This is a genomic window from Parvularcula maris, assembly GCF_024505085.1.
In the GTDB taxonomy this organism is placed as follows: domain Bacteria; phylum Pseudomonadota; class Alphaproteobacteria; order Caulobacterales; family Parvularculaceae; genus Parvularcula; species Parvularcula maris.
The window spans coordinates 146,504-259,728 of sequence record NZ_JANIBC010000003.1; the positions used below are offsets into that span (position 1 = coordinate 146,504).

At 65.7% G+C, this 113,225-nt stretch carries 108 protein-coding genes and 1 other RNA gene (1 of these 109 cut by a window edge); 79 read left to right on the plus strand and 30 right to left on the minus strand.

The annotated features are described in order from the left end of the window. Nucleotides 1-112: 112 nt before the first annotated feature. Nucleotides 113-1,921, minus strand: coding sequence for an ABC-F family ATP-binding cassette domain-containing protein (locus NOG11_RS06420; protein ID WP_256618881.1), 1,809 nt, complete (start codon nt 1,919-1,921; stop codon nt 113-115). 137 nt (nt 1,922-2,058) lie between these two features. On the opposite strand from NOG11_RS06420, the gene NOG11_RS06425 reads away from it, so the two are divergent. Beyond that, nucleotides 2,059-3,684 (plus strand): S10 family peptidase, encoded by a 1,626-nt coding sequence (locus NOG11_RS06425; RefSeq protein ID WP_256618882.1) that lies wholly within the window; start codon nt 2,059-2,061, stop codon nt 3,682-3,684. Nucleotides 3,685-3,910: 226 nt separating this feature from the next. Here the strand turns inward: NOG11_RS06425 and NOG11_RS06430 are convergent, their stop codons facing one another. The 5 genes from NOG11_RS06430 to lgt form a co-directional block, all read right to left on the minus strand. Then, nucleotides 3,911-4,561: a DUF6624 domain-containing protein gene (locus NOG11_RS06430; RefSeq protein WP_256618883.1), complete on the minus strand. Its 651-nt coding sequence runs from the start codon at nt 4,559-4,561 to the stop codon at nt 3,911-3,913. A gap of 51 nt (nt 4,562-4,612) precedes the next feature. Continuing rightward, nucleotides 4,613-5,557, minus strand: a complete 945-nt coding sequence (locus NOG11_RS06435; RefSeq protein ID WP_256618884.1) for a ribose-phosphate pyrophosphokinase — start codon at nt 5,555-5,557, stop codon at nt 4,613-4,615. 413 nt (nt 5,558-5,970) lie between these two features. Continuing rightward, nucleotides 5,971-6,729, minus strand: coding sequence for a peptidoglycan editing factor PgeF (gene pgeF / locus NOG11_RS06440; RefSeq protein ID WP_256618885.1), 759 nt, complete (start codon nt 6,727-6,729; stop codon nt 5,971-5,973). Continuing rightward, complete coding sequence (locus NOG11_RS06445) at nt 6,726-7,829, minus strand: class I SAM-dependent methyltransferase (protein ID WP_256618886.1); 1,104 nt, start codon at nt 7,827-7,829, stop codon at nt 6,726-6,728. Before NOG11_RS06445 ends, pgeF begins: the two co-directional genes overlap by 4 nt. After that, a complete protein-coding gene (lgt, locus tag NOG11_RS06450) occupies nt 7,826-8,785 on the minus strand; it encodes a prolipoprotein diacylglyceryl transferase (protein ID WP_256618887.1) in 960 nt (319 codons plus the stop codon). The genes NOG11_RS06445 and lgt overlap by 4 nt, the downstream gene beginning before the upstream one ends. Nucleotides 8,786-9,122: 337 nt before the next feature. Between lgt and NOG11_RS06455 the strand changes: the two genes are divergently transcribed. The 4 genes from NOG11_RS06455 (at nt 9,123) to NOG11_RS06470 (ending at nt 13,318) form a co-directional block, all read left to right on the plus strand. Next, nucleotides 9,123-9,374: an accessory factor UbiK family protein gene (locus NOG11_RS06455; RefSeq protein ID WP_256618888.1), complete on the plus strand. Its 252-nt coding sequence runs from the start codon at nt 9,123-9,125 to the stop codon at nt 9,372-9,374. A gap of 367 nt (nt 9,375-9,741) precedes the next feature. Beyond that, nucleotides 9,742-11,316: a DUF1800 family protein gene (locus tag NOG11_RS06460; protein WP_256618889.1), complete on the plus strand. Its 1,575-nt coding sequence runs from the start codon at nt 9,742-9,744 to the stop codon at nt 11,314-11,316. Nucleotides 11,317-11,318: 2 nt separating this feature from the next. Continuing rightward, entirely contained in the window at nt 11,319-12,662 is a 1,344-nt protein-coding gene (locus NOG11_RS06465) for a DUF1501 domain-containing protein (RefSeq protein WP_256618890.1), read from the plus strand. A 152-nt stretch (nt 12,663-12,814) separates the two neighbouring features. Continuing rightward, entirely contained in the window at nt 12,815-13,318 is a 504-nt protein-coding gene (locus NOG11_RS06470; RefSeq protein ID WP_256618891.1) for a type III secretion system chaperone family protein, read from the plus strand. Here NOG11_RS06470 and NOG11_RS06475 read toward each other — a convergent pair. Next, nucleotides 13,297-14,034: a queuosine precursor transporter gene (locus tag NOG11_RS06475; protein WP_256618892.1), complete on the minus strand. Its 738-nt coding sequence runs from the start codon at nt 14,032-14,034 to the stop codon at nt 13,297-13,299. The genes NOG11_RS06470 and NOG11_RS06475 overlap by 22 nt on opposite strands. Nucleotides 14,035-14,317: 283 nt before the next feature. On the opposite strand from NOG11_RS06475, the gene rpoZ reads away from it, so the two are divergent. The 16 genes from rpoZ to NOG11_RS06555 all read left to right on the plus strand — a co-directional run bounded on the left by rpoZ (nt 14,318) and on the right by NOG11_RS06555 (nt 29,710). Further along, the gene (rpoZ, locus tag NOG11_RS06480; RefSeq protein ID WP_256618893.1) at nt 14,318-14,683 is read left to right on the plus strand and encodes a DNA-directed RNA polymerase subunit omega; all 366 of its coding nucleotides are present in this window, start codon (nt 14,318-14,320) and stop codon (nt 14,681-14,683) included. Nucleotides 14,684-14,687: 4 nt separating this feature from the next. Then, nucleotides 14,688-14,915 (plus strand): hypothetical protein, encoded by a 228-nt coding sequence (locus tag NOG11_RS06485; RefSeq protein ID WP_256618894.1) that lies wholly within the window; start codon nt 14,688-14,690, stop codon nt 14,913-14,915. After that, nucleotides 14,878-17,253, plus strand: coding sequence for a RelA/SpoT family protein (locus tag NOG11_RS06490; RefSeq protein ID WP_256618895.1), 2,376 nt, complete (start codon nt 14,878-14,880; stop codon nt 17,251-17,253). The genes NOG11_RS06485 and NOG11_RS06490 overlap by 38 nt, the downstream gene beginning before the upstream one ends. Beyond that, nucleotides 17,250-17,831 carry an orotate phosphoribosyltransferase gene (gene pyrE / locus NOG11_RS06495; protein ID WP_256618896.1) on the plus strand — a complete coding sequence of 194 codons (582 nt, stop codon included), beginning with the start codon at nt 17,250-17,252 and terminating at the stop codon, nt 17,829-17,831. Before NOG11_RS06490 ends, pyrE begins: the two co-directional genes overlap by 4 nt. Beyond that, a complete protein-coding gene (locus NOG11_RS06500) occupies nt 17,828-18,664 on the plus strand; it encodes a pyridoxine 5'-phosphate synthase (RefSeq protein ID WP_256618897.1) in 837 nt (278 codons plus the stop codon). Before pyrE ends, NOG11_RS06500 begins: the two co-directional genes overlap by 4 nt. A 130-nt stretch (nt 18,665-18,794) precedes the next feature. Continuing rightward, on the plus strand, nt 18,795-19,253 hold the full coding sequence (locus tag NOG11_RS06505; protein WP_256618898.1) for an endonuclease domain-containing protein: 459 nt from the start codon (nt 18,795-18,797) through the stop codon (nt 19,251-19,253). Next, a complete protein-coding gene (gene acpS, locus NOG11_RS06510; protein ID WP_256618899.1) occupies nt 19,250-19,666 on the plus strand; it encodes a holo-ACP synthase in 417 nt (138 codons plus the stop codon). The genes NOG11_RS06505 and acpS overlap by 4 nt, the downstream gene beginning before the upstream one ends. 3 nt (nt 19,667-19,669) lie before the next feature. Further along, entirely contained in the window at nt 19,670-20,443 is a 774-nt protein-coding gene (gene lepB, locus NOG11_RS06515; RefSeq protein ID WP_256618900.1) for a signal peptidase I, read from the plus strand. Between the two features lie 17 nt (nt 20,444-20,460). Then, nucleotides 20,461-21,153, plus strand: coding sequence for a ribonuclease III (rnc, locus tag NOG11_RS06520; protein WP_256618901.1), 693 nt, complete (start codon nt 20,461-20,463; stop codon nt 21,151-21,153). After that, entirely contained in the window at nt 21,092-22,078 is a 987-nt protein-coding gene (gene era / locus NOG11_RS06525) for a GTPase Era (protein ID WP_305888952.1), read from the plus strand. The genes rnc and era overlap by 62 nt, the downstream gene beginning before the upstream one ends. 246 nt (nt 22,079-22,324) lie before the next feature. Next, complete coding sequence (gene recO, locus NOG11_RS06530; protein ID WP_256618903.1) at nt 22,325-23,047, plus strand: DNA repair protein RecO; 723 nt, start codon at nt 22,325-22,327, stop codon at nt 23,045-23,047. Between the two features lies 1 nt (nt 23,048). After that, nucleotides 23,049-23,441: a hypothetical protein gene (locus tag NOG11_RS06535; protein ID WP_256618904.1), complete on the plus strand. Its 393-nt coding sequence runs from the start codon at nt 23,049-23,051 to the stop codon at nt 23,439-23,441. 62 nt (nt 23,442-23,503) lie between these two features. Beyond that, nucleotides 23,504-24,532 carry a tRNA dihydrouridine synthase DusB gene (gene dusB / locus NOG11_RS06540; RefSeq protein WP_256618905.1) on the plus strand — a complete coding sequence of 343 codons (1,029 nt, stop codon included), beginning with the start codon at nt 23,504-23,506 and terminating at the stop codon, nt 24,530-24,532. Between the two features lie 81 nt (nt 24,533-24,613). After that, entirely contained in the window at nt 24,614-26,905 is a 2,292-nt protein-coding gene (locus tag NOG11_RS06545) for a sensor histidine kinase (RefSeq protein WP_256618906.1), read from the plus strand. After that, complete coding sequence (ntrX, locus tag NOG11_RS06550) at nt 26,895-28,292, plus strand: nitrogen assimilation response regulator NtrX (RefSeq protein WP_256618907.1); 1,398 nt, start codon at nt 26,895-26,897, stop codon at nt 28,290-28,292. The genes NOG11_RS06545 and ntrX overlap by 11 nt, the downstream gene beginning before the upstream one ends. 173 nt (nt 28,293-28,465) lie before the next feature. Continuing rightward, a complete protein-coding gene (locus NOG11_RS06555) occupies nt 28,466-29,710 on the plus strand; it encodes a multidrug effflux MFS transporter (protein WP_256618908.1) in 1,245 nt (414 codons plus the stop codon). 11 nt (nt 29,711-29,721) lie between these two features. Here NOG11_RS06555 and NOG11_RS06560 read toward each other — a convergent pair whose 3' ends face one another. From NOG11_RS06560 to NOG11_RS06575, 4 genes are all read right to left on the minus strand, one after another. Continuing rightward, complete coding sequence (locus tag NOG11_RS06560; protein WP_256618909.1) at nt 29,722-30,435, minus strand: dienelactone hydrolase family protein; 714 nt, start codon at nt 30,433-30,435, stop codon at nt 29,722-29,724. 46 nt (nt 30,436-30,481) lie between these two features. Continuing rightward, nucleotides 30,482-31,279 carry a prepilin peptidase gene (locus tag NOG11_RS06565; protein WP_256618910.1) on the minus strand — a complete coding sequence of 266 codons (798 nt, stop codon included), beginning with the start codon at nt 31,277-31,279 and terminating at the stop codon, nt 30,482-30,484. Nucleotides 31,280-31,816: 537 nt separating this feature from the next. Further along, on the minus strand, nt 31,817-34,573 hold the full coding sequence (locus NOG11_RS06570) for a TonB-dependent receptor domain-containing protein (protein ID WP_256618911.1): 2,757 nt from the start codon (nt 34,571-34,573) through the stop codon (nt 31,817-31,819). Between the two features lie 88 nt (nt 34,574-34,661). Beyond that, on the minus strand, nt 34,662-37,709 hold the full coding sequence (locus NOG11_RS06575) for a beta strand repeat-containing protein (protein ID WP_256618912.1): 3,048 nt from the start codon (nt 37,707-37,709) through the stop codon (nt 34,662-34,664). Nucleotides 37,710-38,032: 323 nt separating this feature from the next. Between NOG11_RS06575 and NOG11_RS06580 the strand changes: the two genes are divergently transcribed. Genes NOG11_RS06580 through NOG11_RS06645 form a run of 14 tightly spaced genes read left to right on the plus strand, consistent with a single transcriptional unit; the run spans nt 38,033 to nt 50,445 of the window. Then, nucleotides 38,033-38,842, plus strand: coding sequence for a type II secretion system protein N (locus NOG11_RS06580; protein WP_256618913.1), 810 nt, complete (start codon nt 38,033-38,035; stop codon nt 38,840-38,842). 7 nt (nt 38,843-38,849) lie between these two features. Next, nucleotides 38,850-40,928, plus strand: coding sequence for a type II secretion system secretin GspD (gspD, locus tag NOG11_RS06585; RefSeq protein ID WP_256618914.1), 2,079 nt, complete (start codon nt 38,850-38,852; stop codon nt 40,926-40,928). After that, nucleotides 40,925-42,445 carry a type II secretion system ATPase GspE gene (gene gspE, locus NOG11_RS06590; RefSeq protein WP_256618916.1) on the plus strand — a complete coding sequence of 507 codons (1,521 nt, stop codon included), beginning with the start codon at nt 40,925-40,927 and terminating at the stop codon, nt 42,443-42,445. The genes gspD and gspE overlap by 4 nt, the downstream gene beginning before the upstream one ends. Next, nucleotides 42,442-43,659 carry a type II secretion system inner membrane protein GspF gene (gene gspF, locus NOG11_RS06595; RefSeq protein ID WP_256618917.1) on the plus strand — a complete coding sequence of 406 codons (1,218 nt, stop codon included), beginning with the start codon at nt 42,442-42,444 and terminating at the stop codon, nt 43,657-43,659. Before gspE ends, gspF begins: the two co-directional genes overlap by 4 nt. Before the next feature lie 21 nt (nt 43,660-43,680). Then, nucleotides 43,681-44,115, plus strand: coding sequence for a type II secretion system major pseudopilin GspG (gene gspG, locus NOG11_RS06600; RefSeq protein ID WP_256618918.1), 435 nt, complete (start codon nt 43,681-43,683; stop codon nt 44,113-44,115). Between the two features lie 58 nt (nt 44,116-44,173). Next, nucleotides 44,174-44,752 (plus strand): prepilin-type N-terminal cleavage/methylation domain-containing protein, encoded by a 579-nt coding sequence (locus NOG11_RS06605; protein ID WP_256618919.1) that lies wholly within the window; start codon nt 44,174-44,176, stop codon nt 44,750-44,752. After that, nucleotides 44,749-45,123, plus strand: coding sequence for a type II secretion system minor pseudopilin GspI (gspI, locus tag NOG11_RS06610; protein WP_256618920.1), 375 nt, complete (start codon nt 44,749-44,751; stop codon nt 45,121-45,123). Before NOG11_RS06605 ends, gspI begins: the two co-directional genes overlap by 4 nt. Beyond that, on the plus strand, nt 45,120-45,740 hold the full coding sequence (gspJ, locus tag NOG11_RS06615; protein WP_256618921.1) for a type II secretion system minor pseudopilin GspJ: 621 nt from the start codon (nt 45,120-45,122) through the stop codon (nt 45,738-45,740). The genes gspI and gspJ overlap by 4 nt, the downstream gene beginning before the upstream one ends. Further along, complete coding sequence (gene gspK / locus NOG11_RS06620) at nt 45,737-46,702, plus strand: type II secretion system minor pseudopilin GspK (RefSeq protein WP_256618922.1); 966 nt, start codon at nt 45,737-45,739, stop codon at nt 46,700-46,702. Before gspJ ends, gspK begins: the two co-directional genes overlap by 4 nt. Then, the gene (gspL, locus tag NOG11_RS06625; RefSeq protein ID WP_256618923.1) at nt 46,699-47,781 is read left to right on the plus strand and encodes a type II secretion system protein GspL; all 1,083 of its coding nucleotides are present in this window, start codon (nt 46,699-46,701) and stop codon (nt 47,779-47,781) included. The genes gspK and gspL overlap by 4 nt, the downstream gene beginning before the upstream one ends. After that, on the plus strand, nt 47,778-48,233 hold the full coding sequence (locus NOG11_RS06630; protein WP_256618924.1) for a type II secretion system protein M: 456 nt from the start codon (nt 47,778-47,780) through the stop codon (nt 48,231-48,233). The genes gspL and NOG11_RS06630 overlap by 4 nt, the downstream gene beginning before the upstream one ends. Beyond that, on the plus strand, nt 48,230-48,973 hold the full coding sequence (gene gspN / locus NOG11_RS06635) for a type II secretion system protein N (protein WP_256618925.1): 744 nt from the start codon (nt 48,230-48,232) through the stop codon (nt 48,971-48,973). The genes NOG11_RS06630 and gspN overlap by 4 nt, the downstream gene beginning before the upstream one ends. Then, nucleotides 48,970-49,455: a hypothetical protein gene (locus NOG11_RS06640; protein ID WP_256618926.1), complete on the plus strand. Its 486-nt coding sequence runs from the start codon at nt 48,970-48,972 to the stop codon at nt 49,453-49,455. Before gspN ends, NOG11_RS06640 begins: the two co-directional genes overlap by 4 nt. A 42-nt stretch (nt 49,456-49,497) precedes the next feature. Beyond that, nucleotides 49,498-50,445 (plus strand): cation diffusion facilitator family transporter, encoded by a 948-nt coding sequence (locus NOG11_RS06645; protein ID WP_256618927.1) that lies wholly within the window; start codon nt 49,498-49,500, stop codon nt 50,443-50,445. A 308-nt stretch (nt 50,446-50,753) separates the two neighbouring features. Here the strand turns inward: NOG11_RS06645 and NOG11_RS06650 are convergent, their stop codons facing one another. The 3 genes from NOG11_RS06650 to NOG11_RS06660 all read right to left on the minus strand — a co-directional run bounded on the left by NOG11_RS06650 (nt 50,754) and on the right by NOG11_RS06660 (nt 53,024). Further along, entirely contained in the window at nt 50,754-51,659 is a 906-nt protein-coding gene (locus NOG11_RS06650) for an SDR family oxidoreductase (protein WP_256618928.1), read from the minus strand. A 102-nt stretch (nt 51,660-51,761) separates the two neighbouring features. Beyond that, the gene (mazG, locus tag NOG11_RS06655; protein ID WP_256618929.1) at nt 51,762-52,559 is read right to left on the minus strand and encodes a nucleoside triphosphate pyrophosphohydrolase; all 798 of its coding nucleotides are present in this window, start codon (nt 52,557-52,559) and stop codon (nt 51,762-51,764) included. Nucleotides 52,560-52,658: 99 nt separating this feature from the next. After that, nucleotides 52,659-53,024, minus strand: a complete 366-nt coding sequence (locus NOG11_RS06660) for a hypothetical protein (protein ID WP_256618930.1) — start codon at nt 53,022-53,024, stop codon at nt 52,659-52,661. A 63-nt stretch (nt 53,025-53,087) separates the two neighbouring features. On the opposite strand from NOG11_RS06660, the gene NOG11_RS06665 reads away from it, so the two are divergent. From NOG11_RS06665 to NOG11_RS06675, 3 genes are read left to right on the plus strand one after another with little or no spacing between them, the layout of a single operon-like run. Next, a complete protein-coding gene (locus tag NOG11_RS06665; RefSeq protein ID WP_256618931.1) occupies nt 53,088-54,017 on the plus strand; it encodes a branched-chain amino acid transaminase in 930 nt (309 codons plus the stop codon). 3 nt (nt 54,018-54,020) lie between these two features. Then, the gene (locus NOG11_RS06670) at nt 54,021-54,632 is read left to right on the plus strand and encodes a 2-hydroxychromene-2-carboxylate isomerase (RefSeq protein WP_256618932.1); all 612 of its coding nucleotides are present in this window, start codon (nt 54,021-54,023) and stop codon (nt 54,630-54,632) included. 3 nt (nt 54,633-54,635) lie between these two features. Then, entirely contained in the window at nt 54,636-55,244 is a 609-nt protein-coding gene (locus tag NOG11_RS06675) for a trimeric intracellular cation channel family protein (RefSeq protein WP_256618933.1), read from the plus strand. Here NOG11_RS06675 and NOG11_RS06680 read toward each other — a convergent pair. Further along, nucleotides 55,228-56,262, minus strand: coding sequence for a Gfo/Idh/MocA family protein (locus NOG11_RS06680; protein ID WP_256618934.1), 1,035 nt, complete (start codon nt 56,260-56,262; stop codon nt 55,228-55,230). The two genes, NOG11_RS06675 and NOG11_RS06680, sit on opposite strands and share 17 nt — an antisense overlap. A 179-nt stretch (nt 56,263-56,441) precedes the next feature. Here NOG11_RS06680 and rnpB point away from each other — a divergent pair. The 18 genes from rnpB (at nt 56,442) to NOG11_RS06770 (ending at nt 75,008) form a co-directional block, all read left to right on the plus strand. After that, nucleotides 56,442-56,822, plus strand: an RNA gene (gene rnpB / locus NOG11_RS06685) — RNase P RNA component class A. Nucleotides 56,823-57,280: 458 nt separating this feature from the next. After that, nucleotides 57,281-57,802: a division/cell wall cluster transcriptional repressor MraZ gene (locus NOG11_RS06690; protein WP_256618935.1), complete on the plus strand. Its 522-nt coding sequence runs from the start codon at nt 57,281-57,283 to the stop codon at nt 57,800-57,802. Continuing rightward, entirely contained in the window at nt 57,799-58,800 is a 1,002-nt protein-coding gene (gene rsmH, locus NOG11_RS06695) for a 16S rRNA (cytosine(1402)-N(4))-methyltransferase RsmH (protein ID WP_256618936.1), read from the plus strand. The genes NOG11_RS06690 and rsmH overlap by 4 nt, the downstream gene beginning before the upstream one ends. Next, nucleotides 58,797-59,108 (plus strand): FtsB/FtsL family cell division protein, encoded by a 312-nt coding sequence (locus NOG11_RS06700; protein WP_256618937.1) that lies wholly within the window; start codon nt 58,797-58,799, stop codon nt 59,106-59,108. Before rsmH ends, NOG11_RS06700 begins: the two co-directional genes overlap by 4 nt. Continuing rightward, entirely contained in the window at nt 59,105-60,838 is a 1,734-nt protein-coding gene (locus tag NOG11_RS06705; protein ID WP_256618938.1) for a peptidoglycan D,D-transpeptidase FtsI family protein, read from the plus strand. Before NOG11_RS06700 ends, NOG11_RS06705 begins: the two co-directional genes overlap by 4 nt. Beyond that, a complete protein-coding gene (locus tag NOG11_RS06710; protein WP_256618939.1) occupies nt 60,835-62,283 on the plus strand; it encodes a UDP-N-acetylmuramoyl-L-alanyl-D-glutamate--2,6-diaminopimelate ligase in 1,449 nt (482 codons plus the stop codon). The genes NOG11_RS06705 and NOG11_RS06710 overlap by 4 nt, the downstream gene beginning before the upstream one ends. Continuing rightward, nucleotides 62,280-63,653 carry a UDP-N-acetylmuramoyl-tripeptide--D-alanyl-D-alanine ligase gene (locus NOG11_RS06715; RefSeq protein ID WP_256618940.1) on the plus strand — a complete coding sequence of 458 codons (1,374 nt, stop codon included), beginning with the start codon at nt 62,280-62,282 and terminating at the stop codon, nt 63,651-63,653. Before NOG11_RS06710 ends, NOG11_RS06715 begins: the two co-directional genes overlap by 4 nt. Further along, on the plus strand, nt 63,653-64,756 hold the full coding sequence (gene mraY / locus NOG11_RS06720) for a phospho-N-acetylmuramoyl-pentapeptide-transferase (protein WP_256618941.1): 1,104 nt from the start codon (nt 63,653-63,655) through the stop codon (nt 64,754-64,756). The genes NOG11_RS06715 and mraY overlap by 1 nt, the downstream gene beginning before the upstream one ends. Nucleotides 64,757-64,762: 6 nt before the next feature. Further along, nucleotides 64,763-66,073 (plus strand): Mur ligase family protein, encoded by a 1,311-nt coding sequence (locus tag NOG11_RS06725; RefSeq protein WP_256618942.1) that lies wholly within the window; start codon nt 64,763-64,765, stop codon nt 66,071-66,073. Further along, nucleotides 66,066-67,193, plus strand: a complete 1,128-nt coding sequence (locus tag NOG11_RS06730; protein ID WP_256618943.1) for an FtsW/RodA/SpoVE family cell cycle protein — start codon at nt 66,066-66,068, stop codon at nt 67,191-67,193. Before NOG11_RS06725 ends, NOG11_RS06730 begins: the two co-directional genes overlap by 8 nt. After that, nucleotides 67,190-68,278: an undecaprenyldiphospho-muramoylpentapeptide beta-N-acetylglucosaminyltransferase gene (murG, locus tag NOG11_RS06735; RefSeq protein ID WP_256618944.1), complete on the plus strand. Its 1,089-nt coding sequence runs from the start codon at nt 67,190-67,192 to the stop codon at nt 68,276-68,278. Before NOG11_RS06730 ends, murG begins: the two co-directional genes overlap by 4 nt. Before the next feature lie 25 nt (nt 68,279-68,303). After that, entirely contained in the window at nt 68,304-69,725 is a 1,422-nt protein-coding gene (gene murC / locus NOG11_RS06740; protein WP_256618945.1) for a UDP-N-acetylmuramate--L-alanine ligase, read from the plus strand. Nucleotides 69,726-69,929: 204 nt separating this feature from the next. Then, nucleotides 69,930-70,799 carry a UDP-N-acetylmuramate dehydrogenase gene (gene murB, locus NOG11_RS06745; RefSeq protein WP_370468241.1) on the plus strand — a complete coding sequence of 290 codons (870 nt, stop codon included), beginning with the start codon at nt 69,930-69,932 and terminating at the stop codon, nt 70,797-70,799. Continuing rightward, nucleotides 70,796-71,266 carry a hypothetical protein gene (locus NOG11_RS06750; protein WP_256618947.1) on the plus strand — a complete coding sequence of 157 codons (471 nt, stop codon included), beginning with the start codon at nt 70,796-70,798 and terminating at the stop codon, nt 71,264-71,266. Before murB ends, NOG11_RS06750 begins: the two co-directional genes overlap by 4 nt. Next, the gene (locus tag NOG11_RS06755; protein ID WP_256618948.1) at nt 71,256-72,191 is read left to right on the plus strand and encodes a D-alanine--D-alanine ligase; all 936 of its coding nucleotides are present in this window, start codon (nt 71,256-71,258) and stop codon (nt 72,189-72,191) included. The genes NOG11_RS06750 and NOG11_RS06755 overlap by 11 nt, the downstream gene beginning before the upstream one ends. Further along, on the plus strand, nt 72,179-73,084 hold the full coding sequence (locus tag NOG11_RS06760; RefSeq protein ID WP_256618949.1) for a cell division protein FtsQ/DivIB: 906 nt from the start codon (nt 72,179-72,181) through the stop codon (nt 73,082-73,084). Before NOG11_RS06755 ends, NOG11_RS06760 begins: the two co-directional genes overlap by 13 nt. Next, complete coding sequence (locus NOG11_RS06765; RefSeq protein WP_256618950.1) at nt 73,081-74,124, plus strand: cell division protein FtsA; 1,044 nt, start codon at nt 73,081-73,083, stop codon at nt 74,122-74,124. The genes NOG11_RS06760 and NOG11_RS06765 overlap by 4 nt, the downstream gene beginning before the upstream one ends. A 230-nt stretch (nt 74,125-74,354) precedes the next feature. Beyond that, nucleotides 74,355-75,008 carry a nitroreductase family protein gene (locus NOG11_RS06770; protein ID WP_256618951.1) on the plus strand — a complete coding sequence of 218 codons (654 nt, stop codon included), beginning with the start codon at nt 74,355-74,357 and terminating at the stop codon, nt 75,006-75,008. On the opposite strand, the gene pgsA is transcribed toward NOG11_RS06770, so the two are convergent. The 4 genes from pgsA to NOG11_RS06790 are packed head-to-tail and all read right to left on the minus strand — an operon-like array spanning nt 74,974 to nt 77,833. Further along, nucleotides 74,974-75,516 carry a CDP-diacylglycerol--glycerol-3-phosphate 3-phosphatidyltransferase gene (gene pgsA / locus NOG11_RS06775; protein WP_256618952.1) on the minus strand — a complete coding sequence of 181 codons (543 nt, stop codon included), beginning with the start codon at nt 75,514-75,516 and terminating at the stop codon, nt 74,974-74,976. The genes NOG11_RS06770 and pgsA overlap by 35 nt on opposite strands. After that, nucleotides 75,513-76,865: an acetyl-CoA carboxylase biotin carboxylase subunit gene (accC, locus tag NOG11_RS06780; protein ID WP_256618953.1), complete on the minus strand. Its 1,353-nt coding sequence runs from the start codon at nt 76,863-76,865 to the stop codon at nt 75,513-75,515. Before accC ends, pgsA begins: the two co-directional genes overlap by 4 nt. A 4-nt stretch (nt 76,866-76,869) precedes the next feature. Then, a complete protein-coding gene (accB, locus tag NOG11_RS06785) occupies nt 76,870-77,355 on the minus strand; it encodes an acetyl-CoA carboxylase biotin carboxyl carrier protein (protein ID WP_256618954.1) in 486 nt (161 codons plus the stop codon). Continuing rightward, entirely contained in the window at nt 77,336-77,833 is a 498-nt protein-coding gene (locus NOG11_RS06790) for a type II 3-dehydroquinate dehydratase (protein ID WP_256618955.1), read from the minus strand. Before NOG11_RS06790 ends, accB begins: the two co-directional genes overlap by 20 nt. 53 nt (nt 77,834-77,886) lie before the next feature. Here NOG11_RS06790 and thiS point away from each other — a divergent pair, with 53 nt between their 5' ends. Next, nucleotides 77,887-78,096, plus strand: a complete 210-nt coding sequence (gene thiS, locus NOG11_RS06795) for a sulfur carrier protein ThiS (protein WP_256618956.1) — start codon at nt 77,887-77,889, stop codon at nt 78,094-78,096. Nucleotides 78,097-78,102: 6 nt separating this feature from the next. After that, nucleotides 78,103-78,897: a thiazole synthase gene (locus NOG11_RS06800; protein WP_256618957.1), complete on the plus strand. Its 795-nt coding sequence runs from the start codon at nt 78,103-78,105 to the stop codon at nt 78,895-78,897. 124 nt (nt 78,898-79,021) lie between these two features. Here the strand turns inward: NOG11_RS06800 and NOG11_RS06805 are convergent, their stop codons facing one another. The 5 genes from NOG11_RS06805 to NOG11_RS06825 all read right to left on the minus strand — a co-directional run bounded on the left by NOG11_RS06805 (nt 79,022) and on the right by NOG11_RS06825 (nt 89,652). Further along, a complete protein-coding gene (locus NOG11_RS06805) occupies nt 79,022-82,429 on the minus strand; it encodes a TonB-dependent receptor domain-containing protein (protein WP_256618958.1) in 3,408 nt (1,135 codons plus the stop codon). 415 nt (nt 82,430-82,844) lie between these two features. Further along, nucleotides 82,845-83,594: a DsbA family protein gene (locus NOG11_RS06810; RefSeq protein ID WP_256618959.1), complete on the minus strand. Its 750-nt coding sequence runs from the start codon at nt 83,592-83,594 to the stop codon at nt 82,845-82,847. Nucleotides 83,595-83,619: 25 nt separating this feature from the next. Next, the gene (locus NOG11_RS06815) at nt 83,620-84,987 is read right to left on the minus strand and encodes a M48 family metalloprotease (protein WP_256618960.1); all 1,368 of its coding nucleotides are present in this window, start codon (nt 84,985-84,987) and stop codon (nt 83,620-83,622) included. A gap of 169 nt (nt 84,988-85,156) precedes the next feature. Continuing rightward, on the minus strand, nt 85,157-86,440 hold the full coding sequence (locus NOG11_RS06820; protein ID WP_256618961.1) for a NupC/NupG family nucleoside CNT transporter: 1,284 nt from the start codon (nt 86,438-86,440) through the stop codon (nt 85,157-85,159). Between the two features lie 221 nt (nt 86,441-86,661). Then, entirely contained in the window at nt 86,662-89,652 is a 2,991-nt protein-coding gene (locus tag NOG11_RS06825; protein WP_256618962.1) for a ribonuclease E/G, read from the minus strand. A gap of 489 nt (nt 89,653-90,141) precedes the next feature. Here NOG11_RS06825 and NOG11_RS06830 point away from each other — a divergent pair, with 489 nt between their 5' ends. The 4 genes from NOG11_RS06830 to NOG11_RS06845 all read left to right on the plus strand — a co-directional run bounded on the left by NOG11_RS06830 (nt 90,142) and on the right by NOG11_RS06845 (nt 95,435). Continuing rightward, nucleotides 90,142-91,500, plus strand: a complete 1,359-nt coding sequence (locus NOG11_RS06830) for an N-acetylmuramoyl-L-alanine amidase family protein (protein WP_256618963.1) — start codon at nt 90,142-90,144, stop codon at nt 91,498-91,500. A 126-nt stretch (nt 91,501-91,626) separates the two neighbouring features. Next, complete coding sequence (locus tag NOG11_RS06835) at nt 91,627-93,525, plus strand: tetratricopeptide repeat protein (RefSeq protein ID WP_256618964.1); 1,899 nt, start codon at nt 91,627-91,629, stop codon at nt 93,523-93,525. Beyond that, complete coding sequence (locus tag NOG11_RS06840; protein ID WP_256618965.1) at nt 93,522-94,376, plus strand: 4-(cytidine 5'-diphospho)-2-C-methyl-D-erythritol kinase; 855 nt, start codon at nt 93,522-93,524, stop codon at nt 94,374-94,376. Before NOG11_RS06835 ends, NOG11_RS06840 begins: the two co-directional genes overlap by 4 nt. 18 nt (nt 94,377-94,394) lie before the next feature. Continuing rightward, nucleotides 94,395-95,435, plus strand: a complete 1,041-nt coding sequence (locus NOG11_RS06845; RefSeq protein WP_256618966.1) for a glycosyltransferase family 4 protein — start codon at nt 94,395-94,397, stop codon at nt 95,433-95,435. A 177-nt stretch (nt 95,436-95,612) separates the two neighbouring features. Here the strand turns inward: NOG11_RS06845 and NOG11_RS06850 are convergent, their stop codons facing one another. After that, nucleotides 95,613-96,632 (minus strand): polyprenyl synthetase family protein, encoded by a 1,020-nt coding sequence (locus NOG11_RS06850; RefSeq protein WP_256618967.1) that lies wholly within the window; start codon nt 96,630-96,632, stop codon nt 95,613-95,615. 203 nt (nt 96,633-96,835) lie between these two features. On the opposite strand from NOG11_RS06850, the gene NOG11_RS06855 reads away from it, so the two are divergent. The 8 genes from NOG11_RS06855 to NOG11_RS06890 all read left to right on the plus strand — a co-directional run bounded on the left by NOG11_RS06855 (nt 96,836) and on the right by NOG11_RS06890 (nt 102,060). Then, complete coding sequence (locus NOG11_RS06855; protein ID WP_256618968.1) at nt 96,836-97,681, plus strand: S49 family peptidase; 846 nt, start codon at nt 96,836-96,838, stop codon at nt 97,679-97,681. A 125-nt stretch (nt 97,682-97,806) separates the two neighbouring features. Next, a complete protein-coding gene (locus NOG11_RS06860; protein ID WP_256618969.1) occupies nt 97,807-98,391 on the plus strand; it encodes a hypothetical protein in 585 nt (194 codons plus the stop codon). A 46-nt stretch (nt 98,392-98,437) separates the two neighbouring features. Further along, entirely contained in the window at nt 98,438-98,635 is a 198-nt protein-coding gene (locus NOG11_RS06865; RefSeq protein WP_256618970.1) for a hypothetical protein, read from the plus strand. Nucleotides 98,636-98,720: 85 nt separating this feature from the next. Next, complete coding sequence (locus NOG11_RS06870; protein WP_256618971.1) at nt 98,721-99,164, plus strand: hypothetical protein; 444 nt, start codon at nt 98,721-98,723, stop codon at nt 99,162-99,164. 27 nt (nt 99,165-99,191) lie between these two features. Continuing rightward, a complete protein-coding gene (locus NOG11_RS06875) occupies nt 99,192-100,040 on the plus strand; it encodes an alpha/beta hydrolase (RefSeq protein ID WP_256618972.1) in 849 nt (282 codons plus the stop codon). A gap of 63 nt (nt 100,041-100,103) precedes the next feature. After that, nucleotides 100,104-100,913, plus strand: coding sequence for a SapC family protein (locus tag NOG11_RS06880; protein WP_256618973.1), 810 nt, complete (start codon nt 100,104-100,106; stop codon nt 100,911-100,913). 21 nt (nt 100,914-100,934) lie between these two features. Next, on the plus strand, nt 100,935-101,693 hold the full coding sequence (locus NOG11_RS15140) for a sterol desaturase family protein (protein ID WP_256618974.1): 759 nt from the start codon (nt 100,935-100,937) through the stop codon (nt 101,691-101,693). Beyond that, complete coding sequence (locus NOG11_RS06890) at nt 101,686-102,060, plus strand: cupin domain-containing protein (RefSeq protein ID WP_256618975.1); 375 nt, start codon at nt 101,686-101,688, stop codon at nt 102,058-102,060. Before NOG11_RS15140 ends, NOG11_RS06890 begins: the two co-directional genes overlap by 8 nt. Here NOG11_RS06890 and NOG11_RS06895 read toward each other — a convergent pair. Further along, a complete protein-coding gene (locus NOG11_RS06895; RefSeq protein WP_256618976.1) occupies nt 102,057-102,257 on the minus strand; it encodes a hypothetical protein in 201 nt (66 codons plus the stop codon). The two genes, NOG11_RS06890 and NOG11_RS06895, sit on opposite strands and share 4 nt — an antisense overlap. 306 nt (nt 102,258-102,563) lie before the next feature. Between NOG11_RS06895 and rplK the strand changes: the two genes are divergently transcribed. Then, nucleotides 102,564-102,992, plus strand: coding sequence for a 50S ribosomal protein L11 (gene rplK / locus NOG11_RS06900; protein WP_256618977.1), 429 nt, complete (start codon nt 102,564-102,566; stop codon nt 102,990-102,992). 3 nt (nt 102,993-102,995) lie between these two features. Then, complete coding sequence (rplA, locus tag NOG11_RS06905; protein ID WP_256618978.1) at nt 102,996-103,694, plus strand: 50S ribosomal protein L1; 699 nt, start codon at nt 102,996-102,998, stop codon at nt 103,692-103,694. A gap of 356 nt (nt 103,695-104,050) precedes the next feature. Here the strand turns inward: rplA and arfB are convergent, their stop codons facing one another. The 4 genes from arfB to NOG11_RS06925 form a co-directional block, all read right to left on the minus strand. Beyond that, a complete protein-coding gene (arfB, locus tag NOG11_RS06910) occupies nt 104,051-104,482 on the minus strand; it encodes an alternative ribosome rescue aminoacyl-tRNA hydrolase ArfB (protein WP_256618979.1) in 432 nt (143 codons plus the stop codon). A 67-nt stretch (nt 104,483-104,549) separates the two neighbouring features. Beyond that, a complete protein-coding gene (locus NOG11_RS06915) occupies nt 104,550-105,680 on the minus strand; it encodes a right-handed parallel beta-helix repeat-containing protein (protein ID WP_256618980.1) in 1,131 nt (376 codons plus the stop codon). A gap of 15 nt (nt 105,681-105,695) precedes the next feature. Then, on the minus strand, nt 105,696-107,039 hold the full coding sequence (locus NOG11_RS06920) for a tetratricopeptide repeat protein (protein ID WP_256618981.1): 1,344 nt from the start codon (nt 107,037-107,039) through the stop codon (nt 105,696-105,698). Nucleotides 107,040-107,166: 127 nt separating this feature from the next. Continuing rightward, complete coding sequence (locus NOG11_RS06925; protein WP_256618982.1) at nt 107,167-107,397, minus strand: sulfurtransferase TusA family protein; 231 nt, start codon at nt 107,395-107,397, stop codon at nt 107,167-107,169. Nucleotides 107,398-107,594: 197 nt separating this feature from the next. On the opposite strand from NOG11_RS06925, the gene NOG11_RS06930 reads away from it, so the two are divergent. From NOG11_RS06930 to secD, 7 genes are all read left to right on the plus strand, one after another. After that, nucleotides 107,595-108,596, plus strand: a complete 1,002-nt coding sequence (locus NOG11_RS06930) for a TonB family protein (RefSeq protein WP_256618983.1) — start codon at nt 107,595-107,597, stop codon at nt 108,594-108,596. A gap of 80 nt (nt 108,597-108,676) precedes the next feature. Next, complete coding sequence (gene ispG, locus NOG11_RS06935) at nt 108,677-109,789, plus strand: flavodoxin-dependent (E)-4-hydroxy-3-methylbut-2-enyl-diphosphate synthase (RefSeq protein WP_256618984.1); 1,113 nt, start codon at nt 108,677-108,679, stop codon at nt 109,787-109,789. A 68-nt stretch (nt 109,790-109,857) separates the two neighbouring features. Next, nucleotides 109,858-110,472, plus strand: coding sequence for a DUF6445 family protein (locus NOG11_RS06940; protein ID WP_256618985.1), 615 nt, complete (start codon nt 109,858-109,860; stop codon nt 110,470-110,472). A 55-nt stretch (nt 110,473-110,527) separates the two neighbouring features. Further along, complete coding sequence (gene prfA / locus NOG11_RS06945; RefSeq protein WP_256618986.1) at nt 110,528-111,601, plus strand: peptide chain release factor 1; 1,074 nt, start codon at nt 110,528-110,530, stop codon at nt 111,599-111,601. A 162-nt stretch (nt 111,602-111,763) separates the two neighbouring features. Continuing rightward, a complete protein-coding gene (gene prmC / locus NOG11_RS06950; protein ID WP_256618987.1) occupies nt 111,764-112,609 on the plus strand; it encodes a peptide chain release factor N(5)-glutamine methyltransferase in 846 nt (281 codons plus the stop codon). A 66-nt stretch (nt 112,610-112,675) separates the two neighbouring features. Further along, on the plus strand, nt 112,676-113,053 hold the full coding sequence (gene yajC, locus NOG11_RS06955) for a preprotein translocase subunit YajC (protein WP_256618988.1): 378 nt from the start codon (nt 112,676-112,678) through the stop codon (nt 113,051-113,053). 11 nt (nt 113,054-113,064) lie between these two features. Next, nucleotides 113,065-113,225 carry the beginning of a protein translocase subunit SecD gene (secD, locus tag NOG11_RS06960; RefSeq protein WP_256618989.1) on the plus strand. 1,438 nt of this gene lie beyond the right edge of the window, so 161 of the gene's 1,599 nt are visible here — the first part of the coding sequence; the start codon lies at nt 113,065-113,067; its stop codon lies beyond the right edge, outside the window.

Below are 113,225 nucleotides of genomic sequence, written 5' to 3' on the forward strand. Positions count from 1 at the left end.
CGTCGCACTTCGAACGCGGTCGGCTTCGCCGCCCGCCCTACGGGGCTGGGATGCGGCTGCCGGAAGCGCTGCGCCTTCAAACGGTCAGGAGATGGGCAGCCGACCTACGGGTTCACCCTTCCAGCTCCTCGCGCTTCATCTCGAGCTCGAGCCACTGCTCTTCGGCAGCCTCCAGCTCGGCTTGGGCTTCGGTGAGGCCTTTTTGTGCTCGGCTGAAGGCATCGGGGTCCCTGGTGAAAAGGTCTGGATCGCCGAGGGCGAGGCCGTGCTCGGCGATCATCCGCTCCAGCTCCTCCATCCGTGCGGGGAGGGTTTCGAGGGCGTGCTTGTCCTTGAAGCTGAGCTTGCCGGAGGGCTTTCGCTTGGCCGGTGCGGGTTTGGCTTTGGCCGGTCTAGCCGGCGACTCGTCGGAAGGCGCGACCGCGAAGCCGCGCTGGCGCACCATGTCGTCATAGCCGCCGGGGTACTCGCGCCAGCGGCCCGGCTGTTCCTCGGGCACGGGGGTGAGGGTGGAGGTGACCACCCGGTCGAGAAAGTCCCGGTCGTGGCTGACGAGAAGCAGCGTACCCTGATAGTCCGACAGCGCCTCTTCCAAAACGTCCAGGGTCTCGAGGTCGAGATCGTTGGTCGGTTCGTCGAGGACCAGAAGGTTCGAGGGCTTGGCGAGCGCGATGGCGAGGGCGAGGCGGCCCCGCTCCCCGCCCGATAAGGCGGCTACGGGCTGGCGGGCCTGTTCGGGGGAGAAGAGGAAGTCCTTGAGATAGGAGAGGGCGTGGCGGGGTTTGCCGCCGATGGTGATCTGATCGCCCCGGCCCTCGGTGAGGGCGTCCATGAGGCGGATGTCTTCTCTCAGCGCGCCGCGCTCCTGGTCGAGGGCGACGATCTCCAGCTTGGTGCCGTGGCGGATGGTGCCTTGGTCCGGGTCCTGCGTGCCGAGGAGGAGGTTCAGGAGGGTGGTCTTGCCCGCGCCGTTGGGTCCGATGACGCCGACCCGGTCGCCGCGCGCCACCTTGAGGTCGAGACCCGCCACGATGGGTCGCTCGCCGTAGGAGAAGCTGAGTCCCTTCGCCTCGATGACCAGCTTGCCGGAGCTTTCCGCCTCGCTGACGGCAAGGTCGACGGAGCCCTGCGGCCCGCGCCGCTCGCTTGCTTGACGGCGAAGGTCGTGGAGGTTCGCCAGGCGGCGGACATTGCGCTTGCGGCGCGCGGTGACGCCGTAGCGCAGCCAGTCCTCCTCGCGGGCGATCTGCCGGTCGAGCTTGTGGGCGGCGAGCTCCTCCTCCTCGAAGACCGTGTCGCGCCAGGCCTCGAAAGCGCCGAAGCCCTTGCCGAGGCGCCTCGTCGTGCCGCGGTCGAGCCAGACGGTCTCGGTGGTGAGGTTCTCCAGGAAGCGCCGGTCATGGCTGATAACGACGAGGGCGCCGCGTCGCCGCTTCAGCTCGCCCTCGAGCCAGAGAATGGTTTCGAGATCGAGATGGTTGGTGGGCTCGTCGAGAAGCAGCACCTCGGGCCGGGGGGCGAGAGCGCGGGCGATGGCGACTTTGCGCTTCTCGCCGCCGGACATGGGGGCGGGGGAAGCGGCCGGGTCGATGTCTAGCGCGCCGAGGAGGCGGCCTATATCGGCTGGGTCATCGAGGGGGCCTAGGCCGTCCGCCACCACCGCCTCGGCGCTTGGGAAGCTCGTGAAGTCAGGGTCCTGCTCCAGGTAGCGGAAGGTGACGCCGGAGCGGACCGTGCGGTCCCCCTGGTCCGCCTCGACGAGGCCCGCCGCGATCTTGAGGAAGGTGGACTTGCCCGATCCGTTGCGCCCCACAAGCGCGATGCGCGCGCCCTCGCGCACCTCCAACGAGGCGCCGCTGAGGAGCGGATCACCGCCGAAAGTCAGGACGATATCGGACAGGGAGAACAGGGGAGGGGCCATCTCGGACGGGTAGGGCGGGGCGTTATGCTTCGCAAGAGCCTCCGCTCCGCACCTTACGGTTGCAGCCCTAGCGCCCCTTTCGTCTCGCTTTACCGCCTCGTTGCCCGTAGCCTTCCGCGCAAACGGGAGAAACGCTCATGCTTCTGACCCTCGCTGCCGCCCTTGCGGCGCAAGCCGTGCCGGACGCCGCGCCTGACGTGCCAAGCGCGCCTACGGTGCAGGAGGCTGCCAAGCCGGAGCCTACCGGCTCGCGCGCGGAAATCACTTCGGAAGAGGGCGTGGCGACGCTGCGCTACTCGGCAGGCGGCGAGGCGTTCGACTACACGGTCAAGGCGGGCTTCCTACCCCTCGGCCCCGAGGGCGAGCCGGAGGTGGAGATTTTCCACACCGCCTATCTGCGCGAGGATGTGGAAGCGGCCGAACGGCCCATCACCTTCGTCTTCAATGGCGGGCCTGGCGCGGCCTCGGTCTACCTCCATATGGGGGCGCTGGGGCCGATGAAGATCGCCTTCACCGAAAACGGCGACCTGCCTCCGCCGCCCGTCCGGCTCGAGGACAACCCCGATAGCTGGCTGCCTTATACCGACCTCGTCTTCATCGACCCCGTCGGCACGGGCTTCTCCCGCTTCGTTGGTGAGAGCGCGGAGATGCAGGGCGGCGAGGCCAAGGGCTCGGCCAAGTACCACTCGGTCATGGGCGACCTCACCGCCATGGGCGAGTTCATCGAGCGCTACCTGGCGGAGAACGCCCGCTACCGCTCGCCGGTGGTGGTGGCCGGTGAGAGCTATGGCGGCTTCCGCGCGGCCATGCTGGCGCAGATGCTGCCCAAGGAGCACGACGTGCCGCTGTCGGGCTCGGTGCTGATCTCGCCCAAGTTCGACCTCTTCGGCGGGCGCAGCGACGGGCTCCATCCGGCGCCGTGGATCTCGCGGGTGCCAAGCTATGCGGCGAGTGCCGCCAGCCAGGGCAAGGGGCTTTCCGGTGAGAAGGTCACGACCATCGAGGCGATGGAGGAGATCATGGCGGAGGCGGAGGATTTCGCCGTCTCCGACTTCGCCCGCTATCTCGTGCAGGGCGAGCGGATGCCCCAGGCGGAGCAGGCGATGATCCTCAAGCGCTTCGCTGAGCTGACAGGGTTGCCCGAGGACTATGTCCGTACCCAGAGGGGGCGGGTGAGCCAGTCCGAATACGCAAGCGAGCTCCTTCGCGAGAAGGGCCAGCTCGTTGGTATCTACGACGCGACTGTCGCGGTGACCGATCCGGACCCGGAGCGCTATGAGAGCGGCTATCAGAGCGATCCGCTCTTCGTCCTCTCCGGTCCCTACCGGGCGGGGCTCGTCAGCTTCCTGTCCGAGGAGGTGGGCTTCGAGATGCCCGACCGGCGCTATGACAGCCTGTCCGGCTCCACCGGCGGGGCGTGGCGCTACTATGTGGGCTCGCCCAACCGGCCTCAGCCGCCCGCCGCGGCGATGCGGCTGCGCGAGGGGCTGACCATGAACAAGCACCTCAAGGTGTGGATTACCCACGGCGCCATGGACCTGCAGACGCCCTATTTTGAGACCGCCTATATCGTGAACAATCTCGGCATTCCCGAGGCGGTCAGGAGCAATGTTCGTCTCGACACGTACTATGGCGGGCACATGTACTACATGCACCGGGCGAGCTCGGAGGCGTTTGCGGAGGATGCGGCGGAGTTCTTTGCCTCCATGGGGCGGCAGGAAGAGCGAGCGGATAGCGGGGGCTCGCAGCAGGCTGGGGAGTAGGTTCGCATCTGTAGGCAAGACAGATGCCGCTAGCGCCTCCCTCTCCTGCCCCGCGGGAGAGGGACCGAGGGTGAGGGGCTTCTGAGCGCAGGTGTCCATGGCACGCGCTGTAGAACGGCTTCGCCGAGGCCCTCACCCAAAGCCTGCTACGCAGCCGTTGACCTCTCCCGCAGGCGGGAGAGGTGGGCGCCGAGCGAACGGGACCTATCGCCAACTTTCCCTCAGCCTACCTACACTTCTCCGCTTCGTACACGGCGTAGTCCTCCAGCGGCTCGAGCCCCGCTTCGTTCCGTAGGCTGTCCACCTTCAGCGGCTCCTCTAGGGGTAGCGGCTCCCAGATGCCGGGCGACGTGCAGCGGCCTTGGGTCGCGTAGCGCTGGCGGACGCCGTGGTTCTTGGCCACCCGGTCGTAGAGATAGGCGTAGTTCTTGATGCCGATCTCGCCCTCCTCGACCAGCGGGGCGATGGTGGCGAGGACTCTGGCCTGGAAGGTCGGGTCAGTATCCGCATGCTGGACGAGGAGCCAGCCGTTCCAGCCCGGCCGCCAGTCCCAGACCGAGCGGGGGAACCAGCCGTACCGCTCCGCATAGGTCTTGAGGGCGGCGGTGTTGTCCTGATCCACGGCCAAGATCTCGGCGCGGAGGACTTGGATGTCGGCCTGAACGGCAGGTCGGCCGCTCAGTTTGAGAAGCTCCACATAGCGGTCCCGCAGTGCCTGATCCCCCTCCACCCGCAGTTTGAGATCGCGGCCCACCTGCCTGACCTCCTTTCGCGAGGGTTCGCGCACGCGGTAGGGCTCCGCACTATCTAGCACCTCCTCCATCGAGGCGGGCTCGGGTTCCGCGAACAGAAGCAGGGACAGAAGAGCAAGCAGCATCGAACACTCCGGCTGGCTGGACGAGCCGGCAGCCTAGCGGTGCGGCGCGGCTTAGTCGAACAGCGAGGAGACGCTCTCCTCGTTGGCGATCCGGCGGATGGCCTCGGCGAGGAGGCGGTCGACGGAGATGACGTCGATCTTGCTGGCGTCCTTGCGGCGGCCATCGTCGCCGATCGAGTCGGTGATGACGAGCTTGCGCAGGTGCTCGGAGCCGTCGATGCGGCTGACGGCCTCGCCGGAGAGGACGCCGTGGCTGACATAGGCCTCCACCGAGGTGGCGCCCTGGCCGACCAGCGCGGTGGCGGCGTTGACCAGCGTGCCGCCCGAATCGGCAATGTCGTCGAAGAGGATGCAGTCCATGCCCTTCACGTCGCCGATGATGTTCATGACCTCGGAGACGCCTGCGCGCTCCCGGCGCTTGTCGACGATGGCCAGGGGCAGGTCGCCCAGGCGCTTGGACAGCGCCCGCGCCCTCACCACGCCGCCGACATCGGGGGAGACGATGCAGGTGTTGGAGAGGTCGTCCCCGCGCTGGCGGCGGATGAACTCCTCCATCACGGGGGTGGCGTAGAGGTTGTCGGTGGGGATGTCGAAGAAGCCCTGTATCTGCCCGGCGTGAAGGTCCATCGTCAGGACACGGTCGGCGCCGGCGGTGGTGATGAGGTTCGCCACCAGCTTGGCGGTGATTGGTGTCCTAGGGCCTGCCTTCCGGTCCTGACGGGCATAGCCGAAATAGGGGATGACGGCGGTGATCCGGCTCGCCGAGGCGCGGGCCAGCGCGTCGATGATGATCAAGAGCTCCATCAGGTGGTCGTTGGCGGGGCTGGAGGTCGACTGGAGCACGAAGACGTCCTCGCCGCGGACGTTCTCGTTGATCTCCACGTGCACCTCGCTGTCGGCGAAGCGCTGGATGGTGGCCTTGGAGACCGGGGCGTCGAGCCGCCTGGAGATCGCCTGGGCCAGGGGGAGGTTCGAGTTGCCTGCGATGATCTTCATGGGGGCGCTTCCTTCGGGCTTGTCTCTGGCCGGTGAGGGGCGTTTGTGTCGGTGATGTGTCAGGAGTCAAGAACACGGAACTGGGGGTAGTGGGTCAGTACGAACTTAAATTGGGAGATTTGCTCAGGGACCACCTCTCCCGTTCACGGGAGAGGTCAAAACCTGGCATTGTCAGGTTTTGGGTGAGGGGATCGGCGAAGCCGTCCTGCCACACTTGTTCTGAGACCTGCGCTCAGAACCCCCCTCACCCTCGGTCCCTCTCCCGCAGGCGGGAGAGGGAGGCGGTACCTGCGGAACCTTCGAACTGAGAAACTACCGAACCGGGGAGGCTGACCTCGGTGCCTAGAAGGCCCTCACCCGAAGCCTGCTTAGGCAGGCTCAACCTCTCCCGGTGGGAGAGGTGAGCGCTGCACTCACTCTTTCGGCAAGCAGATCGCGGTCATGTTGTGGCCGGTCTTCGGCTCGCCTCGGCGCTGGGAGGCCCGGTAGCTGAAGTAGCGGTCCGGCTCGGCCAGCGTGTCGCCGCCTAGGTCGACAATGCGGCTCTCCTCGATGCCCGCTTCGCGCAGCCGGTCGAGCACGAAGCCGGTGTGGTCGTAGAAGGTCTTGCCGTCCTTTGCATAGAAGTGGCGCTCCGCATCGGGGTAGGCTGCGAGGACCTGTTCGATCAGGTCCTCCTTCACCTCGAAGCTCTCGCCCCGGAGATGAGCACCGATCAAAGCACGGATAGCGGCTCTCTCCGCGCCGAGCTTCGCCATCCGGTCCACCGTGTTGCCGATGATGCCAAGAAGGCTGCCCCGCCACCCTGCGTGGGCCGCCGCGACCATCCCTTCCGCCTCGAAGAGGATGGGCACGCAGTCGGCGGTGAGGACACCCACGGCGAGGCCCGGCTTCGTCGTAACGATGGCGTCCGCTTCGGGGCGGTCCTCCTCCTTCCACAGAGCGTCGGCGATGACGACCTTCGCCGAGTGGACCTGCTTGGCGGCGATGAGGTGGTCCGCGCCGAGCGCCTCCCTGATGCGGCGGCGGTTCTCGTCCACTGCCTGCCGGTCGTCGCCTGAGTGGTAGCTCGCGTTCAGCCCCTCATAGATGCCGGTCGAGACCCCGCCCTCGCGCCGGAACGCTCCGTGGGGGGAGGATAAATGAGGCGAGCTGTCGTAGAACGCCGTCATTCGAAGCCGGGGGGGACCTGGCTGCCGGGGGAGGAGAGGGAGAGGACCTTGAAGAGGCTGCCCATGCCCTTGGGGTCCACGAGACGCAGGGCGCCGCTGCGCAGGTTCTCGCGCGCGCTGTCGGAGGCGGCCTTCTCCAGGGTCTCCAGACGCACCTTGAGGCCGAGACGTTCGAGGAAGTCCCCCTGGCGGACGGGACCGTCCACGCGCAGACCCTCGCGCCTGGCGTGACGGGCGAGGGCGGCGAAGTCCACATGGGCGGTGAGGTCGGCGAGGCCCGGCGTCTTGAGGACGGGCCAGGGCTTGTGGTCGCGCATGGCCTGGAGCGTGTCGCCATAGCCAGAGCGGCCATGGCCGTAATCAATGATCAGGGCACGGCCCTTGGTCTCGGACAGGCGGCTCGCGATCTCGCTGACCACGGCGCCGCTTTCGGCGGAGATCTCAAAGATGCTTTCGGGCTGAGCGCCCTGGGGCATGCCCTCACGGTCGGTATAGGCGTCCTGAGAGAGGACGAAGACCAGGTTCTTCTCCTCGTCGAGCCCCACGAGGCGCTCGCGCCAGGGGCTGTCGCTGCGCTCGGCGGTGCGGATGAACTGGCGGATGGGCAGGCAGTCGAAGAACTCGTTGGCGACCATCAGGACCGGGCCAGGGGGGACGTCCTCGAGCTTGTCGGCCCAGGTGATCCTGATGCCCGCGTCATGGAGGAGACGCTTCTGGGCGTAGCGCATCCGGCCCGACGCCTCGATCATGTAGACATGGACCGCCTTGAGGAAGGCCGGCCTGACCTTGGCCACGCGCAGGATGTCGGCCATCAGCGTGCCCCGGCCGGGGCCCATCTCGACCAGGCTGAAGGCGGACGGCGCGCCGATCGACTCCCAGGCATGGACGAGCCAGCTTCCCACGAGCTCGCCGAAGATCTGGCTGATCTCGGGGGAGGTGGTGAAGTCGCCGGTCGCGCCGAGGGCGGCCTGGGTGGAGTAGTAGCCGTGCTGGGGATGGACCAGCACGTCGGTCATGAAGTCGCCGACCCTGATCGGCCCGTGGTCCTCGATCAGCTTGACCAGGCGCTCCTCCAGCGGCGTCCGCTCGGCCTCGCTCATGCCTTCGCTCCCTTGGGTCCGCCGAGCTTGGGGTGGACGCGGTAGAAGAGGAAGAGGCCGAGAACGATCATCGGCAGGGAGAGCAGCATACCCCTCGTCAGGAAGCCCAAGGTGGCGGCGTAGCTGTCCGGCTCGCGGAAGAACTCCACGGTAAAGCGGGCGAGGCCGTAGCCCGCGAGGAAGAGGCCGGTGGCCGCCCCCTTGAAGCGCAGGATGCGGAAGCGGGTGACCGCGATCCGCAGAAGGATGAAGAGGAGGAGACCTTCGAGGGCTGCTTCGTAGAGCTGGCTCGGATGGCGGGCGACGGCCTGGCCGGTCTCGATCCACTCCTCGCGGGGGTAGAGGCCGGGACCGTCCTCGGGACCGTAGAGCCACTCGCCCCGCTCGCTGTCATAGAGCTTGGGGAACACCATGCCCATCGGCCCGTCCGTGGCGCGGCCGTAGAGCTCGGCATTGATGAAGTTGGCGAGCCTTCCGAAGAAGAGCCCGATGGGCGCGGCGCAGGCGAGGAGGTCGCCGATGCGCAAGGGGTCCGTGCCCCTCTTGCGGGCGAAGAGGAAGGTGACCACGGCCACGCCCAAAAGGCCGCCGTGGAAGCTCATCCCGCCGGTCCAGATGGCCAAGGGCGTCCAGATGGGGACACCGAAGATCTGCGGCCAGGCGCTAGGCGGCTCGACGATCAACTCGGGACGGTAGAAGAGAACGAAGCCCAGACGCCCGCCGAGGATCACCCCCAGGATGATCCAGGTGACGAAATCGTCGAGCTTCTCCTTGTCCAGGGGCGGGGAGCCAGGGTTCCTGATCGAGCCGCGCGGGTTCCAGAGCTGCGGCTGCCTGAGAAGCCGTCCGAGATAGCTCCAGCCGAGGATGATCCCGACGATATAGGCAAGGGCGTAAATCCGAACGGGAAGTGGTCCCAAGTGAATAAGGACCGGGTCGATCTCTGGAAAGCTCATGCCTCGCCTTAACGCTGCTCCGCCGGTGGGAGAAAGGGTTTTACGCCCTTTGTCCAGACGGGGGCCTTGGGAGTTTATACCTAGCAAGTCGTTATCAGCGACCCTTCAGTCTTCCCGCTCATCTTTCCTGGCTGTCAAACCCGTTAGCCTATCACCGAGCCTGGGACGAAAGCCTCAGGCGCCGTCCCGCGGGAGCGGCGCGGCCTTCGGGGCGCGCCTTTGTGAGAAGTAGGCGGTGAGAGGAGACCAGGGAGACTTGCGCTGAAATGATCCTTGACGGGAGCAGGAGTTTGGGAGCTTCTGCCTATCCGTAGTGAGACAAGGATCGAGGCGGGACATGCAGACCAGATCACCGGTGTTCGACGGCGTGGCGAAGCTGATCGCCGAAACCGCAGGGACGATCAACGGTGTCAGGCGGGAGGCCGAAACGGCCCTCTCCAGCCAGCTGCAACGCTATCTCGCCGACCAGGACCTCGTCACCCGCGAGGAGTTCGAGACCGTCCAGGAGATGGCCGTGCTCCTTCGCGAGGAGGTCGACGCGCTCAAGGCAGAGCTTGCCGCCCTCAGGGTGGAGAAGGGCTCCGCCTAGCTTCTAGCGAGGCAGTCACCCTTTCCGTTCGCCGCCCAAGGCGGGGCCCCCGCGGTCCCGATGGTGGTGACGGATGTGGACGAAACGCTTAGGCGCCGTGTCTCTTTTGGTTCTGGCAGCGGCCTGCAAGACGGCCGTACTGCCGGAGGAGCCAGTGCTGGCCCCGACCCCGGAAGAGCCGCAGCCCACGCAGCCGTCCAACCCTGCGCCTGGTAGTCCTGCGCCGTCCAACCCGGTGCCTTCTAACCCCGAGCCAAGCGACCCAGTCCCTTCGCCGACACCGGCACCTTCACCAGTCCCGCCGCCTGTCGCCGAGGAACCCTTCGTTCAGCCAACGAAGTTCCCGGAGCCTGCGACCAACCCCAAGATGAGCGAAACGGAGGCCTCGCGCTTCCTTGTGCAGACGACGTTCGGTCCTAGGCCTGAGGACGTTATTGAGCTGCAGCAACTAGGGTACACGGAGTGGTTCAAGCGGCAGGTGTCGCTCGATGACAACTTCAATGCACTGGGGCGCTACGATAGTCACATCGAAGCGGGTGGCGACAACGACGTCCGTTATCACCAAGCTATGTTCACGGACAACGCGCTGCGCAGCGACGCACAGCTCCGTTGGCGGATGGTCGATGCGCTTAGTCAGATCCTAGTAGTATCGTTCGAGGATAACTCATCCCGTCTGCGAAAGCGTCACTTCGCCGACTACCTCGACCTGCTTCATGAAGAATCATTGGGTAACTACTGTGACCTCGTGGAGGGGGTGACAGAACATCCGCTGATGGCGTTGTACCTATCGTTTCATCAGAACAGGAAGGCTGATCCGGCCCTCGGAAGCGCACCAGACGAAAACTACGCACGCGAACTGCTTCAACTGTTCACCATCGGTCTCGACGAGCTTCACCTTGATGGTACCCCGACAGGCAGCCCTACTTACAACAACGATGATATCGAAGGACTCGCCAGAGTCTTTACCGGCTTCTCCGCGTACTTTACGAACTTCTCCGATCGTCCGGATGACCCTGATGCTGATATCGCTATGACAGTCGATAATCAGTACCATGAGGGAGGCCCTAAAGCCTTCCTTGGAACGGTCTTGGATACTGGAGCGGACGCGACGAGAAGTCGGGAAGCTGCGCTCTCGCATATTCTCGGCCATTCTAACGTAGCCCCGTTCATCAGTAAGAGGCTCATTCAACACTTCATTCGGTCGAACCCGACCCCTTCCTACGTGGAGCGGGTATCGCGCGCCTTCGAGACAGGCAGTTACACGCTTCCCGATGGCACGGTCGTGGGGGAGGGGCGCCGCTGTGACCTCAGTGCGACAATGGGTGCCGTGATCTTTGATCCTGAAGCACGGGACGCCGAGATCGCAGCAGAGGACGAGTACGGTAAGGTTCGCTCTACCCGTCTACGCCAGCTTCAGATCCTGCGTGTGTTTGCGAAGATGGGACCGGTTTCGCAGTCGGGGCTTCTGCCTGAGATCGGGCGGCTCCGCTTCGACTGGGCTCTCAGCAACCATCGCTTCTTCGAAGCTTCGTCGGTCTTCAACGACTTTCGCTCCACCTTCGTGCCTTCCGGTACCGAGATGTCGGCCAAGGGCTTGGTTGCGCCCGAGATGGAAATTCTTACGGCGGAGCACATTCTCTCTGTCGACCGAAACGCACCCGACCGGATTCTGGAGAACGTGCGTGAGAACGGTCTGGACGAGTATGACGCGGTGAGGTTCGTAGAACTTGCCCGCACGCCAGAACTTCTAGCGGATCGACTGGATGTTCTGTTCACCTACGGAACTCTTCCAGAGGAGGACAAACAACTTCTCCTCGACATGATCATAGCGGTGGGAAACGGTCGAGAGCCTGCTGATCTGACTGACGGACAGCTCGAGAATCGAATCCGGGTTGCTGTCCGGTTCTTTGCCAGCACCCCTCAATACATTGTGCAGAGGTAGTTATGACGAGTAGACGAAACTTTCTGAAGGGCGCTCTCGGCACGGCTGCTGCGGCTGGCGCGGGATGGGCACCTCAACGGGCATTGGCCGCAGGTTCCAGCTATAAAGCTCTCGTCTGCATTACCCTCGTCGGCGGAACCGATACGCATGATTTCCTGATCCCGACGACGGCGTCTGACTACAGCCGCTGGGTCGATCTTCGGGCTTCGATGTTGGAGGCCTCCAAGGGTACCAGGGAGCGTTCGCTCCTTCTTGGACTGAATAATGCAGAAGGCACGTCCGTAGGCTTCGCCCCTGAACTACAGGAGCTGCATGAACTCTATCAAGAAGGCGCCCTAGCGATCGTTTCGAACGCCGGACCCCTCAACGGCCCTACCAGTGCCGCCGATTTCAGCCCGCGGACAGGAATTGTGCCTGACCGTCTTGGGTCGCACAACGATCAACGCTCGGTTTGGAAGACCGGTGGCTTCGATGGTGCACCCTCTGGCTGGTTGGGAAGGCTCATGGACTTCTTCCCCGAGGACTCACCGGCAGCGAGGGTCACCATCGGCGAAAGCAGTCCGATGGTAGCAGGAGCTGATACGGTCGGCTTCACGATGAGCAGGCGTAACCTCCGGCTGCCTGATGGCTTCGAAGACAGCAAAGTTTTCGGCTCGACTGAACTGCCTGCACTTCTGCGCAAGCACTACCGGAAAACCGGTCGCACAATGGACAATATGTTCATGCGCGAAGTGCTGAAAGCTCAGAACAACGCCTACGACGTGTCGTTGATGCTTCGCCGTCCGCTTCTGGAAGGGACGGTAGGACAGCAGATTGATCAGGAAGAAAACCTGCTAGCTGAACGTTTGGCTATGGTAGCCGATATTATCGCCGACAGCGCGACCTTCGGTTTTGATCGCCAGATCTTCCATGTAACGTTCGGGGGTTTCGATACGCACCGTGACCAGTTCGACGTTCTTCCAGGGCTGCAGAGAAAACTGGCCACAGCCCTGAAGGGGTTCCACCGAGCGATGCAGTCGATCGGCATGGATGAGCAGGTCACGGCGTTCACCATTACGGATTTCGGTCGTACGCTGCAGGGTAACGTCACCGGTACCGATCACGGCTGGGGTTCGCATCACTGCGTTGTCGGGGGTGCTGTGCGCGGAGGCAGGGTGATTGGGGAGATGCCTCCTTATGAAGTGGGGCACGATCAGGACTGGAGGAGGGGTGCGCTGATCCCGACCCTTTCCGTGGAGCAGTACGGTGCCTCTTTGGGCCGCTGGTTCGGTGTGGACGAGGCGGGGATCAACCAGGTGTTTCCGAACCTCTCGCGCTTCGACCCCAACGCTGTGGACCTCTTCTAGCGGCGGGGAGGGTTCCGCCGCGAGTTATCCACAGCTCGGGAATCTTTCCGTGGGCCTTGTGTCTAACTCGTTGGGCAGGGCGGTTGGCTCGCGCGGCGAGTCATCCCCCTATGGCAAGAGTTGAGGGGCAGGCCCTCGTTCAGGAGACTAGCATGACGCTGGACACGATCGGATTCCAAGGCATCGAAGCGGACCCCATCGACATGATCGAGAGCCTCGCTCACGCCAAGGACCTGGACGCGCAGCGGGTCGACGACACGGAAGTGCATCTGTGCCTGGCCGGTTCCTGGCGCGACATCTCGCTGTGGTTCTCCTGGCGGGAGGAGGCGGGCGTACTGCAGGTCGGCGCGCCGCTGGAGATCAAAGTGCCGCCCATCCGTAAGCCCGAAGTGCTGAAGCTCATGGCGCAGATCAATGAGCGCCTGTGGCTCGGCCATTTCGATCTGTGGGAGGAGGACGGCTCGCTGGTCTACCGCAACGGCGCGGTGCTGGAGCCCGGTCACGGCATCAGCGCTGGCCAGGCCGAAGCGCTGCTGCGCGGGGCGAGGGACGCGTTCGAGCAGTTCTACCCCGCCTTCAACTACGTGGTCTGGGGCGGCAAGGATGCCTCCGAAGCCATCGCCGCGGCGGTTCTTCAGCCTGCGGGCACGGCCTGAGGGACGGCGGTCACTTCGGCGCCCTCCGACCTCTTCAGCGTACCGATGACTTTGTAGGTAAGGGGGGTCAGCATCGCCTCCCATAGGACCTTGAGCAGGTAGTTGGTCACCATCACCTGCAGCACCAGGCTGATCTCCCAGACCCCTAAAAAGGCGAGGGGGTAGAAGATCAGGCTGTCAGCCGCTTGCCCCACGGCGGTGGAGCCGATCGTCCGCTGCCAGAGCTTCGAGCCGCCGCCCGCCTTCATCATCGCCATGACGCGCGCGTTGACGATCTCGCCGATATAGAGGGCGGCCAGCGAGGCGAGGACGATGCGCGGCGCTTGACCGAAGCTGCTGGCGAACGCCGTCTGCCGGTCGATGCCGCCGAGATCGGTGTTCCAACCCTCCGCTGGCGGAATGGTGGTGATGAAGCCCGCCATGAGTGCTGCGAACAGCGCCGCTGCGGTCGCGGCTCTAATAGCCCGCTTGGCCTTGGTGAAGCCGTAGACCTCCGTCAGCACGTCGCCGAGTACGTAGGAGAGGGGAAAGAAGAGGACGCCTGCCCCGAAGGGGAAGTCCGGCAGGCCGAAAGGCAGGGGCAGGGCCGACACCTTGCCCGCCCCGATGATGTTCGAGCAGACGACGATCACGCAGGTGGCGGCCAGGAGATAGTCGAAGAAGCGGAAGGGGTGGCTGGCTGCTTCAGCTTCAGTGAGGGTTCGAATGGTGCTCATTGCTGGTCCGTGACTTCCGATTAATTCCGTGACTGAAGGGGACGCCGTGCGGGATCAAGGGAGAAGCTTTTGCCGCTGCAGCCCCCTCCGCCCTCCGGGCACCTCCCCCACAGAGTGGGGGAGGAAAACAGAACCACTGCGTGCTCTTTGTATTGCTCCCCCTCTAGAGGGGGAGCTGCCGGCAGGCTGAGGGGGAGGGGACGCAGAACCAGCGGCTAAGCACTTGCGCCCTTGCCGCACTCGCGCTAGTGGCGGGCGCTTTCCTCATTCCCACGGAGTTCATATGGCGCGCGTCACCGTCGAAGACTGCATCGAGAAGGTCGACAACCGGTTCGATCTGGTCCTCCTGGCCGCCCACCGGGCGCGCATGATCGCCTCCGGCTCCGCGCCCGAGGTGGACCGCGACCGCGACAAGAACCCCGTCGTCGCCCTGCGCGAGCTGGCCGCCGACAAGATCACCTCCGACGAGATCACAGAGGACCTCGTCACCTCGCTGCAGACCCAGCTCGACGTGGACGAGCCGGACGAGGCCGAAGGCATCGCCGCCGAGAAGGCCGACCTGCCAGAGCATGACCAGGTGTCCGAGGACGACCTGCTCGCCGCCCTGCAGCAGAGCGGCATGGCGCCGCTGTCGCCTTCCAACAAGTAAGGTGATGAAGGGGCCGGGCCTTTTGCGGCTCATCGCGGTGGTGCTGGCGCTGGTCCTGAGCGCCGTGCTCTTGGCCCCCGGCGTCCTGGGTGTGAGCGGCGAGCTGCCTTCCTGGCTGCTGCTCACGCCGATCTTCCTTCTCCTGGTCGCCAGCGTGCTTGCGTCGCGGGCGCGTTCTGCCAACATCAAGGGCGATGGCGAAGACGAAACCCAAGACCGAGACCGGCCGTGAGGCGCCGCCGCATTCAGCGCCGTCGCGTGGGCGCCTCGCTGAGCCGCATCCAAAGGGTGCGTCGCAAGAGGGGGTTTCTCAGGGGACGAAAGCTGCAGCTCCGGGCCAAGCTGTTTCGGGTGCTGTTGAGGCGGGTTACCCGCCGCCGCCGGTAGGGCGCGGCCCCGCCGTCGTCCGCCAGTTCGAACTGGTGGAGCTGGTCCGCGCCTACGACCCCGACCTCGACGAGGACCTTCTCAACAAGGCCTATGTCTATGCCTACCGGGCGCACGGCACCCAGCTTCGGGCATCGGGCGACCCCTATTTCAGCCACCCCGTCTCGGTGGCGGCCATCCTCGCCGAGATGAAGCTCGACCCCGTCACCGTGGCGGCGGGTCTGCTTCACGATGTGGTCGAGGACACCGACACCACGGTCGCCGACATCAAGCGCGAGTTCGGAGGCGAGATCGCGGGCCTCGTCGATGGCCTCACCAAGATCGCCAAGAAGGAGCTGCCCGCCGATGTGGACGGCGCGGCGGAGAACTTTGGCAAGTTCATCCTCGCCACCTGCAAGGATGTCCGTGTGCTGCTGGTCAAGCTGGCCGACCGGCTGCACAACATGCGCACGCTTCACCACATCAAGAAGCCGGAGAAGCGTCAGCGCATCGCCCTAGAGACGATGGAGATCTACGCGCCGCTCGCGCGGATCATCGGCATCGACAAGTTCCGCGAGGAGCTCGAAGACCTCAGCTTCTATTACTTACGTCCCGACGACTACAAGGCGATCACCGAGGGCCTGCAGCGCATGGTCGAGCGCTCGGTCTCCGACGTCGTCGCCTTGGCGCAGAACCTGCGCGCCGAGATCGCCAAGGCAGGCATCGACGCGGAGATCACCAGCCGCGAGAAGCGCGCTTTCTCCGTATGGAGAAAGATGCAGCGCAAGAAGCAGCTCTTCGAGGAGCTGGCCGACATCTACGCCTTCCGCGTCATCGTGCCGACGGTCGAGGACTGCTACAAAGCGGTGGGGGTTATCCACCAGAACTACCGCCTGATCCCCGGCGAGTTCGACGACTATATCTCGACGCCGAAGCCCAACAACTACCGCTCCATCCACACGGCGGTGCTTCTCTCCAAGAAGGAAGGCAGCCAGAAGGCGGAGATCCAGATCCGCACCAAGGAGATGCACGACGCCGCCGAGCGCGGCATCGCGGCCCATTGGAAGTACAAGGACCGTTCGGCACGTTCCTCCTCGGGCAGCGTGGAGCTTTCGGGGTCCGAGCACTATAACGACTATGAGTGGCTGCGCCGCACGGTGAGCTCGGTCGAGACGGGCAGCGGCGTGGCGGAGCTCCTGCGCACGGCCAAGCTCGAGTTCTACCGCGATCAGATCTTCTGCTTCACGCCGCGGGGCCGGGTGATCAGCCTGCCCGTGGGGGCCTCGCCTATCGACTTCGCCTATGCGCTGCATACGGATATTGGCGACAGCTACTCCGGCGCGAAGGTCAACGGCATCCTGCGGCCCAACCGCCACCAGCTTCGCAATGGCGACGTGGTTGAGGTGCTGCGGTCCAAGGACGCGCCGATCCCTCAAGGCTGGGAGGCCTATGCGGTGACCGGCTCGGCCAAGCTTCGTTTGCGCAAGCGGCTACGGGAGCTTGCTGCCAAGGAGCAGCATGCCCTCGGCCAGCGCATCCTGCGTGCCGGGTTCGAGACCCACGACGTTCCGTACTCGCCCGACGCGGTGAGGGAGGCCGCGAAACGGATGGGTTTCAGGGGGCTGAAGCCGCTTCTTGAGGCTGTCGGGCGTCTTGAAGTGTCCGACGTCGCGGTGATCGACGAGGTCTACCCCAACCTCCGGGCCACCCTGAAGGCCAACCGCAGGCCGGTGGAGCCCGGCCAGATGGTCAGCCCGCGCGCGGTGTCGATCGAGGGGATAGGCCGGGGCGCAGGCCTCATCTTCTGCGCCACCTGCCGCCCCTTGCCTGAGGAGCGGATCATCGGTGTGCGCTCCGATGACGAGCAGCATATCTGTGTGCACCGGATCGACTGTCCCAACCTCTCCGACGAGAGCGGCGACTGGATCGACCTTGCCTGGCGCAACGATCCGGAGGCGTCCTATGTGGTCGAGGTGGTGGTGACCGTGACCAACCGCACCGGCGCCATCGGCCATATCGGCTCGCTGCTGGCGAAATACGAGGCGGACATTCACGACCTCCATGTGGAGAACCGCGAGGTGCAGTTCTCGGACCTTCGGGTGGAGTTCGCGGTGCAGGACGCCAAGCACCTGGCCAATGTGATGACGGCGCTGCGCGGCTCGGACCTGGTGGTCGATGCCAGGCGCTCGGAAGGGATACGATGAACAAGGACGAGGTTCTCAGGATTTTCGAGGAGTGCGGTGCGCTGCTGAAGGGGCACTTCATCCTGTCCTCGGGCAGGCACGCCGACACCTATCTCAACAAGGCGCTGGTGAGCCGCTACCCCGAGCCTACCGAGAGGCTTGGCCGCGCTTTGGCGGAGATGATCGGTGGGCTGAAGGAGAAGCCGAGCGCTGTGGTGGCCCCTGCCATGGGGGCGATCCTGTTCGGCTATGAAACCGCGCGCGCCATGGACCTGCCCTTCATGTATACGGAGCGTGAGGGCGGCGAGTTCACCTTCCGCCGCGGCTTCGGCCTGGACAAGGGTCAGAAAGTCATCGTGGTCGAGGACATCGTCAGCACGGGTCTCTCCGCCCGCGAATGCGTTGAGGCTTGTCAGAAAGCGGGCGGCGAGGTGCTGGGCGTGGCGTGTCTTATCGACCGCTCGGGCGGCAAGGCGGAGCTCGGCGTGCCGCTTCTGCCGTTGGCGGAGCTCGACATCGCTACCTATGCGCCTGACGATCTACCCAAGCATTTGAAGGACACGCCTGCCGTCAAGCCCGGCAGCAGGGGCCTCGCATGACGGGCGAGGGCGGCAACCCCTGGGCCAAGACCGGGCTTCCGCGCTCGGAGGTTCTGAAGGACGGCAACCCCGCGCAAGACGCGCCGCCCTGCCGTCTGGGTGTGAACATCGACCACGTGGCGACGATCAGGAACGCCCGCGGCGGGCCTCACCCCGACCCGGTGCGTGCGGCCAAGCTGGCCGAAGCCTGCGGCGCCGACGGCATCACGGCGCATCTGCGCGAGGACCGCCGCCACATCCGCGACGAGGATATGGAGCGTCTGCGGGCGGAGCTCAGCATCCCCCTCAATTTCGAGATGGCTGCCACGCCGGAGATGGTCGAGATCGCGCTTAGGACGAAGCCTCACGCGGTCTGCCTAGTCCCAGAGCGGCGCATGGAGCGCACCACTGAAGGCGGCCTCGACCTCACCACCCACCATGCGAGCCTGGAACCTGCGATCAGACGGCTCTCGGACGTGGGCGCGCGCGTCTCGCTCTTCATCGACCCGGAGGAGGAGCAGATCAGGATGGCGGCGCAGCTCGGCGCCCCCGTGATCGAGCTTCACACCGGCACCTATGCCGAGGCGGCCCTCGCCACTGACAAGAAGGCCCTGACCGAGACGCACACGGCGCTGCGCGAGGGGGCGGAGCTTGCGGAAAGTCTTGGCCTCGAAGTCCACGCAGGCCACGGCCTCACTTTCTGGAACGTCCAAAACATCGCCGCAATTCCCGAGGTGCGGGAGCTGAATATCGGGCACTTCCTGATCGGCGAAGCGGTGTTCATGGGTCTCGACGGCGCGATCCGGGAGATGCGGAAGCTGATCGCGGATGCTCGGACGGGGATGCTGCTTTAGCTTCTTCCCCTCTCCCCAAATCAATAGATTTGGACCTCTCCCCAGGGAGAGGTTTTGCGTGCTGCTCTAACCACTTGCGCTTTCCCTCTCCCTTGGGAGAGGTCGACATCTTCGATGTCGGGAGAGGGGCATGGCTTCTCAGTTGGAATTTGCGCGGAAGCTCAGGCGAAAGCAGACCGATGCCGAGCGGAAGATCTGGGCGCAGCTTCGCCGCAATCAGACAGGGGTGAAGTTCAAACGTCAGGTGCCGGTGGGACCTTTCATCGTCGATTTTGCATGTGAGACATTGAAAATCGCGGTCGAGGTCGATGGCTCGCAACATGCCGAGGAACGGGCGGACTACGACCGGCAGCGGACCAGATGGCTGGAAGAACGAGACTGGACCGTTGTCCGTGTTTGGAACCGCGAGGCGCTGCTGAATACGGAAGGCGTCATGGAGGGGATCAGAGTTCTCGTGGCCGATCTTCTGCCCCTCTCCCCAAACTACTGCCGTAGTTTGGACCTCTCCCGAGGGAGAGGTTGTGGCGCCCCACCTCTCCCTCGGGAGAGGTCCAAATCTCAGATTTGGGGAGAGGGAAACCCTCAATGATCATCGGCATCGGCTCCGACCTCATCGACATCCGCCGCGTTGAGAAGACTCTGGAGAAGCACGGCGAGCGCTTCACCCATCGCTGCTTCACCGAAATCGAGCGCATCAAATCCGACCGCCGCCGCAACCGGGCCGCGAGTTATGCCAAGCGGTTCGCCGCCAAGGAGGCGACGGCCAAGGCGCTGGGCACCGGGCTCAGCCAGGGGGTGTTCTGGCGGGACATGGGGGTGGTGAACCTGCCGAGCGGTGCCCCGACCATGAACCTGACGAACGGCGCCGCGGAAAGGCTGGCTGTCCTGACGCCGCCGGGGCACGAAATCCAGGTGCACCTGACGATAACCGACGACTTCCCGCTGGCGCAGGCTTTTGTCATCCTCTACGCGGTAAGGCAGGGCAGCCAAGAGATAGGATAGCCGATGTCGGAAGCTTCAGAGACGCGCTCCATGGGTGCGCTGGCCGAGGAAGCCTGGGATGTGTCCAAGACGGTGGTGATCGCTGTGGGCATCACCCTGTTCGTGCGTTTCTTCTTCATCCAGCCTTTCAACATCCCCTCCGCGTCGATGGAGCCGACCCTGATGACCGGGGATTTCATCCTCGTGGACAAGATCGACTACGGCTACTCCAAGGCGTCGCTTATCTATCCCCTGACGCGCATGCCCACCGAGGGGCGGGTCTTCTCCGACATGCCGGAGCGGGGCGAGGTGGCGGTGTTCAAGAACGCCCGCGACAAGAACAAGGACTACGTCAAGCGTATCGTCGGCGTGCCTGGCGACACGGTCCAGGTGATCGGCGGCGTCCTCCACATCAACGGCCAGGCGGTGGAGCGCGAGCTGATCGAGAGCCGCGAGACCACCTGTTCCGACCGTGACCTCTCGGCCAGGCGCTACCGGGAGACCATGCCGGACGGCGGCCCGACCTATATCGTCCAGGAGTGCGACGGCAACCGGGGCGATCTCGACAACACCCCGCCCAAGCGCGTGCCCGAGGGCTTCTACTTCATGATGGGCGACAATCGCGACGAGAGCGCCGACAGCCGCACGCCCATGGTGCAACTCGTGCCCCATGACGCGCTGGTGGGCCGCGCCCGCCGGGTGGCATTTTCGGTTGACGGCGGGCGCGCGAAGTTCTGGGAAGTCTGGAAATGGCCGGTCGCCGTGCGCTACGGCAGGATCGGCGACAAGGTCGAATAGAAGTCAAAAGGTTTCCCATGGGCGCAAGCCGTTCCTTCGAGGACGTAGAGAAGGCCTGCGGCCATAGCTTTAAGAATCGGGACCTGCTGAAGCGGGCGCTTACCCATTCCAGCGTCTCCTCCGAGAACGCCGCCGATCTGGAGCGGCTGGAGTTCCTGGGCGATCGGGTGCTGGGCCTTCTGACGGCGGAGGCGCTCTGGCGCCGCTATCCCGAGATGAGCGAGGGCGAGCTCGCACCGCGCCTCAACCAGCTCGTGCGCAAGGAGACCTGCGCCGAGGCCGCCCGCTTCTTCGACCTCGGCAACGCGCTGACCATGTCGGCTGGAGAAGAGAACAATGGCGGGCGCGACCGCGACGCCATCCTCGGCGATGTCATGGAGGCGCTCCTCGGCGCGCTCTATGTCGATGGCGGGCTGGAGAAGGCGCGCGCGGCCTACGACCTTTTCTGGGGCGAGCGCTTCGATGCCATCGCCGCCGAGCACCGCGACGCCAAGACCGAGCTTCAGGAGTGGGCGCAGAGCGCGGGCCACGGCACGCCCTCCTACGCCGATGTGGACCGCACCGGCCCCGACCACGCCCCGGAGTTCACCGTCGAGGTCCGCGTCGGCAAGCTGAGACCGGAGCAGGCCAAGGGCTGCTCCAAGCGCGATGCGCAGACCGAGGCGGCGCTGGTGCTTCTGCGGCGCGAGGGAGTGTGGTCCGGTGACTGATCAGCGCTGCGGCGTCGTCGCGGTGCTTGGCGCACCGAACGCGGGCAAGTCCACCTTCGTCAACCACATGGTCGGCGCCAAGGTCTCGATCGTCACCCACAAGGTCCAGACCACCCGTGCACGGATCAGGGGCGTGGCGATGCATGACGAGACGCAAGTGGTCTATGTGGACACACCCGGCATCTTCAACCCCAAGCGGGGGCTCGACAAGGCCATGGTCACCGCCGCCTGGGACGCGGTGGAGGGCTCGGACGTCCTCCTCCTCCTGGTGGATGCACCTGCCTATCTCTCCACCATGAACGAGGACGCGAGCGGGGCGGCCATGAAGGCGGCCGAGGACACCGACCGCATCATCGAGGGGCTGAAGCAGGGCGGGCGGCGCGCTGTCCTTGTACTGAACAAGATCGACCGCATGCCCCGGCCGCCGCTCCTTCATCTGGCCGAGAGCCTGAACGGGGAGGGGGTCTTCGACGAGACCTTCATGATCTCTGCCAAGAAGGGTCTGGGGACGGAGGGGCTACGCGACTTCCTGGTCGGCAAGATGCCGGAAGGATCTTATCTCTACCCTGAAGATCAGCTCTCGGACATCAACGACCGCATGATGGCGGCTGAGGTGACGCGAGAGAAGCTGTTCCTGCGCCTCCATGAGGAGATTCCCTACTCGCTGACGGTGGAGACCGACCAGTGGGACCGCACCGGCAAGGGCGAGCTTAGGATCGAGCAGACGATCTATGTCGAGCGCGACAGCCAGAAGAAGCTGGTGCTCGGCCATAAGGGCCGCTCCATCGCCGCCGTGGGCAAGGCTGCGCGGGAGGAGCTGCAGGAGCTGCTCGGCGAGACGGTGCACCTCTTCCTCTACGTGAAGGTCCGCGAGAAGTGGGCCGACGAGCGCGAGCGCCTGCGGAACATGGGGCTCGATGTTTGAGGTTTATCCTGTCTACCTCTCCCGCCTGCGGGAGAGGTCAAAACCTGACGAAGACAGGTTTTGGGTGAGGGGATCGGCGAAGCCGTACTGCTCCATCTGCTGCTGCCGCAGCCTCAGTCTTCTCCGGTTCGAAAGGGTCCCTCAAACTTTTTCGTTTGCTGTGCAAACCACCTGCGAAGCCCCCTCACCCTCGGTCCCTCTCCCCCTCGGGGAGAGGGAGGCGGTACAATCTAGCTTCGCGCCTTTATGACCTGGCGCGACCAGGCCATCGTCCTCACGAGCCGCGCCCAGGGTGAGAACCACAGCCTGCTGACGGTTTTCGCAGAGGAGCACGGACGAACCTCCGCGCTGGTCTATGGCGGGCAGGGGAAGAACAAGGCCGCCATGCTGCAGACCGGCAACGGAGTCGAGGTCCGCTGGCAGGGTAAGACGGTCGACAGCCTGGGGCATTTCGACTGCGATCTTACCGCGCCGCGTGCCTCCTCCGTGTTTGGCGACCGTAAGGCCCTTAGCGCCATGACTGCCACGGCGGAGACGCTGCTGCATGTGCTGCCCGAGGGTGAGGGACTGCCCGGCCTTTTCGCTGCGACCGAGGTGCTGTTCGAAGCCTTCGCCCAGGAAGGCATCTGGCCCGTTATCCTGGCCAAGTGGGAGCTGGGGCTGCTCTCTTCCCTCGGTCATGGCCTGACCCTCGACCGCTGCGTGGCGACGGACCGGCTTTTGGAGGACGGGGCGGAGCTCTGCTTTGTCAGCCCGAAATCCGGCGGGGCCGTCTCCTATGAGGCAGGCATGCCGTATAAGGACAAGCTCCTGCCCCTGCCGCCCTTCCTCATCGGCATGGGCGAGCCCACGATGGGTGATGTGAAGGCAGCGCTCGAGCTGACGGGGTTCTTTTTGGCCGAGCGGCTGCTCCATCCTATCGGGCGGCAGTTGCCCGAGGCGCGGGCTGGTTTGGTGCGGCGGCTTTAGAATGGTGGAAGATTCTGAACTGAGCAAAAGCGAGGCAGGCACGATTTCATCGATCATGCTTGGGCTTTCCCTACTGGTAGTCTTGCTACTGGTTGGTCTCACATGTGTTATCGTCTGGGCGGGATGGACCGAGAAATCGTTCATCCTGACCACTGGTCTGGCAAGCTTTGGTTGGATGGGGCTGAAGATCGCGAAGACATACTTCGCCAACCTATCGGCTAATCTGAGGACTGACCTCCGCAATTTCGATGGAGAGGACCGGAACTCCGAAGCGGAAGACAGCGAGTTAGACCTGCGTTCTCCGCGCACCTACGTACTGTTGCTAGTCGGTGGACTGTTCCCAGCGTTGTTTTGGTACGGTGTTGGATATGGCTTAGGTGCGCTATTCCGCTGACTACCGGTGTAGTAACGGATGAAACGTGCCATCCACTCCCAAATCCGCTAAACCCCCGCCCCATGCTCAAGATCGGCCCTCACACCGTGGACACGAAGGTCTTTCTGGCCCCCATGTCGGGGATCAGCGATCTGCCCTACCGGCAGGAGGCGGAAGGCTGGGGCTGCCAGTATGTCGTCTCGGAGATGGTGGCCTCCGAAGAGCTCTCGCGCGGGCGGCCCGACGTGGTCCTGCGCGCGGCCATGGAGGGGACATCCGGTCTCAAGGTCATGCAGCTCGCCGGGCGCGAGGCGCGCTGGATGGCGGAGGGCGCCAGGATCGCCGAGGCCCAGGGCGCGGACATCATCGACATGAATATGGGCTGCCCGGCCCGCAAGGTGACGGGGCTCGCCTCGGGCTCGGCGCTGATGCGCGATCTCGACCACGCCGAGGCCCTGATCCGCGCCGCCGTCAATGCGGTCGCCGTGCCGGTGACGCTCAAGATGCGCCTTGGCTGGGACTGGCAGAGCCTCAACGCTGCTGAACTAGCCGAAAGGGCCGAAGCGGCGGGGGTGAAGATGCTCACCGTCCACGGCCGCACGCGCTGCGACTTCTACAAGGGCACCGCGAACTGGCAGGCCGTGCGCGCGGTGAAGGAGGCGACTTCCCTGCCGCTCATCGTCAATGGAGACATCGTGGACGCAGCCTCGGCAAGAGCCGCGCTGGCGCAGTCCGGCGCCGACGGGGTGATGGTCGGGCGGGCCGCCGTGGGAAGGCCCTGGTTGCCCGTCGCCATCGACCGTGCCTTGAGAGAGGGGAGCGAACTCGTGCCCCCGCCGCTGGAGGATCGCGCCGCATCTGCCGTCAGGCACTATGAAAACACCGTTAGGTTGTACCAGGAAGGGCACGGCGAGAGCGCGGAGATGGGGCTGGCGCTCGGCATCCGCATGGCCCGCAAACACCTCGCCGCCTACGCAGACAGCCTGACCGAGCTGCCCCTACCGGCTAGAAAACAAGCGAAAAACAGGCTCTGCACGCTGACCGACCCGGCAGCGGTTACGGCCGAGCTGCGCCAGCTTTTCGCGCTTGCGCCAGAGAAACTCGCGGCGTGACGTGGCGCGGTTCCGAGACAGCGTTAACACTTGCGTGAGCCTCACGAATATGCGAGGTACAAAGTCACAGGGAAATGGCAGGTGCGAAGCCAACGCGCTGACAGTGAGAAGGGCGGGATGACGATGGGGCAGTCGTCTCCCGCCCGACTTCTTTCCTGGCTCCTCATCCTTCTCCTATCGGTGTCCGGGGCAACGGTGGCCTGGGTCTTCTTCGCGCAGTATCTGCAGGCGGAGAGGATCGGCGGAGTGCCGGTCCCCCTGCCTGTCGCCTTCGCGATCATGAGCGGCGTTGCACTTCTCCTGACACTCCTGGTGCTGGGGCGGCTGTGGGATCTCTTCCGCCTGCAAAGGCAGAAGCTGTCCGGCGCCAAGATGCACCGCCGTCTTGCCGGGCTGTTGTCGCTCGTGGCGCTGGCGCCGGCGGCGGTGGCCTTCACCCTGACCGGCGGCCTGATCACGACCCTGGTGGACGAGATCTTCGTCGAGCGGATCGACGACAGCACCAAGGTGGCGAGGAACCTCGCCAACTCCTACGCCTACATAGTTGGCCAGCAGATGAGCCAGAACCTCCTCCTCATGGAAGGGGATCTGATGAGAGCGGCGCGGACTGGGGTATCACCGGGAAGTGCGCCTATCGGATATCGACGCTTTCTCACCGGGCTCAATGAGATCTACCAGTTCAGCGCGCTCACCCATATAGACCCTACCGGTCGGATCATTGCCTCCGTAGGCGGATCATTGCCACCTCAGCCTATCCCGCCACGGAGCCAGTTTCAGGTTCGAACCAACGAGAACGGCGAGGTCATCGCAAAGTTCAACTCGGTCGACCCGCGCACGGTGGATATCTACTATGCTGTCAGGCCTCTTGAAGGCGGCGCTGCTGGCTATCTCATCGGCTATCGCCGGGAAGGAACCCAGATCGCAGCCCAACTGACGGCTGTGGTGGGCCTGCGCGACCAGAACCGGGTCTTCCAGGAGCGGATCGGCGGCCTGCGCCAGGCGGCGAATATCGGCTTCCTTCTGCTCTCCATCGTGCTGCTCCTCGGCGCCGCCTGGGTCGGTCTTCTGGTGGCGGGCGCCATCGTCGATCCGATCCGCAGGCTGGCGACTGCCGCCGACCGGGTCTCCTCGGGCGATCTTGCCAGCCGGGTCGATGTGCGCAGGCGCGACGGCGAGCTTGGTGAGCTCGGCTACGCCTTCAACGACATGACCAAGCGGCTCGCCGCCCAGCGCGACGACCTCATCGCTGCCGGTGAGGAGGCGGAGAGCCGCCGCCGCTTCATGGAGACCATGCTCGGCGCCATCCCTGCAGGTGTCATCAGCGTGGACCGCGAGGGGACGATCCGCCTCTCCAACATCTCGGCGGAGCAGATTCTCGGCGAGACCCATGAGGAGCTTCTGGGCAGGTCGCTGACCGACGTCATGCCCAAGCTGCGGCGCAGCTTCGAGCTGGCGCGGCTGACCGGGCGGGGCATCCGCGAGAATGTCGAGCGGGGCACGGGCGGTGACGTCCGCTCTCTGGTCGTGGAGATCTCCCCCGAGCCGGCCAAGGGGGAGGAGACCAGCGGCTTCGTGGTCACCATCGACGACATCTCCGACCTCGTCACGGCGCAGCGTACCGCCGCCTGGGCCGATGTTGCCCGCCGCATCGCCCATGAGATCAAGAACCCGCTCACCCCCATTCAGCTCTCCGCCGAACGGCTCAAGCGCCGCTACGCCAACACCCTGGAGGGGCGCGACAAGGAGATCTTCGATCAGTGCACCACCGCCATCGTCAAGCATGTGGGCGATATCGGCCGTATGGTGACCGAGTTCTCGAGCTTCGCGCGGATGCCCGAGCCGATCATGGCCGAGCACGATCTGCGCGAGGTGGCGCGAGAGGCGCTCTTCCCCTTCACCGTAGCCCACCCGCAGATCACCTTCGAGAGCCTCATGCCTGAGGAGGCGGTGCCGGTCCTGTGTGATGCCCGCCTGATGGTGCAGGCGCTCACCAACCTCATCAAGAACGCTGCCGAATCGATCACCGAGGACGGGCGCGCTTTGGAGGGCCGAATCGAGGTCGAGGTGGTGCGCGAGCGCGCTGGCGCTCGGGTAGAGGTGCGCGATAACGGGCGCGGCCTGCCGCAGGAGCAGCGCCACCGCCTGACCGAGCCCTACATGACCACGCGGGAGAAAGGCACGGGGCTGGGCCTCGCCATCGTGCGCAAGGCCATCGAGGATCACGACGGCAGTTTCTCGATCACCGACCGGGAGGGCGGGGGCGCTGCCGCGACACTCTTCCTACCCGCCTTGCCAATACGCCTAGACCCTGGCCAAACAGGGGAGCACGAGACGCAAGGTAAGGCGGAGAAAGAGCTGCTGCATGGCGATTGACGTTCTCATCGTCGACGACGAGCCGGATATCCGGGAGCTGATCGCGGGTATCTTCGAGGATGAGGGCTATGTGCCCCATACCGCCGCGAACAGCGACGACGCCTTCACCGCCGTGGCGCAACGGCCCCCGGCGCTGGTGATTCTCGACATCTGGCTGCAGGGCTCGCGCCTCGACGGGCTGGGCGTACTGGACGAGCTGCGCTCGCTTCACCCCTCTCTACCCATCGTCATCATCTCGGGCCACGGCACCATTGAGACCGCCATCGCCGCGATCAAGAAGGGGGCCTACGACTTCCTCGAGAAGCCCCTCTCGGCGGACCGGCTGGTCCTCACCGCTCAGCGCGCCCTGGAGCGTGCCCATCTTCAGCGCGAGAACAGCGTGCTGCGTGAGAAGAGCCGCGAGCTCTCCCTGATCGGCAAGAGCCCGGTCATGGCGCAGCTCCGCTCGTCCATCGACAAGGTGGCCCAGGCCAAGAGCCGGGTGCTGATCGAGGGTCCGGTGGGCTCGGGGCGCGAGCTCGTCGCGCGCACCATTCACGCCCAGTCCGACCGTGCGGACAGGCCCTTCATCGTCGTCGCGGCCTCCGCTATCGAGCCTGAGAAGATGGAGGAGGCCCTGTTCGGCATCGAGGGGGAGGACGGTCGCCCACGCAATATCGGCCTGATGGAGCAGGCCCATGGCGGCACGCTTCTCTTTCAGGAAGTCGGCGACATGCCGCTGGAGACCCAGAGCAAGATCCTGCGCGTGCTGATCGACCAGTCCTTCCGGCGCGTTGGCGGCAGCGTACCGGTGAATGTCGATGTACGGATCATCTCGACCACGTCGGAGGACCTTCTCGAAAGCTCCGAGGTCGGTATGTTCCGCAAGGACCTCTACCACCGCCTCTCCGTGGTGAACCTGTCCACGCCTTCGCTCGGCTCGCGCCGCGAGGATATACCGGACCTCGCCACCTACTTCCTCGGGCAGCTTTCCGAGAACGGACGGAACCGCCCGCTGACCCTCAGCCCCGAGGCCATGGCTGCGCTTCAGGCCTATAACTGGCCCGGCAACGTCCGCCAGCTCCGCAACGTCCTCGAGCGGACGATGATCATGGTGAGCCGCGGCGAGGAGGGCCAGATCGCCGTCGAGCACCTGCCCGACGAGGTGATCGGCGCGGGGCCGACCCTGCCCGCCGGCCCCGAGATGGAGCAGATCATCGCGCTTCCCCTGCGCGAGGCCCGCGAGCGGTTCGAGCGCGAGTACCTTCTCGCTCAGATCGCTCGTTTCGGCGGCAATATCTCGAAGACGGCGGGCTTCGTCGGCATGGAGCGCTCGGCCCTCCACCGCAAGCTCAAGGCCCTCGGCATCGGCACCAAGGATGCCGTTCGCGAGAGGGGAGCGGACTGATCGTCTGCTGGCACTCTCATCTCTCCTGCGGGGAGAGGTAGGTGCAGAGCAGCTTCTCGAGGTGTTCAAACTGACGCGCAACTGAACCCGTCCCCTCCTTGGCAATCCGCCGCCGAACGCCCATAGGCAGTCGCCGCGGCCATCAAGTCGCTGACGGAACGAAGGCGATGGCCATGGCACGAGATGCGACCAACAGAGCTGATCTGCGGCCCGCAGGAATCAGGCGGGCGGAGTTCATCGCCCTCGTGGCCTCGCTCATGGCCCTCAACGCCCTCGCCATCGACGTGGTGCTGCCCGCCTATCCCGAGATCGCCAGCGCGTTCTCGCTCGATAGCGACGCCGATGCGGGTCAGGTGCTGGTCACCTATATTCTAGGCTTTGGCCTGGGGCAGCTTCTGTTCGGTCCGATCACGGACAGGTTCGGCAGGCGCGGCCCGCTCATGGCCGGGGTGGCGATCTATATCGCCGCGGCTCTCCTCTCCCCGCTCATGCCGAGCTTCGCACTGCTTCTGGGGCTGCGCTTCCTTCAAGGCATCGGGGCGGCGGCCACGCGGGTGATCGCCGTCGCCATCGTTCGCGACACCATGAAGGGCCGGGCCATGGCTTCGCTGATGAGCCTCGTCATGATGGTCTTCATGGTAGTGCCCATCCTCGCTCCCATGGCGGGGGAGGGTATCCTGCGGCTGACGAGTTGGCAGGGCATCTTCTACGCCATGGCGGTCCTCTGCGCAGTGGTGGCGGTGTGGTTCAGCCTGAGGCTTCCGGAGACCCTGCCCGCGGAGCGCCGAAGGCCGCTCACCATGCGTTCGACCATCGAGGCCGTCCGGCTGATCGCGAGGACCAGGGTCGCCCTCTTCTACGGGCTGGCGACCGGCTTCATCTACAGCGCGCTCTTCGCCTTTCTCACCCTCGCCCAGCCCCTCTTCGTCGGGGTGTACGGCTATGAGGACAGCTTCACCTTCGCCTTTGCAGGAGTGGCGGCGCTGATGGGCGCGACCTCGCTCGCCAACAGCCGCCTGGTGACGAGGCTGGGGGCGCGGCGGCTCAGCCATACGGCGCTGACCGGCTTCCTGCTTGTGGCCTCGGCCCTCGGGATCCTGTCGCTTGGCGGCAACCCGCCCTTCTGGGTGTTCTTCGGAGCGGTGTGCCTCGTCATGCCGCTGTTCGGTCTGATCGGCGCCAACATGAACGCCATCGCCATGGAGCCTGTCGGCGAGGTGGCGGGGTCGGCCTCCGCCATCCTCGGCTTCCTCCAGTCGGTGCTCGCCGGCCTCTTAGGGGCGGGGGTCGCGGCGCTGTTTGGCGGCGAGGTCTGGGTGTTCGCAGCCGGTCTAGCGGCGGCGAGCCTTCTCTCGCTGCTCACCGTCGGGTTGGCGGAGAGGGGGCGCCTCTTCCGCGCGCCCGCCAGCGCTGCGTAGACGGAGCGCCGTCAGCCCAGCAGCTTCTCCGCGAAGTGGTCGAAGACGTGGTAGGAGCGGTCGCGGGCGAAGGGGTCGAAGACCAGCCCCATATCCTTGTCGTTCGCGCCCTCATTGGTGAAGGCGTGGGCGACGCCGCCGAAGGTGTAGAGCTGCCACCTCGCGCCCCGCTCGGTCATCTCCTCACCGAACGCCTTGAGGTCGTCAGGCCCCGCCATGGGGTCGTCGAAGCCCTGGAAAGCGATCACCTCGGGCATGATCTTGCTCCCGTCGGAGGGCTTGCCCGGCTTGCCCAGGATCGCGTGGAACGCGCCCGCGCCCGCGATGTCCGCATTGCTGCGCGCCATATCGAGGACGCAGAGCCCGCCGAAGCAGAAGCCCGCCGCCACGACCTTCAGCCCGGCTGCCTCCGGCTCGCCCTTCAGCGCGTCCAGGGAGGCGCGGAGGCGGGTCTGCAGGCGGTCGCGGTCCTCGACCAGCGGTGTCATGAGCTTTTGGTTCTCCTCCACCGAGCTGCCGCGCACGCCCTTGCCGTAGACGTCGCCCGCCATGGCGGCGTAGCCCATGCCGGCCAACCGCTCGGCGAAGGCCTCCTCGTGCTCCGCCCGGCCCGACCAGGCGTGACAGACGAGGACGGCGCCTTTGGGCTTGCCTTCGGGCAGGAAGAGCTTGCCTTCGAAGACCTCTCCTTCGGTGTTCCATTCGATCAGGCGCTGGGTGGTCATGGTAGCGGTTCTCCTCGCTCGGTGCTGGAGGGGACCTACTGCTCCGTCACCCAGGGGCAAACAGTTCGAGCAGTTCCGCCGTGTAGGTCAGAGCGATGGCGGCGCAGAGGAAGGGGCCGAAGCGAAGCTCGGCGGAGAGCGCCCGTTCCTTGCGCCCGCCCACCATCTGGAAGAGCGCGAAGAGAAGGCCGGTGACGCTGGCGATGAGGAGCAGCGCGGGCAGGGCGACGGCTCCGCACCACGCGCCCCCCGCTGCGACGAGCTTCACGTCCCCGCCGCCCAAACCCTCTCTTCCGCGGAAGAGGCGGTAGGCGAAGGCCAGAAGCCAGAGGCCCCCTCCGCCGACCAGAGCGCCGATGAAAGACTGCACGGGCGAGGGCGTGAAGGGGGCGAAGGAGAACCCGAGCCCCAGGGCCAGCAGGGGGAGGGTCAGCCTGTCGGGGAGGAACCCGGTTTCCGCGTCGATCACGGTCAGAGCGAGCAGCATGAAGAACAAGATGCCGATGGCGGCCAAAGCGAGGGCGGAGGGAGCGAGGTAGACGGTTGCGACACCGAGCAGGCTGCCTCCTATCTCCACCAAGAGATGCCGGATACCGATCTCGGCCCCGCATGTCCGGCATCGTCCTCGGAGGAGGATGTAGGAGAGAACAGGGATGAGATCGAAGGGCCGCAGCCTGCGTCCGCAGGCCTCGCACTGGGAGGGCGGGTAGGCGAGACCGCTCGGCCGCCCCTCGGCTTCGACCAGGCCCGCCGATCGCGGCAGGCGGCTGATGACGACGTTGAGGAAGCTGCCGAGAAGAGCGCCTACCAGCAACGCGGCGCCGTAAAGGACCCAGTCAGCCAACGAAGAAGCCCCTTTCCGATCGGCCCCGCGATCCGTCATGGATCCTAGAAGGGCAACACGAACCAACGTCCGCCGGATGCCCCGCCGCTACGCGAGCCTCTTGCTTTAGAGGCTTCGCCCTACGGTAGGATCAAGGGAAAAGGGTAAACCGTTTCAGTTCTTGGCCCTGACACGGGGGGTGAAGCTGTTGGTACTGGAGACGGAGAAGGCGATTGTCTCCTGTACAAACGCCGCTGCCCCCTCCGCCCTTCGGGCACCTCCCCCGCCACTGCCGTGGCCTTCTCCGCCTAGAAAAGGTCCCCCGGACCTTTTCTTTCGCTTGCAGCGAACCGGCTACGAAGTAGGGGAGGGAAGCAGAACCAGCGCCTGCTCTTTACTTCGCTCCCCCTCTAGAGGGGGAGCTGCCGGTAGGCTGAGGGGGAGCAGCCACCGGCGCTTACGTCTCCGTCTGCCTGCAAACGATCCAAACGCCAAAAAAAGGGTCCGCTCGAAAGCGGACCCTCTCATTTTACGTCCAGCCTGTGATGTCTGTAGAGATTAGAACTCCACCGACAAGCTAGCGTTGAAGATCCGTCCACGGTCATAGGCGAGGAAGGGAACCACGCCGTCGGCGAACGGGTTGTCGTCGGCGATGGCGTCCGGTCCGAAGTCGCGGAAGGCGTTGAACTCCTCGCCGAGAATGTTCCGTACCGAGAAACCCACATCCAGCGTCCGGTCGAACACCTCGAAGTTCCGGCCAAAGACGAAGTCCAGCTCGGTGGGCACGTCCTCGATAACCGAAGGAAGGGCACCCCCGCCCGCGGTCGGCTCCTCACCGAAGAGAATACGGTCGCTGGCGAAGTTCAGCAGCAGGGTCGCACGGAAGTTCGTGTCCGGGTTCTCCAGACCGAGCTGGAAGTTGAAGAGGTGGTCCGACTGACCCACGAGCGAGCGATCGGTATCGAGCACCGACACGGCGTCGAAGGTGGCCGAACCGAGGGTCAGCCCGGAGGGGACGATGATCTGGTCGTCGTCGCTGACGTCGAGCTCGGACTGGGAGAACGTGTAGTTCGTGTTCAGAATGAGCGTCTTGTCCGCCACGAAGTTCGGCAGGTCGCCCCAGTCGATCAGGTCGAAACGCTTCTCGAACTCGAACTCGATACCCCAGATCTGGGCTGCAGGTGCGTTGACGAAGGTGGTGATGTCACCTTCGGCCGGAACGAAGGCGCGCTCGATCGGGTTCTCGATGTCCTTGTAGAAAGCGCCGAGGGTGATGAACTCGCCGTTGCGGAAGTAGTACTCGCCGCGAACGTCGAAATTGTCGAGCTCCGAGTTCTCGAGGAACGGGTTACCGACGATCTCCACACTGAACTCAGGGTCGGTGAAGACCGTGGGAACCAGCTCGCGGAACTGGGGCCGTGCGATGGTCTGCGAGAAACCGGCGCGGAGCTGCAGATTGCCCAGGGGGTTCCAGGTCACCGTCACAGCCGGAAGCAGGAAGTCCTCGTCGATGACCTCCTCGATCACCGCGGCCGAACCGGTCTGGAACGCCGTGGCCGTTTCCTCGCCGTCTTCGTAGCGGACGCCGGCGGAGAAGCGCAGGTAGTCGTTCAGCTCGAAGTCGACCAGTCCGTAGCCGGAGATCACCTCGAGCGAGGCTTCCGAGCTGTCCGGGAAGGCGAGGGAGAGGAAGGGCGCGAACTGGAAGAGGCCGAGCTCGAAGATCTCGTCGTCGAACAGGACATCGGTCCGTGCGCCGAGAACGAAGGGCTCGATGACGTCGGCGAAATCGGCGAAGTCCGGGTTGGAGGGTGCGCCGCCCAGGAAGAAGGTCTGGCGTGCCGTCTCCCGCTCCGTGTCCGCGTAGCTGGCGCCGAAGCCGAGCTTGATCTCGCGCTCGCCCAGGGTGAAGGGCAGCTCGAAATCGGCGGCGGCGTAGAAGTTCGTGTCGTCCAGCGTCGAGAAGTTGATCTCGTTGAAGGTCGGTGCGGTCGGCACGATGAAGACCTGGTTGAAGACGCGGGTCTGCTCGACACCCGAGCCGTCCGTGTAGGTGACTTCATTCGGAACGCGGGTCAGGGTGCGCTCGTAGGGCGCATCCCGGCTCGCTTCGCCGTAGGAGACCCGCCATTTCGCGGTCAGGTCGGCGAGCGCCGGGAAGAAGTGCTCGCCGTTGAGCTGGCTCTGCCACACTTGCCTTTCGACGAAATCGGTGAACTCGCGGATGCCGGGAGCGTCGTTGATCTCGTCCTCGTCGGTGATGCTGCCGAGGCGTGCCCGCTTCAGGCTGGAGCGGAGAAGGAACGAGGTCAGGCCGATCTCATGGTCGCTGCCGATCTCGACGCCCAGCGTGCCCAGCGCGTTGATGGACACTTCCTGGCGCGTCTCCTCGTAGCGCTCGGCATCGGCATCGTTCTGCCCGGCATTGCCCTCGTCCGAGCGGTCCTCAATGGCGTCGCGGCGCTGCCACTGATTGTTGTAGCCCGCGTAGATGGTGCCGCCGACCCGGACATCCGAGTTGTCGACGAAGACCGTGCCGCCGGTGAAGGAGCCGCCGCCATTGATCGGGATGTCGTCCGTGGTGATCAGCGCAGTTTCGGAGTGGTTGAAGCTCTGGCTGACGGCGATGGGGTCGAAATCCTCGCCCGCCGCTGCTGCCGCCGCGAGGTCGGGCAGGTCGCGCAGACCATCGTCGAAGCCGAAACGGTCCGTGTCGGAACCTTCGAAGAACAGGCCTTCGCGGAAGTTCGATTCGGTGTCGATGGAGAGGCTGCCCCTGGCGACGAAGAAGCCCTCATCGGGAACGCCGACCGTCTGAAGGTCGATGGCGGCGCCGCCGAACTCGCCGGAGAACTGCGGCGAGAAGGTCTTCTGCGCGGTCGTGCCGGACAGGATCCTCGTCGGGATCAGGTCGAGGGGCGCTGCGCGGCGCAGCGGCTCCGGAGAGGGCAGGGGGACGCCGTTGATGGTGGTGGAGGCGTAGCGCTCGTTGAGACCGCGGGCGACGGGGAACTTGCCGCCGGAGATCGAGATGCCCGTGATACGGCGAAGGGCACCGGCAATGTCGGCGTCACCTGTGCGGACGAAATCCTCAGCATCGAGAAGGCTGGAGATCTCGGAGGTCGAGCGCTTCTCGTCGGGGACGAACGCGCCGCGTACGACGATCACGTCACCGCTGTCGGTGTCGGTATCGGCGGTGTCCTCCTCATCCACAGCGGTCTCGGCGACAGAGTCCTGTGCTGCTGCGGGAACGGCGATACTGAACATCGCGATCGCCAGCAGTGCCGATGGCACCAAAGCTTCTTGTTTAAGCATCCTTCGCGGCCCCCAAGGGAAACTTCCTATGATCTGAAATAAAGGGTCCCGGCCGGACGAAGGGCGTCCGGCCGGGTGAGTGCGTAGGTTAGTTGTTGGTCTCGTCGAAGAACGACCAGCCGACGAACCAGTTGTCGCTGTCGTCCTCGACCGCGCCGATATAGTCGACATCGTCAAGGAACTCGGCGATCGTGGCCGCCTGAGCCTCCGCATCGGCGGTGGTGGCGAAGACGCCGGACGCCGTGAAGAAGGTGTCGAGCGCCGCTTCGGTGACCGGGGTGACGGCTACGGCGTCGACCTCGCTGGAGACGGAGGTCAGCGCTAGGCCGGTATTGGTGTCGACACCGAGGCCGGTGAAGCTGCCGGACGCGATGGTGTTGTTGGCGCCGCCGGTGAAGATGTCGATATCCGTTCCGCCCGAGGTCTCGGCCACCGAGCCGCCGAAGTCGGCAACGAAGATCGAGTTGAGCAGAGGCTGACGACCCGACGCTGCTTCTTGGTCGAAGTCGGTCGCATCGTCCCGCACACCGGTGATGACGGAGTTGGCGACGAGGCCGTCGGTACCCGCTCGCAGGGTGATGCCGTCATCATGACCGTTGCCGGCACCGTTGGGGTTGATGGCGGTGACGTTGACGACCACCGGCACGGAGGTCGGGGTCACGTCCTGGGCGCCGGAGCCGCTATTGTTGTCGCCTTCGATGACGTTGTCGTTCGAGCCGGGCTCGTCGGTGCTGTCACCGGAGACGATGAGCGCGTACTGCAGCGCGCCGCTCCAGCCGCCGACCCAGTCGATGGAGTCGTCACCGGCATTGACGATGATGACGTGCGAGGCGTTCACCGTGCCGCCGAAGAACTCGATGCCGTCATCAGCGTTGTCGACGACCTCGATGAAGTCGAGCTCAGTTCCGCGGCCGACACCTTGAAGGGCGATGCCGTTGAGCTGGTTGTCCTCGGTGAAGGAGAAGCCGGCGTTGCGGATCTGGAGGTAGTTGACGACGCCCGAGTCGTCTTCGGGGTCGTTGCCGCCGTAGAGGCCCGAACCGCCTTCACCCTCGGCCTGGCAGGCAGCGGTGCCGCCGGTCTGGCCTGGGCAGAGGTTGATCGGCGCCTGGCCGTTGATGGCGAGGCCGCCCCAGCGGTCGGCTGCGACCTCGACCGGGGTCTGGCCGAGAACGTCGCGCAGGTTGGTCATGATGACCGGCGAGGTGGCGAGGCCGTTGACCTCGATGCGGTTGCCGCGGCGAACCACCAGGGTGTCGACCGCTGCGTCGTCGCTAGCAGCGAAGAGGGTGACGCCAGGAGCGATGGTCAGGGTGACGGCATCGTCGTCCGTATCGGCAAGGCCATCGGCGCCGTTATCGGTGCCGACGAAGACCGTGCCGTCGATCTCGTAGAGGATGCCGGGGGTTAGCGAGACGTCCGAGGTGAGCGTACCGGAGAGGGTGCAGACCTGAACGTCGCCGATCTGGGCTGCACGGGAAGCGTTCTCCTCGGTGCCTTCGGGGCACTCTTCCTCGGGGAAGTTGGCGCCTAGGGTCCAGTTGGCGAGCCAGCTCGTGGCGACCGAGGTCTCAGTGTCGGGGTCGAAGGCGCCGATATAGTCGACCTCTTCGATGAAGGAGATCGCATCGCCCGACAGGTCGGTCTCGTCGAACGCAGCCGGACCGGTGAAGGCGGAGTCGAGGAAGTCGAAGAAGGTATCGCTGGAGGCAATACCGCCGTTGAAGAGCGAGTTCAGCTCGAGACCGGCATTGGCGATGTTGCCGGCTTGGCCGGTGAAGATGTCGATGTCGGTGGACCCGGAGGTCTCGGCAACGCTTCCGCCGAAATCGGCTGCGAAGACCGAGCGCAGCAGCGGCTGGCGGCCTTCGGTGCTCTCCTGGTCGAAGTCGGTCGCGTCGTCGTCGATACCGGCGATGATGGCGTTGGCGACGATGCCGCCCGTGCCCGCGCGGAGGGTGATGCCGTCATCGGTGCCGACATCGGGTCCTGCGGCGTTGCCGAGGGCGGTCAGGTTGGTGACGATCGGGCTCGAGGTCGGGGCCACGTCCTGGGCGTCGGCGCCGCTGTTGTTGTCGCCTTCGATCAGGTTGTCGTTGCCGGACGGGCCGCCGACGATGGCGGCGTATTGCAGCGCGCCGTTCCAGCCGCCGACCCAGTCGATCGAGTCGTCCTGGGCGTCGGTGATCAGAACGAAGGAGGCGTTCACCGTGCCGCCGAAGAACTCGATGCCGTCATCGGCGTTGTTATGGACCTGGACGAACTCGACGATCGTGCCGTTGCCGACACCTTGAAGGGCGATGCCGTTGAGCTGGTTGTCCTCGGTGAAGGAGAAGCCCGCATACTGGACGCGGACGAAGCGGATGATGCCCGAGTTGTCGCTGGAATCGGCGCCGCCATAGAGGCCGGAGCCGCCTTCGCCTTCCGCGACGCAAGCCGCGGTGCCGCCGGTCTGGCCGGGGCAGAGGTTGATCGGCGCGGTGCCGTTCACGACCAGGCCGCCCCAGCGGTCGTTGGCCACGGTGACGTTCGCCTCGGTGCCGACGAGACCGTCATTGACGGCCTCGAACGCGGTGAGGTCGTTGCCCACCTGATCGGCGTCGAGGATGTCGCCCAGGGTCGTCATGACGATGGGCGCGGTCTCGGTGCCGTTGGCGATGATGTCGGAGCCGGGCGAGACGATGAGGGTGTCGACCTGGGCGTCGCCGGTCAGGGCGACCATGATCGTGCCGGGCTGGAGGGTCAGCGATGCGCCGGTCTCGACCGTTCCGCTGCCGTCGATGTCGTTGCCGCTGCCCAGCGGGTTCTCACCGACGAAAACCGAACCTTCGAAGAAGACCACGCCGCTGAGAACGTTGCTGGTTCCGGTGATGACCGTGGTGCCGGTATCGCTGTCGAGGCCCGCCGTGGCGAGGAAGCAGCCGGTGAGCTCGATGCCGCCCTCGGTGATCGTGCGCTGGGTCGTGCCGGTCGGGCAGGAGCCGTCGACGAAGTTGAGGACACCGTCGGCAGCGGGGGCCGGGGGAGTGGGCGGCGCCGGGTTCACAACCACGTCGATGTCGAGAACATCACCCGGACTGGCCACTTCCGAGCTGCCATCGCAGGCAGCGAGAACCAGGCCGGCAACGCCAAGCATAAGACTGGAACGGACAGTGTACGACGGTTTCATCTGATATGGCCCCCAAAGGCTGCATGAGTTAACGACGCGTCAGGTGCGCTGGGAGCCCCACTAGTTTTCTTTGGTGACAGGCTAATGACACTTTCTTGGCACGCGGATGAACCTCTTGGATTCCAACGTTCACGCGCTGCTATTTGACGAAACTGCCACCTGTCGGCATTGAAAACTCTATCGTTAGAGGTTTGGTGTAGTGTAACGCCCTAAAGGGAACTCTCCCCCGCGGGGCGGGGAAGGGCGCAGCGCGTCGCGCAGGGCGGCGCCGGCAGGCTAAGGGGCGTCGCTTGACGGGACGTGATGACAGGCAGGCGAAGAAGCGCGGCATGGCGCCGCTGATCGCTGCTGCCTGCGCGGTCGTTCTTCTGGCGCTCGCGGCAGCCGATGTTGTCCTGGCCGTGATCTCTCCGGTGACGGCGGAAGCGCCGAGCCGCACGGCGAGGGCCGAGGGGCGGCAGATGGAGGTAGACCTCTCGGTCCTCTCCCGCGTGAACCCCTTCGAAGGGGCGCCCGAGGTGAGCGAGGGTCCTGTAACGGCATCGCTTCCAGTCACGACGCTGCAGCTCAAGCTCAAATCGGCCTACCGTGTGAGCGAGGGGGTCTCCTCCGCCCTCATCGAGACGCCGAACGGGCGCCAGCAGCGCTTCCGCGAGGGCGATCAGATCATCAGGGGTGTCGAGTTGGACGAGGTGCGAGGCCGGGCCGTGGTCATCTCGCGCAGCGGTCGGCGGGAGATCCTGCCCCTCGAAAGCTTCCCCATCGCGCCCGAGGAGATGCAGATCGGCGGCGAGGCGGCACCCATCGGCGGCACCATCGAAGTCCCCGCCGAAGAGGAGGTTCAGCGGGTCGCCGAGGCTGCGGCCTCCGGTGAGAACCTTCAGACCCTCGCCGGGCCGCTCTTCCCGCTTCTCGCCCAGCAGGGGGCGGAGCCCGGAGACGTGCCCGTCGCCCTCAACGGCCGCCCCATCGAGGACGGCGAGGGATGGGACACCATCGCAGCGGCAGCCCAGCGCGAGGGCCGCGTGACCCTCACTGTGCTGCGCGGCGGCGAGCGCCGGGACATCGTCATCACCGTGCCGAGCGGCATCACCCTTTGAGGAACCTATGCGTCATCATTTTTTAGGCCTCCTGGCTTCGGTCTCTCTCCTTGCGGGCGCGCAGGCGTCCGCCCAGGGCGGCGCGACGATGAACTACGAGGACGCCGATCTGAAGGTGGTCGCGGGCGAGATCGCGGACCGGACCGGCTACTCCTTCATCCTCGACCCGCGCCTGTCGGGCCGTGTCAACATCGTCAGCCCGCCGAACGTCATGCTCACGCCGGAAGAGGTGTTCGAGGTCTTCCTCGCCACGCTTCAGGTCAACAACTTCACCGCCGTTCCGACCGGCGACCGGTCCTACAAGATCGTCCCGATCGAGCAAGGCGCCCGTGACGGCGGGCCGGTGGGCGGATCGAGCGTAGGCGGACGGACGGTCACCCGGATCTTCCCCCTCGCCAATATCGACGCCGCCAACGCAGCGGCGCAGCTCAGGGGGCTCGTGGGTCCGCAAGGCCTGATCCTGGCCGTGCGCGAGAGCAACTCCCTCATCGTGGTGGACAACGGACGCAATGTGGACCGCGTACGGCAGGTGCTGGAGGATATCGACCTCGACGACACGGTGGTGCGGACGGTGAGCCTCGAGAACGGCGATGCGACCCAGGTGGCCGAAGCGCTGCGGGAGATCCTCAACCAGCCGACGGGTGACCGCCAGCTCGGCGGCAGCGTACAGATCATCCCCTCGATCGGCACCAACCAGATCATCCTGCGCGGCTCGCCGCAGCAGGTTTCGCGGGCCGTGCCGATCATCGCACAGCTCGACAATTCAGGCGGCATCAGGGGCAATTTCGACGCTATCTATCTCGACCATGCCGATGGCGAGGAACTGGTGCCGATCATCAGCGAGCTGATCGGCGGCTCGTCCGCCTCCGGCGGAGGGGCGGCTCAGGCTGGCGGCGGGGGAGGAACGACCTCGGTCTCGGCCAACGGCATCGTGGTCACCTTCCACCAGCCCACCAACGCGATCCTCGTCAACGCGCCGCCCGAAGCCCAGCGCACGATCCGCCAGCTCGTCGCTCAGCTCGATATCCGCCGGCCCCAGGTGCTGATCGAGGCCATCGTGGTGGAGATCGCCAACAACACCGCAAGAGAGCTGGGCGTGCAGTACCTCTCCGGCGGGGACGGCCTGCCGGTGACCGCGGCGAGCTTCACCGATACCCAGCCGAACCTCGTCTCGGCGGCGGGCGCTGCCTTCTTCCTCACCGAAGATCTCAGTGCACCGACCCAGATCATTCCCGGCGACGGCACCAACCCGGACATCGTCGTCAACCCCGATCCGGTCGATCCCAACGTCCTCGCTCTTTCCGGCCAGCTCGTTCAGGCGGCCGTCGGCGACCTTCTGAGCTTCAACGGCTTTCTCGCAGGGTTTGGCGAGACGACCGACGATGGCGGCGTCTACGGCGTCCTGCTCTCGGCGCTGCAGTCGGACAGCCGCTCCAACGTGCTCTCCACCCCCTTCACCATGGCCCTCGACAACGAGCCCGCGCGGCTTCAGGTGGGCCAGGAGATCCCCGTGGTCACCGGCGAAGCGGTCGGTACGGACTTCCAGGGCGGCTTCCGCAACATCGAGCGCCAGGATGTCGGCACCATCCTGGAGGTCACCCCGCAGATCAATGACGGCGACGCGGTCACCCTGGAGATCAAGCTGGAGGTCAGCTCGCTGACGGCCTTCACAGCGGATTCGGACAGCCCGATCCTGCAGAAATCCGTCAGTGAGCAGAAGCTGACCGCCGATAACGGTCAGATGATTGTCATTGGCGGCCTCGTGGACAACGACCAGCGCAGCGTCGAGACCAAGGTGCCGCTGCTCGGCGACATTCCGATCTTGGGCAACCTCTTTAAAGGCCAGACCCGCTCGGAGGAGGAGACCACGCTGATGGTCTTCATCAAGCCCACCATCGTGCGCGACGCGGCGACGGCCCAGGCGGTTACCGCGAAGAAATACGATTTCGCACGCCAGCGCCAGCTTCGCGCCGAGCGGCGTGAGCGCGGCCCGGCGAGGATCGACCGGGTTCAAGAGGAGCTCTTGGGTGTCTATCTGGAGGGGCAGGAACCCATTCAGCCCGACGAAGAGACCCTGAGCCCGTGAGCGAGACCGCAAGCCCCGATACCAGCGTCCCCGAGGCGCCGCGCTTCGCCTACGCCTTTGCCAAGGAGCGGCGGCTGATCCTTCTCGACGCGGAAGGCGAGGAGGCGGTGGTGGGCCGCTGCGACAGCGGCGAGGGTATCCCCGTCACCGCGCTGATCGAGGCGAGGCGGGCGGCCGGCAAGCCGGTCCGCTTCGAGACCCTGGAGCAGAAGGTCTTCGAGCGCCGCCTCTCGGAGATCTACTCGGTGGAGGGCCTGTCGGCGGCGACCTTCGAGGAGGGGGAGGGGCACGAAGACCTCTCCTCGCTCGCCGAGGGGCTGCCCGAGACCGCCGACCTTCTCGATACGGAGGATGACGCTCCGGTCATCCGCCTCATCAACGCGCTGGTGGCTGAGGCCATCAAGACCCGCGCTTCCGATATCCATGTCGAGCCCTACGAAACGGCGCTATCCATCCGCCTGCGTATCGACGGGGTGCTGCGCGAGGTGCTGAGCCTGCCCGCCCGCCTGACGCCGGTGCTCATCAGCCGGGTCAAGGTCATGGCTAGGCTCGACATCGCCGAGAAGCGCGTGCCCCAGGACGGGCGCATCAGCCTCGCCATGGGCGGAAGGCTCGTCGATGTTCGTGTTTCGACTCTGCCCTCCCGCTTCGGCGAGCGCATCGTCATGCGGCTTCTCGACAAGGAGCAGGCGCAGCTCGATCTCGACGCCCTCGGTATGCCGACAGCGATCCGGGCGAAGTTCGAAAAGGTGCTCCGTAAACCGAACGGCGTGATCCTCGTCACCGGCCCCACGGGCTCCGGTAAGACGACGACGCTCTATGCGGCGCTGACCCTGCTGAACGATCCCGGTGTCAACATCCTCACCGTCGAGGACCCGGTGGAGTACGCCCTGGAAGGCATCGGCCAGACCCAGGTGAACAACAAGGTGGGCATGAGCTTCGCGGCGGGCCTGCGCGCGATTCTTCGTCAGGACCCGGACATCGTCATGGTGGGCGAGATCCGCGACGTGGAGACGGCGCAGATCGCGGTCCAAGCCTCGCTGACGGGGCACCTTGTGCTCTCTACCATTCACACCAACTCGGCCATCGGCGCGGTGACGCGGCTGAGGGATATGGGGGTCGAACCCTTCCTTCTCTCGCCGACCATCGCAGGCGTCCTGGCCCAGCGCCTCGTCCGTAGGCTGTGCGAAGCCTGCAAGGAGCCGCACGCCCCGTCCAAGACCGAGCGCGATCTTCTGGGTGTCAGCAAGATGGACGGTCACACCATCTACGGGCCGAAGGGCTGCCCGGCCTGCAACGGCACCGGCTATGAGGGCCGTGTGGGTCTCTACGAGCTGGTGGTGGTCAGCGACAACCTCCGTAAGCTGATCCATGACGATGCAGGCGAGCAGCAACTCCGCGCTGAGGCTTTCCGCGACGCGCCAACCCTTGCCCAGTCGGGCTACGCCCATGTGCTCGAAGGCCGGACCTCCATCGAGGAAGTCCTCCGCGTCGTACAGGAGACGGAGGCCACGTGACCGCGTTCCGCTACGAGGCGATGGACGCTTCGGGCAGGAAGACCCGAGGCACGGTGGAGGCGGAGACGATCCGCCGTGCACGACGCGACGTCATCGCGCGCGGTCTGACGCCTCTCTTCGTCGGTGAGGAGAAGAAGCGCGCCGCGATCATCGAGCTTCGCCGCGGTCCCGCACCGCCTAAGAAGTCCGAGGTCATCGCCGCCACCCGGCAGCTCGCCACCCTCATCGAGGCCGCGATGCCCGTGGAGGAGGCCCTAGCCGCCGTGGCGCAGCAGATGGAGGGCGGGCGCATCGGCGACGTTCTTTCCCAAGTGCGCCAGCGCGTCATCGAAGGGTGGCGCCTATCTAAAGCCCTCGGCGAGCACCCCAAAGCCTTCAACCCCCTCTATCGCGGCATCGTCGCTTCGGGTGAGACATCGGGCGATCTCGGCGCCGTGCTCTCGCGCCTCGCCGACATGCAGGAGCGCAACCAGCAGATGGCGCAGGCGGCGCAACAGGCACTGATCTACCCGGCCTGCATCTTCCTCGTCGCCATCGGTGTCGTCTGGGCGCTGATGACCTTCGTGGTGCCCCGCATGGTCGAGCAGTTCTCTCGGATGCCGGGGATGCAGCTTCCCCTGCCCACCCGCGTCGTCATCGGCACGTCGGACTTCATCGGCACGTGGGGATGGCTGGCCCTGCTTATCCTCATCGGCGTCGCGGCCGCGTTTTGGCAGGCCCGTCGCCAGGAGAAGAGCAAGCTTTTCCTCGACCGCATCAGCCTCAAGGCGCCGGTGCTGGGCACCCTGTCGCGGGAGCTCGACGCGGCCCGCTTCGCCCGCACCCTGGCCACCTTGTTCGCCGCGGGCGCGCCGCTCCTCGAAGCGCTGGAGGGTGCACGCAACACGCTGACCAACAGTTTCATCAAGCGCGAGGTCGGCGGCGCCGTCACCGCCGTGCGCGAGGGGGCGAGCCTCGCCGTCGCCATCAAGCGGGCCGCCGTCTTCCCACCCATCATGGCCTCGATGATTGCCGCCGGGGAGCGCTCCGGCAAGCTGCCGGACATGCTCTCCCGCACGGCCGCTCAGATGGAGGGGAGCTTCCAGACCGCCACCACGACGGCGCTGAGACTCCTCGAACCCGCGGTGATCGTGCTTCTAGGCTTGATCGTCATGCTCATTGTCCTATCGATCATGCTACCCATTCTGCAGATCAACAACATGGCGCTGGGCTAGGGCGCCGGGGTAGGAGCGATGATGAAGAACAGACGCGACAAGCAAAAAGGCCTGACCTTGGTCGAGCTGATGGTGGTGATCGTCATCATCGGGCTGATCTCGGGCATCGTGGTCTTCAACGTGCTGCCCGCCGCCGACAAGGCGCGGGTCTCGACCGCGAGGACCGACATCAAGCGCATCGAGACGGCGCTGACCCAGTACAAGCTCGACAACCAGAACTTCCCCACCCAGTCCCAGGGGCTCGAGGCCCTTGTCAGCGCGCCGCGTGACCTGCGCCGTCCAGAGCGCTACCAGACCGGCGGTTACATCCAGAGCCTGCCCGAGGACCCGTGGGGCAACCCTTACGTCTACCTCTTCCCCGGCGAGTTCGGCGAAGTGGACATCGTCTCCTACGGCGCCGACGGGCGGCCAGGAGGGGAGGGCCTGAATGCCGATATCGGCTCCTGGCAGGACTGAGAAAGCTCCCCCTCCGCCCCTGCGGGGCACCTCCCCCTCTCGGAGGGGGAGGGATAGCGTGCCAAGGTGCGAAACTCCTTCGCTCCCCCTCCGTGAGAGGGAGCTGCCCGAAGGGCTGAGGGGGAGAAGCGCACACACGCAGTGTGGCCTCACCCTCGTCGAGCTTCTCATCGTCCTGCTCATCGTCAGCATGACCGCGGGGATCGTCATGTTCGCCGTGCCGCGGCAGCCTAACGATCTCCTTTCGGTCAGCCAGCAGTTCGAGCGCGACGTGATCGCCGCCCGCGACCAGGCCGTGGCCGAGGCGGCGCTCTACGGCATCGAGCCGATGCCCGGCGGCTATGTGGTCTACCGCCTGGTGCCCGAGGGCTGGCTGGCGGTGGAGCAGCGCAGCCTGCCCCGCGGGCTGGCCTTCGCCATCGAGGGCGGGGACATGTTCGATATGCCCGAGCACCGCGACGAGATCGGCTTCGGCCTTCCGCCTAAGGAGGAAGAGGCGACAGCGAGCCTCATGCCGGACATCCTCTTCGCTGCCGACGGCACCGCCACGCCCTTCACCGCGACCTTCGGCACGGGGCGGCTCCAGTCCCGCGTTATGGTCGGCCCGTTCGGCGAGCTGAAGGAGGACACGCGGTGAGTGACCAGCGCGGCCTGACCCTGATCGAAGTGCTGGTCGCGATGACCGTGCTCGCGCTCGTCGTGGGCTCGCTCCTGGTCCTGATCGGTCAGCATACGAGACAGGCGGCGGCGCTCGAGGACCGCCTGATGGCCAGGATCGCGGCGGACAACGCACTCGCCTCCTACATCATCGCTCGCGAGGAAGGGGCGAGGGTGGACCTGCGCTCGGAGGAAGAGATCGGCGGCCGGACGATCTACATCGAGATAGGCCGCAGCAACGCGCCCCTCGAAGGGTTCGAGCTGGTCGAGGCCAGCGCCCGCCTCAGCCGCGACGGCCAGGTGCTGGCAAGCTACCAGACCATCCGCCCGGTCGGGGGGCTGGCGCCATGAAGCAGCGCGGCCTGACCCTCGTGGAGGTGCTGGTGGCGCTCAGCATCTTCAGCGCCGTCTCCGCCATCGGCCTCGCAGGCTTCGACCTGGCCGCGCGCGGTTCGGAGCAGCTTGCCGATGCCGAGGCCCGCATCGGTGAGCTGGAGCGGCTGCGCGGCATCCTGCGCCAGGACCTGGCCTTGCTCGAGGACCGTTCCGTCATGGAGCCGGACATGACCAGGCCGAGGCCCCCCCTCATCGGTGGGCGCGCGCTCTCGGACATGATGCCGAACGAGGAGGAGCCGCTTCTGGCCTTGGTCAGGGGCGGCTGGACCAACCCAGAGGCTCGCCAGCCAAGGTCGGAGCTTCAGGCCGTCACCTACCTTCTGGACGGGGACAGGCTGATCCGCCGGACACGTCCTTTCCTCGATGCCGTGGCCGATACGCCCTATGCGGAGGATGTGCTGCTGGAAGGGGCGTCGGAGCTGGAGATTACCTACCGTGTGCTGGGGCGGTGGAGCGACGAGGCGGGGCGCACCGAGGAAGAAGAGCGCCCGACGGCGCTGCGGCTACGCTTCACGCATCCCTATTTCGGCGAGATCGAGAACGTCTTCCTGATCCCGGAGGGCCGGTCATGAGGAATGAGCGGGGTGCGGCCCTTCTGACGGTGATCCTGATGACCGGGACCCTCGCGGTCTTGGCTGTGGCGATGACCGAGATCCTGACCGTGGCGCTCGCCAGGGCAGGGGCGAGCGAGGCGCGGGACCAGGCCTACTGGGCGATGCACGGGCTGGAGGACGCGGCCCTTGGCTATCTCAGGGACCAGGGGGAGGTGCTGGACAGCCCCACGGGGGTGCTGTTCGGCCAGCCGGTCGTCATACCCTTCGAGGGCGGGGCCGCGACCCTCACCTTCACCGACCGCAGCAACTGCTTCAACATCAACGATCTCCTGCAGGAGGCGGACGGCGAGCTCACCCCCGACGAGGGCGCGGCGGAGCGTTTCGCGGGGCTCGTGCGCGAGCTCGGCGCCGGGCAGACCGCCGGTCAGCAGCTCGCCGCCCGCATTGCCGATTTCGCCGACACGAACGATCAGCCCCAGGCAGGCAGCGTCGACGATTTCGACTATCAGCGCCGCGAGGTGCCCTACCGCTCGGCCAGGGTGCTCTTGGCCTCCGTCACCGAGCTGCGCGCCATCGCCGGATTTTCGCCCGATGTTTACAGGGCTCTGCTACCGCATCTCTGCGCACTGCCGACGGACGGGACGGGAACGCTGAACGTGAACACGCTGAGCATCGAGGATGCCCCGCTTCTGGCGGCCGCCATGGGGGAGGCGGTGACCCTGCGCGCGGCGGAATCGCTGATCACCGAGCGCCCGCCCACGGGTTATGAGGACGTCCAGGCCTTTCTGGACCAGCCGCTGCTGGCGGGCCGCGAGGTTCCCCAGGACCTCTCCACCATGATCAGCGCTGCGCCCACCGTGATCGGTTTGGAGATCGTGCTGGAGAACCAGACCGGACGGCTGCGCCAGACCAGCGAGATCTACCGGGAAGGCGAGGGGTTTCGGGTTATCGAGCGCCGCCGCGGGGAGCGCCTGCCATGACGCTCGTTCTCGTTCTCGACCGAAGCCTCGAACGCGCCGCCGCCTACGCTTTCATGCGTGCAGGCGAGCCGGTGGAGACGGGCGCCGATGTACCCCTCTTCTCCCTCGCCGAGCTTCTGCGCGACAAGGAGGAGCTAGTGGTGCTCCTGCCCGGCGAAGAGGCGGTGACGAGGGTTCTGGCTCTGCCGATGAAGCGGGAGGGGGAGGCGCGCCGCGCGGCGGCCCTTCTTCTCGAGGACGAGCTGGCGGCCCCGATCGAGACCCCCGAGACGGCCTTCGGCCCGCTCAACGAAGGCCGCAGGCTGACGACGATGGTGCCCGCCGGCCTCGTCGCGGAGGCGCTGGAGCGGCTCGAAGAGGCGGGGCTCGACCCCGACATCATCAGTGTGGACCATGCTGCGCTGCCTGCCGCCGAAGAGGGAGCGGCGACGCTCGCTCTCGGTAGGCTGACCGCCGTGCGCCTCCGAGACAGCGCGTTCACTGCCGAGGACGCGTTCGCGCGAGAGCTTCTGACCTATGAGGAGGCCGAAGCGCACCCGGCCCACCTCTCCGACATCGAGGCGGCAGGGCTGCCGAACTTCCGTAAGGGGAGGTTTGCAAGGCGCACGCCGCTTCCCGACTTCAAGCCCTACCTCCTGGCGGCATCCTTGCTGCTGGCCGCCGGAACCATGTTCCTCGCTGGCTCTTTGGTGGAGGGGTTCAAGTATCAGGGCGCAGCGAACGAGGCGCGCCAGTCCGCCATCTCGTCGTTCGAAGCGGCCTATCCGGGACGCCCCATCCTCGATCTCGAACGCCAGCTCGCCAATGTGCGGCAGAGCGGCGGCCCGGCCTCGGACTTTCTACCCCTCGTTGCCGCGCTGACCGAGGTGCTCGACGGTCAGGAGACGACCTTCCTCACCTCCATCAACTATCGCGGTGACGGCGAGGTGGCCGCCGAGCTGGTCTTCGCCTCGCTCGGTGATCTCGAACAGGTGGTAGGCGCCCTGGAAGACAAGGGCGTCAACGCGCGCGAGGGTAGCGATGTCCGCCGCGAGAACGACGCGCTCGTCACACGCCTCTTTCTGGGAGCGCCGCGATGATGGAACGCCTGAACCAGCTTTCGCAGCGCGAGCGTCTGCTCCTTCTCGGATTGAGCGGCCTGCTGATCGTCCTGGCACTGATCTACCTCGTGATCCTGCCCGTTCTGAACTTCGAGGACACGGCCAAGAGCCGCTACAGCGATGCGGTTCGCCTCGAAGCGCTGGCGCAGGATATCGAAGCTCCCGATGCCCGCCCCAGTGAGGACAGAGGCCTCCGATCGGTGGTGACGAGCTATGCCGACCGCAACGCCGTGCCCTATACGCGGGTGACCCAGACCCCTTCGGGCGACGTGCAGATCGACCTCGGCGACACGTCCCACCGGGCCGTCTTCTCCTGGCTGCGCGCGCTCGAGGACAGCGAAGGGGTGGTGGTGACCGCTGCCTATCTCGCCCCCGGCGAGGGTTCGGGCACGGTGAGCGGGCGCTTCACCTTGCAGAGGGCGGCACGTTGAGAAAGCTCCTCCCCCTTATCCTCCTTGGTATACTGGTCTTCGCGGCAGCGATCGTCAGCAGGCTACCGGCCAGCCTCGTCCTCGACCGGTTGCCGAGCGAGGTCAGCTACAACGCGGCCTCCGGCAGCCTTTGGCGCGGCGAGTTGCAAGGCGTTCGTGTCAGTGGGCAGAGTATCGGCCGGGTGACCTACCGCATCAAGCTGCTGCCGCTTCTTACCGGGCGGGCCGCTGCCTTCGTGACCGCCGACGGTCCGTCGCTGACCGGCAGGGGAGATGTAGCCTATGGGAGCGACACCGTCACCGTCTCGGACTTTCGCGGCCAGGCCAACCTTCAAGGGCTAGGCCTCACCGATTTCTTCGAGGCGCCCCTGGTGGGCTCGGCGGAGGTGGAGGTGGACCGCATCGCTTTCGGTCCGAGCGGGTGCGAACAAGCCGCCTTCCGTGCCGAGACCGATGTGCTGGTTCAGTCCCTGGGCGTCTTCGGCGGAGAGGACCTCACGCTGAGCGGCGAGGGGGCCTGCCAGGGAGAGAACCTCGTCCTGCCCCTCGGCGCCGACAGCAGCCAGGGGAGCGTCGATGTGCAGCTCATCCTCTCACCAGAAGGCCAGTGGGTCTCGTCCATGACCGTACAGCCGACGGACCCCCGTTTCGGCAGCATCTTTCAAGGGGCGGGTTTCAGGAACGCGGAGCCCGGCACCTGGTCGATCGAGCGCCGCGGTGTGGTAGGTGATCTTCTATGAAAGTTCTCGTCCCGCTTATCCTTCTGGCCGCCGCTGCCTGCGCCTCCGCTCCGAAGCCAGCCGCCCAGGCTCCCCAGGGTGAGGCCTTCCGCCGTTCCGAAGCGCCCGACCCCTCGCCGCTAGCGAGGTACGACATCCCCTCGGGCCGCTGCGGCATGATCCTATGGGCGAGAAGCGGAGGCCGGACGGTGCCGATCTTCCGCTCGGTGGACGTGACCAGCGCCACCATGACCGTCGAGGGCGAGAAGGTGGCGCTCCTGCTGCAGAGCCAGGACGGCGACCTTCGCCTGGGCATGAGAGCACAGCAGCTCTTCGCTGCGTCCGAAGATGCTCAGGCCGGGCTCACCGTCATGACCAAGCTCGAATGGGGCCAGCCATTCCCCAGCGGCACCTATGTCAGGGGGGGCACGCTCACATTGACAGGCAGCGACGGATGGCAGCGGATCCTGCCGGTCGCTGGGATTGCCGGGTGCAAAGCGTAAGTAACTATGCTTTCTCTCGCGATAGATTAGGGTCGAGGGAACATGGGTATCCATCACGATCACCACGGCGCGTGTGGCCACGGTGAGCACGGCCAGCCTCAAGGGGGTGGCCGGCTTGGCATAGCACTGGTCGTCATCGCCGCTTTTGCTGTCGTCGAGGTGGTTGGCGGCGTTCTCTCCGGCTCGCTCGCTCTTCTCGCCGATGCCGGCCACATGGTGACCGATGCCGCCGCCCTGGCGTTGGCGCTGAGCGCCCAGTGGCTGGCCAAACGGCCCGCCTCCGAACGTTTCCCCTTCGGTATGAAGCGGGCACAGGTCCTGGCGGCCTTCATCAACGGCCTGGCGCTGCTGCTGATCGTCGGGTTTCTCCTGATCGAGGCCCTGGGCAGGCTGGGCAACCCCCAGGGCATCAACGCCCAGCTCATGATGACGGTGGCGATCGTGGGGCTGGCGGCGAACATCGTCGCCTTCTTCATCCTGCATCCGAGCGCGAAGGACGACGTGAACGTGAAGGGCGCGATGCTTCATGTGGCCGCCGACATCTTCGGATCGGTGGCGGCGATCATCTCGGCCCTCGTGATCATGGCGACGGGGTTTCTCGCCATCGACGCCATCCTCACTCTCGCTGTCTGCGCGCTGATCCTGCACTCGGCGGTTCCTCTGGTGAGGGAGACGGGCTCGATCCTGATGCAGTCCGCCCCGTCCGATCTGAGGTCCGATGAAGTGGCTCAAACCCTCTGCCAGCTTCCCGACGTGCTGGAGGTGCACGGCGTCAGGGCTTGGCAGCTCACCCCCGGCGAGACCTACATCTCCCTCCACGCCACCGTCCCGCGTCAGGCGGACCACGACGAGATCCTGCGCGATATCAAGGACAAGCTTCGGGAAGAGGTGGGCATCCGCCACTCGACGGTGCAGCTCGAGACCGCGGACGTCATCCCGCTGCGCAGAAGTGTGAAAGCCTGCGTCGATCAGGCGGAGCTGGCTGAGTAGGTTCGGCCTTTCGAGGAAGGTAGCAGCCCCCTCCGCCCTTCGGGCACCTCACCCACTCGCGTAGGGGAGGGAAGCAGAACCATTTCCTGCTCTCTATGTTGCTCCCCCACTGGTGGGGGAGCTGCCGGTAGGCTGAGGGGGCGGAAGCGCAAACCGCGTCGCGGGAAGGCGCCCGACCGGGTACCCGAGCCGTCTGGCTCGCCCGTCGGAGTGCCGCCCTCGCCTCTGAAGAACGCGAGCGAAGCGAAAGCGTAGTCGAGCCGGCGCTCAAATAGGAGGGCGGTCAGCCCGACGGTAGCGCCACTCTTCTATGAAGTGATCATGCCGCCGGTGATGCCGATGGTCTCGCCGGTCATGTAGCTGGCTTCCTGGCTGGCCAGCAGCACGAAGGCCGGGGCACACTCCACCGGTTGGCCGGGCCGACCAAAGGGGGTCTGTTTGCCGAACTCCTTGATGCTCTCCTGATCCTGACCGCCGGACGGCTGCAGCGGGGTCCAGAAGGGGCCGGGAGCGATACCGTTGACGCGGATGCCTTTCTCGGCAGCCTGTTTGGCGAGGCCCTGGGTGAAGCCGCGAATGGCGAACTTGGTCATCGAGTAGTCGAGGAGGCCGGGCACCGGCTCATAGCCCAGGACCGAGGTCACGTTGATGATCGAGGCGCCTGCGGGCATCCGCTTCATCGCCTCCTGACTCATATAGAACATGGCGTAGATGTTGGTCTTCACCGTGTCGTCGAACTGCTCGTCGGAGATGTCCTGAATGCTCTCCTGCATGACCTGCTTGGCGGCGTTGATGACCAGGATGTCGAGACCGCCCATCACCTGCTCGGCCTCTTTCACGAGGGCGCGGCAGAAGCCCTTGTCACGCAGATCGCCGGGCATGAGGTTCAGCGTGCCGCCCTCGCCCTCGATGAGCTGCTTGAGGGTCTGGGCGTCGGTCTCTTCCTCGCCGAGATAGTTGATCGTCACCGCCGCGCCCTCGCGGGCATAGGCGATGGCCGCCGCCCGGCCGATACCGCTGTCGCCCCCAGTGATGAGCGCCTTGCGGCCCTGAAGACGGCCCGAACCCACATAGCTCTCCTCACCATGGTCGGGGCGGGGATCCATCTTGTCGGTGAAACCCGGCTTGTCCTGCGGCTGCTTGTCGAAGGGCGGCTGAGGGTACTGCGACCTCGGATCGGTCATGGTGGTGAGGCTGGTGTTGCGGTTCGTCATGGAACTCTCCCGTCAGGTGTATGCTGACAAGGTAACGGGAAGAGCGGCGCCGCCGTTCGGCAGGGTGCGGCGCTTTGAACGTGACGATCAGTTCAACAAGGTTTAGAGTTCTTTAGCCTCCGTCCAGTAGCCCTCCAGCTCGTCCAGCGTATGCTGATCGAAGCCACGTCCTGATCGGTCCACTTCTCCCTCCACATGGGAGAAGCGCTTCTCGAACTTCTCGTTCGCCTTACGCCCGGCGGTTTCGGTGTCGATCCCTAGGCGGCGTCCCAGATTGGCGGCGGAGAAGAGGAGGTCACCGAGCTCCTCCTCGGTATGCTGCATATCGCCCGAGGCCAGCGCCTCGCGCAGCTCGCCGAGCTCTTCTTCCATCTTGTCGATGATGTGGACGGCTTCGGGCCATTCGAAGCCTACCCGTGCCGCCCGCTTGGAGAGCTTCTCGGCGCGGGTGAGGGCGGGGAGGCCGCGGGGCACATCGGCCAGGATCGAGGTTTCACCCCGCTCCTTTCGCTCGCGCTCCTTCATCTCCTCCCAGGCTGCCGTCTGGCCGTCCGCGTCGCGTCCGTCGGCCTGCTCGAAGACATGGGGGTGGCGGCTGACCATCTTGGTGACGATGCCCTCGACCACGTCGTCAAAGGTGAAGGCGCCGCGCTCCTCCGCCATCTGGCTGTGGAAGACCACCTGAAGAAGAAGGTCTCCCAGTTCGGATCGAAGCTCCTCGTCCGAGCCCCGCTCGATGGCGTCCACGACCTCATAGGCCTCCTCAATGCAGTAGCGCGCGATGGAGCGGTGGTCCTGCTCCACATCCCAGGGGCAGCCGCCGTCAGGGTCGCGTAGGGCCGCCATCAGCTCTTTAAGGGCGCCAATGGAGCGGGGGTCCGAGGGGGGTGTCTTGGCCAAGTTCAGCGCTGCTTTCGCTTTTGCTGCTCTTGCCAGATACGGGTCCAAACCGTGATCGCGATGGCGAAAACGATGCCCATGCCGCTCACGATCGCTGCTTCAAGAGTGGTCATCGCTGCTATCCTCCTGCTGGAGCGTGATGTAGGCACAGCCGAGATAGCAAACCACTGCGGCCACCGCAAAAAGGACGCTGCCGCCGATCGTTTCGGCCCCGATGAAAGTGGCGACGACGAATGCTAGGGTAAGCTTCTCCAGCAAATCCGCGTTGCGTTCGTCCAAGGTCTTCATAGGTTTCCCATCGGTGTGCACGATCTTTTTGGCCGATTCGCAAATTGTCCAGTTTCGCAAGACTCCTGCTGGAAACGCATCGTCAGTGGTTTGTTTGGCGAGCTCATCTGTATCGAGCTCCGTGCCGCTATCGTTTCTTACCGCGCTGCACCATGTTCGTTCCGAGGACGGCAGCAAACATGCTTGGCACCCGGTAAATCCGTGCCTTAGAGAGGCGGCAAAGGCCCATAGGAGGACACCATGCCGATCAAGGAATCCCAATTCATCTGGCGCAGCGGCGAGATGGTCCCCTGGGCCGAGGCGACGACCCATGTGATGACCCACGCGCTGCTCTACGGCACCTGCGCCTTCGAGGGCATTCGCGCCTACGAGACCCCGCACAAGGGTACGGCGATCTTCCGCAACGACGCCCATGCCGAGCGGCTCTTCTACTCCTCGCGCATCTACGGCATCGGCATCGAGTTCACCAAGGAAGAGGTCATGCAGGCCTGCCGCGACGCGGTGGCCAAGAACGGGCTCTCCTCCGCCTATATCCGGGTCAACGCTTACCTCGGTTACGGTGAGATGAGCCCCTCGGCCACGGGCTGCCCCAACGAGCTCGACGTCATCGCCTTCGCCCTCGGCCAGTATCTCGGCGACGAGGCTGTGCAGCAGGGCATAGACGTCTGCGTGACCAGCTGGCGCCGCACGGCCCCCTCGACCATTCCCGCAGGCCTGAAGATGGCGGGCAACTACCTCTCCTCCCGCCTCATCACCACCGAGGCGAAGGCGAGGGGCTGCGTCGAGGGCATCGGCCTTGGCCATTCGGGCCAGGTGTCCGAAGGCGCGGGCGAGAACCTCTTCATGGTCAAGAACGGCAAGATCTACACGCCGCCCACCTCTGCCTCGATCCTCGTCGGCATCACCCGGGATTCGATCATCACCATGGCCCGCGACCTCGGTTTCGAGGTCATTGAGCAGGAGATCAGCCGCGAAGCCCTCTACGGCGCCGAGGAGCTCTTCTTCACCGGCACCGCCGCCGAGGTCACCCCGATCAAGACGGTGGACGGCTTCGAGATCGGCACGGTGGGCGATAACCCGGTGACGTCGAAGATCCAGAAAGCCTTCTTCGGCCTCTTCAGCGGCGAAACCGAAGACAAGTACGGCTGGCTCGACCCGGTGGAGGGCTAAAGGATGGCCCCGCGCTTCTACTACGACTACGGCAGCCCCAACGCGTACCTCGCGTGGCGCATCCTGCCCGATGTGGAAGCGCGTACCGGCATCGCCTTCGAGCGCGTGCCGGTGCTTCTCGGCGGCATCTTTAAAGCGACGGGCAACCAGTCGCCCTTCTACCGCTACGGCCCGGTGAAGGGGCGGATGGAGTACGAGATGTTGGAGATGCGGCGCTTCATGCAGCACCACCGCATCACCGACTTCCAGATGAACCACAACTTCCCCCAGAACTCCCTCGTGATGATGCGCGGCGCCGTCGCAGCGGCGGAGATGGGGCACGGCGAGGCCTACGACCGCACCTGCTTCGAGGGGATGTGGCGGGAGAACCTGCAGATGGACGATGTGGACATCTTCGTCCCCCGTCTGAACAAGGAAGGCCTGCCGGGTACGGATATCCTGCAGAAAGCCCAGGAAAGCGGGACCAAGGCCAAGCTCGTCGAGCTGACCAACGGGGCGGTGGAGAAGGGCATCTTCGGCCTGCCCAGCTTCCTCATCGGTGACGAGCTCTTCTTCGGCAAGGACCGGATCGCCGATGCCGAGCTCGAGATCCTGCGCGCCAAGTCCTCCGGCTAAGCCTTGTCCCTAGAGCTGCTGCTTCTCTTCGCCGACCGGATCGGCACCTTCGTCTTTGCCCTCTCCGGCGGGGTGGCGGCGGTCAGGCGAGACATGGACCTCTTCGGTGTCATCACGCTCGCCTTTCTTCCGGCCGTAGGTGGAGGGACCTTGCGGGACCTCTTGCTCGACGAGCCGGTGTTCTGGCTGGCGGACCCTTGGGTCCTGGGGATAGCGGCAGCGGGGGGCGTGGTCGCCTTTGTCGCCGCGACCCCGGTGGACAATTTCAAACCGCTCAGATGGGCGGACGCGGCAGGGCTCGCCCTCTTCGCCGTGACCGGCGCGGCCAAGGCGCAAGAGCTCGGCTACGGCATGCCCATCGTGCTCCTCATGGGGACGATAACGGCGACCTTTGGCGGTTTGCTAAGGGACGTGGTGGCGAACAGGGAGCCCCTGGTGCTGAAGGAGGACATCTACGCCACCGCCGCTTTGTTCGGTGCGCTGATCTACTGGCTGCTGAGCCTCTCGCCGCTGACCGAGGCGCTGGCCTTCGCCGGGGGGTTCGCCGGGGCGCTGCTACTGAGGGGGGCGGCGATCGTTTGGAAGTGGTCGCTTCCTAAGCCTCGGGCTTAGGCTTCTTCAGCGAGCGCCAGATGGCGTCGAGTGTTTCCTGGGTCCAGACCGCTCGCCAGCCCGCGCTTCTTGCCTCCTCTCCAGTTGGATCTCCTGCGTATCGCGCAAAAGCCTCGAGCATAGAGATGATGTGGGATTTCTCACCAGGAGTGACTACGAACTTGACCATGGCAGGATCAGTCCGTCCGCGACGCAGTCGGAAGCCTGCCGGGAACTGCGGCTTCTCCTCCCCAATCCGCGCTCGCTCCCAGTCATGGACGAAATCGTCCATCGAAATGATCCCCTTTGTGCCGACTAAGGTCATGTCCTGAGCGAACGCTCCTGCGGTGAAGCTGCAGTCGAAACCCAACCTGAAGCCGTCGTTCATGTAGGTGACCACACCGGTCACACCAACCAACGCGCCTTTCTCGAACTTACCATAAGCTTGGCATGCAGAGTATTCGATTGCATCAGGGACCAGGTCCACCACTAGGCGGGCACAGTACCATCCGAGATCACCGAGGACGCCGTAGGGTTCGAGCTCAGGATCGAAGCGAATGTTCTCTCTACCTCCTACATCCGCATGAAAGGAGGCAGTGAGGGAGATGGGCGTGCCTATATCTTCGTCCAGGACCAATCCGAGCAACGTTAGTGTGCGGGGATTATGCGTGAAATGAGTGGCATCCATGAAGGCAAGGCTCTTAGCTCTCGCCATCTTCATCAGCTTCTTTGCGGACTCGTAGGATGCAAGCGGCTTCTCCACCAGCACATGCTTGCCCTGCATGAGAGCCTCCAGCGCGATCTCCTCCTTCGCCGCTGTCGGGACCGCGATATAGACCGCGTCGATATCCTCCCGCGCGCAGAGGGCTTCGAAGCCCTCGACCGGCTCGCCGCCATGCTTCGCTGTGAAGCCCTGGGCGCTCGCGAGGTTTCGGCTGGCGACAGCCACAAGCTCGACCTTGTCCGTCATGGAGATGGCGACGGCGTGCTTGCCCGCGATCTTGCCGGTGCCGACCATGCCTAGTCTGAGCGGTATCATGTTTGGCCTCACGCGCCGAGGGCGCTCCGGCGGGGCGAGCCATACGGCTCGGGCACCCGGTCGGGTGCCTTGGGCGCTGCGCTTTGCTTCGTAGGTTCGTAAGGGGGAGCCGCACGGTGGGGAAGCATGGTGTGCAGCCTCTGGACTAGGCGCCCCGAAAGGCCCACACGCAGTGTGTGTCAGGCGGCTGGGCGACCGCGGGGCTTTGGTCTCGAGGAAAGTCCGGGCTCCATGGCGGCAGGGTGCCGGGTAACGCCCGGCCAGCGTGAGCTGAGGGACAGCGCCACAGAGAATATCCGCCTCGCTAGACGGGGTCAGGGTGAAAAGGTGCGGTAAGAGCGCACCGCCGGGGCGGCAACGTCCTCGGGCATAGGCAAGCCCCGCCCGGAGCAAGACCGAATAGGGACGCCGCGCCCTTCGCAAGAAGGGCAGGCCCGCCGTCAGGCTGAGGGGTCCGGGTTGGTTGCAGGAGCGTCCTCGCAAGGGGGCGCCTCAGATGAATGGTCGCCCAGGGGTGCTCGCACCCTGGACAGAACCCGGCTTACAGGCCGCCTGATGCTCTTCTTTTGTCTCACGCCCCGAGGGCGCTGCGACGGCGCGGCCTGACCGGCCGGGCACCCGGTCGGGTGCCTTCCCGTTCGACCGTTGAGCTTTGAAGGGTTTGCTATTTCGCGCCTCGCCCTCTCCCGGACGCCCTCCCACGGCTTGTCCGTGGGACCCAACTCCCTCCGTATCGACCGGCACATTCTTAAGGAGATGGGTCCCGTGGGTCGCTTAGCGACCATGGGAAGGCGTTTAATGGTGCACTCCCCAAACCCACTGTGGAAAACTTCTACACAAGCTGTGGACTAGCTTTCCGCGTTAAGAACTTATGCACAAAACAGCAGTGTCATTGTTTCCCATCGGAACCCATGGTATCCCACTGGAAACCGAACATGCCCTGGCAGGCGGGGTTCGGTGCTTCGTATGTGTTGAGGGTCAGCGCGGGCCATGCCCGTGAACGGGAGCGGTGCGAGCTATGGCAGAGGAGGGGCTGGTAGAGACGCATCAGGACGCCCTTCTTCAGGCTGCCCGCTTCACCGGCCGCTATGCGGGGAAGGTGGACGCCAAGGGTCGCGTCTCGATCCCCGGCGACTTCCGGCGCCTTCTGCCCGGCGGCACCGTCTATGCCTTCCGCCATTTCAGTGAGCCCGTGCTGCAGATGGGGCCGAGGAGCCTTCTCGATAATCTGCTCGCTTCCGTGGCTGGGCAGGACGTCTATGACGAGGACCGCTGGCTGCTCGAGGACGAGATCACCGAGGGCACGCAGGCCCTCGCCCTGGACGAGAACGGGCGCATCTCTCTGCCTAAGGACCTCCGTGAGGAGCTGAACCTGACCGGCCCGGCGGCCTTTGGCGGGCGGGGCTGGCACTTCATTCTGGGGGCTGAGGACTATCTCAACCAGCAGCGCAGCCGCGCCCGCGAGGCAGCCTCGCGACACCGGGACACGCTGCGCGCCCGCATGCTTCCCTCAGTTCAGGCGGGGAGGCAGCAGGGATGAGCCCGCATATCCCCGTCATGCTGCCCGAGGTGCTCGAAGGGCTGGAGATCGCGGGCGGCGATGTGGTGGCCGACGCTACCTTCGGCGCGGGCGGCTACACGGCGGCCATCGCCGAGGCGGGAGCGAAGGTGCTTGGCTTCGACCGCGATCCGACGGCGATTGCAGCCGGGCGGGAGCGGTTTGCGGGCCGGAACGATGTCGTCCTCATCCCCCGCTCCTTCGATGCCATCGCCGAGGAGGCTGCGCAGCATTCGGAGGACGGGCTCGACGGCGCGGTCTTCGATTTAGGCGTGAGCTCGATGCAGCTCGACCAGTCGGCGCGCGGCTTCTCCTTCCAGAAGGACGGCCCCCTCGACATGCGCATGGGGGAGGGGCCGTCTGCCGCCGAAGCCGTGGCGGAGCTCTCCCAGGACGAGCTCAAGCAGATCTTCTGGCAGTACGGCGAAGAGCGGCGGGCGGGACAGCTCGCCGCCGCCATTGTCCGTGAGCGGCAGAAGGCGCCCATCGAGAGCACCCTGCAGCTCGCAAGGCTCGCCGGTGAGCAGCGGGCCACGGAGAAGATCCACCCGGCTACCCGTATGTTCCAGGCCCTGCGCATCTTCGTCAATGACGAGCTGGGCCAGCTCGTCCGTGCCCTGCGCGGTGCCGAACAGGCGCTCAAGACAGGCGGGCGGCTGGTGGTGGTGACCTTCCACAGCCTCGAAGACCGCATCGTGAAGCGCTTCCTGACGCTGGCCTCGGCGTCGGAGGGCAACAGCTCGCGCCACCTCCCCGAAGTGGAGCAGCTCGAGCCGAGCTTCACCCTTCGCTCGCGCAAGGCCGTGCTCGCCTCGAAGGAAGAGGCCGCTGAGAACCCGCGCGCCCGCTCCGCCAAACTGCGCGCCGCCACAAGGACCAGCGCCGCGCCCCTCGCCTGGACCGAGGACCGGCTCTTCAAACTCGGCGCCCCGCGCCTCGTCTTTTCCGATCTCCAGACCGAATGGAGCCATTCTTCATGATCCGTTTTGCGATCTTCGCCGTTCTCTCTCTCGCTCTAGCCGGTAGCGCTATCATGCGCCTCTCCGCCGAGCACCAGGTGCGGGAGGAGCGCCGCGCGATCGCGCGACTCGACCGTCAGGAGAAACAGCTCCAGGCCGAGATCGACCGCCTGCGTTTCGAGGTGGAAGTGCTGGAATCGGCTCCGCGACTCGGGGAACTTAGTGCCGACCGCCTTTCCCTGGCGCCGGGCAGCGGGGAGCAGATGGCGGACGGCGATGTTCTTCGCGGTGTGATCGATCCTGCCCCTCGTGTGGAGACGCAGCCGTGAACGCAAGCGCCCTGAACAGGTTCGAGGTCACCATCGGCTTCGACGAGCTGGCCCGCAAGCGTGCCGTTCGGCCGAAGGCGGAAGCGGACCAGGCGGAGAGCATCCGCAGAAGGCTCCTTCTCTGCGGTGCAGGGCTGGGCGCCGTCTTCTGCGCTTTGGGTTTCAGAACCGCCCAGCTCGCCCTCAACCCGCCGCCGCCAGTCTACCAGCTTGCCGGTAGCGAGAGCACTGGCGGTCCGGCGCTTCTCGAGGACCGCGAGGGCAGGGCGCTCGCTCTCTCCATCAAGGGCTTCGGTCTCGCCATCCACGGCAGCGAGGTGTGGGAGGCCGAAGAAGCGGCAGCCAAGCTTGCCGGTCTCTTCCCCCATATCGACCCGGCCAAGCTGCGCATCAAACTCGAGGCGGGCCAGCGGGTGGTGATCGACCGGGTCATCACGCCGGAGCAGCGCGAGGAAGTGCTGGCCCTTGGGCTTCCGGGCATCACCTTCCCCGAGGCGGATATCCGCGCCTATCCGCAAGGGCGGCTGTTCAGCCATGTGGTGGGGTATCAGATCCCCGGCCGGGGCGGTGTGACTGGGCTGGAGGCCACAGCATCCAGTCAGGAGCTCGCCGGCACACAGCGCACCACGCTCCACACGGCGGCGCAGACCATCATGCTGGGCGAGGTCTCCCGCGCCATGGCGCAGTTCGAGGCCAAGGCCGCCTGGGGGCTCCTCCTGGATGCCCATAGCGGCGACGTCGTCTCCCTGGTCAGCTTGCCGGACTTCGACCCCAACCGGCCAGGCGCCAGCGACGCTTCGGCGCGGCGCAACCGGGTTGTTTCCGACACTTACGAACTCGGCTCGGCCTTCAAGGCGCTGACCGTGGCCATGGCGCTGGAGGAGGGCATCGTCGCCCTCGACACGCCGGTGGATGTGACCTCACCGCTGAAAGTGGGCGACTGGTCGATCGAGGACTACTCCGAGAAGGGCAATGTACTGAGCGTCGAGGAGATCCTCGCCTACAGCTCCAATATCGGCACGGCGCAGCTCGCGCTCCTGATGGGTCAGGACGGTTTCACCGCCGCCCTCGAACGGTTCGGCCTTCTCGAACGCATGACCACCTCGCTGCCTGAGAGCCGCAGCCCGCTCATCCCGCGTGAGTGGGGTCCGGCGGAGATCGCCACCGTCTCCTACGGCCACGGCATTGCGGTGTCGCCGCTGCACCTGACGGCCGCCTTCGCCGCCCTGGTCAATGGCGGCGAGCAGGTGACGCCGCGCTTCCTCCTCTCCGACCCGGTCGAGAAGAAGCGGGTCATCAGCGAGCGGACGAGCCTGGAGCTTCGCCGTGCGCTGCGCGCCGTGGTCACCGAGGGTACGGGGAGCTTCGCCGAGGCGGAGGGCTTCTATGTCATCGGCAAGACCGCGACCGCCGACAAGCCGGGCGCGGGCGGCTATAACGACAAGGGGCCGCTCATCTCCTCCTTCATCGGAGCGTTCCCCGGCCACGACCCACGCTATGTCATGCTGATCAGTCTGGACGAGCCCAAGGGCAACGCCAGCACCTACGGTTACGCCACGGCAGGTTGGACCGCCGCGCCCGCCTTCAAGCGCGCGGTGGAGCGGCTGGCGCCGGTTCTGGGGGTGATGCCCACCCCCGAGGACCAGGCCGCCGACGCCTTTCTGACCGTGCTCGGCGCAAGAGACGGGGCGGGCGCAACCCTTCCGACTGCGGAGGAGAACTCCCGATGAAACTCCAAGAGATGACCGCACTGGCAAGGCGTCTGCCAGATGTCGAGATCAAGGGCCTCACCGCCGACAGCAGGGCCGTGCGTGAAGGTTTCCTCTTCGCGGCCCTGCCTGGTACGAAGATCGACGGGCGCAAGTTCATCGACGACGCCGTGAGGAACGGCGCCGCCGCCGTCCTGGCAAGGCCTGGCACCAAGGCCCCCGTCCCGGTGCTGGAGAGCGAGCAGCCTCGGCTGACCCTCGCCCAGCTCGCCATGATGTTCCACCCGCAGCAGCCGCGTCTGATCGCCGGGGTGACAGGGACCAACGGCAAGACTTCCGTCGCTCGTTTCGCCAGCCAGCTCTGGTCGTCGCTTGGGCACCACGCAGGTAGTCTGGGTACGCTCGGCGCCGTCGCGCCGGGCTATGACTACGCGCTGAAGCACACCACGCCCGACCCGGTGGAGATCCACCAGGTGCTCTCGGGCATGGCGGCGGTGGGCACGACGCACCTCGCTATGGAGGTGTCGAGCCATGGGCTCAGCCAGTACCGGGCGGACGGGGTGAACTTTTCGCTGGCGGCCTTCACCAACCTGACGCGCGACCATTTCGACTATCACGAGACCTTCGAGGACTACTACCACGCCAAGAGGCGGCTGTTCACGCAGCTCCTTCCAAGGGGCGGCACGGTGGTCATCAACACGGACGGTCCGTTTGCGGAGCGTGCGGTCGAGGATGCGCGAGCCGCTGGAAGGCGTCCGCTGACTGTGGGGCGGAAGGGCGAGCTTCTGGCCCTCAGGCGCGTCGAACCGGGCGCCACCGGCCTTCGGGTCGAGGTCGAGGCGGAGGGCAAGAGCTACACGCTCCACCTGCCCCTCGTCGGCAGTTTCCAGGCCGACAACGCGCTGGTTGCTGCAGGCCTCGTCATCGCCAGCGGCTACGGGCCGAGCCTGGTGCTGCCGAAGCTTGAGCAGATCAGCGCCGCCCCTGGCCGGATGGAGCTGGCGGGCGTTCGCCGGTTCAAGAGCGGCACGGCGGGCATCTATGTGGACTACGCTCATACCCCCGCCGCCGTGGAGACCGTGCTGGAGGCCATCCGTCCCCATACGGCGGGCCGGGTGCATATCGTCCTCGGCGCGGGCGGCGACCGGGACAAGGAGAAGCGCGCGCTGATGGGCAAGGCCGCCTCCATGGGGGCTGATCATGTGGTTGTCACCGACGACAATCCCCGCACGGAAGACCCGGCTCTCATTCGCGCGGACGTTGCCAAGGGCGCACCCAAGGCTGAAGTGATCGGCGACCGCCGCGAGGCGATCCTTGCCGCCGCCCGCAACCTCCGCCCCGGCGACACGCTGGTGATCGCGGGCAAGGGGCACGAGCGCGGCCAGACCATCGGCACCGTGACCTTTCCCTTCAGCGATGTGGAAGTGGCGCGCGAGGCCGCCATGAGCGATGAGGCAGCCGCGTGACGGGCAAGCTCTTCGAGGCCTATCAGGTAGCGGCGGCGACCGGCGGTGAGCTTTGCGGCGGCGAGGACTGGTCGATCGGCGGCCTCTCCATCGACACGCGGGGCATCCGCCCGGGCGACCTCTTCGTGGCGCTGGAGGCCGAGCGGGACGGGCACGACTTTGCTAGCCAAGCCTTCGAGAAGGGTGCTGCTGCCGCGCTCGTCAGCAAGTCCATCGAGGTCGGGCCTTATGTCCTCGTGCCTGACACGCTGCGCGCGGCGGAGAGGCTGGCCGGGGCCGCCAGGGACCGCAGCTTCGCACCCCTGATCGGCGTCACGGGCAGCGCGGGCAAAACCACCACCAAGGAGATGCTGCGCGCGGCCCTGACCCCGCTCGGCGAGATCCACGCGGCGCAGAAGAGCTTCAACAACCATATCGGCGTGCCCCTGACCCTGGCCGAGCTTCCGCCCACGGCCAAGGCTGGCGTCTTCGAGATGGGCATGAATCATGCCGGAGAGATCAGAGGGCTGACGAGCCTCGTCCGACCGCATATCGCCCTTATCACCACAGTTGCCGAGGCGCATCTCGAGTTCCTCGGCTCAATGGAGGGGATCGCCGACGCCAAGGCCGAGATCGCCGAGGGCCTCCGCCCCGGCGGCACCATGATCCTGCCCGCCGACAGCCCCTACCTTCCGCGCTTGCTGCAGCGCTGCGAGGAGGCAGGGGTAGGCAACATCCAGACCTTCGGACGCAAGGGCGAACATGCCCGCCTTACAGGCGCGGAGCCTGCCGAAGGCGGCATGAATGTCGCCGCCGTGGTCCTCGGCGAAGAAGTCCGCTTCCTCCTCGCCGCCGAGGGTGAGCACATGGCTACCAACGCCCTCGCGGCGCTGCTGGCGGCGTTGAAGGCAGGCGTCAGCGTCCAGGACGCGGCTGCCGCCCTCTCCACCTTCAGCACCGGAGCGGGCCGGGGTGAGCGCTTCCAGCTTCAGCTTGGTGAGCGGACGGTCACCGTTCTGGACGAAAGTTATAACGCCAACCCCGCCTCCATGCGTGCGTCCCTAGGTGTGCTGGGAAGGGCACCTGGCCGCAAGGTAGCGGTCCTCGGCGAGATGAGGGAGCTTGGCGACACCGCCCCGCAGCTCCACGCTGGGCTGGCCGAGGCGGCGAGCGTTGCGGACATCGTTCACACCGCAGGACCCATGATGCTGCACCTCCGCGAAGCCTTGCCGGAGGCCAAGCGCGGAACCCATGGTGAAAATGCTAACGATCTCCTTCAGCCTTTATTAGATGACCTCCACGAAGCCGATACGGTCCTGTTCAAAGGTTCGAACGCCTCTAAGGTGGGTCCTCTCTTAGGGGCCCTTCTGAAGGCAGGCCGGAAGGTATAATGTTCTACCACCTCTTCGTTCCGCTTGCGGACGACTACCAGATCTTCAACCTGTTCCGGTACATCACGTTCCGGATCGGCGGCGCGACCCTGACGGCGATGCTGATCGCCTTCCTCGTCGGACCCGGCATGATCAACTGGATGCGGGTGAAGCAGGGCAAGGGCCAGCCGATCCGCAAGGACGGACCGCAAAGCCACATCGTCGAGAAGGCGGGCACACCCACCATGGGCGGGCTCCTGATTCTATTCTCGATGGTGGTCTCGGTGCTGCTCTGGGCGCCGCTCAACAACCCCTATATCTGGATCGTGCTCGGCGTGACCGTAGGGTTCGGGCTTCTCGGTTTCTACGATGACTATCTCAAGGTCACCAAGCAGACCTCGGACGGCGTGGTCGGCTCGCTCAAGCTCCTCTTCCAGTTCGGCATCGCCTTCGTCGCGGGCGCGGCGTCCGTCGCCGTGCTGCAGAGCTCCACCGGCGTCGATGTGGACATGGCCACCGGCCTCGCCATCCCGTTCTGGGGCTACATCCTTCCCCTGGGCTTCCTCGTCTTTCCCTTCGCCGCCGTCGTTATCGTCGGCAGCTCCAACGCGGTGAACCTGACCGACGGTCTCGACGGCCTCGCCATTGTGCCGGTGATGATCGCCGCGGGTACCTTCCTTCTCATCGCCTATCTCGTCGGCCGGGCGGACTATGCCGGGTATCTCGGCATCATCTACGTGCCCGGCGCCGGCGAGCTGACGATCATCTGCGCCGCCATTATCGGGGCAGGGCTAGGCTTCCTCTGGTTCAACGCGCCGCCCGCCATGATCTTCATGGGCGATACGGGATCGCTGGCCCTCGGAGGCACGCTCGGTGCCATGGCCGTGGCCATCAAGCACGAGATCGTCCTCGCCATCGTCGGCGGTCTCTTCGTCTTCGAGGCGCTGTCCGTGATGATCCAGATCGCCAGCTTCAAGCTGACCGGCAAGCGGGTCTTCAAGATGGCGCCCGTGCACCACCATTTCGAGCAGCTCGGCTGGAAGGAGCCGACCATCGTCATCCGCTTCTGGATCGTGGCGATCATCCTCGCCATGATCGGCCTCTCCACCCTCAAACTGCGCTAGGACCCGATGAGCAAGCCGCCAAAGCTGCCCGACAGTGGACGGATCGCCTATGCGGGGCCGGCCCTGCGCGCCGAGGCCAAGGCGGAGATCGAGGCGGCGGGCTACGACGTCGCGGTGGTCGAGGAGCGCAAGAGCGAGCTGCCCTTCGGCACGGTGATGCTGGTCTTCGGCACCGGCGTGCGGCACCCGAACCTCGCCGCCCTGCAGCGCGACGCGGTGGCGGCAGGCATCCCGGACCTCACCGACCTAGCGTTTCTCAGTCACCTCGGTACGAAACTCCGCACGAGCCGCAAGCAGCGCGTGCTGATCACCGGTTCGGCGGGCAAGTCCACGACCGCGGCTCTCTTTCGCGACATGCTGAACCGCTCGAAGCTCGAGAGCAGGATCGTCGGTGCGCAGAGCGGCTACCTCAACGCGCTCGGCAGCAGGGCGGCGTTTCTCGTTCTGACGGCGGTGCCTGATCAGGTCCGCCATGCCGAGCGCATCGGCTTCGGTGCGGCGGCGGTGCTGAACCTGACCGAGGAGAAGGGGCACGACCCCTCGGCGAGGACCAAGAGCGCCTGCGCCGAGGCGCTGACGGCGGCGCCCTTCGGCGTTCTCGGCACGGACGATGTGGCGGCGCAGTCTCTTCTGATGACCATCCGCCGGATGAGCGGCTCCAGCGCCAGGGAGATCGTGCCGGTCTCCGGCGGCTCCACCCTTTCTGGCGGCTACTTTGTCATCGACCGCGTGCTCTACGGGGCGAAGCTTGGCAGGACCCGCAGGGCGGCAAGCTTCGCCGAAGGCAGCACCCTGATCGGCGACCATTTCGGTCAGAGCGCCGCTGCGGCGGCGGCGCTCGCATCCCACTACGGCTGCAACGACGAGCAGATCGGCGGCGCCCTGAGTGCTTATCAGGGCCTGCCCGGACGGTTCGACTGTGTCGCCACCAAGGGCCGCATCGTTTTTGTCGACGACCGGGCTGCCCGCTCGGTCAGCTCGGCGGCGGCCTCCATCGGGGCGTGTCCCGACGTTTTCTGGATCGGCCACCGCGCTGGAAGCTTGCCGAAGCGGGTGAAGGACAGCGTGCGCGGCTCCTTCTACCTGCGCGGCGAGGACGGAAGCGGCCCGCCCATGGACGGGGTGACGAGCTTCGACGACGCGACCAAGGCGGCGGAGATGGCGCTGGCATCGGCTGAGGAGCTACTTCGCCGCGAGCCTGATGCCGCCCCGGTGCTGCTGTTCGCTCCGGGGGCGCATGGTTTCGACTCTGCCGGGGAGGTGTTCAAACGCTTCGCCAGCGAGGCCGCGAAAGAGGGAGACCGTATCCGTGCTTGAAGCTGCGCTGTCCCGTATCGAGCTGGGCATGTCGAAGGTCAGGGCAGGGAGCTTCCAGGGCTTCGACCTGGCGCTGGTCTACGCCTTCTGCCTTTTAGGTCTGACCGGCATGGTGTTGTCCTTCGCTGCAGGCCCCGTTGCGGCAGGACGGATCGGCATCGCCGACCCCTTCTACTTCACCGAGCGGCATCTTCTCTTCCTAGTGGTGACGATTGTCGGCGCGGCTGGGGTGGCGCTTCTGGACCTCAACCGCGCGAGGCGCGTCGGCATCCTGACCGCCGCCGCCTCAATCGTCCTCATTCTCGTCGCCCTCTTGTTCGGACCGGAGATCAAGGGCGCGAAACGTTGGCTCCACATTGCGGGCTTCAGCCTTCAGCCCTCGGAGTTCCTGAAACCGGGCTTCGTCTGCGTTGCTGCCTGGTTCCTCAGCGCCAAGCCCGAGGACAAGTTCCCCGGCACACTTGCCTGTCTTCTTCTTTATGCGGTGTGCTCGCTCCTCTTGCTGTCGCAGCCCGATTACGGCCAGTGGCTCCTTCTGACGGGCATCTGGGCGGTGATGTTCTTCATCGCGGGCTGGAGCTGGCTGTGGATCGCGGGGCTGGGCGGTGCGGCCAGCGCAGCGCTCGGCCTAGGCTATCTCACCCAGTCCCATGTTCGCGCACGGATCGACCGCTTCCTGGACCCCTCCAGCGGTGATGCCTACCAGACCGAGAAGGCAGCCGAAGCCATCAGCTCCGGCGGCGTGCTCGGCCATGACCTTCATGAGGCACCGGCGGTGAAGGCATCGCTCCCCGATGCGCATACGGACTTCGTCTACGCGGTAGCGGTGGAGGAGTTCGGGCTCTTGATCGGGGTCCTCATCCTCAGCCTCTTCGCCATCATCGCCATCCGCTCGATCTCGGCGGCGCTAGCCACCCAGGACATGTTCCGCCGCACGGCCATTGCGGGGCTGACGGCGGCGCTCTGCTTCCAGGCCTCGATCAATATCGGCGTGAATGTCGGCATGCTGCCTGCCAAGGGGATGACCCTGCCGCTGATCAGCTCGGGTGGCTCCTCCATGATGGCCACGGGCCTGACCGCAGGGCTGCTGCTGGTCTTCGCCCGCAGGAGGCGGGCTTGAGGCTCGCCCTCGCTGCAGGAGGCACGGGCGGGCACATGTTCCCCGCTCAGGCGGTGGCCGAGGAGGCCAAGGCCCGCGGCTGGTCTGTCATCCTGCTGACTGATGCAAGGGGCGACCGCTACGCGGACGGTTTCCCTTGCGATCAGAAGCTGCTGCTGAAAGCCGCCAGCCCTTCCTCGCGGGGCATCGGCGCGAAGCTTTCGGCAGGGATGGCGCTTCTTCAGGGTACGGGCCAGGCTAAGAAGGCCCTCAAGAGCTTTGGCGCCGACGCGGCGCTGGGCTTCGGCGGCTACCCCTCGGCGCCCTCCATGCTGGCCGCAAGCCAGCTCAACATCCCCACCGGGGTCCACGAACAGAACGCCGTCCTAGGCCGCGCCAACCGCCTCGCCGCGCGCAAGGCCCAGTTCATCGCCCACGCCTTTCCAAGCCTTTCCAAAACTCCTGGCAAGATCCGCCTCATCGAAGCGGGCAACCCCGTACGCTGCGCGGTGCTGGAGGCTGCCTCCCAGCGCTTCGAGCCGCCGGGGCAGGGGCCGATCAAGCTCCTCATCTTCGGAGGTAGCCAGGGAGCGTCCCTCTTCGCTCGTGTCTTTCCTAAAGCCGTGGCCTCCCTCAATGAGACCATCCGCCAGCGCCTGCATATTACACACCAGGTCAGCGACAGCGACCGGGAAGACGCGCAGACCACCTACACAGAAGCGTGCCTGAACAACGTTGAGCTCGCCCCATTCTTCACCGACCTGCCCCAGCGCATCGCGGACAGCCACCTCGTCATTGCTCGCTCAGGCGCCTCGTCGGTGACCGAGCTTGCCGTCATCGGCAGGCCCTCGCTCCTCGTGCCGCTCAAGATCGCCATGGACGACCATCAGCGCGCCAATGCCGAGGTGCTGACCGGGGCAGGGGCGGCGGAGCTGATCCTGGAGGACGACCTCTCGCCCGACAGCGCTGCCGCGATCCTTACGAAGCTCTTAGGTGACCCACAGCATTTGACGGCCATGGCCGAGAGCGCGAAAGGTCGCATGACCGAGGGCGCCGCTAAGAGGCTGGCGGACCTCGCTAAGGGCCTCACACCCGGACACATCTGAGGCCGATGAGGGAAGGGGCGCGGCCTTGAACGACGAAGAACTGAAAGTCAGCCTGCCGTTCGCCGTGGGACGCATCCACTTCGTCGGCATTGGCGGCATCGGCATGTCGGGCATCGCCCGCGTCATGCACAATCTCGGCTACGAGGTGTCGGGCTCCGACATCGCCGAGGGCGAGACCGTCGAGCTCCTCCGCGAGAAGGGCATCGCCGTCCATATCGGCCACGACCGCGAGCACGTGAAAGGCGCCGCCGCCGTCGTGGTCTCCACCGCCATCGGCAAGGGCAACCCGGAGGTCGCCGAGGCCCGCGCACGCCACATACCCGTCGTCAGGCGCGCGGACATGCTGGCAGAGCTGATGCGGCTCAAATGGAACGTCTGCATCGCCGGCACCCATGGCAAGACGACGACCACCTCGATGGTCGCCGCACTGATGGATACGGGCGGGCTCGACCCGACGGTCATCAATGGCGGCGTCATCAACGCCTACGGCACCAACCACCGCTCAGGCGAGGGCGACTGGATGGTGGTCGAGGCTGATGAGAGCGACGGCACCTTCGTCCGTCTGCCGACCACCGTCAGTGTCATCACCAATATGGACCCAGAGCATCTCGACCATTGGGGCGATTTCGAGCGGCTGCGCAGCGCCTTCGATCAGTTCATCGAGAACACACCCTTCTACGGCTTCGGCGTCGTTTGCCTCGATCATCCAGAGGTCCAGGCCCTCGTAGGCCGGATCACCGACCGCCGCCTCGTCACCTACGGCCTCAACCCCCAGGCCGATGTCCGTGCCGAGAACATCCGCGCCGAAGACGGCGGCCAGGTCTTCGACATCCACTTCCGCGAGCGCGCCAAGACCGTGCACCGTCTGGAAGGCTGCCGCCTGCCCATGCCTGGCGCCCACAACGTCCAGAACGCCGTCGCCGCCGCGATCATCGCGAGAGAGCTCGGCGTGCCGGACGAGAAGATCGTCGAGGGTTTCGCCAAGTTCGGCGGCGTCAAACGGCGCTTCACCGAAGTGGGCGTTTGGCACGGCGTACGGATCATCGACGATTACGGCCACCACCCGGTGGAGATCAACGCCACGCTTGCTGCGGCGCGCGGGGTGACCGAGGGCCGCGTCATCGCGGTCATTCAGCCCCACCGCTATACGCGGCTTTCCAACCTCTTCGCCGAGTTCACCACCTGCGCCAACGAGGCCGACACGGTTCTGATCGCGCCGGTCTACGAGGCAGGCGAGGAGCCTATCGAAGGGGCGGATGCGGAGAGCCTCGCCAGGGGCATGACCAGGGCGGGGCACCGAGACGCAAGGGTGCTGGCCGGGTTCGATGAGCTGGCCGAGTTCGTCCGTGAGGAAACGAGCGAGGGGGACATCGTGGTGATGCTCGGCGCCGGGGATGTGACGAAGCATGCCCAGGCGCTACCGGGACGGCTTAGTGCTGATGAGTAGTCCGATACTGAGGAGGTCATTTCTGCAGCACCAGCTCCCCCTCAGCCTGCCGGCAGCTCCCCCTCAAGGAGGGGGAGCGATCTTGGCTTCGACGTGTAGGACTGCTTCCCTCCCCCGTGGAACGGGGGAGGTGCCCGAAGGGCGGAGGGGGCAGACCAGGTTGGCCACTAATGTGGACGCTGTAACTCTATGACCGCCCGCCTCATGGAAAACGCCCCGCTCGCCCCCTATACCTGGCTGCGCGTAGGCGGCCAGGCTGATCGGCTTATCCTTCCTTCCACGGAACAAGACCTGGCCAAAGCCCTTGCCACCACCCCCGAAACCGACCCTCTCACCATCCTCGGCGTAGGCTCCAACGTCATCATCCGCGATGGCGGCATCGAAGGTACGGTCATCCGCCTCGGCCCAGGCTTCGGCAAGGTCGCCGTCGACGGCACCAAGGTCACCGCAGGCGCTGCCTGCCTCGACGCCCGCGTGGCCAAGGCGGCGGCGCAGGCAGGGCTCTCGGGGCTCGCCTTCATGGCGGGCATCCCCGGCACGATCGGCGGCGCCATGCGCATGAACGCCGGCGCTTACGGCGGCGAGACCAAGGATCACTTCGTCAGTGCCCGCGCCATCGACCGCAAGGGGCGGGAGGTCCATCTGACAGCGGAAGACTTCGCCTTCCGCTACCGCCATTCGGAGGTCCCTCCCGACCTCGTGCTTATCGAAGCGACCTTTGAAGCCCCCCAAGGCGATGCCGTGGAAGAACTCGCCAAGATTGCCGACATCATGGAGCGTCGCGAGGCGACCCAGCCTATCCGCGAGAAGACTGGCGGCTCCACCTTCAAGAACCCCGACCCGGAGACGTCCGGCGGCCGTTCGGCCTGGCAGTCCGTGGACGCCGTAGGAGGTCGCGGCCGCGTGGTGGGCGATGCGCAGATGTCGGAACTCCACGCCAACTTCATGATCAACCGGGGCGCGGCAACGGCGGCGGACCTCGAAGCCCTAGGTGAGAGCATCCGCGCCGATGTGCGCGAGCAGCTCGGCTATGAGCTCGAATGGGAGATCAAGCGCATCGGGCGGCATGCATGAAGCTGACGGTCCGCAGGCTGCCTCTCCTCGCCGCCTTAGGCTTCGCGGTCACCACCTCGCTGATCCTTCTGACACGGACATCAGCGATGGAGGCGGGGCTTTTCCTGCCGATCTTCGTGCTCTTCCTGCTGCTGGTCCTCTACGCCATCGCCTATCACTTGCGGAAACCGGTACTCATTGCGCTCGACGCCGAGGGCAAAGGGGCCATCCCCAAGCTGCCTCATCTCCTGGCGCGGCAAGACCCCCGCCGCTTCGAAGCGCACGGCACCACCATCGCGTACGAAGACTACTACCTTATCTTCGACCCCGCCCTACGCACGACAAGCGGCGAGCGGATCGAGAAGCTCTATCTCAACCCCAAACAGGTAAGCGGCGGCCTGGCGCGGATCGAAGCCTTCACCCGCTTCGCCCGGCAGTTTGCCCCGACACCCACACTGGCGCCCGAGGAAACCACGTATGAGCCTTGAGAAAAAAGTCCTGGTCCTGATGGGCGGCTTCTCATCGGAGAAGGGCGTCAGCCTCGTCTCGGGCCGTACCGCAGCGGGGGCACTCACCAAAGTCGGCTACCGCGTCGAAGCCATCGACGTGACCCGCGAGGTGGACCGTCAGATCCGTGCGAGCTTTGGCGGCGAGGGGCCTGACGTTGTCTTCAACGCCCTCCACGGCCCCTTCGGCGAGGACGGCACGGTGCAGGGCCTCCTGGAGATGATGGGGCTACCCTACACCCACTCAGGCGTCCTCTCTTCGGCGCTCTGCATGGAGAAGGCCCGAACCAAGGATGTGCTCGCCGCAGCGGGCCTGCGCGTGCCGGGCGGCCATGTCATCGACATCGCGCACCTCACCGGCAGCGCCCATCCGATGCCCGCGCCCTACGTGCTCAAGCCCATCTCCGAGGGCTCAACCTTCGGCGTAGTCATCATCAAGCACCCCACCGACCCCGCCCCCCGGCGCGAGCTTCTGGACGAGAGCGTCTATCACGGCGGGGCCATCGTCGAGGAGTACATCGCGGGCCGCGAGCTGACCGTAGCTCTTAAAGGGACGGAGGCCTTGGCGGTGACCGAGATCCAGTCGGACTTCTACGACTACGACGCCAAATACTCCTCCAACGCCGCGCCCCATGTGGTGCCTGCCGAGCTGCCGGACGAGATCACCCGCGAAGCCCTCGCCATGGCCGAGCGCGCCGGGAAGGTGCTGGGCTGCCGCGGTCTCTCCCGCGTGGATTTCCGCTACGACCCGGAAAGGGACGGGGTTAATGGCCTGTTCATCCTGGAGGTGAATACCCAACCGGGTATGACGCCGACATCGCTCTCCGCCGAGCAGGCCGCCTATCGCGGCATCTCGTTCGAAGAGCTCTGCCAGTGGATGGTCGAAGACGCCTCGTGCCGAAGGTAGCGAAGAAAACCCCTGCGAAGAAAGCGCCCGCCAGGAAGCGCACCACCCGCGTGCAGCGCCGCAAGATGGGCTTCATGGAGAGCATCGGGCACAAGCTCGACCAGCAGGCGCCGCTGGCCGCTGCGCGGGCTATCGACTTCGGCTACATCGCGCTCGTCGCCGTGGCGGCTGGCGCGATCCTCATCGCCGTCTTCGGCGGCAAGGCCGCCAGCCTTCCCGAGCGCCTTGCTGCTGTGCCGGAGAACTCTATCCGCAGCCTCGGGCTGAACGTGATGCGGGTGACGGTGAAGGGCGGCGAGACGCTCACCACCAGGGACATCATGGCCGCCCTCCGCGACCCTCGCCAGGGCAGCGTCATTGGCAGGCCGCTGCCTCTTTTGAGCGCAGCGGAGCTGCGCGGCCGCATCGAAGCCATCGGCGCGGTCGAGGCGGCCTCCGTCACCAAGCTGCTGCCCGACACACTGCATATCTCCATCATCGAGCGCCCGGTGAAAGCCCTCTATCAGGACGAGGACGGGGTCTTCTACGTCATCGACCAGGAGGGCGTGGTGATCCGCCGGGTGGACGCCACGGACCATACGGACCTCCCCGTCGTCTCCGGCACGAAGGAGCCGAAGCTCGCCATGGACTTCCTGGCCGAGCTGCGCGGCTTCCCTGTCCTCTACGAACGGGCGGCAGGGGTGACGGTCATCGGCGGCAGGCGCATGGATTTGCGTTTCAAGAACGGCTTCCTAGCCAAGCTGCCGGAAGAGGGGGTGGATGCCGCCCTGGCTAGGCTCGACAGCCTCGATGCGGGCACGGGCAGCCTCGCCTCGAACCTCGACTATATCGATCTGCGCGATCCTGATTTCGCCTACTACAAACCCAAGGCCGACGCTAAGAAGGCTCCGTGAGCCAGACCCTCTTTCTCAGCGAGACCGTCTCCGCCGCTGCGGGCGAGGGCGCGATGGCGAAAGGCTCTGGCCTCTTCGGCCGCAAGGGGCGGTTCAAGCCGTCCGCGCCGGAGATCCTCGGCGCCCTAATGCAGCCCGGCGAGGTGACGGTCTGCCTGCCTCCCTTCGCCACCCAGTGCAGGACCCTCTCCGTGCGGGCGCAGATCGGCAGGCGCGTCACCCAGAACGATCTTGCTGACGCCATCCAGGCCGCCCTTGGCCGCGCCGGTGAGCCGAGCATGGCAGTGGTCTCCGCCGAGCCCAGCCGCATCCTCCTCGACCGTGAGCCTATCACCGGCTCCCCCGTCGGCCAGGCGGCGCAGGAGATGGTGGTCGAGGTCGCGGCTTTTCTCTCCAAGCTCTCCTTCCTGACCGAGCTGGAGGCGGTGCTCGCCGAGGCGCAGCTCGAGCTCAGCGGGGTGATCGCCTGCGAGGAAGCGTTGGGAGCCGCCGTGAAGGAAGGTCTGATCGATGCCCCGGTGATCCTTCTGGACGGCTTCGCGGCGAAGGCGGTCGCGCTGGAGGGCAGCGCCGCCGCCGCCTCGGTACTGACGGCCTACGGTCCCGCCCATGTCACCCAGGATCTGGCGACGACCTTCTCCCTCGGTCCGGAAGAGGCAGCCGCGCTCAGCAAAAGGGCAGTCCTCGGACGGCTTCCCAAGGAGGAGGGCAAGGCCGCCCTTGTTGCGGGGGCAAGGCTCGAGGAAATCGCCAATGAGGTCGTCGAGGCGGCACGTAGGGCAGGGTTTCTCAGCGACCGAGCGATCGTCCTGGGACTGCCGATCTCCCCGCCGGTCGAAGCAGCCTTCGAGATGTCAGGCGTCACCGTCCGCGCGCCGGGGCTTGCGCTTGAGAAAACCGATCCCTCCATCCTGTCCCTCGCCAAGGGAGCGGGCCTCATCGGCGCCGGCAGCGCAGGCCGGACAGCGGCCACCGCCATGCAGCTCGCCGAGCCCAGCAGGCGGGAGGGGATACTGGACTGGCTGCGGCGCAATTTCTGAAGTCAGGATCTTTCGCCAATGCTGTCGCCCCCTCCGCCCTTCGGGCACCTCCCTCACAGGTGTGGGAGGGAGCAGAACCAGCGTAGGTTCTTCATATCGCTCCCCCACCTGTGGGGGAGCTGCCGGCAGGCTGAGGGGGGCTCATGGCTGGGTGCGGCACGACCTCGTGGCGGCACGCTGCTCAAGACGCCCTACTGGAACCCTTCGCCTCGTCCGCCTAGGTAGCCCCTATGAGAACCTCCTGGACCGCCGACCTTCCCCCCGAGCCGCAGCTAGGCGACGAACTGCCGCCGCCTTCGGTCAAAACGGAAACCTTGGCCTACCTGGCCGAGCGGCGTTCCCTGACCGCCGCGCAGATGACCGATGAGCCGCTACCCGAAGGCGATCTCGAAGCGCTTCTGCGTCTCGCCGCGCGCGTGCCGGACCACCGGCGGGTACACCCCTTCCGCTTCATCACCTTCGAAGGCGAGGCGAGGGCTGCGTTCGGAGAGGTGCTGGAAGAAGCATTCGTCGGTGCCAACCCTGATGCTCCAGAGGAAGCCAGAGCCCTCGAACGATCCCGCTTCCTGCGGGCTGGCGTCGTGGTCTGCCTGGTCAGCTCACCGGACAAAGAGCACAAGACGCCCGAGTGGGAGCAGCTCCTCACCACAGGAGCTGTGGGCCAGAACCTCGTCATCGCCGCTGGCGCCGCAGGCTATGCCGTGCAGTGGCTCACCGAGTGGTACAGCTACGACAAAGCCGTCGCTTCTGCGCTCGGCCTGACGAAGGACGAGCGTATCGCAGGTTTCATCTATATCGGCCATCCGGGCGAGGCACCGAAGGAGCGGGCCCGGATGGAGGCCCCTGCGCTTACGAGCTCGTGGTCTCGTCCGCGCCCAGGTTGAGCACTTTGAAGCTGTCCACCGTGTACTGATAGCCGGTATAGAGCGTCAGCAGCGCTGCGGCCCAGAACACGGTGTAGCCGATGAACGAGTCGCCGAGGGTCAGAAGGAACAGGGCGACGAGTTGCAGCGTCGTCTTCACCTTGGCCATGGCCGAGACCGGTAGTTCTGCGCCGCTGTCGATCAAGCCCTCGCGCAGGCCAGCAACCCAGAACTCGCGCATGGCGATGATGACGGCGGCCAGAAGATGGATGCCGTGCAGCGTATCCATTGCCACCAGGACGATCAGTGCCGTGATGGTCAGCATTTTGTCCGCAATGGGGTCGAGGACCTTGCCGAGCATGGTTTCTTCCGAGCGCACGCGGGCGAAGTGACCGTCCAGAAGGTCCGTGACGGCTGCGACCGCGAAGACGACCCCCGCGACCAGCCGCTCGCCGTTCAGTGCTAGGAGAGCGTAGGGTAGCACCAGCGCCATGCGGGTGATGGTCAGGCGGTTCGCCAGGGTGATCACTCGCCGCCCTCCTGCTTCTCGAGCCACTCGCCGAGCCAGTGGATGTGGTAGTCGCCGCGCTGGAACTCGTTGTCGCCGAGGAGGTCCTTGAACAGCGGCACCGTGGTCTTGATCCCGCTGAGCACGGTCTCGTCGAGCGCCCGGCCCAAGCGGCGCAGCACGAGCTCGCGGTCATCGCCGAAGACGATCAGCTTACCGATCATCGAGTCGTAGAAAGGCGGAATGTCGTAGCCATCGTACACAGCCGAATCGAAGCGCACGCCGAGACCGCCCGGCGCGTGGAACTCCTTGATCCGCCCCGGCGAGGGAACGAAGGTCCGCGGGTCCTCGGCATTGATGCGGCACTCGATGGCGTGCCCCTGAAACCGTACATCCTCTTGCTTGAAGGAGAGCCGGTTGCCCGCGGCGATGGAGATCTGCTCACGGACGAGGTCGATGCCGGTGATCTGCTCGGTGACCGGGTGCTCGACCTGCAGACGAGTGTTCATCTCGATGAAGAAGAACTCGCCGTTCTCGTAGAGGTACTCGACCGTGCCGACGCCTAGGTAACCGAGGCCCTCGATGGCGCGGCGCGTGGTCTCGCCGATCTTCTCGCGCTCCTCGGCGGAGAGGACGGGGGAGGGCGCTTCCTCCAACACCTTCTGGTTGCGCCGCTGGAGCGAGCAATCCCGCTCGCCCAGATGCACGACGTTGCCGTGGCTGTCGGCGGCGATCTGGATCTCGATATGGCGAGGCTGCTTGAGGTAGCGCTCGATATAGACCGAGCCGTCGCCAAAGGCTGCCAGCGCCTCCTGGCTCGCAGCCTGGAGCTGTTGCTCGAGCTGGTCCTCGGTCTCGACGAGCTTCATGCCGCGCCCGCCGCCGCCCGCCGCCGCCTTGATGAGGGCGGGGTAGCCGATGGCCTTCGCTGCCTCCATGGCTTCGTCCACATTGGCCAGCGCCCCGTCCGAGCCGGGTACCAGGGGAATGCCGAGATCGCCCACGGCCTTCTTGGCGGCGATCTTGTCCCCCATGGTGCGGATGTGATCGGCGGAGGGGCCGATGAAGGTGATGTCGTGCGCCTTCACGATCTCAGCGAAGCGCGCGTTCTCCGACAGAAAGCCGTAGCCGGGGTGGATGGCGTCCGCGCCGGTGATCTCGGCTGCGGAGACGATGGCCGCGATGTTGAGATAGCTGTCCTTGGCCTGGGGCGGGCCGATGCAGACGCTTTCATCGGCGAGGCGCACATGCATGGCCTTCGAATCGGCGGTGGAGTGGACGGCGACGGTCTGGATGCCGAGCTCGCGGCACGCCCGGTGGACCCGCATGGCGATCTCGCCGCGGTTCGCGATGAGGACCTTCTTGAACATCGGATCAGCCCTCGAGGGTCAGAAGCGGCTCGTCATACTCGACCGGCTCGGCATTGCGCGCGAGGATCGCCGCGACCTTGCCGGCGCGGGGCGCCTTGATCTCGTTCATGGTCTTCATGGCCTCGACGATCATGAGCGTCTGGCCCGCCTCGACCTGGGTGCCCACGCTGACGAAGGGGTCGGCATCGGGCGAGGGGGAGAGGTAGGCGGTGCCCACCATGGGCGAGCGCACCGCCTCGCCGCTCGGCGCTGCCGGAGCCGCTTCCGCAGCAGGCGCGGCGGCGGCAGCCTGGGCCGGAGCAGCGGCCGGCGCCATCTGAGGCTGCTGGTAGCTGGGGGCGGAGGCCTCGATCATGACGGGCGCGGGGTCCTTGACCACCCGCAGCTTCAAACCTCCGCGCTCGAGCTCGATCTCCGTCAGGCCTGAATCGGCCAGCACATTCGCGAGTTCACGGACAACCTGAAGGTCGTCATCGAGGCCTTTCGCCATTCTCTTTTCCTTCACCGCTAATTGTTGGGCCATCGACAAGTGCAAGGGCAGCGTCAAGGGCCAGGCTGTAACTGAGTCCCCCGAAGCCAGCAATCGAGCCCTTGCAAGCGGATGCAATCACCGAGCGGTGACGGAAGGACTCTCGCGCGTGCGGGTTCGAAAGATGCACCTCGATCACGGGGCCTTCGGCCATCAGAAGAGCATCGAGGAGGGCTACGGAGGTGTGGGTATAGCCCGCCGCATTGATGAGAACGGCCGCAGCGCGGCGCGCCCCCTGGGCGGCGGCTACCAGCTCGCCTTCGCCGTTATGCTGTTCGAACGTAAGGGAGAACTCCGTTCCTTCCAGTCTCTTCCTACACATCGCTTCGATATCGGCGAGGGTTTCGGAGCCATAGATCTCCGGCTGCCTCGTCCCCAGAAGGTTGAGGTTCGGTCCGTTCAGGACGGCGATCGTCCGCTCATCACTTGCGATTGGCATGCCGCGCTTCTAGCTCTTCACCATCCTCGACAGCAAAGTGGTTGGGCATAAGCGTGAAGGAAGTCCAAATTCAGCTCAACGGAGAGCAGCGCAACGTGCCCGAAGGCATGACCATCGCTGCACTTTTGGAGGATCTGGGCATCTCTACCGGGAAGGTCGCCGTGGAGCGCAACCGTACCATCGAGGCGCGTTCGGGTTTCGGCCAGGCCGAGCTTCAGGCGGGCGACCAGCTCGAGATCGTCCGCTTCGTGGGCGGCGGCTGAGCGAGCATGTCTTCCGTCAAACCCGTGCGCAGCGCCGAAAATCTGGTGGTGGCGGGCCGCATCTTCCGCTCGCGCCTCATCGTCGGCACGGGTAAGTACCGCGACTACGCCGAGAACGCCGCTGCCGCCGAGGCTGCTGGCGCCGAGATCGTCACCGTCGCCGTGCGCCGGGTGAACATCGCCAACCCCAACGAGCCTATGCTCGTCGACTACCTCTCGCCGGAGAAGTACACTTTCCTGCCCAACACGGCGGGCTGCTTCACCGGGGAGGATGCGGTACGGACCCTGCGCCTCGCACGGGAAGCGGGGGACTGGAACCTTGTCAAGCTCGAGGTGCTCTCAGACCCTGACACCCTCTACCCGGATATGATCGAGACGCTGCACGCGCTGAAACTGCTGGTCGCTGACGGCTTCGAGGTGATGGTCTACTGCTCGGACGACCCGGTGATGTGCCGCCGCCTGGAGGATGAAGGCGCCGCCGCCGTCATGCCGCTGGGCGCCCCGATCGGATCGGGGCTAGGCATCCAGAACCCACTCAACATCAGGCTGATCGCCGAGCAGTCCCGCGTCCCGGTCCTCGTGGACGCAGGCGTCGGCACGGCATCCGACGCAGCGGTGGCCATGGAGCTAGGCTGCGACGGCGTGCTCCTCAACACGGCGATCGCCGAAGCTGCCGACCCTATTCGGATGGCGAAAGCGATGAAGCTGGCTGTGAAGGCGGGCAGAGAAGCGTTTCTGGCAGGCCGCATGGCCACGAGGCGCTACGGCGCGGCGAGCAGTCCCAAGGATGGCCTGCTCTAGCCAATCGCGGCAAGGCCGACCTGCGGCCCGGTACTTTTCCTCGGTGCTATTTCCGCCTCTTGATACACGGACAAAAGAAAAGGCGGGCCGAGGCCCGCCTTTTCCGTAGAGTTTCAACGCCTTCTTAGAAGGAGACGTTAGCGCGCAGGATGAACCGGCGGCCGAGCTGCTCGTCGATGCCGATGTGACCGACAGCGTCTTGCAGACGGTTCGGCTCACGATCGAAGGCGTTGAGCAGGTTGGCCTGCAGGGTCACGTTGTCGAGGACATCGTAGGCGACCGAGAGATCGTGAATGAAACGGGCACCCGTTTTGTTCACGGCATCGGCCCGGAAGCCGGCAACGCCATCGATGGTGACCTCTTCGAAGTCGGCAGCATAGACGATCTGATCCAGCGGATCGATCTTCACGGGGTTCTGCCAACGCATCCGCCAGGTCGCACGGAACTTGTCCATGGAGTAGACGGTATCGAAGGTACCGATCCATTTTGGATCGCCGAAGTCACCGACATCTTCCGTCACCTCAGATTCCGGCGTCGCCTGGAACTCGTTGGTGATGTTGTGCTGAGTGAAGCTGTCGAAGTTGAGACGACCCCAGTCACGACCAGGTGCAACACCGACGAGACCAAGTGCATCGTTTACATCGAAGCCGTAGAAAGCTCGGATGGTGATCGATTCGAAGGTTGAGACGGCAACGTTGGCCGGCTGCGAGCTCGCAAAGATGACCTGGTTAGTGTCCGGGTCACGACGGAAGGTCGAGCAAGCTTCTTCGTTCGGGAAGTTGTTCGAGTCGAAGCAGGTAGCAGCAAGGATTTCGAAGTCGACATCGTTGATGAACTCGTCGATCTCCACGTTGTAGTAGTCGACCGCCATCTGGAAGCCGTCAATCCAGCGCGGTTGGATCACAGCACCGACGGAGAACGCCACCGACTCTTCAGGTTGGAGACCGGGGTTACCGGAGACCTGACCGTTGGAGATCGTACCGTCCTGGATGCTCGAGGTGAAGGTCTCGGTATCGATACCGATAGACTCACAGTTCGCTTGTCGAACGGCAGGGTTCGGACCGAGACCAACCGAGCGGCTGTCACAGGGGTCGGCACCCAGGATGAAGGTCTGCGTTGCCGGCAGGAACAGGTCGACGAAGGTCGGGTTCCGGAACGAGGTAGCATAGGTCGCACGGAACGAGATGTCGTCGACAGGAGTCCAGCGACCGGAGGCCTGGTAGACCGTCGTGTCAGTCGTGCCGCCGAGACCGTCGGGACCTTTGGTATCGAACTCTTGGTAGCGGACAGCACCGTCGAAGCTCAGCTCCTGCACGAACGGGATGTTCATGTCTGCCGAAACGATCGGGACGCTGAGCTCGCCGTAGACCTCGCGAGTGATGGCTTCACCGCGGACGCCTTGAGAAACCGAGCTACGGGAGATCGGGGTTGTCAGAGCTGCACCGGGGGTGAAGGTCGAGAACTCGCGACGGCTTTCGAGGCCGACGTTGAACGAAGCCATGCCGCCCGGAAGATCGATCAGGTCACCACCGAAGTTGGCCTGCCACACCACCTGCTCGTTTTGCGAGTTGGTGAAGCGGGGACCACCGCCGAGGATGAAGTCGATGGCTTCGTCAGAGGCCGTGCTGCCGATCAGGCTGAGCGGCTGACAGCCGTCCAGGAAGGGCAGGTCCTCATCGACCAGACCAGAGCCGGACGGACGCGTGTTGAAGCCTTCCAGCGTACCGGCAGACAGATCAACAAAGGCACCACAGATGATGTCACCAAACCCAACTCCGGCCAGGTTACCACCACTATCATCGATAAGGCGAAGAAGCGCATCGTCGCTCGTCGGAACGGCCGGCGTGACGAAGTCAGGGTCAGGATCTGCAGTATTGGCGTCGATGAGAGCCTGCCGCTCATCCTGCAGGACGCCAAGGATCGGATCCAAAAGATCGGGTGTGATCTCACGAGCGTCAACAGCGTTCAGGAAACGACCGTCTACGATACCACCGGCGAAATTCTGCTGCGTGATGTCGGCACGACCGAAGACGTTGGAAACGTCCCAGTAGAACATACGACCGCCATACTCGAACTCGCCCTCGATGACGTTGGTCACACGCCAGACATGGGTTTCGTTGGAGTTCTCGCCCTGGCGGACAAGGTCGTTGTTGAAGCGGTGGATAAGGAACGTATCCAGTCCGTTCGCGTCCAAAACACCGCGAGCCTGATCAGTAAGGAACGGGTTGTCAGCAGACAACTGGATGGCGGCGGAAGTGCCATCGAAGAAGCCAGTCTGGAAGCCGCCCTGCTCGACAAGTTCCGAACCCGTCGTGTTCGCGTAGAGGAAGTCCTGACGGAAACGGATGTTGTCGGTCAGATCGTAGCGCAGCGAACCAAAAGCGTTAAAACGCTCAACGGGCGAACGAATCTGCGTGACAGCATTAAAGAAGTCAGCACCACACGTCTCAGGGTCACCGCCTTCGGTGATGATACTACGAACGGCTAGTGCGCCAGGTGTACACTCTGCCAGCTCACCACCTTCAGTGAACCGGTAGAAATTGCCATCCGGAAGAGCACCGAAAAGCGGGCCGGCGCCTGGTAGGAACGAACCAGTTGCAGGGCGAGGTTGTCCTGGAATGGGGGTGCCAGCGACGGGCGAAACCGAGCCGAAAGCATCAAACAGCGCCAAACGCTGATCAAAGATCCCCAGACGCAGCGATTGGCCGGTCAGATCGAAGACGCCGTCGCCATTGGTGTCGATATTGGCGTTGGAGATCGCATTGTCGAGGGTCAGATCCTCGGTGCAGAGCTCGCGGATCTGGCAGAGAAGGACGCCTTCATCGCGGTTGTACTCAAGAGCGAGGGTGACGTTACCGCGGTCGTCGGCGAAGTTACCACCCGCGACGGTCGCGATGCGGTAGCTGTCGGCCTCACCACCGAAGTTGGAACCGTACTGACCGGTGACGTCGAAGCCTTCGAAGTCGTCCTTCAGGATGACGTTGACCGTACCTGCAATGGCGTCGGCGCCGTAGATGGCAGCACCGGTGAGGGGAACGGTTTCGATGCGCTCGATCAGAGCAGCCGGGATGGTGTTGAGGTCGACCTGACCACCACCGATCGTACCGGATGCAGACGAAACGAGGCGGCGGCCGTTGACCAGGGTCAGCGTGCGCTGAACGCCGAGGTCGAACAGGTTGACCTGGTTCTGACCGGCGGTGAACGAACCGACGTCGCCGTTCGGGTCGACGGGCGTACCGAAGAGGGGCGACTGGTTCAGGGCGTCGGCGACGTTGGCGAAGCCGCGGTCTTCGAAGGACTGCGAGTCGAACGTGAAGACCGGGTTCGTGGTCTCGACTTCCGAACGACGGATACGCGAACCGGTGACGGTGATGGTATCGCCTTCGTCGATCTCTTCCGCTTGCTGAGCGATTTGGATCGGCTCGTCAGCGTCTTGTGCATAGGCGGAGGTCAGCCCTAGTGCGGCGACCGAGGTGGTCGTCGCAAAGAGGAGCTTGAGCTGCTCCGCAGTGCTCAGTTTCGTGTTTCTCACTTGGTTACCCCTTTTAGGTTTGACGCCAGAAGCCTGCCCAAAGGGTTGGGCAGGCCCTAACTTGTCCCAGCGGGTAACGCGAAAGGGAACGGAAGTAGCTCAGCGGCCTCGGGGCGTGGCCCCTTTCCAAACTGTGGTTGGCTGAAACCGCTGCCCTGCTTCGTTTCTTTGAACGCCCTACCTGCCAGATTTCCTAACGGTAGTGGCGTCGTCATAAAGCTGTCAATTCGGTGGACCTTCGTGCCCATATCGACTTTCGATAGATCAAAGCGATTTCTGCCGATGATGTTTTTTTACCACAGTTAGAAGAGGGTAAACGAGCGGGTTTGGTAGCATGAAATGCTATAACACTGCCCAGGGCACTTCTCGCAGGTGCAAAACCATTGTCACAAAAGCGCTCACCGGGGTCGAGTCGCTACCCCCTGGCACCCTCGATGAAGGCTTCGAAGTCCGTCGGGCGGTAGCCTTCGAGAACGTCGTAGCGGCCGTTAGCGGGGTTGGCGGCGATGAAGTAGGGTGTGCCTTGGATCCTGAGCTGCTGGGCGATCTGGACGGACTGGTTGAGGACCCTGTCGATGTCCTCGCCGTTGTCGGCCAGTGCTGCCGTGACGGCCTCTGCATCGACACCGGCGCGGCGCAGCGCACGCTCGATCGCAGCCTCATCGAGGACGCCCGGCGTTTCGAGAAGGGCACGGTGCACGGTCTGGTAGTCCGCTCCCTCTAGCCCTGCAGCGGCGATGGCGATCCTGGCGGCCTGCCTGGACTCCTCGCGCAGGATGGGCAGCTCCTGGAAGACCACCCGGACGCCGGGGTCCGCCTCGACCAGGGCCAGCACATCGTCCATGGCCCGCTGACAGAAGCCGCAATGGTAGTCGAAGAACTCGATCAGGATCAGCGAGGCGTCCTCCTCGCTGGCGCCGATGGCATGGCCCGCCTGCGCCGAGGCGAGGGTGGGCAGCACGTCGGCGATCAGCTGCTGCTCGCTTCGGCGCTGGAAGTTCTCCAGCGCTTCGAGGATGATCTCCGGCCGCTCGTCCAGGACCCGGACGAGCTGCGCCTCGAAGGCCTCGTCGGTCACCGGAGCCGGTGCCTCAGCGGTGTCACCTGGGGCCTCGCTGCAGCTAAGAAGCATGCCGGCGCTGGCGAGGAGCAGGAAGTTCTTCATCACGGGTGTCCTTGCAAAAGCGCTTCTAGCGGCGGCGCTGGGCACGCCTGCCCAGGTCGCGGGCCTGTTCGGCGGTGGCGAGGATGATGTCCAGGGCCTGCTGGTGCTCGGGCGTGCCTGCGGAGAACTTCTCCTTGGCCAGGGTGGCGAAGCGGTGCGCGCCGAGAACGTCGCCGATGTGATAGGCGGCCTCGGCCTGGGCGAGGCTGGCATAGTCGTCCTGGCGCAGGGTCGAGTGGGCACGGGCGAGAAGCGACCAGCCGAAGGCGTTGTCCCGCTCTTTGCCCAGGGCGACCTTCAGAATGCCGATCGCCTCCTTGGCTTCCGCATCGCGGTCCGTGGCGATCAGCGCCCTCGCCAGGTTGACCTGGAGGAGTGGGGCGCCTGGCTTGAGGAGAGTGGACTGCCGGTGCGCCGGGATCGATTCGGCGATCTTGCCGTGCTCGAACAGCATCTGACCCTTGAGCTCGTGGTAGTAGGGGTTGTCCGGATAGGCGCTGAGGAGGGTGTCGATCTCCCTGGTCGCCGAGGCGAGGTCCGAGGCGCGGTAGTAGGCGACCGCCCTGGCGTAGCGCGCAGCGTCGGACTGGTCGCTCAAAGGGTAGCGCCGCAGCGCCACCTGGGGCTCGTCGAGAAAGCCGTGGATCTTCGCCTGGATGAGCCTCAGCTCGGCGATGGCTTCGGCATCGTCGCGCCACTCCCAGTAGGGCGAGGCCTCCGCCCGCGAGCGCAGGCGGGCGACACGCTGCACGGCGAGGGGGTGGGTCTGTAGGTAGGGCACCGGCGCACGGGCGCGGATGAGCTGCTGGTTGCGGAGGTTATCGAAGAAGTCGAGCAGCCCGGCAGAGGAGTGGCCGATATGGTCGAGATAGGTGATCGCGGCCTGGTCGGCAGCGCTCTCCTGACCGCGGCTGTAGGTGAGGTAGTTGTTGAGGGCCGCCGATTGGCCGAGGCCGATGGCGCCGATGCCCGCTTCGGGGGGAGCGCCGACTGCGAGCAGCGCCGCGCCGAGGAGGAGGCCCAGCATCTGCTGCTTGCCGGCCTTGGCGAAGACCTCTGCGGTCCTGGCCGAGTGGCCACCGGCGAGGTGGCCCGCCTCGTGGGCGATGACGCCCTCGATCTCGTTGGGGGTCTTGGCCTGGGTGATGAGGCCGGTGTGAACGCCCATCTTGAGGCCGCTGGAGGCGCCGGCGAAGGCGTTGAGGCTCGGATCGCCGATCAGCAGGATCTCCACCCCGCCCTCGGGCAGACCCGCCGCCTGCCAGACCGGCTCGGACATCTCGTAGAGGAATTCCTCGATCTCCGTGTCCCGAAGCAGGACCTGCGCGGACGCCTGCGCGACGAAGAACGCCAGCGAACCGACGACAAGAACAAAAGAACGCCAGACAGCCATGATACCTCGATAATCGGGGTCAGCGATCAGCAGCCCCGCCCTGCGTGACCCGACGCTAGCGCAGCTTCGCTTCCCTGTCCTTACCCGCTGGTGACAAAGCCGTAGGGCGGTTTGCGAAGCCAACCGCCATGAAGAAAAGAGCGGCGGAAAGCTTCGCGTTCCGCCCTACCTAGAACACGATCCCCACGGACGCAGCGGACGTCATCGTCGCCAGCGTGCCCGAGATGAGCGCCTTGGGGGCGAGGTCGATGATGTCGGGGCGGCGGCTCTCCTCCAGCACGCTGAGCCCGCCGATGATGATGCCGAGGCTCGCCACATTGGCGAAGCCGCAGAGGGCGTAGACCATCATCAGCGTGGAGCGCTCGCTGAGGGCGCCCTCTTCGAGACCCACCAGCGCCGTATAGGCGATCACCTCGTTGAGGATGGTCTTGATGCCCATCAGGCTGCCTGCCGTGCCTGCCTCCTCCCAGGGTATGCCCGCCAGCCAAACCAGAGGCGCGAAGACGTAGCCCAGCACGCGCTCCAGCGTGATGGGCTCGCCCAACACGTCGGGCAGCCTGCCGAGGCCCATATTGACCAGCGCAGCCAGCGCGATGAAGGCGAGGATCGCCACCACGATGTTCGCCCAGAGCTTGCCGCCCTCGCTGGCGCCGTGGGTGAAGGCGTCCATGGCGCTATCGTACTGGAAACCCGCGGCGCTGTCGGCGGCCTTGGTAGCGATCTCGCCGGGTTTCGGCGGCACCATCAGCTCGGCATAGAGGAGGGCGGCGGGCACCGAGATGACCGAGGCGACCACGATATGCCCCAGCATGGCCTCGCTGATCGGCGCGAGGATAAAGGCGTAGAGCGCCATCACCGTGCCCGCCACCGTGGCGAAGCCGCAGGTGATGACGGCGAAGAGCTCGGAGCGGGAGAGGTTGCGAAGGAGCGGCCTGATGAGAAGCGGCGCCTCGGACTGGCCGAGCAGCACGTTGGCCGCAGCCGACAAGGAGACCGCACCGCCCGTGCCCAAAAGGCTCGTCAGCACGACGGCGAAGCCGCGGATCAGCACCTTGAGAACGCCCCAGTGCCACAGGACGGCCGCCAGCGCGGAGACGAAGACGATCAGCGGCAGGGCCTGGAAGGCGAAGATGAAGAAGCCCGCTGTCTGGCCCGGCTCCTCGGCGAAGGGCAGGTTCTCCGCCCGGCCCACATAGCCGAAGAGGAAGCTCGTCGCCTCGCCCGTGGCCTGGGAGAGGGCGATGACGATGCCGTTGACCGAGCTGAGGCTGTCTCTTGCCGCGGGCACCCTCAGGAACAGCGCGGCAAGGCCGAGCTGGAAGCCGAACACGGCGATGAACCGGCGCAGCGGCGGCAGCTTGCCCCGGCGTTCGGAGAACACCCAAGCGATCAGGCAGAAAGCGGCAAAGCCCAGGAAACCCTGCAGGCGCGGGGAGAAGCCTAGTTCAGCCATGGCCGATTCCCCTCCGCCCTTCGGGCACCTCCCACATGGGATGGGGGAGGGATGCTGAACGAACGCCGATACCTATGTTGCTCCCCCTCCGCGAGGGGGAGCTGCCGGCAGGCTGAGGGGGAGGGTGCAACATCAGCAGTCCGGTCCCGGTGGTTTTTCATTGAGAACGAAAGAACCGCCTCCTCGTCCTGAAACAGGTGAGAAGGCGGTTTTGGGAAAGCTCAGTCCTTCTGGAAGGCGCGCTGCCACCAGCCGCCGCGGCGGGGCTTGTCGGCTTCGGGCTCGGAAGGGGCTGCTGCTGCTACCGGCTCTGCTGCCGGTTCGGCATCGGTGCGGCGCACCTCTTCCAAGACCGGCTCAGTCTCCTCAGGCGCGGCAGGCTCGCTGACGGAGGTCTCGCCTTCGTCCGCTTCCTCGGTCTTCTCCGCCTCGTCGGAAACCGCGGCGGCGGCGTCGCCGGGCTGTTCGTCCGGCTGCTGACGGGTGGCCGGTTCCGCAGCCTCGACGGGCGTCACGGCATCACCGGCTGCCTCGGCGCCCTCGTCGGGGGTTTCGGCATCGGCGGAGGCGGCAGCTTCCTCGTCACCGTTCTCCTCGCCGGACGCCTGGTCCTCACCGGGACCCCGGCGGTTGCGGCGGCCGCCGCGGCGGCCACGGCGGCGGCGGCGCTTAGGTCCGTCCTCCTTGTCGCCGTTCTCGTCGTCGGAGGCAGCACTGCTGTCGTCGGTGCTTTCGGCCTCGCCCTGTTCGGCAGCCTTCTCTTCAGTCTGCTCGGGCTTGTCGTCGCTCTTCGCTTCGGCGCCCTCGTTCGAAGAGTTCTCCTCGCCATCACCGCCGGAGCCCTTGCCGCGGCGGCGACGCCTGCGGCGGCGCTTGGAGCGGCCTTCGCCATCTTCGCTATCGGCTTTGGTCTCCTTCTCGCCACTCTCGTCGCGGTCGTCCTCACCGGAGGGCAGCTCGGGCGCGTCGAAGTCGGAGAGAGGGCCTTCCTCGCCGATAGTCTCCTTGAGGCTGATCGCCTCGCTGGGCGAGCCGGAGCCCGTGACCTCGTACTGGTCGCCATAGCGCGAGCTGTCCGCCAGCACGTTCATCTTGACGCCGTAGGTCTTCTCCAGCCGCTCGAGCCAGCTCCTCTTAGTGTTGAGAATGTAGAGCGCCATCTCGGTGGACGCCTTGACCGTGACGAGGCCGTGCTTGCCGCGCCCGGCCTCGCTTTCGGCCGCGCGCAGGATGCGCAGGGCCGCCATCTCGTGGCTGCGCACGTGCCCGGCGCCGTCGCAGACCGGGCAGGCCTGGGTGGTGCCGTCGACGATGCCCGAGCGGCGACGCTGACGCGACATCTCGAGAAGACCGAAGGAGCTGATCGAGCCGATCTGCGTCCTCGCGCGGTCGTTCTTGATGGTCTCCTTGAGCTTCTTCTCGACCGCGCGGTTGTTGCGGTTCTCCTCCATGTCGATGAAGTCGATGACGATGAGACCGGCGAGGTCGCGCAGGCGGCACTGGCGGCAGACCTCGGCGGCAGCCTCCAGGTTCGTCTTCAGCGCGGTTTGCTCGACATTGCGCTCCTTGGTGGAGCGCCCGGAGTTGACGTCGATCGAGACCATCGCCTCGGTCTGCTGGATGACCAGATAGCCGCCGGATTTGAGCTGCACCACCGGCTGGTACATGCCGTCGAGCTGATCCTCGACCTTGAACTTCTGGAAGATCGGCACCGCGGATTTGTGCTGCTGCACGAACTTCGCGTGGCTCGGCATGAGCATCTTCATGAAGTCCTTGGCCTCGCGGTAGCCGCGCTCGCCCTGGACCACGATCTGCTCCGTGTCCTTGTCGTAGAGGTCGCGGATGGCCCGCTTGATGAGGCTCGCCTCCTCGTAGATGAGGGCGGGGGCCACGCTTTCCAGCGTCTTCTCGCGGATCGTCCCCCAGAGGCGCGAGAGGTAGTCGTAGTCGCGCTTGATCTCGGTCTTGGAGCGCTTGGCGCCGGCGGTCCTGATGATCAGACCCATGTTCGGAGCGATGTCGAGCTCGCTCATCGCCTTCTTCAGGCGCTTCCTGTCCCCTTGCGAGGTGATCTTGCGGGAGATGCCGCCGCCCCTGGCGGTGTTCGGCATGAGCACGCCGTAGCGCCCGGCGAGGCTGAGATAGGTGGTCAGCGCCGCGCCCTTATTGCCGCGCTCTTCCTTGACGACCTGCACCAGCATGATCTGGCGGCGCTTGATGACCTCCTGGATCTTGTAGTTGCGAAGAAGCCGGTTGCGGTCGCGCTTGGCCTCTTCGTAGCGGCTCCTCAGCCGGTCGATCTCGCGCTGACGCTCACGGGCGGCGAGCTCTTCCTCGGAGGGCTCTTCTTTCGCAGGCTTGTCGTCGGCTCGCGCTTCGGCGTCGCCGGTCTCATCCTCGGACGATGCCGCTTCGGAGGTCTCTTCGGATGACGAGGGTTCGGCGTCGTCAGCCGCGCCTCTATCGGCGTCATCGTCGTTGGCGGCTTCGTTCTCGTCGTCCTGCTCTTCCGAACGCAGGGCAGGGCTGTCTTCGGCCTCGAGGGCAGCGCTCGCCTCGGCGGGGCGCTCCTCCTCTTCTTCTTCCTCTTCCTCGCGGGCAGGGGCGTCGTCGTCACCGGCGACGGGGACCTTCTTCGCCTCTTCGCCCACAGCCTCGATCAGCGTCTCGTCGGCGGCGTGCCAGTCACCGGCATCATCGGCGCTGTCGGGGGTGTAGTCGGCGGGCAGGTCCTCTGCGTCGGCCTCTTCGGTCTCGTCGGTACCCGCATCGGCGGAGGCCTCCGCTTCCTCCTCGTCGTCCTCACCGGCCTCGGGCGTCACGCCGTCCTCGGCGGAGGCGCGCAGCTCGTCCTCGTCGGGGTCGAGGGCCTCGTCGTCGTCATCGTGCTGGTTCAGCTCGGCGAGCTTCTGGGCCAGCTCCACCTCCAGCGCCTCGGCCTTGCGCAGCACCTCGCGGTCCGCAACCGGGATCTGGTAGTAGTCGGGATGGATCTCACCGAAGGCCAGAAAGCCGTGGCGGTTGCCGCCATACTCGATGAAAGCGGCCTGAAGGCTCGGTTCGACCCGCGTGACGCGGGCCAGATAGATGTTTCCTCTGAGGGGCTTACGGGAGGCGAACTCGAAGTCGAAATCCTCGACCTTGCCGCCCTGGAGGACGGCGACGCGCGTCTCCTCCTGGTGGTAAGCGTCGATCAGCATGGTTTTGGGCATGAAGGGCTCCAGGGCTGCGGCGATACGCCGGACCAGCCTTGTTCTCTGGTGTGGAGGGGGCGAGGAGCACGGGCGCCGCGCGCGTCTGGCCCGTGGGCTCAAGCGCGGTTGTTCGGCATCTCATGGTCATCGCGTATCTTTCGGGTGCGACCTGCTGCGTGCGCAGCGCAGCCGCTTCGGAGGGCGGCGCCGCTTGGAAAAGGGCGCCTGGTGCTTCACCGGTCGGACCGAAGCCGACCCCAGGGGCGGAAGCGTCGCCGCGCCGGGAAGAGCAGCCTTTGGCGACAGGGGTCCTGCCGCATCCTGGCCGATCTCGATAAAAAGGTCTTTGCGCCACTTCGCGAAGAGTTTCAAGAAGGGCGCTGCCAGCCTTTAACTTTGCCTGCATAGACGAGCATGCTTAAGGGCCTATTAAGCAGGATTGTGGCAGCCCCTACGGGGCCTGCGGTGGGCTTTTCGCGACAAGAGAGCGGGACGACAGGGAGAGACATGCGGCGTTTTGTGGTCCTACCTCCGGTGCTGCTCGTCCTGCTCCTAGGCTTCTTCGCCCTGGCCGATGACGACAAGGGCCTGGTGGCGGTCAGCAATATCCGCATGGGTGTGGACGACAAGGGTCAGACCCGGCTGGTCCTCGACCTCGACCGGCGCCCGGACTTCCTGGTGGTGCCGGACGACACCAAGGGCGTGCAGCTCGTGGTCGGCCTCGAAGGCGGCGTCTTCGCCATGGACGGGGGCAGCGGCTTCAAGACCGGCACGGGCCTCGTCCGCCGCGCGGACTTCGCCCCCGGCCAGCTTCGAATCACCCTGGAGGAGTTCGCCCTGCCGAGCCGCAGCTTCGTGCTGCCGCCTGCAGGTGACATCGACCATTTCCGCTTAGTGATCGACCTTGACAAGGCGGCGGGCGAGACCTTCACCAAGGCCGCCGCGGACGCCCGCGCCCTGGCCGAGCCGGAGGAGGTAGAAGAACCTGCTGCCGCCGAAGTTCGTGCCGAGGCGCCTGCCGAGCCGGTCCAGACGGCCTCGGTGAGACGCATTCTGCCGCCCTCGCTCAAACCGGCGCGCACCGTCAGGGACGACCGCCGTTCGGACTTCCCGTCTTTGGCCGAGCTGCCGGCCCCGCGTGAGGTGCTGCCCGCCAAGACCAGGCCGCTGATCGTCCTCGATCCCGGCCATGGCGGTCACGATGCGGGCGCGGTGGGCCAGAAGGGCTCGCTGGAGGACACCGTGACCCTCGCCTTCTCCCAGGACCTCGCAAAGGTGCTGAGACGGCGCGGCTACGACGTGCTCCTGACCCGCAACGACGACACCTATGTCAAGCATGACGAGCGCATCGGCTTTGCGAGGACCAAGGGGGCGGACCTCTTCATGTCGATCCACGCCGACAGCCACGAGGACCACTCGCTACGCGGCGCCTCCGTCTACACGCTCTCGGCACGCCGCTCGGAGAAGCTCGAGAACGACATCCGCCGCGAGGGCAACTTCGTGCTCTTCGACGTGGAGGTGAGCAATGAGGACGGGGTGGGGGACATCCTCCTTGACCTTGCCCAGTCGGCGACCCGGCAGAACTCGGACCGTCTGGCCGATAGCCTCGTCAAGAACATGCGCCGGGAGATGCCGCTCCTGAAGAACCCCAAGCGGCGCGGCGCGCTGCTAGTGCTGCTCTCGCCCGATGTGCCCGCCGTGCTGGTGGAGCTCGCCTTCCTCTCCAACAGCCGCGACGAGGCGAACCTGACGAGCCCCGCCTGGCGAGGCCGCTCCGTCGCCGCCATCGCTGACGGCGTGGACGCCTATTTCCTCGAAACCGGCGTCGAGCAGCGCTTAGCGGGCGGCGGCGGGTCGGGGCTGTAGCGCCACCGGCCCCCTCCGCCCTTCGGGCACCTCCCCCACCAGTGGGGGAGGAAAGTAGGACGAACCGTTGTTCTCAATCTCGCTCCCCCACGGGTGGGGGAGCTGCCGGCAGGCTGAGGGGGACGGATGCAGCAGCAGGACATCTTCGCCTCGCGAGAGACCATCATTGTCGCGCGCACCGGTCCGTGGCATGGGTCGTTGATGACCGCTCCCTTTCGCGCCGCGCTTCTGACGGCCCTCGCTCTTCTCACCGCCTGCGCCAGCACCGGGCCTCAGCCGGTGGACGACGAGGCCCGCAGCGAGTCCGTCTTCGGCGCTTACCTGCGTGGCCGCTACGCCGCCCAGGCCTTCGACATTCCCCGTGCGGGCAGGGCGTTCGAGGAGGTCTCCCGCCGCACCGACGCGCCCCAGGGGGCCAGCACGGCCTTCGGCTACGCGCTGGCGTCCGGGGATATCGAGGAGGCCGAGCGCCAGGCTCGCCTCATCGTGGCGCGGCGCGGCGACAACCCGCCTGACGACCCCTCGATCCAGTCCGACCTGCCAGCCCTCACCCTCGCCGCCGCTGCCATGAAGCGCGGCGACGAGGAGGAGGCCGCCGCCATCCTCTCCGGTCCCATGCAATCCGGGCTCGGCCGCTCCCTCGCCTCGCTGCTGAGAAGCGCAGCCGTCTACGGGTCGGGCAACCTCTCCATGGCGAGCGAGGTGCTGGCTCAGCAGCCGGAGGGCACGTTCCGCGGGCTGATCCCGCTCCACGCGGCGCTTCTCTACCAGCTCGAGGGGGATGCGGAATCGTCCGAGGCCGCCTTCCAACAAGCTCTCAATGCGCCCCGCGCCGAGATCGCCGCCCTCGGCCTCGCCCGTCTCTACGAAGACGAAGGCAGGCCGGAGGACGCCGAGCCCATCTACCGCACCCTTCTTCAGGATTCAGGCCTCTATGCGAGAGCAGGCCGGATGGGTCTTGCCAGGATCGGGCGTATCGAGGGGGTGGACGGCACCTTCCTCCGCCGGGCCAGAGGCGCTCCGCCGGTGGCCAGGGACGCGAAGGGCCTCTTCGCCCTGGGGCTGGAGGGCTATGCCTGGCTCGGCTTCGATCAGGCGATCTCCATCGGCAATGGCGACCCCCGCGCCGAGCAGCTCCGCCGCATCTCCCTGGTGATCCCGCTGGGGCTCGCCAACCTCGCCCGCCATGTCGACCCCAGCCGCGACGCCGCCGACTACCTCGCCTCCATCATCTTCGGCGTCTACGACACGCCCGAAGCCTCCATCGAGGCCGCTCGACAGGTGCCGCCCGAAAGCTGGCTCTACACCTACGCGCTGCTCGAAGTGGCCGATGCCGAGGCCGATGCGGGCGACATGGCCGCAGCCGCCGACGTCCTGCGCCGCGCCATTCAGGCGGAGGGTCCCGACCCACAATGGGCGCTGCAGCTTCACCTCACCCTCAGCGAGGACGAGCGCTACGAGGAGGCGGACTTCTACGCCGGGGAGGCGATCAAGGCTGCAGAAAGCCTAGGCGTGCCGGAAGGGGCGCTCTGGCGCTACTACTTCTCCCGCGGCGCGGTCCGGGTCGAGGCCGGTTGGTGGCCTGAGGGCAGGGACGACCTCGAGAAGGCTCTCGCCATGGCCCCCGACGAGCCGCTGATCCTCAACTATCTCGGCTACTCCTATGTGGAGCGCGGCGAGCAGCTCGAGCGTGCCTTCGCCATGATCGAGCGCGCCCTGGCCATCGATCCCCAGAACGGCGCGATCGTGGACAGCCTCGGCTGGGCGCACTTCCAGCAGGGCCGCTACGACGAGGCCGTCCCTCTGCTCGAACAGGCCGTGGGACTGGAGCCCGCCGATGCGGTCATCACCGACCATCTGGGCGACGCCTACTACGCCATCGGCAAGCGCCGCGAGGCCCGCTACGAGTGGCGGCGGGTCCTGGAGCTCGAAGACGCAGACGATGCGCTGAAAGCCAGCGTCCGGGCGAAGCTCGACGGCGACTTCAGCGATGCGCCGGTCTTGGCGGAGCTCGCCGCCCGGTGAGCGCCTTCGTCCTCGCACCGGTCAAGGTGAACCTGGCGCTGCATGTCGGCCCACCGAGGCGGGACGGCTACCATCCGGTGGACACGTTATGCGTCTTCCCCGCCTTCGGCGATGTGGTGGGCTACGATGCCGATGCGCCCACCGGCCTCGACCTGGCGGGACCCTTCGGCCATCAGCTCGCCGGGCAGGACGAGCGGGACAACCTCATCTGGCGGGCCTTTCGCCTTCTGGACGTGCCGCCCCAGGGGCGGTTCTTCCTCTCCAAGGAGACGCCCGTCGCTTCCGGCATCGGTGCGGGCACGGCGGACGGCGCGGCGGCCATGCTGCTCCTCAACGAGGTGCTGGGGCTCGGCTTTCGAGAGGACCAGCTTGTCAGGCGAGCGCTCGGGCTAGGTGCTGACGGACCCGTCTGCATGCTCGGCCAGATCAGGGGCGGCGGGCTGATTCGGGCGCGGGGGATCGGCGAGCGCTGCGACTTCCTCCGCCGCATCGAGCCCCAGGCCATGCTGCTGGCGAACCCCGGTGTGGCCGTGCCCACGGGCAGGGTTTTCCGCGATTTCGACGCTCGTGATCCGGCGCCCCTCGGGCCAGTTTCCGTCGGCGGTTCGCTCGCTGCGCTGCACGAGGAGAACGCCAACGATCTCGCGCCGCCCGCCATGGCCAACGAGCCGAGCATCGAACCCCTCCTGTCCCTGATGGCCCGCCAGCCCGGCACACATTCAGCCGGCATGAGCGGCTCGGGGGCCACCTGCGCCTCGCTCCACAGCAGCATGAGTTCTGCACAGCGGGCCGCCCAGGCCTTGCTCGGCCGGGGTTTTTGGGCCGAATCGGCCTACCTGCTTCCTGGCTAGCCATCACCCGATCCGAGTATGCCGTCCCCTGAACTCATCGCCGGGCTGACCGCCGCGCTTGTCGCGGGCGTTCTCGCTTATGGGTTCTCCGAGGTGGCGGCGCGCAGCCGCTTCGTGCTCGATCCGGTCAGCGACCGCTCCAACCACGCCCGGCCCGTGCCGCGGCTGGGCGGCGCTGCGGTCCTGATGGGCCTAGGTGGAGCCGCGACCGTGCTCGGCGTGGCGGACCTCCTCACATGGAAGGGCGGCCAGCTCTTCCTGGTCGCAGGACTGGCTGGGACGCTCGGCCTGATGGACGACCTCTTCGGGCTGAGGCCGAGCTGGAAGTTCGCCGGGCTGGTCCTCATCGCCATTCCGGCGGTGGTGATGACGGGGCCGGTAAAGGCGGTGCCGCTGCCGATCTTGGGCTGGGCGGAGGTGCCGCCCTTCCTAGGCTTCGCCATCGCCGCGTTCTGGCTTCTGTCGATCACCAACGTCCTCAACTTCATGGACGGCCTCAACGGGCTGGCGGGCTCCTTCGTCATCGTCGCGCTGATGGCGCTCGGGCTGTTGGTGGGTGAGGTGAGCTTCGCGCTTCTGGCGGTGCAGGCGGCGATCCTGGGCTTCCTCCTCGCCAACATCTTCGCAGGCCGCATCTTCCTGGGCGACAGCGGCAGCCTGGCGCTGGGCATGACCCTCGGCACCGCGCCGCTTCTGGCCAGCGGGGGAGGGCAAGGCTTCTGGGTCCTGCCGCTGGTCACCCTGCCCCTGATCCTGGACGTGGCCCTCACCCTCATTCGCCGCGCCAAGCGGGGGGCCAGGCTGGCCGAGCCCCACCGCGAGCACGTCTATCAACGGGTCAAGGCCGCAGGCTGGTCCCACCAGGCCTCGAGCGCCGCCGTGGTCGGCGGCGGTCTCGCCGCCGCCGCGCTCGCCTGGTTCTTCTGGGGCGAGGCGCAGGCCAGGCCGCTCGCCTACTGGGCCAGCGCCGTGGTCATCGGCTTTGTCTGGGCTACGATCATGCTCCTCATGCTGGCCGCAAAGAGGCAGACCGCGCCGTTCCCGCACGGGGATTTTTGAAAGGGTTGCGGCTTCACACTTCGTCATCCCGGAAAGCCGTCAGGCTTATCCGGGACCCATGGACCAAATGCCTGCACATCTTTGGACCAGACGGTCCATGGGTCCGGGCTCTTCGGCCGGGATGACGGAGGCACATCAGCGCATCGTTGGATCTCATGAACAATCCTGCGAAGCGCCCTAAAAAGGCCGAGCCGCCGACGACACCGCCAAGCTCACCAGCACCTCCTTGAGGGGATGCTCCGGCAGGCTTTCCGCCGCGCGAACCGCCTCCTCGGCAAAGCCTTCCGCGTGATGGAGTGCCGCCTCGCCGATGCGGTCGCGGTCGATGAGGCGCCTCGCCTCCTCGAAGCTCGCCTCGCCGCCGCCGAAGGCCGCCTCCCAAAAGCCGCGCTCCTCGTCCGAGCGGGCGGCCCTGTAGGCTAGGATCACCGGCATGGTCATCTTGCGCTCGCGGAAATCGTCGCCGACGCTTTTGCCGCGCACCTGACCGCCGAGCCCGTAGTCGAGGGCGTCGTCCACGAGCTGGTAGGCGATGCCGAAATTCGCGCCGTAGCTCGCCAGCGCCTCCGCATGGGGGGAGGGGCCGCAGGCACTGCTGCCCGCCTGGGCCGCCGCCTCGAAGAGGGTTGCCGTCTTGGCTCGGATGACATCGAGATGCATCGCCTCGGTGGCGCCGATATTGCCTTGGGTTTCGAGCTGCAGCACCTCGCCCTCGGAGATGGTGCAGCTTGCACGGCTCAGCCGGTCCAGCACCGGAAGCTGGCCCGTCTTGACCATCAGCTCGAAGGCGCGCGCGAAGAGGAAGTCGCCGACCAGCACCGATTCCTTGTTGCCGAAGACCACGTTCGCCGTCTTGAAGCCGCGCCGCAGGGCGCTGTCGTCGACCACGTCGTCATGCAGGAGGGTCGCGGCGTGGATCAGCTCGACGGCGGCGGCGAGGTAGCGCGCGTTCTGCCCGCCCGCGCCGGAGATTTCCGCTGCGGCCAGTGCCATTAGCGGACGAAGCCGCTTGCCGCCTGCCTGAATGAGGTGGGTTGCCACTTCGGGGATCAGGCTCACCTGGCTGCCGAGATGGTCGAGGATCACCTCGTTGGTGGCGGCGAGCTCGTCCTCCAGCATCGTCTTGAGCGCGGCGGCGGCCTCCGGGAAGGAGGGCTTGCCGAGGTGATCGGTGCGGCTCGGTGCTGCGACGGCCATGACACCCTCCTGGAAGACCATACGAACAATCTGTGCCCGCTCAGCCGAGGACGGTACGCGGCAAAGCGCGCCTTAGGCATCCCTGCAGGGCTTGTCACGGGTTAGCTCCGCTCGGCTGTTTTGCGATCATGTGATCGGCCTGGCAATCGCGGGAGCTGCTGAGCGGTTGAACAGGCACGCCCCCAACGCCTAGACGCCGCCGCATGGGTTTCCTTTCCGCGCTCGGCGCCCCGTTCCGCAAACTTCTCGGTACCGAAAAGCCGCTCGTCACCGTGGTCGAGCTGCAAGGCCCGATCGGCGCCGAGGCGAAGCCGGGCCGCGGCCTCTCGGCCTACTCCGTGGAGAGCTCGCTGAAGAAGGCCTTCAAGAGGAAAAACTCTAAGGCCGTCGTCCTCGCCATCAACAGCCCTGGCGGCGCCCCCGCCCAGGCGCGCATGATCATGGAGCGGGCGAGGGGCCTCGGCATCGAGAAGCAGCTCCCCGTCATCTCCTATATCGAGGATGTCGGCGCGTCGGGCGGCTACCTGATCGCGCTCGCCGGTGAGGAGATCATCGCCGACCCCTTCGCCGTGGTCGGCTCGATCGGCGTGGTCTCGGCCAGCTTTGGCTTTCAGGACGCCATCGCCAAGCTCGGCATCGAGCGGCGGGTGCACACGGCGGGCAGCAACAAGGTCCGCCTCGACCCCTTCCGCGAGGAGCGCCCGGAGGACAAGGCCAAGCTCGAAGCCCTGCTCGAGCAGACCCACACCATCTTCAAGGATATCGTCGCCCAGCGCCGAGGCGCCCGCATTGCAGGTCATGAGGAGAAGGTGTTCAGCGCCGACTTCTACCTGGCGGGCGAGGCGCTGGAACTAGGCCTCATCGACGAGGTCGGCGATCTCAGACAAGTGCTCAAGCAGCGCTACGGCAACGATGTGAAGATCAAGCTCATCTCGGCAGCGAGGGCCGGGCTCCTCGGCAAGCTGGGCGCCTCTTTCGCGAGCGAGCTGGTCAGCGCGGCAGCCATGAAGCTGAAGGGTGACGCGCTCAGGAGTGCAGCGGGGCGGTAGGACGCCGCCGCCTGGCGGGGACGGCTCAGCAGCGCTAGCTGAGGGATATGAACTAGGCGCATGAGTCCGCTTGCGTAGTTATCTTATTACAAGTATAGCTCCCTTATTAACGAGGGGGTAATCTTATGTTCAAGTCTCTGCTTTGTGCAGCTGCGGCTTTCTTCGGCTGCGCCAACGCTGCAACCCTAGTCACTGTCGATGATGCATCGTCACAGAGCGGGAAACGCCTGGTCCGAATCGAGGGTCTCAACGTCAACGGCGAACTCTTCGATGCCACATTTTTTGGCGCGGTAAGCTGCCTCGTCGCTTATGATCAGTGCGACGAACTCTCCGACCTGCCGTTCGACAACGAGGCGGATGCGCGAGCCGCCGCCGCCGCGATCGGTGCCGCACTCGTAGGGACACCCTTCGACCGTTTTCCTGCCGACGTGGACAACTGCTTCGGCACGATCAACTGCGGGCTACAGATCCCGTTCGCGCTTCCAACTCCGACGTTCACCGTTGAGTTCGTGGCGTTCGGCAACTCCGTCAATGAAGGGACCGACAGCGTGTACGGCCCGCTGGTGTTCAGCGTAATCCAAGCAAACTCCATTCTGACGTGGGTCCAGTTTGCCCCGTCGTCCAGTGTGAGCGACGGCACGACAGTCCCGATCCCTGCAGCTGCGCTGCTGTTCGCACCGGCTCTTCTGGCGCTTCGCCGTAGGGGCTGAGGAGGAAAATCTTGGCGGTAGGGCGCAAGCGCGCTAGCCTCCCGCCATGCAGACCATCGCCGCCATTCTCCTGACAGCCGCCGCCACCGCGGGGACGGTGCGTGCCGCTAAGAAGCTGCGTTCGGTGCTGCGCCGCCGAAAGATGACGGCGGAGGGCCGGGACGGCCTGGCCGGAAAGGGGCCGGTGATCGACCTGGAACGTGATGCCGTCACCGGCGTTTACTCCGCCCGCCGCCGCGCCTGATCGAGCCGGACAGAACAACCCACAGCCTGTTTTCGCACTGGCGAAGCACCTTGACGTGAACTGCTGCTTCGGCGCTTCTTGGGACATGTCCTCCGAAAGGCCGAACACCCTCCTCGCCGTCCTCAGTTGCGGCCCCACCACGGAGTCCTGGCCGATCGAGGTGGCGTGGAGTTCCGCGTCCGAGGGCATCAGGACCATGCTGCTTCAGCCTGCTTCCGGCTGGTCGCTGTCCTCCTGGGACAAGGGCTACGAAGCCAAGCACAAGCTGCCGTTGGAACAGCTCCTCTCCGAAGGGAAGCCGCCGATCGAGGCCTGTCTGGTGCTCAACGCCGCGCTCGGCGGGCAGACCGTCGGCGTGCTGCATCCCGAGACCGACTGCGTCTGGCTCTACAAGCTCTACAAGGCCGGGCATGTGGAGCCGAACTACCGGCTCGTGGGCGTTGACGGCGGCGACGATGGCGAGGTGGTTCGGCCCGCCCATATGCTGGAAGGCTTGCAAGAGGGCGAGCCCCGCGCGCAAACGGGCTGAATGAGCTTCGATTCCAGTCCTCAGGAGATGCATATTCTCCGCGCAGGCTCGCGCAGCGAGGAGGGCACGCTGGTCTTCCTTCACGCCACGGGTCTCAACGCCTCCGCCTACAGGCCGCTTCTCTCGCGCCTCCGGTTCGGCGGCGAGGTGCTGGTGCCCAGCCTCAGGGGGCACGGCGCGACGACCCTGCCGGCGGACCCTTCCAAGCTGACGAGCTGGCAAGTGCTCGCCGACGATGTGGTCGGCATGCTCCTGGCGGAGGACTTCGCCTCGCCCCTGGTGCTCGCGGGGCATTCGGCGGGCGCGGTGACGGCGCTGCTCGCCGCCCGCAGGCTGCCCGCCGCGGCGGTCTTGATGATCGAGCCTGTGGTGCTGCCCCGTTGGATCGCCGTTGCCGCCGCCAGCCCCCTTCGGCGAGCCTTCGTCAACCGCATCCAGGTGGCCAAGCAGGCCGCCGCCCGCCGCCAGGACTTCCCCTCACGCGAGGCGGCTCGCAACTACTACAAGCCCAAGGCGTTCTTCAGGAACTGGGACGAGGAGGCGCTTGACGGCTACCTGGCCGAGGGCCTCCGCGACATCGAGGGCGGTGCGGAGCTGACCTGCGCCCCGGCGTGGGAGGCAGCCATGTTCCGCGCCCAGGCCCACGGCTTCTGGCCGCACCTCTCCGAGGTGATCGCCCAGGGCAAGCACGTAGCGATCCTAGGCTCGCAGGGGCGGACCACCTTCCCCGTCAAGGTGAGGCCCAAGGCGGCGGCCTTCGGCGCGAGGCTAAGGGAAGAGGAGGGGGGCCACATGCTGCCGCTCGAGAACCCCGACACCGTTGCCGACTGGATGAGCTACGAAATAAAAGGCGAAGCGCCCCCAACCAGGGTTTGACCGCGGGCTCGCCAGTGCTACGGGCGCAAGCTGGAAAGAACCACAACACCGTTCGGAATACTTATGAGCCAGACTCCTCCCGCCAGTTCCCCTTCCGTCGAAGGTCAGATGTACCTCTTCCGCCGCGCCGAGCTCGTCACCCGCGAGCAGCACGGGAACATGGGCATCACCCGCCCCGAGAACCCGCTGGCTTTCTGCGCCGCCGCCCGCGCGGTTCCGCTGACCCTCAGCGAGATCACCACCGCCATGCGCACCTACCCGGTGATCTTCGCCTCGGTCGAGAACCCGATCCCCCTTGCCGTGCTCGGTCTCGTCGACGACGAGAACCTGTTCATCGAAGAGGACGGCAACTGGACGGCGGACCACTACACGCCGGGCTATATCCGCCGCTACCCCTTCGCCCTCGCCCAGGATAAGCAGGGCGACCAGCAGAACCCACGCATGGCGATCATCGTCGACGGCGAGTATGAGGGCCTGTCCTCCAGCCCCGAGATCCCCTTCTTCGAGAACGGCGAGCCCTCCGAGTCGATGCAGCAGGCGATGGAATTCTGCCAGAGCTACGAGCGCGACCGCATCCAGACCCAGCGCTTCGCCGAGACCCTCAAGGGCTACGACCTCCTCGCCCAGCAGATGGCCCAGTACAGCCCCGACGGCAAAGAGCAGCAGGCCTTCGCCCGCTATGTCGGCGTCGAGGAAGAGCGCCTGAAGAACCTCTCCGACGACAAGTTCCTCGAGCTGCGCAAGAGCAACATCCTGCCGATCCTCTACGCCCAGCTCATGTCCATGTCGAACTGGCGCACCCTGCTCGACCGCCGCGCCCGCAAGCACGGCCTCGACACCAACACCGTGCTCCAGCAGCAGAAGACGAACTAAGCACGCAAGAGGCGACGAGCGGTGACGGGCAGCTTCATCGAGACCTATCTCTGGCTGCTCGTTCCCATCTTCCTGCGCTACCTTCTTCTGGCGGGCGCCGTTCACCACGTCATGTGGGGGCGGCGCCCGCTTTCCTTTGCCAGCCCCCTCACGACCGCAAGGCCGCGCCGCGAGCATCTCCGCCGTGAGATCAAGACCTCCGCCCTTTCTTCGCTGATCTACGCGCTACCCGCCGCGGTCCTCGTGCAGGCGTTCAAGAACGGCGGCACGGCGCTGACCACCGAAACGCCTACGAGCCTTCTAGGCTGGCTGTGGATACCAGGTGCGGTGCTGGCGCTGATGCTGCTGCAGGACGCCTACTTCTACTGGACCCACCGGCTGATGCATCTGCCGCGCTTCTACCGCGCGACGCATCACACCCACCACACCTCGAAGCAGCCGAGCTCGTTTGCCAGCTTCGCCTTCAGCGGGTGGGAGGCGGCGGCGGCGGCCTGGTTCGTGCCGTTTTTAGCTTTCGTCATCCCCATGCACTTGTCGGCCTTCGTCACCTTCGTCGCTATCGCCACGCTGCAGGCGGTGATGAACCATGCGGGTTGGGAGGTGTACCCGAAGCGCTTTCTGGACGGACCGGTAGGCCGGTGGCTCATCACGGCACGGCACCACAATCTTCACCACACCAAGTTCAGCCGGAACTACGGCCTGTTCTTCCGCTTCTGGGACAGGCTGATGGGGACGGACGACATGTCCGGCGATCCGATGGGGGGCACTGCCCGTGCTTGAGAAGATCGCCATTGCCGACCTCGCCGAAGCCAGGATCGACCGGTTCTTCGACCCCCACATCGTCGCAGACGTCAACGAGGCCCAGGTCAAGGTCGCCAAGTTCGGTTCAGCCTTCGACTGGCACAGTCATCCGGAAGAGGACGAGGCGTTTCTCGTCCTCAAGGGCAGGGTGGCCATCGACCTGAGAGACGGCACCGTCGAGCTCGAGGAGGGCGACTTCCTCAACGTCCCCGCCGGCGTCGAGCACAGGCCCAGGGCGCTCAGCGAATCCCCCATCGTGCTGATGTTCGAGCGGGCCACGACCCTCAACACCGGGGATGCGGAGAGCCGCTTCACCGTCGAGACGCCTAAGAGGTTGGTGCCCTAGCGCTCGCTGAGATCGCCGGTGAAGGCTTCCTCGTCCGGGTCCCAGGCGGGCAGGTCGACGATCGGCGTCCGGCCTGCCGCAGCATAGGCGCGAAGCGAGGAGAGCCGCTCGAACGGCGCGGCGGAAGAGCCCCTCGAATAGGCGCGCTGGAAGCGTCCGGCGAGGTCCGCGGTCATGTCTTCGGTCAGATGTGTCATCGTTTCCTCCACGCTGATGCCCGTCTCCCATCCCGGCGTCAGTCGTTCCAGCGGCCTGGTCTTGTTGCCTGTGGCCTTGATCGGAACATCCGAGCACGAAGGTGGACATCTGTCCATGTGAACAAGCATGAACCGTGCCAGTTCGCGTGTATCGGATTCGACACCTGCAATCGCCGCAAGAGCCTTCGCAGGCGCGGCAAGACCCCTTGCCAAAAGGGGTTCCGGGGGATAGGGGCCGCCCCTTCACGCGTGGGAGGGACGCCATCCTGCACCACGCTCACATCAACCTTTCGAGAGGTGTGTCTCATGGCAAAGAAGATTGCCGGCTACCTGAAGCTTCAGGTGCCAGCCGGGGCCGCGAACCCGTCGCCGCCCATCGGTCCCGCGCTCGGTCAGCGCGGCCTCAACATCATGGAGTTCTGCAAGGCGTTCAACGCCGCCACGCAGGACAAGGAGAAGGGGATGCCGATCCCCACGATCATCACGATCTTCTCCGACAAGTCCTTCACCTTCGAGACGAAGTCGCCGCCCGCGAGCTACTTCCTCAAGAAGGCCGCGAAGCTGCAGAAGGGCGGCCAGACCCCCGGACGTGAGGTCGCCGGTTCGGTGACCCAGAAGCAGCTCGAAGAGATCGCCGAGGCCAAGATGGCCGACCTCAACGCCAACTCTATCGAGCAGGCTGCCAAGATCATCGCCGGGTCCGCACGGGCCATGGGCCTCAAGGTGGAGGGCTAAGACATGGCTGAAGGTAAGCGCATGAAGTCCATCCGCGAGGGTCTGGACCGCGAGAAGCTGCACACCGTCGACGAAGCCGCCGCTGCGGTGAAGGAGCGGGCGAAAGCCAAGTTCGACGAGACGGTGGAGATCGCCATCAATCTCGGCGTCGATCCCCGCTATGCCGACCAGATGGTCCGCGGCGTCGCCACCCTGCCTAACGGCACGGGCAAGAACATCCGCGTCGCCGTCTTCGCCCGCGACGCCAAGGCCGACGAAGCCAAGGCTGCCGGTGCGGACATCGTCGGCGCAGAGGACCTCATGGAGGAGATCCAGGGCGGCAAGATGGATTTCGACCGTCTGATCGCGACCCCGGATATGATGCCCCTGGTGGGCCGCCTCGGTAAGCAGCTTGGCCCCCGCGGCCTCATGCCGAACCCGAAAGTCGGCACGGTGACCCCGAACGTGGCGAAAGCCATCGAGGACGCCAAGGGCGGCGCGGTGCAGTTCCGTGTCGAGAAGAACGGCATCGTCCACGCAGGCGTGGGCAAGGCCTCTTTCGACGCCGACAAGCTGGCCGAGAACATCAAAGCCCTAGTCGGCGCGGTCCAGAAGGCCCGCCCCTCCGGCGCGAAAGGCACCTACATCCAGAAGATCGCCGTCAGCTCCACCATGGGCCCCGGCGTGAAGATCGACCCGCAAGAAGCCATCGGCGCTGCGTAAGCGCCCTCGTTTTCTTAGACAAGATAGCCCGCGCGACCCTCGCGCGGGCTTTTTTGGGTTGGGCTGAGGGTTGACCCCCCTTTGTGTGCCATCGCCGTCCCCAAAGATGCTTTCCCACGGCGGAGGCGAAGCCGCAGACCGTGGGACCCATCTCCTAAACGGACAGCCGGGGCGCGGCGGAGTAAGAAGGGTCCCATGGATCGCTGCGCGACCATGCGAAGACCTGTAGGGCGGTCAGCCGAGGGGCTGGCCACGTTATAAGTACCGAGCTTCGAAACGCGACCAAAGGCCTCGCCGCTGACCGCCCTAAGGCCGAGTACGCAGGCAGCAGCCCGCTAAGGTCGAAGATACCGCCTCTACTCACCCGCTGAAGGTGGCCGCCGCGAGGTCTTCAACTCACCCCGCTGCTGCTTGGCCTTCAGGCGCCGCTCGATCGAGCCCTTCGTCGGTCTCGTCTTCTTGCGCGGCGTCGGGCGGGGGAGGGCCTCGCGGATCATCTGGGCCAGGCGGCGGCGCGCATCCTCGCGGTTGGCGCTCTGGGTGCGGTGGCTGTCGGCCTGGAGGAGGATCGCCCCTTCCTTGGTGAGGCGGCTCCCCGCCAGCCTTGCAAGGCGGGCCTTTTGCGCCGGAAGGAGCTGCTCATTCGCCGCCAGGTCGAAGCGGAGCTGCACGGCGGTGGCCACCTTGTTGACGTTCTGCCCGCCGGGGCCGGAAGCTCGGACGAAGCGCTCTTCGAGCTGCGCTGCTGGGATCGTCAGCTCGTCATTGACGGGAAGGTCTTCGGCCATGGGTTCCGCCGATAGCAGAAAGGCCCGCCAGAGTGGCGGGCCTTGTGTTGAGAAGCCTGGCGACCTGCTAGCTGCGCTTGCGGCGGCGCTTGGGCTGGTCGCACATCCCGCGGGCGTCGAACTGCTTCATGCCGACATGGTCGGCCAGAAGCGTCACGCCGGAGGCCTGCCCCTTCTTGCCGGAGGGCGAGTTCACCTTGCAGCCGGAGACGTGGTCGCCGAACTGGTTGCCGACAAGAATGGCCGTGCCCGAGCGGACCTCGATGCCGTCGCCCACATTGTCGTGGAAGCGGTTGCCCTCGATCGACACCGCATCGCCCGTGCCCTGAACGTAGAGCCCGTTGTGGCGGTTGTTCGAGATGGTGTTGCCCACCAGACGCGCCTGACCGGTGCCGGCATAGACGATGCCGCTCATCTGGTTGGAGGTGATGGTGTTGTGGCTGAGATCGGCATCCACATTGCCGACGAGCACGACACCGGCGCCGCTCATCTGGGAGATGGTGTTGTTCTGCAGCTCGACATGGTCGTAGGTCGAAGCACTGTCGCGGGCGTGGATGCGCACGCCGTTATTGCCGCCTTCGATGACCGAGTTAGAAACCCGCACGCGGCCTCCGGTGATGGAGAGGAGCGCCTGCGGGCTCTTGACCACGCTGTCGAGGTTGAACGGCTCGAGATGGCTCTCGCCGTTCAGGCTCACCGGCTGTGCGTAGCTGCGACGCTTGCCGACGATTTGGGTGTTGGTCATCTCCAGCGCGCCTGCCGAGATCGACACGCACTGATCGCTGTTCGCCACGAACATGATGCTCGTGACCCTGGCGGAGACCTTGGAGCTGCCGACTTTCAGGCAAGAACCGCTGCCTTCGAGGACGGGCATCCGGCCGCGCTCGTCGCGCAGCCCTCGAATAGAGACCGACTTGGTCAGGGTGATCGCCTCGGGCCTGTAAGTGCCGGGATGGACGACGATCTCGCCGTTCTCCTTCACCCGAGCCAGCGCCTCCTTGATCGTCTTCGCGCCCTTCCATTGGGAGTCGGTGCGGACGTCGACGATATGTTCCTTGACGATCTTCTCGGTCTTCTTCGGCTTGGAAATCTCCGTCTCGAAGCCGCCGATCTGCGCTGCCGCAGGGGCGGTCAGCGCGAGGGCCGTGCAGAGGGCCGCGAGGGCGATGGGCGGGGTCTGAAGCGCGTGTTTTGCCATGAGATCATCCGTCCCTTAGTCGAAGTTGCAGTAGGCTTTCTGCGCCTTGTTGCCCGGCTCGTATTTGAGGTAGCCGGCCATGCGCAGGTGGAAGCAGGCCTCGGTGATGCTCTGCTGAAGAGGACGCTCGGCGATGATGCCCTCCACGTAGAAGATGCCCGCCGAGTAGTGCGCCAGGGGGTAGTCCTGGTCGGCGGCCCGCTTGAGCATCTCGATGGCGGCGACGCCGTCCTTCTTGGTACCGATGCCGCGGCCCAACATGACGCCATAGATGTGCTGGGAGGGGGCGTGTCCTCGCTCGGCGGCGCGCCGCATCAGCTCGACCGTCTGAAGAGGATCGAGAATGCCGGTGGCCACATCGGAGGCCATGGCGCGCTCTTCGTTGGAGAGTGGGCGTCCGCCACGCCGGTCGATGAAGAGCGAGGTCTGGAAGCGCTTGATCGCGGCAACCCGCTCGGCCTTGTCGAGCTTGTTGTTGTCGTTCTCGTCGAAGAAAAAGCCGACCGCGCGCAGCGCCTTGTCGACGACTTCCTCGTCGCCCTTGAACTCCTTGGTGAGCTCGTCGAGGGCGGCGCGGATCTCCTGGAACTGCAGCTTGGTGAGCTGGTCCTTGGCATCGCGCTCGCTCTTGGTGAGTGAGGCGTAGGTGTCGGGAAGGGGCGGCTGCCACTCCTCCGCCAAGGTCTTGGCCGCTGCGACGTCGGTCTGCGCCATGAGGGTCTCCAGCGTGCCGACCATGGTGCTGGCGGCGGCGCTGGTGCCGCGCCCACGCCCCTTGGCGAGGTAGAGATATTTCAGCGCCTCGACATTGCTCTTCGGCAGGCCAATGCCCTGGGCGCGCATCTTCCCGAGCCGCAGCAGGTCGAAGCCGGAGCCGCCGCCTAGAAGGTCCTCCACCCGGCGCTGAGCCGCCACGACCTGTCCGTCGGTCATCATCTCGCGGACCAGGGGAAGCCGCCGCTGCGCTGCGATGCGGGCGCCGATCTCGGCGGGCAGGGGGGTCTTCTGCTGGTAGTCGTCGAAGTCGTGGGTGGCGGCGATGGTGTACCAGGCCAGGGCCTCCACCGAGTCCTTCAGGACCACGCCGGTCTCCTCGGGCAGCATGTCATCGTCACCGGGAACGAGGTTCTGGTGGCTGTAAAGGTCGCCGAGAATGCGAGCCGAGCGGACATCGCCCGCCAGCGCCGATTTCTGCCACAGGTCGATCGCGCCGATGACGCGGCTCTGGACATCCTGCTGCCCCTTCGCCGCGATATAGGTCTCGAGCGCGTTCTCGTAATCGGCAAAAGCCTGTGCGGAGAGCGCCGTTCCGGCCATCAGGCCAGCGAGGGCAACGCCCCGTATCCTACGCCATGCCATCATGTATCCTGCCCCCTCGCCTTTGCCCTTGCTTCTACCCCGGCCGCCCGCTGGGGTGCGGAAAGTGCGGCTCAACTTGCTTATTAACAGTTCTTTACCCCGTCGCCCATCCCCCTAGGCCATCTTTTCATGAATCCGGTGCGCTCACCCGGTAGGCGAAGGCTTCAGGGTCTTGGAGGGCAACGGGTTCACAGACGAAGCCGGCACCTTTAGCGGCATGGGGGAGGTCTAGCTTGGCGAGCGGGTCGTCCGCGACCGCGACCATGCTCTCACCCCTCGCCATCCGCCGCATGGCGGCTTCCAGTTTGAGGACGGGGAGGGGGCACCGAAGGCCGCGCAGGTCGAGCTCATTTGCCATCATGGCGGTGTAACCAAGTTCCCACTTTGCGCAAAGATGACAACATGTTGGGGAACATCGCGGGCTGCTCGCGCATTCTCCATCACGTCATGTGACCGTGCGGCACGATGCTCGCATGGAGGGAGGCACGTTTCTGGACCGTCCCGAATAAGGGTTCCGTCTGATGGCGGAACAGGGTAGGTTGAAGGTAGGTGTCTATGGGTCAAGCCGACAAGCGTTCAGTCGCCGATGTGGTCGCTCTTCAGGAGGAGCGGGCTCGGCGCAACGGTGAAGCCGAGGGGACCCTCGGCCATGCCGGGGCGATGCTTCGTGCTGCGCGCGAGGCCCTGGGCCTTTCCGTGCATGACGTGGCCCTGCGCACCAACATCAAGGCGCAGAACCTCGCCGCCATCGAGGAGATGAACCGCGAGGTCTTGCCATCCCAGCCCTACACGATGGGTTTCGTCAGGGCCTATGCCCGCGAGGTGTCCTTGCCTGAGGACGCGCTGATGGAGCGCTTCCGCCGGGAGATCGGCTATGAGGTGCGCGACCGGGCCAGCCGGATCGACGCGCCGCGCCGCCCCAAGGACCCCGATGGCGGCCGCGAGCTGAGCGTGCTGCTGGTCCTGGCCATCGTCGGCTTCGTTCTCTTCTGCGTCTGGAAGCTGCTGATCTCGGCCTCGCCCGAGCTGCCCGAGGATGCCAGCCGCTTCACCTTCTCCAAGGACGACCAGACGGAGGTCGTGCGCCCGGCGGAGCCGAGTGCCGTTCCAGCGGAGGCCCAGACCGAATCAGTCGCCGAGGAACCCCCTGCCGGTGAAGGTCAGGCTGAGGGTCAACCTACCGCGTCGCAGACCGCAGCCGTGACAGAGAGTGTCGAACCCGTTCCGGTCGAGGAAACGCCTCCAGTACAGTCCGCTGCCGAGGCAGCCCCCGAACCCGAGGCGGAGGCGCTGCGTCCGCTGCGCAGGCTGGTCGCCGTGGACCCGGTCTACCCGCCGCTCTGCGAGGGCAATGCCGAGCCGATCGAGACCGTGACCGTGGCCTACACCATCAACGGCCGAGGCAGGCCAACGGGCGGGCGAATCACCTCTTCGTCCAACCCCTGCTTCAACGGTGCGGCCCTCGCTGCCCTGGAGCGCTGGCGCTACGACCCCGGCACAGTCCGCGGCGACAACGCCCGCCAGACCGCGCGCTTCACCTTCGACCGGCCCTACTAAGAGCGCTCGCCTTCCCCTGTTGAGCCTGGGGACAAGCGAGCCTAGGTGAGGGGCGTAGCACGGCAGCAGGACAGTTCCCGATGAGCGTTAGGCCCTGGAGAGATATCGACCGGCGCAAGAGCCGCCAGATCATGGTGGGCAACGTCCCTGTCGGCGGCGATGCCCCCATCGCCGTCCAGTCCATGACCAATACCGATACGGCCGACGCCAAGGCGACGCTGGAGCAGATCGAGCGCATCGCCGAGGCGGGCGCCGACATCGTGCGCGTCTCCTGCCCGACCGAGGCCTCGACGGCGGCGATGAAGGAGATCACCCAGTTCTCCCCCGTGCCGATCGTGGCGGACATCCACTTCCACTATAAACGCGGGATCGAAGCGGCGGTGAACGGCGCGGCCTGCCTGCGTATCAACCCCGGCAACATCGGCAACGAGTCCCGTGTGGCCGAGGTGGTCCAGGCGGCCAAGGATCACGGCTGCTCCATGCGCATCGGCGTCAATGGCGGCTCGCTGGAGAAGCACCTTCTCGAGAAGTACGGCGAGCCTTGCCCGGAGGCGATGGTCGAAAGCGCGCTCTTCCACGCGGGCATCCTCGAGGAGCACGACTTCCGGGAGTACAAGATCTCGGTCAAAGCCTCCGACGTCTTCCTGACCGTGGCGGCCTACCACGCCCTCGCCGACGCCACCGAGGCGCCGCTCCATCTCGGCATCACCGAGGCGGGCGGCCTGATGTCGGGGACCATCAAGAGCTCCATCGGCCTCGGCAATCTCCTCTGGGCGGGCATTGGCGACACGGTCCGCGTCTCGCTCTCGGCCGAGCCCGAGGAGGAGATCAAGGTCGGCTTCGACATCCTCAAATCGCTTGGCCTCCGCCACCGGGGCGTCAATGTCATCTCCTGCCCCTCCTGTGCGCGCCAGGGCTTCGACGTGATCCGCACGGTGGAGAAGCTGGAGAAGCGCCTCGCTCATATCTCGACGCCCATGTCGCTTTCGGTCATCGGCTGCGTCGTCAACGGCCCCGGCGAGGCCCGCGAGACCGATATCGGCTTCACCGGCGGCGGCGCCGAGGCAGGCATGCTGTACCTGGGCGGCGTCCCGGCTTCGAAGCTCAAGAACGAGGACATGATCGAGAAGCTGGTCACGCTCTGCGAAGAGAAGGCCGCCGAGATCGAGGCGGCCCAGGCTGCGGCGGAGTAGGCGGAAGACAGCACCGCGTCTGCCACTGCTGTCGCGACTACCGAATTGAGCACAGTCAAGGAGTGCCCGTGCCAACCTCCATGATCATCGTCGACGACTTTCTGGAAAACGCCGAGGGTTACCGTGAAGCGGCCCTTTCTCTCGACTATCCCGACGACCAGAAGAACGAGGGCTACCCTGGACGAAACTCTTCGAAACGCATTCTGCCGGAGGGTCTGGACCAGGAAATCTCCCGTCTCGTCGGTGAGCCGTTGAGGGCGAGGAAGGATTACGGCCACGGGCGGACGCGCATCACCCTAGCACAGGACAAGGGCAGGGCGGATATCCATATCGACCCCTGCTACTGGTCGGCCATTCTCTATCTCAGCCTGCCCGAGCACGGAGAGAGCGGGACGCATTTCTACCGTCATAAGGAAACCGGCACCGACCGTTGGCTCTACGAGGCTTCCGACCTTCAGAAACTGGGAGCGAGGAATCAGGAGGAGGCGAAAATACGCTTCAACGAGATCCTCCTTCAGGACGGGCATGACCGGTCGAAATGGGAGGAGACCATGCATGTGCCGATGAAGTTCAACCGCCTTCTGATCCTGCGGCCGTGGCTCTGGCACACGGCAGGTCCGGGTTTTGGATCCTCTCTTCAGGATGGTCGGCTGATCCAGGTTCTGTTCTTCGACCGGGCGTAGCGGCGCCGGCATGAAATTGGCTGACGCGCCACTCGACCTTCGCTAAGCGCCTCCCATGATTCCCCAGGACAAACTCGACGCCGTCGTCTCCCGTTTTCGTGCCGTCGAGACCGAAATGCAGACCGTCTCGGACCCGGACGACATCGTCCGGCTGTCGAAGGAGCATGCCGAGTTGAAGCCTGTCGCCGAGGCTGCGGCGGAGCTGACCACGGCGCGTAGCGACTTGGACGACGCCAAGGAGATGGCCGAGGGTGACGACCCGGACATGGCCGAGATGGCGCGGGAGGAGATGGCTTCGCTGAAGGACCGCATTCCCGAGCTCGAAAGCCAGCTCCAACTCATGCTGCTGCCCAAGGACAAGGCCGACAACGCGCCGGTGATCCTCGAAGTGCGTGCGGGGACGGGGGGTGACGAGGCGGCGCTCTTCGCGGGCGACCTCTTCCGCATGTATCAGCGCTACGCCTCCGACCAGGGCTGGAAGGTGGAGGTGCTGGACAGCTCCGAGAGCGGGGTAGGCGGCTATAAGGAGATCCAGGCCTCGATCAGTGGGGATAACGTCTTTGGGCGGATGAAGTTCGAGAGCGGCGTGCACCGTGTTCAGCGGGTGCCGGAGACGGAGACGCAAGGCCGCATCCACACCTCCGCCGCCACCGTCGCCGTCCTCCCCGAGCCCGAGGATGTGGACATCGAGATCAACGATGCCGACCTTCGCATCGACGTCTTCCGCGCCTCCGGCCCCGGCGGTCAGTCGGTGAACACGACCGATTCGGCGGTGCGCATCACCCATCTGCCCACCGGCCTCATCGTCATCCAGCAGGACGAGAAGTCCCAGCACAAGAACCGCGCCAAGGCGATGAAGGTGCTGCGCGCGCGCCTCTACGATGCCGAGCGGGCTAGGATCGACGCCGAACGCTCCGCCGACAGGAAGAGCCAGGTGGGCTCGGGCGACCGCTCGGAGCGCATCCGCACCTACAACTTCCCTCAGAGCCGGGTGACCGACCACCGCATCGGCCTCACGCTCCACAAGCTCGACAAGATCATCGCCGGGGAGGCCCTCGACGAGTTGATCGACGCGCTGACTCTGGAAGCACAAACGGCGCAGCTCGCCGCGATGAACGAAGAGACGTAGGCCGTAGGGCGGTCCTGGTTTCGAGCGCTTGAATGTAGGGTGGACGCTGGTAGGCGGCCACCTTTTCGAGGCAGAGAGCGCGGCGAGGTAGCCGCCTTCCAGCTTCTACCCTACGAGCCACTCCTCATTGACACCCCCTGCAACCGACGCGAACACCCCGCCATGATCTTCCGCAAGGAAACCTACGCCCACGCTTTGGCGCGCGGTGCGCGCCGCCTGAAGGTCTCGCCCACAGCGCAGCTCGATGCGCGGGTGCTGCTGTCCGAGGCTTCGGGGCTCGACCGGGCGCAGCTGATCGCGGCCGATCGCGAGGCGGTGCCCGAAGCCGTACTCACCCGCTATGCAGAGCTTCTGAGGCGCCGCCGGGAGGGGGAGCCGGTGGCCTATATCACCGGGCGGCAGGAGTTCTACGGCAGGCCGTTCGCGGTGAACCCATCGGTACTGATTCCCCGCCCTGAGAGCGAGATGCTGGTTGAGGCAGCGCTGGCGGCCCATCCGCAGCGCGTGCTGGACCTCGGCACGGGTTCGGGCTGCCTTCTACTCAGCGCCCTCAGCGAGCTGCCGCGGGCGGAGGGCGTCGGCACCGATGTCAGCCGCGAGGCCCTGTCGACCGCAGAGCGCAACCGCACGGCCCTGCGGCTCGACGGTCGGGCACGGTTCGAGCTTCTGAGCTTCGCCGACACACCGCTTTCCATGGGGACCGAGCTCTTCGACGTGATCCTCGCCAACCCGCCCTATATCGCCGAGGGCGACGAGCAGGCGGCCGGAGCGGCGCGCTTCGAGCCGCACAGCGCGCTGTTCTCGGGCGAGGACGGCCTCGAGGCGCACCGCGAGGTGGCGCAGGTCATCGCCCGCCTTCTGCACCCGTCCGGCTCGGCCTTCATCGAGATCGGCTACGATCAGGGGGAGAGCGCCGAGGCGATCTACAAGGAGGCGCTCCCCGGCCGCTCTGTCCTGACGAAAAAGGACCACGCAGGTTACCCGCGCATGGTTGCGGTCACCCCGTAAGCACGCCTATAGGCTCCGCTCATCTTCCCCCGAGCCGCTTTCGGCCAAGAAAGAAAGCCCGCCAGCGTGACCACCGCCTTCCTTCTGATCAGCTCCGCCGCCGCCCAGACCGTGGAAGGGCCTGCCGCACCGAACCCGCTGACCTCGCTCATCCCCTTCGCGCTGATGGCGCTGGTCTTCTACTTCCTGATCATCCGCCCGCAGATGCAGCAGCGCAAGAAGCACCAGGCCATGGTCGAGGGCGTGAAGCGCGGTGATACCGTGGTGACTGCGGGCGGTCTCGTCGGCAAGGTCACCAAGGTGCCGGGCGAAGGCCCTGAGATCACCGTTCGCCTCACCGAGGGTGTCGAAGTGCAGGTCATCAAGACAAGCCTTACCGATGTGCGGGTAAAGGGTGAGCCCACCCCCGCTAACGACACCGCCAAACCGGCCGCCAAAACCTAAGGACCTCCGCCTTGCTTCGCTTCAACCGCTGGCAGACCATCGGTCTCATCGTGCTGATGGTGCTCGCCGCCTATGTGACGATCCCCAACTTCCTCGAGCGCAACGCGGAGGGCGAGCTTGCGGTGCCGGGCTTTCCCGATACCGGCCTGACCCTGGGCCTCGACCTTCAAGG

Bases quoted from the DNA above. Each gene is read 5' to 3' on its own strand.
- NOG11_RS06420 (WP_256618881.1), bottom strand. From the start codon at position 1,921: ATGGCCCCTCCCCTGTTCTCCCTGTCCGATATCGTCCTGACTTTCGGC.
- NOG11_RS06425 (WP_256618882.1), top strand. From the start codon at position 2,059: ATGCTTCTGACCCTCGCTGCCGCCCTTGCGGCGCAAGCCGTGCCGGAC.
- NOG11_RS06430 (WP_256618883.1), bottom strand. From the start codon at position 4,561: ATGCTGCTTGCTCTTCTGTCCCTGCTTCTGTTCGCGGAACCCGAGCCC.
- NOG11_RS06435 (WP_256618884.1), bottom strand. From the start codon at position 5,557: ATGAAGATCATCGCAGGCAACTCGAACCTCCCCCTGGCCCAGGCGATC.
- pgeF (WP_256618885.1), bottom strand. From the start codon at position 6,729: ATGACGGCGTTCTACGACAGCTCGCCTCATTTATCCTCCCCCCACGGA.
- NOG11_RS06445 (WP_256618886.1), bottom strand. From the start codon at position 7,829: ATGAGCGAGGCCGAGCGGACGCCGCTGGAGGAGCGCCTGGTCAAGCTG.
- lgt (WP_256618887.1), bottom strand. From the start codon at position 8,785: ATGAGCTTTCCAGAGATCGACCCGGTCCTTATTCACTTGGGACCACTT.
- NOG11_RS06455 (WP_256618888.1), top strand. From the start codon at position 9,123: ATGCAGACCAGATCACCGGTGTTCGACGGCGTGGCGAAGCTGATCGCC.
- NOG11_RS06460 (WP_256618889.1), top strand. From the start codon at position 9,742: ATGAGCGAAACGGAGGCCTCGCGCTTCCTTGTGCAGACGACGTTCGGT.
- NOG11_RS06465 (WP_256618890.1), top strand. From the start codon at position 11,319: ATGACGAGTAGACGAAACTTTCTGAAGGGCGCTCTCGGCACGGCTGCT.
- NOG11_RS06470 (WP_256618891.1), top strand. From the start codon at position 12,815: ATGACGCTGGACACGATCGGATTCCAAGGCATCGAAGCGGACCCCATC.
- NOG11_RS06475 (WP_256618892.1), bottom strand. From the start codon at position 14,034: ATGAGCACCATTCGAACCCTCACTGAAGCTGAAGCAGCCAGCCACCCC.
- rpoZ (WP_256618893.1), top strand. From the start codon at position 14,318: ATGGCGCGCGTCACCGTCGAAGACTGCATCGAGAAGGTCGACAACCGG.
- NOG11_RS06485 (WP_256618894.1), top strand. From the start codon at position 14,688: ATGAAGGGGCCGGGCCTTTTGCGGCTCATCGCGGTGGTGCTGGCGCTG.
- NOG11_RS06490 (WP_256618895.1), top strand. From the start codon at position 14,878: ATGGCGAAGACGAAACCCAAGACCGAGACCGGCCGTGAGGCGCCGCCG.
- pyrE (WP_256618896.1), top strand. From the start codon at position 17,250: ATGAACAAGGACGAGGTTCTCAGGATTTTCGAGGAGTGCGGTGCGCTG.
- NOG11_RS06500 (WP_256618897.1), top strand. From the start codon at position 17,828: ATGACGGGCGAGGGCGGCAACCCCTGGGCCAAGACCGGGCTTCCGCGC.
- NOG11_RS06505 (WP_256618898.1), top strand. From the start codon at position 18,795: ATGGCTTCTCAGTTGGAATTTGCGCGGAAGCTCAGGCGAAAGCAGACC.
- acpS (WP_256618899.1), top strand. From the start codon at position 19,250: ATGATCATCGGCATCGGCTCCGACCTCATCGACATCCGCCGCGTTGAG.
- lepB (WP_256618900.1), top strand. From the start codon at position 19,670: ATGTCGGAAGCTTCAGAGACGCGCTCCATGGGTGCGCTGGCCGAGGAA.
- rnc (WP_256618901.1), top strand. From the start codon at position 20,461: ATGGGCGCAAGCCGTTCCTTCGAGGACGTAGAGAAGGCCTGCGGCCAT.
- era (WP_305888952.1), top strand. From the start codon at position 21,092: ATGCGCAGACCGAGGCGGCGCTGGTGCTTCTGCGGCGCGAGGGAGTGT.
- recO (WP_256618903.1), top strand. From the start codon at position 22,325: ATGACCTGGCGCGACCAGGCCATCGTCCTCACGAGCCGCGCCCAGGGT.
- NOG11_RS06535 (WP_256618904.1), top strand. From the start codon at position 23,049: ATGGTGGAAGATTCTGAACTGAGCAAAAGCGAGGCAGGCACGATTTCA.
- dusB (WP_256618905.1), top strand. From the start codon at position 23,504: ATGCTCAAGATCGGCCCTCACACCGTGGACACGAAGGTCTTTCTGGCC.
- ntrX (WP_256618907.1), top strand. From the start codon at position 26,895: ATGGCGATTGACGTTCTCATCGTCGACGACGAGCCGGATATCCGGGAG.
- NOG11_RS06555 (WP_256618908.1), top strand. From the start codon at position 28,466: ATGGCACGAGATGCGACCAACAGAGCTGATCTGCGGCCCGCAGGAATC.
- NOG11_RS06560 (WP_256618909.1), bottom strand. From the start codon at position 30,435: ATGACCACCCAGCGCCTGATCGAATGGAACACCGAAGGAGAGGTCTTC.
- NOG11_RS06570 (WP_256618911.1), bottom strand. From the start codon at position 34,573: ATGCTTAAACAAGAAGCTTTGGTGCCATCGGCACTGCTGGCGATCGCG.
- NOG11_RS06575 (WP_256618912.1), bottom strand. From the start codon at position 37,709: ATGCTTGGCGTTGCCGGCCTGGTTCTCGCTGCCTGCGATGGCAGCTCG.
- gspD (WP_256618914.1), top strand. From the start codon at position 38,850: ATGCGTCATCATTTTTTAGGCCTCCTGGCTTCGGTCTCTCTCCTTGCG.
- gspG (WP_256618918.1), top strand. From the start codon at position 43,681: ATGAAGAACAGACGCGACAAGCAAAAAGGCCTGACCTTGGTCGAGCTG.
- gspJ (WP_256618921.1), top strand. From the start codon at position 45,120: ATGAAGCAGCGCGGCCTGACCCTCGTGGAGGTGCTGGTGGCGCTCAGC.
- gspK (WP_256618922.1), top strand. From the start codon at position 45,737: ATGAGGAATGAGCGGGGTGCGGCCCTTCTGACGGTGATCCTGATGACC.
- gspL (WP_256618923.1), top strand. From the start codon at position 46,699: ATGACGCTCGTTCTCGTTCTCGACCGAAGCCTCGAACGCGCCGCCGCC.
- NOG11_RS06630 (WP_256618924.1), top strand. From the start codon at position 47,778: ATGATGGAACGCCTGAACCAGCTTTCGCAGCGCGAGCGTCTGCTCCTT.
- NOG11_RS06640 (WP_256618926.1), top strand. From the start codon at position 48,970: ATGAAAGTTCTCGTCCCGCTTATCCTTCTGGCCGCCGCTGCCTGCGCC.
- NOG11_RS06645 (WP_256618927.1), top strand. From the start codon at position 49,498: ATGGGTATCCATCACGATCACCACGGCGCGTGTGGCCACGGTGAGCAC.
- NOG11_RS06650 (WP_256618928.1), bottom strand. From the start codon at position 51,659: ATGACGAACCGCAACACCAGCCTCACCACCATGACCGATCCGAGGTCG.
- NOG11_RS06665 (WP_256618931.1), top strand. From the start codon at position 53,088: ATGCCGATCAAGGAATCCCAATTCATCTGGCGCAGCGGCGAGATGGTC.
- NOG11_RS06670 (WP_256618932.1), top strand. From the start codon at position 54,021: ATGGCCCCGCGCTTCTACTACGACTACGGCAGCCCCAACGCGTACCTC.
- NOG11_RS06680 (WP_256618934.1), bottom strand. From the start codon at position 56,262: ATGATACCGCTCAGACTAGGCATGGTCGGCACCGGCAAGATCGCGGGC.
- NOG11_RS06690 (WP_256618935.1), top strand. From the start codon at position 57,281: ATGGCAGAGGAGGGGCTGGTAGAGACGCATCAGGACGCCCTTCTTCAG.
- rsmH (WP_256618936.1), top strand. From the start codon at position 57,799: ATGAGCCCGCATATCCCCGTCATGCTGCCCGAGGTGCTCGAAGGGCTG.
- NOG11_RS06700 (WP_256618937.1), top strand. From the start codon at position 58,797: ATGATCCGTTTTGCGATCTTCGCCGTTCTCTCTCTCGCTCTAGCCGGT.
- NOG11_RS06710 (WP_256618939.1), top strand. From the start codon at position 60,835: ATGAAACTCCAAGAGATGACCGCACTGGCAAGGCGTCTGCCAGATGTC.
- mraY (WP_256618941.1), top strand. From the start codon at position 63,653: ATGTTCTACCACCTCTTCGTTCCGCTTGCGGACGACTACCAGATCTTC.
- NOG11_RS06725 (WP_256618942.1), top strand. From the start codon at position 64,763: ATGAGCAAGCCGCCAAAGCTGCCCGACAGTGGACGGATCGCCTATGCG.
- murB (WP_370468241.1), top strand. From the start codon at position 69,930: ATGGAAAACGCCCCGCTCGCCCCCTATACCTGGCTGCGCGTAGGCGGC.
- NOG11_RS06750 (WP_256618947.1), top strand. From the start codon at position 70,796: ATGAAGCTGACGGTCCGCAGGCTGCCTCTCCTCGCCGCCTTAGGCTTC.
- NOG11_RS06755 (WP_256618948.1), top strand. From the start codon at position 71,256: ATGAGCCTTGAGAAAAAAGTCCTGGTCCTGATGGGCGGCTTCTCATCG.
- NOG11_RS06770 (WP_256618951.1), top strand. From the start codon at position 74,355: ATGAGAACCTCCTGGACCGCCGACCTTCCCCCCGAGCCGCAGCTAGGC.
- accC (WP_256618953.1), bottom strand. From the start codon at position 76,865: ATGTTCAAGAAGGTCCTCATCGCGAACCGCGGCGAGATCGCCATGCGG.
- accB (WP_256618954.1), bottom strand. From the start codon at position 77,355: ATGGCGAAAGGCCTCGATGACGACCTTCAGGTTGTCCGTGAACTCGCG.
- NOG11_RS06790 (WP_256618955.1), bottom strand. From the start codon at position 77,833: ATGCCAATCGCAAGTGATGAGCGGACGATCGCCGTCCTGAACGGACCG.
- NOG11_RS06800 (WP_256618957.1), top strand. From the start codon at position 78,103: ATGTCTTCCGTCAAACCCGTGCGCAGCGCCGAAAATCTGGTGGTGGCG.
- NOG11_RS06810 (WP_256618959.1), bottom strand. From the start codon at position 83,594: ATGAAGAACTTCCTGCTCCTCGCCAGCGCCGGCATGCTTCTTAGCTGC.
- NOG11_RS06815 (WP_256618960.1), bottom strand. From the start codon at position 84,987: ATGGCTGTCTGGCGTTCTTTTGTTCTTGTCGTCGGTTCGCTGGCGTTC.
- NOG11_RS06820 (WP_256618961.1), bottom strand. From the start codon at position 86,440: ATGGCTGAACTAGGCTTCTCCCCGCGCCTGCAGGGTTTCCTGGGCTTT.
- NOG11_RS06825 (WP_256618962.1), bottom strand. From the start codon at position 89,652: ATGCCCAAAACCATGCTGATCGACGCTTACCACCAGGAGGAGACGCGC.
- NOG11_RS06830 (WP_256618963.1), top strand. From the start codon at position 90,142: ATGCGGCGTTTTGTGGTCCTACCTCCGGTGCTGCTCGTCCTGCTCCTA.
- NOG11_RS06835 (WP_256618964.1), top strand. From the start codon at position 91,627: ATGCAGCAGCAGGACATCTTCGCCTCGCGAGAGACCATCATTGTCGCG.
- NOG11_RS06845 (WP_256618966.1), top strand. From the start codon at position 94,395: ATGCCGTCCCCTGAACTCATCGCCGGGCTGACCGCCGCGCTTGTCGCG.
- NOG11_RS06850 (WP_256618967.1), bottom strand. From the start codon at position 96,632: ATGGCCGTCGCAGCACCGAGCCGCACCGATCACCTCGGCAAGCCCTCC.
- NOG11_RS06855 (WP_256618968.1), top strand. From the start codon at position 96,836: ATGGGTTTCCTTTCCGCGCTCGGCGCCCCGTTCCGCAAACTTCTCGGT.
- NOG11_RS06860 (WP_256618969.1), top strand. From the start codon at position 97,807: ATGTTCAAGTCTCTGCTTTGTGCAGCTGCGGCTTTCTTCGGCTGCGCC.
- NOG11_RS06865 (WP_256618970.1), top strand. From the start codon at position 98,438: ATGCAGACCATCGCCGCCATTCTCCTGACAGCCGCCGCCACCGCGGGG.
- NOG11_RS06870 (WP_256618971.1), top strand. From the start codon at position 98,721: ATGTCCTCCGAAAGGCCGAACACCCTCCTCGCCGTCCTCAGTTGCGGC.
- NOG11_RS06875 (WP_256618972.1), top strand. From the start codon at position 99,192: ATGCATATTCTCCGCGCAGGCTCGCGCAGCGAGGAGGGCACGCTGGTC.
- NOG11_RS06880 (WP_256618973.1), top strand. From the start codon at position 100,104: ATGAGCCAGACTCCTCCCGCCAGTTCCCCTTCCGTCGAAGGTCAGATG.
- NOG11_RS06895 (WP_256618976.1), bottom strand. From the start codon at position 102,257: ATGACACATCTGACCGAAGACATGACCGCGGACCTCGCCGGACGCTTC.
- rplK (WP_256618977.1), top strand. From the start codon at position 102,564: ATGGCAAAGAAGATTGCCGGCTACCTGAAGCTTCAGGTGCCAGCCGGG.
- rplA (WP_256618978.1), top strand. From the start codon at position 102,996: ATGGCTGAAGGTAAGCGCATGAAGTCCATCCGCGAGGGTCTGGACCGC.
- arfB (WP_256618979.1), bottom strand. From the start codon at position 104,482: ATGGCCGAAGACCTTCCCGTCAATGACGAGCTGACGATCCCAGCAGCG.
- NOG11_RS06915 (WP_256618980.1), bottom strand. From the start codon at position 105,680: ATGGCAAAACACGCGCTTCAGACCCCGCCCATCGCCCTCGCGGCCCTC.
- NOG11_RS06920 (WP_256618981.1), bottom strand. From the start codon at position 107,039: ATGGCATGGCGTAGGATACGGGGCGTTGCCCTCGCTGGCCTGATGGCC.
- NOG11_RS06925 (WP_256618982.1), bottom strand. From the start codon at position 107,397: ATGGCAAATGAGCTCGACCTGCGCGGCCTTCGGTGCCCCCTCCCCGTC.
- NOG11_RS06930 (WP_256618983.1), top strand. From the start codon at position 107,595: ATGGGTCAAGCCGACAAGCGTTCAGTCGCCGATGTGGTCGCTCTTCAG.
- ispG (WP_256618984.1), top strand. From the start codon at position 108,677: ATGAGCGTTAGGCCCTGGAGAGATATCGACCGGCGCAAGAGCCGCCAG.
- prfA (WP_256618986.1), top strand. From the start codon at position 110,528: ATGATTCCCCAGGACAAACTCGACGCCGTCGTCTCCCGTTTTCGTGCC.
- prmC (WP_256618987.1), top strand. From the start codon at position 111,764: ATGATCTTCCGCAAGGAAACCTACGCCCACGCTTTGGCGCGCGGTGCG.